Consider the following 107,890-nt stretch of genomic DNA (forward strand, 5'->3'; position numbering starts at 1 on the left):
AGCGGGCGCTGCTCACCGTGACGACGCTGAACGCGACGGACGCGACGAGTCGCTCGGCCGACGTGGTCACCATCTCCGGCCGACACGACCAGACGACGCTCTGGTACCCGTTCGACCGGGTGGGGAACGCGAACGCCAGCGCGGCCACGTCGGTGACTGTCGACATCTCCTCGCCGAACGAGGTCGCGTGGCGACGCACGCTCGACGAGGCCGACGGCTGGACCGACCCGGACGGCGACGGCGCCTACACCTGCACCACGGGTCGGGTGTACGTCCGACACGTCCGTATCGACGTGACGCTGGTCTGAGTGGGTGGCCGAGCACACTACTTTTCCCCGGCGAGCGAGTCGCCCCGACGATGCCGGACGCCGCCCTCCGCCGCACCGTCCGCCGGTGTACCGCCCTCCTCCTGCTCCAGTTCGCCGTCGTCTCCGCACAGCTCTACGACGCGTTCGGCGGCGGCGGGAGCACCATCACCACCTACACCACGCTCCCGCTCGCCGTCGGGGCGGGCGGTTACCTCGTCGTGAGCCTCCTCCACGGACTGGCCAGCGGGGGCGAGCCGACGGAGGCGTCGGCCTGAGCGTGGCGCCCGCTCACTCGACGTGGACGCGGGTGACGTGCCCGCCACAGCCACACTGCTCGACGTACTCGTAGCTCGCCTCGGCCAGTCGCTCGTCCAGCGCCGCGTAGAGGTACGTCTCCGGGTGGCCGTGTGCGGCGTGCGTGACGAGGTTGACGTGGTAGCCCGCGGCGGTGTGCTCGACGGCCTCGACGGCGTCGGCCACGAGGCGGTCACGGTCGGCTGCGTACCGCGGCCGCTCGAGGTTGGCCGACCAGGAGTTCCGGTGCACGTGGTCGGTGATCGGTTCCGGCTCGGCGTGGTCGTGTGACTGGCTCATACCGGGCCTCCGTGGCGGTGACGGGTGTACCTCACCCCGAACTGGTTCGGGTGGTCGTCACCGGGGGCGCGGCGACTCCGCCTCGACGACCGCCGCGAGGTCGTGGAGTTCGTCGCTGTCCAGTTCGTCGGCCAGGTGAACCAGCACGTCGTCCATCGTCACGATGCCGACGAGGGTGCCGTCGTCCAGCACCGGCACGCGACGGACGCCCGACTCGCGCATCAGGTCGGTCAGCTGTGGGACGCTCGTCTCCGGGGTGACCGTCACGACGGTCGCCGAGACGACCTCGTTCACCGTCGTCCCCTCCAGATTCCCGGCGAACGAACGGCCGTAGACCACGAGGTCGCGGTCCGTGACGATGCCCGACGGTTCGTCGTCCGCGTTCAGCACGACGACGCTCCCCACGTGCTCGCGCTGGAGGAGGTCGGCGACCTCGAGCAGCGGGTCGTCCAGGTAGCACGTGACCACGTTCTCGCTACAGATCTCGGCGACACTCATAGCAGTCGTGTACGAAACCCACAACAATGAGTGTACGGGGAACCTGGCGGTTACCTCGGCGGGTGAGGTGGGGTCGCTCACCGCGGCGGGCGCTCGTCCGGGTCGGCCCACTCCGAGAGCCGGGCCTGTCGGCCCGGCCGGCGGACGTGGAACCGGTACATCGTCCAGAGCGCGAACAGGGGGACGAACAGTCCGAGGCTCGTCTTCGCCAGACGGACGCCGAGCAACGGGAGCCCGAGCGCCTCGCCGACGAGCCCGAGCACGAAGTGGAACGCGGCGCCGGCCGTTCCGACGGCGAGGACGACGTCCACCTGGCCATCGGCGTCGAGGGCGTCGAAGTCGCCCCCCGTCACGACCCGGTCGGTGCGCTCGCGTCCTCGTCCGCGCCGGCGTCCCCGCGGTGGCGGGCGTGGAGGCCGCGGTGCAACAGGGTTCGTTCGCAGTGACGACACGGTCCGCCGCCGGTGGCCTGCCGAGACGGGTCGAACGCGAGCCGAGGTGCTTCGCCCCCGCCCCAACAGGTGATGCAGTGTCTCGTACGTTCCATGATAGATCACCCGACCGGGGACGCCCCCCGAGGGAGTCGGAGTCGGTGTGACGGGTGCAAAAACCTACCTAGGACGTCTCTATCCGGGTTCGGACGGTGGTGTCCGACCCAATACTCTCACGGCGAATCCGTACCTCGCTCCGGCCGGCCGGACCGACGACTCGGACGGACGGGAATCCGTCGCGCCCCGAGGGACAGGTTTATGTACGCGCTCGGAGCGGACTCCGGTGATGCGTACGCCGGGAGTGACCTCGCCCAAGCCGCTGGCGGACTGCTCGTCGCTACAGCGAGACATCCTCGTCTCGACCTCCGAGATGGGGCCCTCCTCGGGGACGGCGCTCCTGCGGCGGCTCCGCGAGGAGTACGAGTACGACGCCGTCGACCTCTCGAAGTCCACCGTCTACGACAACATCCGACGACTCGAGGGGATGGGGTTGCTCGACCGCGAGGAGACCACCGGCAGGACGAACACCTACGTCGTCTCGGAGGAGGGACGCAGTCGGCTGCTGGCGTACCGGCGGTGGGTGGTCGACTCCATCCCGCCGATGGACCCGAGCGAGCGGTTCTGAGGGGGTCGACTCCCAGCGCCGGTGTCGCTCGGGAGTGCCCCGTACCGCTCCGGAGTCGACGGCGGTCTACTGGGGTCCGTTTCGACTCGCGCGCGCCCGGCGCCGCTCGTTCCCGTCGAGGGGACTGAACGGACGGTCGAGACATCGAAATGCCGGTTTCCATGCCGTAGCGGCCCTCTAGTTCGTGATTCGGTGGAACGTGACGGTCGAGCGACTACTCCGATACGCCGGTCCGAGTGCCCAGACAGTCTCCACATTCGGTCCGAGTGCTCGGACCGTGCCGACCCGGCTCGGGGGCCCGTTCGGCCGGCCAATCCCCCGACGCCGCGACAGTCACTGGGTCGTACGTGGTGCTCGGGAGCGCTCCGTACGTGCCCGCTGTGGCCACCGTAACGGCTATGAACGGCCTGGCGTCGGGTCCGGATACCAGCCGCCGGGGACGGTGTCGGACCTCATGAAATGCAACAAGTGCGGACTACGCTCGGGGTACAACAGGGTGCTGGTGGCCGTCGACGACGGCCGGGAACTCGGGTTCCTCTGTCGTCGGTGCGAGGCCACCCAGTACGGGGAGACGCTGCGGGAGGGTCTCTGGGCCGAGACGGACGGGTGTGCGCTCTGCGCACGCGACAGTTTCGTCCGGCTGCCGGAGTGGTCGCCGAGACTGGTCGAGGAGGACGACCACCTCCGACTGCGCAACGAGTACACGGTGACCGAGGAGACAGTGTCGCTCTGTGACGAACACTACGCCACGCTTACCGGCGAGGCACGCCGCGAGACGCACCCGACGGAGGGCCATGCTACACCAGGGACCGAGCGGTCGTAACGGGATCGCGGCGGCCGAGGTGGACGGCTACGACCGGCGCATCCTCGAACTGCTCGAGTCGGTGGCCTGCCCGCTCTGTCCGCCGAGCATCGCCGTGAACGTCCGCTCGAGCCCGACCGACGCGCGGGTCCGCTGTCAGAAACTCCACGGCCTCGGCTTGCTGGACACCGAGGAGCGGGGCCGCAAGGCGTTCACCCTGAGCACGACCGGGGAGGACTTCGTCGCCGGCAACGTCACCGTCGAGTCGCTGCGGTGGCGGTGAGTCCGTGCGCCGCGAGGACCACCCGTCAGTCTCGGCACAGCTCCGACGCGCGGGACACCCACTCTCGACGCGCGAACTCGTGGGGCACAGTCGGGCCGCGGCCGGTATCGACGGCGTCGAACGGTTCCGCCCGGTCCCCTCTGGCCAGACGACCCCTCACGACCCCACCCCGCGCAGCGAGGCCGTCTACTACCTCCGCCGGCACCACGCCCCGCGGGACGTGGTCGAGCGGTGGGTCGAGGCGAACCGGCACCTGCTCGAACGCACCTCCCGGCGCGACGTGCGCCGCGCCGTCGCGGTGTACGGGACGCGGTTCGTGACGGCGTGGGAGGCCGTCGCCGACGACGCCTACGACGGCCGGGCGCTCTGAGTGGTCGCCCAGTCGGGAGCCCGTCACGAAAGCCGTACATTCAGATACCACCCCGCCGACTCCCCGGTATGTCGCCACTCGTCGTCGACGCGCCGCTGTCGGTTCCACTCCTGTTCCTCGCGGCCATCCCGGCCGCCGTCGTCGCCACGCTCGCGATGGACCTCGTGATGCCACGGCTCCGCGAGGGGGAGACGCCGCCGCAGGTCGCCAGCGGCGTCCTCACCGAGCGTGCGCCCGACAACGCCCCCCGACGGCTGGCGTCGGTGGTCCACTACGTCGCCGGGGCGCTCACCGGCCCGCTGTTCGTCTGGCTCTTCCTCGTCGCCAACGAGTTCCTCTCGCCGCCCGAACTCGCGGGGGCGGCCGCCGGCGTCGTCCTCTACCCCCTGATGGTCGGGTTCTTCGTCCTCTTCGTGCTCCCGCGGGCCAGCGGGATGCCACAGCGCCGAGCTAGCGTCGTCGCGCGGGCGTGGGCCATCGAGGCGTTCGTCTACGTCCTCGTCCTCGTCCCGCTGGTGACGGCCGCGGCGCTGTACCTGTAGCCCGCCGGGCCGTCGCTCGTGCCCCCGGCGCCACGCTGCCCGATAGATACATGTCGGAAAAGGTGTTGACTGGCTCTAGAGACCGGATACCCGCTCCGAACGACACCCATGCTCTCAGACCCTCTCGAAGCCGACTCTATCGGCAGACGGCGGGGCCTCCGATGACGTTCAGCGTCCTCGCCGACCCGACCGACGAGACCATCCGCGTCCTCCACGTCGAGGACGACCCGGCGTTCGCCGACCTGACCCAGTCGTTCCTCGAGCGCGAGCGGGACGGCATCACCGTCGACTCGGTCACGAGCGTCGAGGCCGGGCTGGACCGGCTCGCGGCCGACGACCCCGAGTACGACTGCGTCGTCTCGGACTACGACATGCCGGGGACCAACGGCATCGAGTTCCTCGAACGGGTCCACCAGCACCACCCGGACCTCCCGTTCGTCCTGTTCACCGGGAAGGGGAGCGAGGAGGTGGCCAGCGAGGCCATCACCGCGGGCGTCTCGGACTACCTCCAGAAGGAGACGAATCCGGACCAGTACACGCTGCTCGCCAACCGTATCGAGAACCTCGTCGAGCAGCACCGCTCGCGCCGGGCGCTGGAGGCGAGTCAGGAGCGGCTCTCGCTGTTCGTCGAGCAGTCCCCGCTCGGCATCATCGAGTGGGACACGGACATGACCGTCCTCGGCTGCAACGCGGCCGCCGAGGAGATACTCGGCTACGAGGAGGCCGACCTCGTCGGCGAGTCCTACCGCGTCGTCGTCGCCGAGGCGAGTCGCTCGGACGTGGACGAACTGGTCGGGGAACTCACGGAGGTCCGCGGCGGGTTCCACAGCGTCGACCAGAACGTCCGTGCCGACGGCGAGGTCATCACCTGCGAGTGGCACAACCGCGTCATCACCGACGATTCGGGGACGCCCGTGGCCATCTTCTCGCAGTTCCGCGACGTGACCGACCGCGAGGAGCGCGAACGCGAGCTGGAGGCGATCCGGACCCGGTATCGCCTGCTGGTCGAGAACTTCCCCGACGGTGCGGTGTTCCTCTTCGACGACGACCTGAGGTACACGCTCGCCGGCGGGCAGGAGCTCGAGGCGGTCGGGCTCTCCTCGACGGACTTCGAGGGGTCGACGCCGTACGACGTGTTCCCCGAGGACATCGCCGAGGAGACGGTGGCCCACTACCGGCGGGCGCTGACGGGCGAGCGTGGCACGTTCGAGCAGTCGTATCAGGGCGGTCGCTACCGCATCGTCACGCTCCCGATCCGGGACGGCGACGGCGAGGTGGTCGCGGGGATGGCGGTGTCGCTGAACGTGACCGAGGTCCGGCGTCAGGCGGCGGCGCTCGAGCGGCAGCTCGAGCGGATGGAGGAGTTCGCGAGCGTCGTGAGCCACGACCTGCGCAACCCACTCGACGTGGCGGCCGGTCGCCTCGACCTCGCGATGGAGGAGTGTGACAGCGAGCACCTCGTGGCCGTCGAGCGCGCGCACACCCGGATGCGGACGCTCGTCGGCGACCTCCTGACGCTCGCCCGGACGGGCGAGCCGGTGGAGACCACGGAGCCGGTCGAGCTGGCAGCGGTGGCAGACCGGAGCTGGTTCGGTGTGGACACCGCCGAGGCGACGCTCCGCGTCGAGACCGACCGGACCGTCCGGGCCGACGCGACCCGCCTCGAACAGTTGTTCGAGAACCTCTTCCGGAACTCGGTGGAGCACGGCGGCGACTCCGTCGTGGTGACCGTCGGGGACCTCGACACCGCCGACGGCGACCCCGACGGCTTCTACGTGGCGGACGACGGCCCCGGCATCCCGCCCGGCGAGCGCGAGACCGCGTTCGAGGCCGGCTACTCGACCTCCGAGCGCGGGACGGGGTTCGGCCTCCGCATCGTCCGGCAGGTGGCCGAGACCCACGGCTGGACGGTCGAGGTGACCGAGAGCGAGTCCGGCGGCGCCCGCTTCGAGGTGCGTGGCGTCGACGTGGTCGAGCGCGGAGCCTGACCCTCGCCGGGCACCCCGACTTATGTCACTGGCGCGAGTCGACACGCACATGGGAGACAGCGACAAGCCGTTCGGTCTCGGGCGGGTCCTCCTCGGCCTCGGTCTCGCCCTGCAGGCGAGCGAGGACTTCCGCGACATGGACGACACCGTCGAGTACGCCGAGAGCGCGGGCGTCCCGATGCCGGAACTCGCCGCGCCGTTCGCGTCCGGGATGATGCTCGTCTGCGGGCTGGGAATCGCGCTCTGGAAGGCTCCGAAGATCGCGACCGGTGGTGCGGCCGCGTTCCTCGCCGTCGTGACGACGCAGATGCACGACTTCTGGAACAAGCCCGAGGAGAAACGCGACGGCGAGCGACTCGCCTTCTGGGGGAACCTGGCGATGTTCGGTGGCGTACTGGCGATGCTGCGCGAGGCCTGGAAGTAGTCAGTCCTGCCACGGCGACCCGTCGGGGTCGAACTTCCGGTAGCGCTCCTCGATACCGTCGAGGCGTGCGACGTCCTCGTCGGTGAGTTCCAGGTCGAGCGCCGCCCAGTTGTCCGCGAGGTGCTCACGCCCCGTCGCCTTCGGGATGGGTGCACAGTCCTTCGCCAGCAGCCACGCGAGACAGACCTGTGCGGGGGAGATGCCACGGCGCTCGGCGACGGCCACGACCTCGGGCACGTCCAGCGCGTCGCGGCGGCAGAACGGGGCGTAGGCGACGAGGTCGGCACCCACGTCCTCGCACGCCGCGACGAGGTCCTCGCGCGGCGGCAAGAGCGGGTGTATCTCCACCTGGTTCGCGGCGATGGGCGCCTCCAGTAGCTCGGCTGCCTCCCGCAACAGGTCGGGGGTGAAGTTCGAGACGCCGACGTGGCGGGTCAGCCCACGGTCGCGGAGTGCATCGAACGCGGGCAGCGTCTCCGCGGGGTCGTACGCCCCGAGCGGCCAGTGGACGTAGAGCAGGTCGACGTAGTCGAGAGCGAGTCGGTCGAGGCTCGCCTCGGCCGTCGCCAGCACGTCCTCGCGAGCGAGGTTCTCTGGGTGGACCTTCGTGGCGACGAAGACGTCCTCGCGGTCGACGTCGGCCCCGCGGACGCCGCGGCCGACGGCCGCCTCGTTCCCGTACATCTGGGCGGTGTCGACGTGGCGGTACCCGAACTCGAGCGCCGTGCGGACGCTCTCGGCGCACTGCTCGGGGTCGTCGTTGCCGGAGGTACCGAGGCCGAGTCGGGGGACGGTCACTGGTCGGTCAGGGAGTAGACCCGCTTGCGCGCGTCGCGGAGACAGACCGCCTCGTCGACGATGTCGGCGTTCTTGAGGTCTGCGACGGCGCTCCGGACGGTCCGGGCAGACAGGCGGGTCCGCTCGACGAGCTCCACCTGCGTGAGGTCGGGTTCGCGTTCGAGGACGAAGTGGACGAACTTCGCGCTGGGCGGGAGCGAGTCGAGGGCGGCGCTCTCTGTAGTGGCTTTCGCCTGTGACATTCGTCTCCGACTACGGCCGGCCCCATCATCAACGTTCGACGGCCGTGGGGATACCTGATTACACTCGTGTCACCCGGCGGGCGACGATTCTGCCGGCTCGAACCTATCGCTACCGGCACTCGTTTCGGGTGTCGACGGACAGAGTACCGACCCACGTCGATAGAGAGTCGCGAGGGCTCGGTCGGTGCCGACGGCCCGACCGTGGCTGCGCGGAGCGGCGACTACCGTGGGCACGGCCCGTCGCTCCAGCGGTCACGGCCGGCACGCGGGCGCGAGCCGCGGCGCGCCGGTGTGGCTGCCGCCCCGTCTAGCGGTAGTCCCGTCCCGCCGCGGCCGGCCGGATGTCGTTCTCGACCACGGGGAGGCCGAGTGCTTCGAGCGCCGCGACCATGTGCTTGGAGGTGACGAACTCGGCCCCGTCCTCGAGTCGCAGGCCGTGGGCGTGGGCGAGCACCTCCCCCCGGCGGGCGTCCGGGATCTCGAACTTGTCCGCGACGAGTTCGATGGTCAGGCCGTTGTGGTCCTCGGTGTAGAGCGCGTGGAAGGCACCGCGGTCGTACTCGCTGACGGGCTTGCCCGCGTCCTCCAGCGCCGCGTAGGTCTCGGCCACCGCGTCGGCCTCGATACGGAACGCGAGGTGGTGGACCTGTCCGGGGTCGGGGTCCGGCAGGTCGACGCGCTCGCGGTCCTCGTGGACGAAGAAGGTGAGCAGGCGGCCGTCGCCGGTGTCGAAGTAGAGGTGGGTGAGGTGGTTCCGGTCGAGGTTCGGCTGGCTGAGGACGAGCGGCAGGCCGAGCAGGTCGCGGTAGAACGCGATGGTCTCGGCGGGGTCCGTCCCCTCCAGCGTGACGTGGTCGGTGCCGACCACGCTGACCGGCGCGTCGGGTGTCTCGGTGCCGATATGCGTCGCTGTCTGCTGTGACATCTGGACACCCGACCGTAGGGGCCGAACGGTGATATATTCCCGGTGACACGGCCGTAACCGGGCGTTTCGCGGGTTCGGTCGTTCGGCTCAGACCAGCGTCTCGCGGAGGTCCGTCGAGGAGACCATCCCGACGTAGTCCCGGTCGTCGCCGATGACCGGGAGGTGGTTGATGCCGTAGTTCGTCATCATCGCGGCGGCCTCGCCCAGGCGGAGGTCGGAACTCACCGACTCGACGGGCGCGGTCATGACGTCCTCGACGGCCAGCGCCGCGGGGTCCTCCCCCTCGACGACGACGTCGAGGACGTCCGTGCTCGTGACGATACCCGCCTGTCCGCCGGGGACCAGGAGGGCGTTGAAGTCGTGTTCGCGCATGACCGTCGCGGCCTCGCGGACCGTCGCGGTCGCGGAGATGGTCTCGACGGGGGCGGTCATCACCGACTCGACGCGGCGCTCGCTCTCTCCCATATCCATGCGGGGTGCCAGCACGGCTTGTGTCTTGGCATCGCCCCGAATCTCGCCGGCCGACCGCCCCGTTCACTCCGGCTTGGCGAAGTAGCTGGTGAGCGCCCCGGAGAGGAACGCGGCGATAGCCACGCTGAGCAGGGCGTCCTGCCGGGTCCACTCGTGGCCCTCCTCCTCGGTGAGGACGGTGATGCCGACGCTCAGGACGAGCGAGACGATGCCGTTGACGAGGTGCTTCGTGAGCCCCATACCGCCGCGTACGAGCGCCGAGGCCATAGCCCTCGGGGCTCCGGCTATCGGTCCCGCATCGTCTGGACCCGGCCCGCGGCGTCGTTCGCCGCCACCCGGAGCGTGTCGCCCTCCAGCAGGCCGAAGCCGACGAGGACGAGGCAGAACCCGGCGGCCGCCTCGGACGAGGGGACGTAGCCGAAGACGGCGAACGAGAGGACGGCGGCCGTCAGCGGTTCGAGGTAGCCAACGAGGTTCGTCCGCGTCGCGCCCACGGCGTCGAGCAACTCGAAGTAGGCGACGAACGCGACCACGCCCGGCCCGAGGACGAGGAACGCGAGCGAGAGCAGGCCCGTCGTCGAGACGGCGACGGCCTGCGGTTCCCCAGTCGCGAGGCTCCCGGCGTGGAGCAGGCTCGCGCCCAGCACCATCCCCCAGCCCTGCCGGGCGCCGACCGAGAGGCCGGGGTCGGTCCGACGCAGGAGCACGCTCCCGAGCGCGAACGCGGCCGTCGCGCCGAGGACGAGGAGCGCCCCGTCGAGGGGGATGCCGCCCGCCCCGAACGGGTCGGTCACGGCGAGGACGCCGAGGAAGCCCACGCCGACGCCGGCGTAGTCGCTCGGCGCGAGCCCCTCGTCGTCGAGCAGGAACGGGGCGAGCAGGGCCGTCAACACCGGCGAGAGCGCGACGACGGCCGCCGCCACCGCCCCCGGCACGGTCTCCTGACCGACGTAGAGCAGCGCGTGGTGCGCGAAGACCACGAAGACGGAAAGGGTGGCCACGCTCAGCAGGTCGTCGCGGGTCCGCGGCCGCCAGCGGCTCCCACCGCCGACGGCGAGCGCGAGGACGACGACCCCCGCGAGGTCGTACCTGACGGCGGCGAACAGGAGCGCCGGCCACTCCGAGACGCCGGCCTCGATGGCGACGAAGGACCCGCCCCACAGCGTGGCGACGAGGACGAACAACAGCGGTACACGTGGAACTCGACTCCAACTGACTCGGCTTCGCATCGTATCTGTTCCGGCGAAACGGACTCACGTTGATAAGCACGACTATCGGAGGCCGTCTTCCGAGGCAAGACTCTCACCACCGTGGCCATATCTCGGATCGGATTCGATATACGTCTCCGAAGTCGAATCTCGTTGAGACTATGTGGTGTCGACTCGTGACAGGGGTATGGACGAGCGAGACCTGCGAATCCTGAAGGCCATCGCAGACCGCGGGACGGGCAGTCCGGAGCGCCTCCACGAGGCGACGGGCATCCCCGTCTCGACCATCCACTACCGACTCAACCGGTTGCGGGAGGCGGGCGTCGTCGAGAACGACCTCTTCGACGTGGACCTCGACGCCCTCGGACTGGGGGTGACCGTCCTCGTCGAGGTGCTGGCGGACTACTCCGGCGCCCACGAGGACGTGGCCGACGACATCCTCGATGTCGAGGGGGTGACCACCCTGCTCTCGACGATGGGGGAGACGGACTTCGTCGTCGTCGCCCACCTCGCCGACGAGGACGCCGTCGGCCGTCTGCTCCGGGAGTTCGAGACCATCCCCGCGGTCGAGCGGACCAACTCCACGTACGTCATCGAGACGCTGTACGACGACGCGCGGGCGCTCTCGTCGTACTCGCTGGAGACGCTGGTCGAGCTGCTGGCGGACGACTGAGCCGACCGTCGGTCGTTGGAACATATCTATAAGGCCGGCGGCGCCATCCCGACCAGCCACACCAGATGACGACCGTCGAGGCCGACCGCAACCGGTGGCTCGTCGCCGCGGCCGCCATGGCCATCCACCTCTCCATCGGCTCGGTGTACGCCTACAGCGTCTACCAGCTCCCGCTCCAGACCGCGCGGGGCTGGAGTCTCGCCGACGTGACGCTCGGGTTCACCGTCGCCATCTTCACCCTCGGGCTGTCCAGCGCCGCGCTGGGACGGTACGTCGAGAAGTACGGCCCCCGGCGTTCGGGGCTGGTCGCGGCCCTGCTGTTCGGCGGCGGGACGGTCCTGACGGGGGTCGCCGTCGAGGCGGGCAGCTACGCCGGATTCCTGCTGGCCTTCGGCGTCGTCGCCGGTGTCGGGCTGGGCGTAGGGTACATCACCCCGGTCTCGACGCTCGTCAGCTGGTTCCCCGACCGGCGCGGGCTGGCGACCGGCCTGGCCGTGATGGGGTTCGGCGCGGGGGCCCTGGTCACCGGGCCGGTGGCGAACTACCTCGTCGCGGTCAGGAGCATCCCGACGGCGTTCTACGTGCTCGGGGTGTCCTACTTCGTGGCGATGGCTGCCGGTGCGAGCTACCTGAAGAAACCGCCGGCTGGGTGGGCACCGGCGGGGATGGACCCGGCGGACGTGGCGGCAGCCGAGACCCACGGCGTCGTCGTCACGACCGACCTCGAACAGCGGACTGCGAAGGAGGCCATCCGGACCCCGCAGTTCTACCTCGTCTGGCTCATCGTGTTCGTCAACGTCTCGGCGGGCATCATGCTCCTGTCGGTGGCCTCGAACATGACTCAGGCCATCACCGGGGCGACGCCGACCGTGGCGGCGGGCGTGGTCGGCCTGCTCGGGGTGTTCAACGGGGCGGGTCGAATCGTCTGGTCCAGCCTCTCGGACTACCTCGGCCGGACGGGGACGTACGGGCTGTTCTTCCTCCTCCAGATCGGGGCGTTCCTCGCGCTCCCCCGACTCGGGACCGTCACGCTGTTCGCGGGGGCGATGTTCCTCGTCGTCACCTGCTACGGCGGCGGGTTCGCCTGCCTGCCAGCGTACCTCGCCGACCTGTTCGGCACCGGGGAGCTGGGAGCCATCCACGGCTACACGCTCACGGCGTGGTCGCTGGCGGGCGTCGCCGGTCCCACGCTCGTCTCGCGCATCGTCGCGGCCACCGGGAGCTACGAACTCGCCTTCTACGTCGTCGCCGCCGCGCTGGCCGTGGGGCTCGGCTGCGTGGGCCTGCTCCGCTGGCGCATCGGCGTCGTCCGCCGGGCACAGCTCCGGGGGACGCCACACGGTCTCACGCGCTGAAGTCGGTCCCGGGCCGAGCGCCGCCCCGGTGGCGCCGTGGTCGGTCCGTGGCCGGTCGGACGCATCGATTGATTGTGCTGGCCTGCTAGGCTTCCCCGTATGGACGTCCTGGCACCAGTCGACGGCTCCGAGTGCAGTTTCCGTGCGCTCCGCTTCGCCACGGAGTTCGCGCGGCGCTACGGGGCCGGCCTCCACGTCATCCACGTCACGGACATCGAGAGCGAGCGGGCCGAGGCGGTCCTCGAACGGGCCGAGGCGGTCCTCGACGAGGCGGGCATCCTCGACGACCCGGAGTTCGTGAGCGAGTTCCGCCTGCTCAGTCCGGGGTACGCCGACCGCATCGGCGAGGACATCCTCGAGGTGGCCCGCGAGGACGGCTACGACCACGTCGTGATGGGTCACCACGGGAAGGGGGCGATCGACCGCCTCGTCCTCGGCAGTGCGGCCGAGACGGTGGTCCGGGCGGCCGAGGTGCCCGCCACCGTCGTCCCCTGAGCCGCCCACGGACCTGTCCCCCGCCCAGCCACCGTTTTTCCCGCTCCCCACCCTACGTGTGGAGCATGTACGACCGGGTCCTCTTCCCCACCGACGGGAGCGACGGGACGGCGTTCGCCCTCGGGCACGCCCTCGACGTGGCGGCGGCGTACGACGCGACGGTCCACGTCCTCGGCGTGGCCGACACGACGCGACTGGGACTGCTCGAACTGGTCGACGAGGAGCGGGTCGCAGCCCACCTCGAACGCGAGTGCGTGTTGCTGGTCGAGGAGGCGGCCGAGCGTGCGCGCGCCCGTGGCGTCGAGGTCGTCACCGACGTCGAGTGTGGGTCGCCGGCCAACGAGATCGTCGACTACGCGGCCGCCAGCGCCGCCGACCTCGTCGTGATGGCGACCCACGGTCGACGGGGACTCGACCGCCTGCTGCTCGGGAGCACGACCGAGAGCGTCCTCCGACACGCCGAGACGCCGGTCCTGACCGTCAGGCCGAGCGAGGAGACGCGAGTCGCGTTCCCGTACCGGTCGGTGCTGGTGGCGACCGACGGGAGCGATGCCGCCGGCCACGCCCTCGACCACGGCGTGTCGCTGGCCGCCGAGACGGGCGCGGCGCTCCACCTCGTCACCGCCGTCGACCCGGGCGCGCTGGGTGGGGTGGGCCGCGTCGACGTCGCCGTCGAGGCGATGGAGGACGCGGCCGAGCGGGTCCTCGAGACGGCGTGCACGACGGCCGAGGCGGCGGGCGTCGACCCCGTCGACGCGTCGGTGCTCTCCGGCCCCTCGGTCCACGAGTCCATCGAGGCGTACGTGGCGGACGAGGGTGTGTCGCTCCTCGTCCTCGGCACGCACGGCCGGACCGGGCTGGACCGGTTCGTCCTCGGGAGCGTGACCGAGCGACTCGTCCGGGCCGCACCGGTCCCGGTCCTCGCGGTGCGCGGCCCGCCGGACACGGCCTGACCGGGGCCGTTGGGTCGCCCCTCGCTCGGCTCGGCCGAGCGTCCTGCGCCGGGGAGCGTCGTCTCCGAGTGACGGTTCCCGACCACTGGGAGCCACGGCGGGGCCTTACCCGGCCGCTCGCCGTCCGGTCGGTGTATGGGAGAACTGGAGACCGAGGAGATCCGGACCCGCTCGGGTGTGGCGTCGTACCTGCGTGACCTGGCCGACCAGCTCGACGCCGACGGACCCGTGACGCTCGAACTCGGTGCCGACCGCGTCACGCTCGACCCGAGCGACGAGATCACGTTCAAACTCGAGGGGGAGTCGGACTGGTCGACGGGCGACACGGAGGCGAAACAGAGCATCGAGTTCGAACTGGTCTGGTGGCGCGAGGCCACCACGGCCGAGGAGGGGACGCTACAGGTCGAACACGGCGGCCCGGAGGCCTGAGCCGTCGGCTCTCCGAGCGACGGGGCGCCGACACCTGTTCCCGACCGAACGGGTGAGCCGTTCGGGCCGTCCCGGCGGCGGTCTACGCCGGCGGCTGTTCCGGGACCACCCCGAGCTGCTGGAGCATCTCGAGCCGGTCGTAGTACCACCACGCCTCGACGGCCTTGCCGTCCTCCATCCGGTGGACCGTGGTGCCGCGGAACTCGACCTCCTTACCCGTGGGTTCGATGTCGAGCCACGGGATCGGCCCCTCGTGGGTCCCGGTGGCCACGTACTGTGTCACCGTCTTCTCCTCGCCGACCACGACGTCCTCGATGTCGACGTGGAAGTCGGGGAACGCCTCGTGGTTCGCGCGGACCCACTCCTCGAACGCCTCGATGCCCTCGACGTCCTCTCCCTGCGGAACGTTGTGCATGACGACGTCCTCGGCGTAGCCGTCGGCGATGCGGTCGTACGCCTTCTCGTTGAACATCGCGTCGCTCAGGTCGCGGATCTCCGCTCGCTGCTCGTCGAGTGTCCTGATACTCATGTCGTGGTCACCTGCGTCCCGACGGTGTGACGAGTACGGGAATAACTGGTGTGCGCGGTTCTCGCGACACGAGAATAGTAACACGAAGTTGACACTCCTCGCCTCGTGACCCGCGCCCGGCCAACGCTTTCTACCACCGGTCGCCACGGAACGGGCATGACCGACCGACCGACCACGCCGTCGACCGTGGAGAAGGGTGGGGCCGGCGTCGAGGGACTCAGTCTCCTGCTCTGCGAGAACCCGCTGCCGCCGCTGGACGAGGCAGTCGCCGCCGCCCGTGCCGAACTTCCACGGTCGAACCACTACACGGAGCCCTACTCAGCGCCGCTGCGCGACCTGCTCGCCGAGCGCGCCGGGGTCCCCGTCGAGCACCTCCACGTCAACGCGGGGTCAGAGCTGATACTGCGACAGCTGTTCGACCGGTTCGGCCAGCAGGTCCACCTGCTGACGCCGACCTACCCGCTGTTCCCCGAGATCGCCGAGCGCTACACCGAGACGCGGCTCCGGCCGGACGAGGCGTTCCAGTTCGACCTGCGTGACCTCTCGGTCCCGGACGGGACGACGCTCGTGACGCTGGTGAACCCGAACAACCCCAACGGGGCCGCCCTCGACACCGCGGTGTTGCCGGACCTGCTCGCGGCGCACCCCGACACGCGGTTCCTCGTCGACGAGGCGTTCGTCGACTTCGTCGACGGGTCGGTCGTCCACCTCGTCCCCGAGTACGAGAACCTGCTCGTGACTCGCACCCTCTCGAAGGCTCACAGCCTCGCGGGGTTCCGCGTGGGCTACGCCGTGCTCCCCGAGGCCGTCGCGGCCGACCTGAACGCGAGCAACGACGCCTACCCGCTGGCCCGACCCTCGCAGGCCGCGGCCATCGCCACGCTGGAGCACGAAGACCGGATCCGCGAGCGCGTCCAGCGTCTCCGGTCGTGGGCCCGCGACCTCGCGGCGGACCTCCGTGCGCTCGGGGTCCGCACGTTCCCCTCGGAGACGTACTTCTTCCTCGCGGACGTCGCGCCCCACGACGCGGGCGACCTGACCGCCGCGCTGGCCGAGCGGGGTATCCACCTCAAGCCGCTCGACGACGACCGACTCGGCCCGGGCTACGTCCGGGTCACGACGGGCCGGCCCGCGGAGAACGAGCGACTGGTGACCGCGCTCGGGGACCTGCTCTGAATCCGGGTCAGCCCTCCAGTTTCTCCAGTATCGCCTTCGCCTTCGACTCGGCCGTCGACCGCTCGGCCGAGGCCGGGATCAGCACGGACTGGACCACCCACTCGTCGCTCCCCTCGCGGTGGCCCGTGCGGACCTCGCTCCCCTCGTAGACGCTCTCGGCGGCTTCAGCCGCCCAGTCGGGCGTGCGTATCTCGCTGAACTCGTCCGGGTCGCGAAAGCGGACGTGCCAGTACTCGTCGGCCTTCTCGACCGCCTTCGGGCTGGGTACCTGTGCCATGGCGGGGGTCGCCCGTCGACGCCCAAAGCCGTTGATTCGCCGCCAGCCGCCGTCGCGTGAACGTCTCCGAGGGCGAACGGTCCCGTCGCCGCGCTCAAGCGCCCCCGGCGCGTACCGTCCGGTGATGGCTCCAGACTCGACCGACCCGCGGTGCCGACGCGTCGTCGTCGCCACGCTCGTCCTGCTGGTGGCCGCCGTCGTCCCCTCGCCGCTCCGCCGCCACGAGTCGTGGGCGTGGCTCGGCCCGGACAAGTTCCTCCACCTCGTCGGCCACGCCGGCTACGCGGCAGTGCTGGCCGACGCCTTCGGCGGGGGCCGCTGCAGCGACGGGCAGGCGGCCGTCCTCGCCGTGGTCGTCTCGACTGGCCACAGCCTCGCGAGCGGCCGGCTCCAGCGGTGGGTCCCCGGCCGCGCGTTCGAACTCGCGGACGTCCTCGCCGGCCTCGTCGGGGCGGTGCTGGCGGCCGGCGGCTGGTACGCCGCTCACCACGGCTCCTCCTTCAGCCCGAGGAGGTAGGCCCCGACGTTCGTGAGGACGTGGACCAGCGGCGTCAGGAGGAGGACGACCGCGAGGACGGGGAGCGTGAACGTCGCGAGCGTCCACGCCGGCGCGACGGCGAGGGTGAGCCCGAGCGCGACGACGACGAACCCGAGCTGGTCGAGGAGGGGCGCCGGTGCCCCGCGCTCCCTGCCGCTCCGGCGTTTCAGGAACGAGCCGGCGGAGTCGCCCAGCATCGCGCCGAGCGGGAGCGTCACGACGGCCGCGGGCGGGAACGACGGCAGCGCGGGCGCGAGCGTCGGCTGGAGGGCGTTCATCACGAGCGCGAGTGCCGCCCCCGCGAGCGTCCCGCCGAGGAAGCCGCGCCACGTCTTGCCGTCGCCGAGGAGTCGCTCGCCGCGCCACGTCCGCCCGCCGTCGATGGGCGGCCCGCCGCCGACGAGGACCGCGACGCTGTTCGGGACGTACGCCGGGAGGATCACCCAGACGCCCGTGGCGACGGTCAGCGCGGCGGCGGAGAGCACGCCACTCCACTACTGCACGAGGGCTCTTGAGCCTGTGTCCGGCGGACGCCACCCGCGGACTCAAACCCCTCCGCGTCCTACCGGGCTCGACATGTCCACGCTCGAACGGGCCGCCCACGCCATCGCGGTCGGCGTCCCCGCCGGTCTCCTCCTCGTCGGTTCCGCCGTCCCGCTCCCGCCGGGGCGCAACCCCGACTTCGGGTGGCTCGGCCCGGACAAGTTCCTCCACCTCGCCGGCCACGCGTGGCTGACGGCCGCGCTCGCCCGCGCTATAGAAGCCGAGGACGGCCCCACCTGCCGCGGTGCTGCCCTCGCCGTCGCGCTCTCGGTGGGCTACGGGCTCGCCACCGAGCGCCTGCAGGAGGCGGTCCCCGGCCGTGCGTTCGAGTGGCCCGACGTGCTCGCCGGGCTCCTCGGGTCGGTCCTCGTCGTCGTCGCCGGACGACGGCGACCACGGGGTCCCTGACGGGGGCGACCCCACCGTTCCCTCGTCCTGGGAACCTGCGGGGCGGTTATGTCCTCGGCCGTCCTCCTGTGTGCAGTGATGACACTCGACGAACTCGCGGCGTACGACGTGGAGCGCATGGACGAGGCGGAGATCCGGGGGTTCCTGTCGAGTCACAGCGTCGGCGTGCTGGGGCTGCCGACCGGGAACGCCCCGAGCATGCGGCCGATGTCGTTCTGGTACGACGGTGAGGACGGGCTCTACCTGCTCTACTTCCTCGGCTCCGAGAGCCGCAAGGTCGACCTGACCGAGCGGGCGAAGGACGCCCGCTTCCTCGTGTTCACGACGGAGTCGACGTTCAGTTGGCGGAGCGTGCTCCTGACCGGCGGGCTGGTCGAGGTGCCCCCCGAGGACGTCGACGACGTCCGCGAGGCCGTCGAGTCGGTGTGGCGCCCGGAGGTGTTCGAGCGGGCGCTCGCCGAGGAGGAGGTGCGGCTCTACCGCTTCGACATCGCCGACCGATCGGGCATCAAGTCCGTGGGGCTGCCGCCGGGGTTCGAGGCTCACGACTCGGAGTGAGTCGCGGCTCCCTGCCCGGAGCTCAGAACGCGGTCCACCCGCCGTCGACGGGGATGTTCGCGCCCGTGATGTAGGAGGCCCCGTCGCTCGCGAGGAACGCCGCCAGCGGTGCCACCTCCTCCGGTTCCGCCGGCCGGTCCATCGGCGTGTGTGCCCGGACGAACTCGTTGAACCGCTCGCTCTCCCAGAGCTCCTCGGTCATCGGCGTCCGGACGTGGCCGGGACAGATGCCGTTGACCCGCACGCCACGAGCGGCGTAGTCGACCGCCACCTGCTGGGTGAAGTTGACCACGCCGCCCTTCGACGCCGAGTACGAGGCCGCCCCCTTCCCCCCGCGCAGGCCGTAGATGGACTCGACGTTCACGATACACCCCTCCGTCTCGAGCAGGTGAGGCAGCGCCGCCTTCGAGCCGTGCATCACGCCGTCGAGGTTCGTCCCGAGGACGTCGCGCCACTCCTCCAGCGGCATCTCGTCCAGCCGCGTCACGCTCGTGATGCCCGCGTTGTTCACCATCACGTCGAGCCGACCGTGGCGTTCGACGACCCCCTCGACCAGCGCCTCGACCTGCTCGTACTCGCGCACGTCACACTGGCGGAACTCGCAGCCGACCTCGTCGGCGGTCGCCGTACCGGTCGACTCCGTCCGCCCGCAGACGACGACGGTCGCGCCCTGTTCGACGTACTCGGCCGCGATGGCCCGTCCGATACCCGTGGTGCCACCGGTGACGATGGCGACCTTTCCCGAGAGCATACGACGCGCTCGACGGACGGCGGAATAAGCCCGCCCGCCGGGTCCCGGCGACGGGGAACGTTCCGGAGAACGGGACGGTCGGGGTCGCGCCCCGTCGACTCACTCCTCGGGTCGGTACTCGCGCGACTGCCACTCGATGACCGTCGCGACGTCCTTCAGCATCTCACCGGCGGTGGCCACCACGTCGTCGAGGGTGGCGATGCCGACGAGCTTGCCGTCGTCGTTCACGATGGGGATGCGGCGGACGCGCCCTTCGGCCATCGCGGCCGGCAGGTCGATGGCGGTGGCGTCCTCGTGGACCGTCACCGGGTCCTCCGTCATGATGTCGGCGGCGGTCACGTCCGACAGGTCGTCGTAGTGCCCGACTGCGAGGGCGATGTCACGGTCGGTGACGATGCCGACGGGTTCCTCGTTCCAGGCGATGACGATGTCGCCCAGCTCCTCCTCCTCCATCATCCGCGCGAGCGCCGGGATCGAGGTGTCTCTGCGTGCCGTCACGACGTCTACCGCGAGGTTCTTGACTGGCATGGCCGGTCGGAGAAACGTCAACGACACACGATAATTGTCACCTCGAGTACCACGGCGTGGGAACCACCGGCGTGGTGGCTGAAGAGAACCGGGAGGACCGTCCTCCTGCCGCGACGACGCCGAGACCGGAACGCGGTCGACGACCGACGAGGTCGGTCCGTGCACGCCGCCCACACGACCGCAGTGGGGCGGTTGGTCAGGACCGAACGCTAGCTTACCAGCGCCTCTCCCGAAGGGAGGACTACCAGTGATGGAATCCGAAACCACCCACCGACAGCCCGGTCTCGGCGACCAGTTCCCCGAACTGACGGTCCAGAGCTCGCACGGCGAACTCTCGCTCCCGGACGCCTACGAGGGCGAGTGGTTCGTGCTGTTCAGCCACCCCGGTGACTTCACCCCCGTCTGCACGAGCGAGTTCGTCGCCTTCCAGCGGCGACACGACGAGTTCGAGGCGCTCGGTGTGAACCTCGTCGGCCTCTCGGTCGACCGCGTCCACTCGCACATCGAGTGGGTGACGTGGATCGAGGACGAACTGGACGTCCGGATCGAGTTCCCCATCGTCGCCGACGAGGCGGGCGACGTCGCGACGCGCCTCGGGATGGTGCACCCAGAGATGGGCGCCAGCACCGTCCGGTCGGTCTACGTCGTCGACCCCGAGGGGACCATCCGGCTCGTCCTCCAGTACCCGATGGAGATCGGCCGGAACATCGAGGAGATACTCCGGTCGATCAGGGCACTCCAGACGGCCGACGAACACGACGTGGCCGTCCCCGGTGACTGGCCCGACCACCCCGACTTCGGCGACCGGGTGTTGCTCGAACCGCCGAGCGACGTGGCCTCGGCGGAGGCCCGCCTCGCCGAGGCCGAGGGGGCGGACCACGAGTGTCTCGACTGGTGGTTCTGCCTCGAAGACCTCGCAGACCGCGAGTAGGTCCACCCCCGCCGGCGTCGGTCTCAGCGCGCGCTCCCGAGCAGGTTGAGCAGCACCTTGAACAGCGCGCGTGGTCCGAAGTCCTCGGGCGCGACGCCGAGTTGCTGCAGCATCCCGAACCGGTCGATGGTCTGCCACGACTCGACGACGAGACCGTCCTCGTCGAGGCGGTTGACGAACGTTCCACCGATCTCGAGGGTCCGGTCGGTCGGTTTCAGCCCGACGAACTCACCCGTGTGGGTGCCGGTCATCACCCAGTGTCCCGCGACCGTGTCGTCCTCGACGACGACCGCCTCGAACGTCATCTCGACGTCCGGGAACCCCTCCAGCAGGTCGGCGTGCATCTCCCGGTACTCGGCGCGTGTCATCTCCTCGCCGTCCATGTGGCCGACCCAGTCCTCGGCGAACGTCTCGTCGACGTAGTCGAGGTTCTGCTTCTCGTAGACCGCCTCGGCGAACCGAGCCGGTCCCGCTCGTAACTCCTCCGTGGTCTGTGGTACGGTGGCCATGGCTCTCTCCGGCGCCGCCCTCTCCGAGCCGACGCCAGGCTGTGAGTCGTCCGTGGGCGGGACTAACCGTATCGCTCGGTGTCACGTCCCGAGAACCGGGACGGCGGCGTCTGCAACGAACGAGGAAGAACGGTCACGCCCGGTGCGGAGGGACGGTTCAGTACGCGCTCGGCCGCGGGACGCCGAACTGCTCGGGGCGGGCCAGTCGCGAGACGCGCAGTTCGATGCCGCCGTCGTCGGTGGTGGTGACGTAGAGGTCCTCGACGACCCGGCGGAACTCGCTGGCGTGCTTGCCCGAGCGGCGGATGCGGGTCTGTTCCTCGACCAGCGAGAGTTCGCTCAGCGTGTCGATCTTCCGGTAGGCCGTGGACTTCGGGAGGTCCACCCGCTCGGAGATCTCCGCGGCGGTCAGCGCCTCCTCGCCGGTCGCCTCGAGGATGGCCCGGCAGTCGGCGTCCCCGAACGCGTCGAGGAGTGCCTGCATCTCGTCGGCGTCGTCGACACGGCTCACGTCGATGGTGGACTCGGTCTGCTGGGCGGCGACGAACGCGGACTCTGACTGGCTCATACTACGATGGACGGCGGTATCTGGGACGAAACCGTACCCCCGGTAGTCGGGGTGGTTTATATATCGGCGTCGTCCAGAGTCCCAGTGACTGGGACGGACCGGCCCCTGTTTTCAGGCGCGACCCACTGGTTCCGGTCGCCATGGAGTGTGCCGACTGCGGGACGTGGCTCACGAGTGCGGACATCAGCGTCGAGCGCGAGGACCGTCGGACCTACCACTGTGACGAGTGTGACGCGCGCCTGCCGCCGGAGCAGGCCCGGACGGAACTGTTCGCGTGGGTGTGAGGACCGGCGGGCGCGGGCGGGCTCAGCGACCCCGGCCGAGGACGTCCTCGAGGAGCTTCGTCTCGGCCGCGGCGAGGTGTTCGCGGAACGTCGAGAGACCGATGCCGAGCGTCTCGGCCACCTCGGTCGCGTTGGCCCGCCGCGGCCGCTCGAAGTAGCCCATCTCGAACGCCGTCTCCAGCACCTCGCGCTGTCGGGGCGTCAGTCGGCCCCGGTCGACGAGGACGCTGTCGCTGCCGTCGGGGTCACCGTCACCCGGCGAGCGGACGAACCGGACGATGTCCACGTCGGGAAAGCGCTCCCTGAGCGCCGCGACGACGGCCCGGAGTTGCTCGTAGTCCGCCGCGTAGAACACGAGCCGCAGCGTCCCCTCGCGCGCCTCGTACTCGGTGACCGGACAGCCGAACGAACCGAGACACGAGCAGGGACAGGTCGGTGGCTCGTCGGTCGAGAGCCGGTAGCGGTTGACCGGCCCGTGCGAGAACAGTCGCGTCACCGGGCCCTCGGGGTCGACCGCGACGTCGGCGGAGAACTCGACGGTGGCTCCCCCGTCGGGCGTCGGTGACCGGGTCCGCCGGACGGTCTGCACGGTCGCGCCCTCACGCGCCGAGAACTCGACGAGCGGACACAACTCCGGGTCGGTGAACTCCACCGTCGTGCGGATACCGGCGGGAGTCATCTCAATCGGTCGTTCCTCACCACGTCACTTGAGTCTGTGGGCGCGAGGAGGTCAGAAACGCTCGCTGTCGAGTGAGTTTCTCGAACGTGTCACCGACCGACCTCGACGCGCCGCCCGCTCAACTCCTCCGGGTCGAGGACGTAGAGCCCGACGTCCAGGTCCCGCTCGACCTCGCCCCAGATCTCGAACAGGGGGCGCTTGGCGTCCCCGTACTGCACGACGTGGTCCACGGTGAGTTCGGACCGTGGAACCTCCCTGAGGTCGCCCGTCGCCACCACGCTCCGGTAGACGTCGCCGTCCTCCTCGTAGACGACGAGGCGACTCTGTGGCGTGGAGGCGAGGAACCGGCGCTTCTCGCTCTCCGGTGTCGACACGAGGCGGAGGTAGAAACACCGCCCGTCGACGTCGTAGCCGTACGAGATGGGGATGGCGTACGGCTCGTCACCCCGCGCGAGCGAGAGCACGCCCGTCTCGTGCCGGCCGAGGAGGCCGTCGACTTCACCGGCCGACATCTCGGATTCGAGGTCCAGGGTCATGTGCTCGTGTCTCGAAGGCACAATACCGGCGTTCTTAACTGTTGAGGAACGCCGGGCCGGCCCACGTCGGTTCACGTCGGGGTGGCCGCGGACCTGACGAGTCGCCGCGGACCCCAGTAGCCGACGACGACGAGCGTGACGGCTGCCAGCAGGACGACGAACGCGAGACTCGCCGGGTCCGACTCGAGGACGGGGAACATCCCCTGTGACCAGTTGAACGTGGTGTGGAACAGGAGCGCCGGGAGGAGGCTCCCACCGGTGTTGTTGTACACCCACGTCAGCAGGACCGAGAGCAGGGTGATGGAGACGGCGAACCCGAGGAACGGCCGCTGGTAGTAGATGGTCTCGCCGGGGATGTAGAACAGCGGAACGTGCCAGAGCGCCCACACGAGCCCGACGGCGACCCCACCGCCGAGCGCGCCGAACCGGGCTTGCACGGGGTCGAGCAGGTAGCCCCGCCAGCCGAACTCCTCCTGGACGGGGCCGCCGAGCAGCAGGATGAACACGAACGCGACCGGCAGGACGACCAGTTCGCCCGTCCACGGGAACGACGGCACCGTGTCCGTGAGGAACGCGACGACGAGTGCACCGCCGACGAGGGCGGGCGAGAGCACGAGCGCGGGGAGGAGCCACCGCGTCGGGAACTCCAGTGACACCGCGCGGGCGAGCAACCGGCGCGCGCCCCCGAGGCCGCCCGCGTACGTCACGAGCACGAAGGCCGCGACGCTGGGGCCGAACGGTCCCAGTTCGGGGAGGGTCGGGACGCTGGCGACGAGGCCGGCGTTCTCGAGTGCCTTCGGCACCCAGAACCCCCACGACCACCCGAACGTCAGGGCGAGAAAGAGGACGACGCCGCGCCACCCCGGCGCCGACTCGGGGTGCTCGTCGGGCGTCGCGGTGTCGGGGGCGTGTCGGGACATCTTCCGGGGGGAATCGACTCGCTCGTCGGGTCGGTGTGCCGCCGGGCCGGTCGCCGTGTCGGGTCAGCCGACGGTGAACGCCGCCACCGTCAGGTCGGCCCCACAGACCACGCACCCCTTCTCTACCAGGGCCTGCTTCATGGAGTCGTTCACCTTCAGGGATTCCTCGCAGACCGGACAGTGGAAGGTGAACTCTTCCTCGACGTGACTCTCCATTGCATCCACCTAGACCCCCCTCTCATAAAGTGTCTCCTCAAGTTCTTGGCTGGTGAGAAAGTGTCACGGCCGTGGCCGGCCGGCGGAGACCGGCCGTGCTCGCGGGTCGACGGACCTGCCTGCTGGCGATTTCCCGCGCGCTGAGAATCTACGTGCGCCTTCTTGACAGCTCACACTCGACATCCACCACTCATGGAGACCTGTGCCAACTGCGGTCAGTACGTCAGCCCTTCGTTCGCCCGTGTCTTCGGCGACAACGAGGACGCCGTCCACGCCTGCCCGAACTGCGCGTCGATGCGGACCATCATGGAGGCGGGAGCGGCCGGACGCGTGTGAGCGCGTCGACCGCGAGCCGCGATTCTCACGGCTCGCGGCCGGTTCCCGCCGCGTGAGAGCCACCGGCACGATTCACGTCGTCCGTCGAGGAACGATACGTATGAACACGCACGTCGACTCCGAGACCCGGCGCGAGCGGCCGGCCGCCGGCGCGCGCTACCTCCCCCCGTACGGTCCCGTGGACGCCCTGCTCGGGTACGTCCTGTTCTACCTGGTGGTCGACCGGGTCACCCCGACCGTCGTGGCCGTGGCAGCGGACATCTTCCCGGACGTGGCCCCGTCGGCCGTCCAGTTCGCACTCGCGGCGTTCCTCTGGTTCGTCCTCGTCGTCACGACCATCGACCAGCTCCGGCGCCAGCTCGCCGCGCTCGGCCTCGGCTCACACGACGAGGTCGACCCCGACCCCGCCTCCCGGTCCCCGCCGTCCGAGCCGATGGCCCTCGTCTGCCTGCTCGGGGTGGTGCTCGGCGGTGCCGTCGCGTGGCTGTCGTTCGACCGCGGTCTCGAGGCGGTGGTCACGGTCGTCGACTCCCTCGTCCGACTCGACGTGGGCTCCCTGCTCGTCGTCGACCTCGTCGTGTTGCTGGTGTTCTTCGTCGGCTACGGCGTGGCGACGTGGAGCCTCGACCGCCTCGTCGTCGGCGGCCTCCGGTGGGCGCTCACCGACTGACCGGGCGCTCAGACGCCGAGGCGCCGTTCGAACCGCTGGACGCTCTCGTCCGTCCCGGTGAGGACCACCCGTCTCGGCACTGACGTCGGCACCGGCGATGCGGTGGTGCTGGGCGAGCGTCGCGTCCTCGACGAGCGAGACGATCCCGAGGTCCGGGTTCGCCACCCGAGCGGAGAGGACGATGCTCGCGTTGGTGTCGGCGGCGGCGAGCGCGGTGGCCTCCCGGACGCCAGCGTTCACGAGCACGTCATGCGCCTGCTCATGCCGGCGGCTACACCACCCCCGGTAGATACGTTCCGGGTGCCGGCGCGCACGTTTTTTTACAGTGGGGCGGGAGGTCAAGTCGTGACACCACCACCGTGGGACTACGAGGCCTTCGAGCGGCGGGTGGCCGACTGGGCGCGCGACCGCCCGGACGTCCGTGCGGCCATCGTCTTCGGCTCCCGGGCACGGGAGGACCGCCCGGCGGACGTGTGGTCGGACCTCGACGTCGTGCTCGTGGCGACCGACCCCGAGCGGTACGCCGAGGAGACGGCGTGGCTCGAGGCGCTCGGCGAGCCGTGGGTGACCTGCCGGGGTGAGACGCCGGTCGGGACGTTCCCCCAGCGCCACGTCGTGTTCGACGACGGGCTGGAGGTGGACTTCGTCCCCGTGCCCGCCGACGCGGTGACCGACCTGGAGGCGCTCCCTGACGAGGTGTTCGCCGTCTTCCACCGGGGGTACCGCTTCCTCGTGGACTCGGACAGGATGGCCGACCGGCTCGCGGCGCGGGTCGACCGGGTCGACTTCGAGGCGCTGGGACTCGCGCTCCCCGACGAGGCGGCGTTCCTCGAGACGCTCCACGACGCGTGGTACCACGCGTTCTGGGTGGCCAAGAAGCTCCGTCGGGGCGAGCTCTGGACCGCCAAGCGCGGCCTCGACGGCTACCTGAAGTGGGAGTGTCTGCTCCCGGTCCTGAAGTGGCACGCCCGGGCGGTCCACGGTCGACGTTCGTGGCACGGGGGGCGCTTCCTCGAGGACTGGGCCGACGACCGGGCCGTCGCCGAACTCGAGACGGCGTTCGCGGACTACGACACGAGCGAGTGCTGGGTGGCGCTCGAGGCGACGCTGGACCTGCTGGAGTGGCTCGCCCGCGAGACGGCGGCGGCCGCCGACTACGACTACCCCGACCGGACCGAGGCGTACGTCCGGGACCTGGTCCGCGGCCTCGACCCGGACGGCCCCGACCCGCTCTGACCTGCGTTCAGAGCACGACGAACGTGGGCACGTAGAGCGCGAGACAGACCAGTGCCGCCCACCGGTCGATACCCCGCCGCCAGTACATCAGCGCGAGCACGGTCACGCTCACGACGAGCATGTAGACGAGCGAGGGGAGCAGCACCTCGGGTGACGCCACCACCACGTCGAACGCGAGCGCTCCGACGCCCAGCGAGAAGACGGGATCCGTGATGTTGCTCCCGAGCAGCGACCCCACGGAGATGCCGCCGTCGCCGCGGTAGGCGGCGATGCTGGCGACGAACACCTCCGGGGCCGTCGTCCCGAGGCCGGTCAGCAGGCCGACGAGGTACTCCGAGACGCCGGCGGTCCGCGCCAGCGCCACGCCGTTGGTCACCATCACCTGTCCTCCGACCACGACGAGGACGAGCCCCCCGACGAGCACCGGCCCGGCCCGCGAGGGCGGCGGCAGCTCCTCTTCGATGACCTCCTCGCTTATCTCCTCGCCCCCCTCGTTCGTGTAGAGCGTGTAGACGAAGTTGACGTAGGCGAGCATCATCAGCACGCCCTCCGAGCGCTGGACGCGCGCGTCGTCGAGCACGAGGAGCATGATGATCATCGCGAGCGTCATCGCCGTCCCGTAGACGAGGACGTTCCGCCGGGTGGCGACGATGGGCGCGACGAGCGCCACCACACCGATAGCGAGGGTCATCTGGGCCGTCTCGCTGCCGACGATGTTGCCGACCACGAGGTCGCCCGCGCCGTAGTACGCCGCGAGGACGGAGGTGACCATCTCCGGGACGGAGGTGCCAACCGAGACGACGGTGACGCCGACGAAGAACGACGAGAGCCCGTAGTGGAGCGCGATGTCTCCGGCGGCCCCCACGGCCCGGTCGGCCCCGGCGACGAGCAACAGGAGGCCCAGCCCGAACAGACCGAGTTCGACGAGGACCATCGGCGTGAGCCACGACTAGTGGCGGGAAAACTCCTCGGGCGCCAGCGGTCCGGGGTCCGGGTGCCTACTGGAACATGCTCGGGCCGCGCGACTGGTCCGCGACGCCCTGTCGCTCGCGCTCCATCTGCTCGTACTGCTCGGAGAGCTGTTGCATCCGGGCGCTGATCTCGTCGGCCTGCTCGCGGAGCTCCGTCGTATCGATGTCGAACTCGACGAGCGGTTCGAGGGCCTCCTCGATGACGTGCTGGGCCGCGCCGGGGTCGGGCAGGAACGGGTGGGCACGGACGACGAGCACCATCGCCGGGACCCCCTCGTGGTAGCACCGTTCGACGAGTGCGCCAGTGACGCCGCCGACGAGGCCGGGATCGCTGGCGAGGTCGACCCCCGCGGCGTCCAGTTCGTCGCGCATCGCGGGGGTCGTGCCCACGCCGGCCACGTCGCCGAGGCGGCTCTCGGACTCGGCCGGCACGCCCGTCAGGAAGATGGCCCGGTCGAACTCCTCGGCACACTGCTCGATGACGCACTCGGCGAGCGGGACCCACGACGACGGTGGGAGCGCGAGGTCGCTCTGCAGGGTCAGCACGTCCGGCTCCGTCCCGGCGTACACCCTGACGAGGTCCTGGACGAGGCCGTCAGCGAAGGTCGCGACGGGCGGGAACGCCGACGAGCGGATGTTCCCGTGGTGTTCGAGACCGAGCTGCTCGCGTATCTGGCCGACCGCGATGGCGGCCACCAGCCCGTGTCCCGGCAGTCCCTCTATCAGCGTTGGGGTCCCGCCGTCCAGGCTGGTCAGTCGCTCGAAGGTCGCCGACGCGTCCGGGTCCGTCGCTGGGGTCATGGTCGACGGTCTGTCGGGGTCTACTTAGCCGTTGGTCGCGGTTCCCGGCGCGCGAGACCGTCTGGTGTCTCGAGTCGACCCCCGCAGGCTCATCCGAGTAGCGGCCGCAGCAGACGCACCCCGAGCATCGAGAGGACGCCGCCGAGGAACACCGCGAAGTGCAGTAGCGAGCGCCGGAGCGAGCCCTCTCCCTTTATCTCCGGGACGAGGTCGGCGCTCGCGATGTAGACGAAGTTGCCCGCCGCGAACGGGAGCAGGAACACCGGGACGCCACCGAGGCGGCCCGCGAGCAGCCAGCCCACGATTCCACCGAGTATCACCGTCGCCTGCGTCACGTAGTTGAGGACCAGCGCCCGACGGCGCTCGAAGCCGCCGTAGACGAGGACCCCGAAGTCGCCGATCTCCTGTGGGATCTCGTGGAGCGCGATGGCGAGCGCCGTGACGAGGCCGACGGGCACGCCCACGGCGAACGCGCCGGCGACGACGAGGCCGTCGACGAAGTTGTGCAGCGCGTCGGAGACGAGGACGAGGTAGCCCACGGGCTCGCGTTCGTGGGTCGCGGCGTGGTGGTGGTGCCAGCCGATGAACTGCTCCAGCACGAAGAAGAGACAGAAGCCGACGACGAACCAGCCGAACAGCGGGAGCGTGGCGTCGCCCCCGACCGTCTCGATGGCCTGCGGGAGGAGGTGGAACACCGCACCGCCCAGCAGCGCCCCGGCCGCGAGCGCGACGAGGACCAGCAGGAGTCGGTCGAGCCGTTCCTCGTCGAGCGAGAGGGTGAACACGCCCACCCACGCGATCAGGCTGATGGCGAGTGTCGTCCCCAGGATCCACCACAGCGACATCGTCTCGCCAGCGCGTTCGGCGGGGGGTGACTTGTAGCTTGACCGGGCGGCCGGCCGCTCAGCCGGGGAGCACGAGGTTCACCAGCGCGACCACCACGCCGGCCACCCCCATCCGGGCCGCGGCGACGTACCACCGCTGGCCGGAGATGGAGCCCATGTACGCCCCGAACGCGCCCAGCACGGCGACCCCGAGACCGACGGCGACGAACGCCGCCTCCACCATCCCGAACACCGTCCCCTCGAAGAGGAACGGGGTGAGCGGGATGACGATGCCGACGAGCGGCCCGAGGCCGCTCATCAGGGCGTGGAACAGCCGCGCGCTGGCCACCTCGCGCTGGATACGGGTGTCGTCGAGGTCCGTGAGCATCGCCCGCTCGAGGCGTCGTATCTCCGCGCGGGTCTCGGCCCGTTCGATCTCCCAGACGCTCCAGACCGCCGAGGTACAGAGCCCGACGGCGGCGCCGACGCCGATCTTCACCACGGTCAGGCCGTCCGGGACCCCCGAGAGCACGGCGCCGACGACCACGCCGATGCTGGTGAGGGTCCCGTCGAACCCGTTGGAGACGAAGTAGCGGCGGGCGATGGAGCGGACGTCCTCGTCGCGGAGGAGTCGTTGCAGGCGGCCACGGAGCGAGGCGTCGGCCATCGGCGTCAGTGGTCCTGCTGGGTGGGGCGATCCTCGACGACGTACTCGCCGCAGGCCACCTCGTCGACGGAGTGGACGGTCCCCCCGAGGTTCTCGACGGCCGCCTCCACCTCGTCGTACTCGATGGCCCCGCCCTCGACGGTGATCTTCACGTTCTGGACCTCGCGGTCGAGTTCGACCAGCGAGACGGTGACGCCCGCGACGCTCCCCACCTCGGCGAGCCGGCTGGCGAACTCCGGCAGCGGCGGGTCGTGTGGCTTCAGGACGTCGACCACGAGCCGGCGGACGGTGGACATACGCCTCTCTCCGGCCAGCCGACGCAAAAAACGTGCGGGCTCCACTCCCGGGAGGCGGACGGTTCTCATCGACCGAGAGTCAGCGGGACGGTTCATCTCCACACCTGTATTCTATCAGGTATGAATCGATGGTTGACACTGCTCGTCGTGGGTGCCGTCCTCCTCGCCGGCTGTTCGTTCGACGCCGGCGGCCCGACGAGTCCGACGCCGACGCCCACGGCAACCGGCACGCCGACCGAGACGCCCCACCCGACGGCGACGCCGACCCCCTCACCCCCCGCCACCCCGACACCGACGTCCTCACCCACGCCGACCCCCACGCCCGCCGCGCCGGGCGCACAACTCGCGCCCGGCATCACCGACGACGGCATCGAGAACCCCGTCGCACTGCTGAACGCGCACCAGCGCGAACTGCTCGCCGAGGGATTCGTCGTCGAGCAGACTATCACCAGCACGTACGCGGGCGAGCCGAGCAACCGCCTCGTCCTGACCACGACGGTCGGCCCGGGCGGCGAGGTGGCGTTCCAGAACGCCACGGCGACCGGGTACGACTCCGGGGGCAACGAGAGCGTCATCACCAGTCAGGTGTGGCTGAACCAGTCGACGATGCTCTCGTACCGCGTCGAGGCGGGTGAACCCTCCTATCAGGTCCGTGACCGGACCTACCCCCCGGAGTGGTTCGTCTGGTTCGGCAGCCTCCAGCGCGACATCCAGTTCGCCGCCGACGAGTACGAGGTGACGGACGTCGAGCGCGTCGACGGCGTCCGAGTCGTCACCCTCGAGGCGTCCATCGACCGGGTCGCCAACGACGGCGTGGACGACACGATTGGGCTCCTCCGCGTCGACGAACGCGGCGTCATCCGACACGCCGAGACGAACGTGACCTACGAGGAGGGGACGACCTACCGGACGGTGTACGACGTGGCCGAACTGGGCGTCGCGCCGCCCGCACCGCCCGCGTGGGTCGACGACGTGCCCCCGAGCGCGTCGCTCCAGCTCGAACTCGACATCTTCGAGTTCGACGAACGCGGCGTCGAGCTGGTCCACCTCTACGGGGACAGCGTCCCCGCGAACAGCACGGTGACGCTGACGTCGAACGGGACGACGTACGAGAAGACGCTCGACGAGCCGTTCGGCGACGGTTCGCGCTACCTCTGGGTCGACGACGAGGGCACCCTCCGCGCGACGGCCACGCCCCCCGACGAGGGGACGGTCCAGCCGCTCGGGCGCGAGGTGACGGTGACCGTCCGGGCGCCGGACGGGCTGCGACTGTTCGAGCTCTCGGTGGGCCGGCGCTGAGCGGTCGACGGCCGCTCCTACTGCTCCGCGTTCGTGGTGAACGGGTACATCGCGGCGGTCCGCTGGACCACCGTCGCCAGCCGCAGGATGTACGTCGTCAACAGGACGATGGGGGCGAACCCGGCGGTGACGACGAGTGGGATGACCACCCGGAGGGTGCCCTGCGAGATGGTCGGGCCGGTGGCGTCGGTGAACAGGAGCATCAGCACCACCGACACCACCTGCACGGGGATGCCGATGAACAGGAGGGTCCGGGAGAGCGACGCGAGCTCCGACTGGATGTAGATGGTCTTGAAGTAGCGTCGGGCGACGTCGACCTGTTCGACGTGGCGTTCGAGTCGGTTCAGCGACCCCTCGACGGCCTCCGGCAGGGGTTCCTCCTGCGAGGCGCGGAGCCGATACGCCCCCACGAAGTACCGCGAGTAGTTCGTGTCGAGGACGGCGATGAGCGCGTAGCGGACGCCGGCGCTCCCGCCCGCGAGCAGGGTCTGCACGTACTCGATGTGGGCCGCGAGGTCGTCGAGCAGGCGCTCGGCGTACCCCTCGAGCGCGGGGTCCGCGGGCGTCCACCCGGTCCGCTCGAGCGCCCGGACGTCCCGCTCGATGCTCTCGAACAGGAGTTCGAACAGCCCACCGGGCGTCACGGGGACCACCCGTTGCTGCGTGATCCGACTGACCTCCTCGCGGAACCCGATGACCTCGCGCATCTGCTCGCGCACCTCGCCCGGCGACTCGAGGTGTCGCGCCAGCACGAACTGGCTGATGGAGACGACGATGGTGATGAGCGTGAAGTTCCCGCCGATGAGCGCGAACAGGAGGAACAGCGTCGGCGTCGGCTCGACGAGGGGTGCCAGCCCACTCAGCACGGCCCACCAGATGGTCGCCGAGACGAGTGTCAGGAGGAGGGCACTCACGATCAGACGGTTCCCGGTCAGCAGGAACCAGTCCAGCGGCTCGTGTCGGAGGACGTCGAGCTCGGTGTTCAGCTCGAACCGCGCCGCGTCGCGCTTTCGGCCCATCTACGTTCACGCTCCGCGCCCGTCGTGAAAACGTTGCGCCTCACGGGCGCGGGCCGGGGTCGCTCTCCTCGTCCGGGAGCGGCACCTCGACGGTCGCCAGCAGCCGGTCCCGGTGCCGGCTCTGCCAGACGGTCACCGTCACCGTCTCGCTCCCCTCGTCGCGCAACCGCTCGACGGCTTCCTCGGGGATGCCGACGACCACCGCCTCGGTCTCACCGGGGGCGAAGTAGTACGTGCCCGACCGAGGGTCACGCGCCTCGCCGGGGACGGCCACGCTCGCCTCGGCCGAGGTGTGAAACGCGCCGTCGTTGGTGACCACCACCCCGACCCGGACCTCGTGCTGGGACCCCGGGTCCGAGCGGTTCCAGTCGAGTTCGCCGCGTGCCGAGTCCGTCTCGACGACCCGCAGCGCGACGCCGGGGTCGGCCTCGAACGTCGCCCGGTCGACGGTGACGCCCGCGAGCGTCGTCACCCGGACGCGGTAGGTGCCGTTCGCCTTCGCGAGGTACCCGTCGGGGGGCGTCTCGTCGTTCCAGAGCCGCGCCGAGACCGTCGTCCGGCCGTCCTCGAGGTCGTCCCGTGAGACCCGTTCGGTGACCGACGCGCCCGTCGGGCCGACGACAGTGACGCGCATCTCCGCGCTGGCGCCCTCGACGGTGACGTTCAGGGCGGGGTCGGAGACGGGTGCCAGTCCCGCCTCCATCGACGTGACGGTGGCCGAACTCGCCGCGGCGAAGTTGACGCCGGCGACCAGCGCGAGGCCGACGACGAGCACGACGGCGGCACCGGTCGCGACCCGGCGTGGGTCCGGGACGCTGTCGCGGCGCTCCAGGGCGACCGAGAGGCCGACCGCCCCGAGCCCGCCCAGTGCGATCCCCCCGAAGTACCCGAACACGGCCTCGAAGCTCACGTAGAGGTGGTCGGGGACGTGGGCGAACAGCCCGGCCGCACCCAGTACCGGCACCGCGGCGAACAGGGCGGCGGGGACGAGGACGGCGGCGACGGCGACGTTCGGCCGGTCGAGGTCGCGCCACTCCACCACCAGCCAGAGACAGAACCCGACGCCGACTGCGGCGACGGCCACGCCCGCCATCCCGGGCAGGTAGAGCGCGAGCAGGTCGTGGGCGAGGAGGTCGACGAGGAGGGGGACGACCGCTCCGAGGAGGACCAGCCCCGCCGCGACGCCGAGGTCGCGGTTCGGGTCCAGTTCCCCCCGCGGGACGAACCGGCGGTTCTCGCTCATGGGCCAGCACTGATGCGGTCGACACAAGTGTCTTGTCGAGCCACAGGTACCCGTTTCACCCTCCACCGGGGACAGACCCAAACCCCCGGGCCGCCCAGATGCGGGCGTGCCGGCCGACAGACTGCGCGGCGACGCGGTGGCCGCGGGGGTCCGAGACGACGTGCGCGAGCGGGTCGCGGCCCTCGGGGAGCGGGGCGTCGTCCCCACGCTCGCCACGGTGCTGATGAGCGACGAAGACAGCGACGAGCGGTTCGTCAAGCTGAAACACGAGGCCTGTGAGGCCGTCGGTGTCGAGGGCCGGGACGTCCGGGTCAACCCCACCGCCCCCCCGGAACGGCTCCACGGGGCCGTCGAACGGTGCTCGGCCGACGACGCGGTTGACGCCGTGTTCGTCCAGGCGCCGCTCCCCGAGCACGTCCCGGAGATGGGGGTCCGGACCCGCCTCGGCCCCGAGAAGGACGTCGACGGTTTCCACCCCGAGACGCTCGGCCGACTGGTCGCGGGCGACCCGACGTTCGTCCCGGCGACGACGGCCGCCGTCGGGCGACTCCTCGACGCCTACGGCATCCCCGTCGTGGGCCGCGAGGTGGTCGTGGTGGGCCGCTCCTCGACCATCGGGCGACCGCTGGCGAACCACCTCCTCCGCCGGGGCGAGGGGGGCGACGCCACGGTGACGGTCTGTCACTCGCGGACCTCGGACCTCGCCGCACACACCCGTCGCGCGGACGTGCTCGTCACCGCCGCCGGCGTCCCCGGCCTCGTCGACGGCTCGATGCTCTCGCCCGGAGCCGTCGTGGTCGACGTGAGCGCGAACCGGCGGGAGACCGACGACGGCGTCGAGGTGGTGGGCGACGTGGCGTTCGAGTCCGCGAGCGAGGTGGCGAGCGCCGTCACCCCGGTCCCGGGCGGGGTCGGGCCGGTGACGCTCGCCTGTCTCCTCGAGAACGTCGTCCTCGCCGCGGAACGGCGGGCCTGACTCGGGTGGACCGGCGAAACGGTTAGGGCCGTCTCGGTCCAGCGGTGGGGCATGGACGAGGAGACGGCCGAGGCGTACGCCCGGAGCCTCCAGCGGTTCGTCGGCGCCACGTTCCGCGCCGGCCTCGGGCTGTTCCCCCTGCTCCTCTCGCTGGAGACGGTGGTGCTCTCGGGGACCACCCCACCCCTGCAGGTGGCGGGTGCCGCCCTCCTCCTCGCGCTCCCAGTCGCCGTCGAGTTCACCTCGACCGGCCGGGACGTCGACGCCCTCGAACGGTTCGTGATGGGCGTCATCGTGCTGTGGCTGGTCGCCACGCTCGCCGTCTCGGTGGCGGGGGCGCTGGGGGCGACCCGTCCCACGGCCGAGCGGGTGGGACTGGTGCTCGTCCTCGCCGGCTACGGCGTCTCGTACCTGCTCGTCTACGCCGGCTGGGGGGCACGGCTCCGCGCGCTGGTCGGCCGCTGAGGTGGGTCCCCCACGGGATTCGACAACGGCCCGGGAGTGGGTCTCGAGCGGATGGCACGCGGCCAGCGGACTGCGGCGGCCGTCTCCTCCGGCGCGGGCATCCGCCTCGCGGTGGTCGCTATCGCCCCCATCACCGTGTAGACGACTGCCGAAGCTTCCCTACTGCACCGCACACCGCGCGACGAACGTCTCCACCATCTGCATCCCCACGTCTGTCAGGATGCTCTCGGGGTGGAACTGCACGCCCTCGTGTGGTCGCTCGCGGTGCCGGACCCCCATCACGACCTGTCGTTCGTCGTCGGTCCACGCCGTCTCGACGAGCGAGTCCGACAGGTCGTGCCGTGCGACACAGAGCGAGTGGTAGCGCCCCGCCTCGAACGTCTCGGGGAGGTCGGCGAACACGCCCGCGCCGTCGTGGCGGACGGTCGAGGGTTTCCCGTGGACCACGTCGGGCGCGTGGCCGACCCGGGAGCCGTTGGCCGCACAGAGCGCCTGATGGCCGAGACAGACCCCGAGCGTGGGGTACGAGAGGTCGCGGAACAGCGGGATGGAGACGCCCGCGTCGGCCGGGGTGCCGGGACCGGGCGAGACGACGATGCCGTCCGGGTCGAGCTCGCGGACGCCGGCCACGTCGACGGCGTCGTTCCGGCGCACGAGCACCTCGCCGTCGTCGGGTGCACCCACCGCCTCACCGACGTACTGGACGAGGTTGTAGGCGAACGAGTCGTAGTTGTCGACGACGAGGATACGGGTCACTCGCCGTCACCTCCCACCGTCTCCTCGCCGACGCCCGTCCCGTCGGCGACCACCTCCAGTTCGCCCCGGTCACCGAGCGCGTCGTCGAGCGCGTTCACCAGCGCGCGCCCCTTGTCGAGCGTCTCCTCGAACTCGCGTTCGGGCACCGAGTCGTGGACGATACCCGCGCCCACGCGGAGGAAGTACTCCGGCCCGCGGCGGACGAGCGTGCGGATGACGATGTTGAGCGTGGCGCGGCCGTCGAAGCCGAACACGCCGATCGAGCCGGTGTAGGGGCCGCGTCGGGTCCGTTCGACCTCGTCGATGATCTCCATCGTCCGGGGCTTCGGTGCGCCCGTGATGGTCCCGCCGGGGAAGACGGCCGCGATGGCGTCCGCGAGGTCGTACTGCTCGGCGAGTTCCCCCTCCACGAGCGAGACGAGGTGCATCACCTCCGAGTAGCGGTCGACGCGGCGGTACTCGGTCACGTCGACCGTGCCGAACCGGCTGACCTTCCCGAGGTCGTTGCGCTCCAGGTCCACGAGCATCGCGTGTTCGGCCCGCTCCTTCTCGTCGCTCAGGAGGTCTCGCTCCAGCTCGGCGTCCTCGGCCTCGCTCCCGCCGCGCGGCCGGGTGCCCGCGATGGGTTCCGTGAGCAGGCGGTCGCCCTCGCGGTGGAGGAGGAGTTCGGGCGAGGCGCTCACGAGGTCCACACCCGGGAACTCCAGCAGGGCGGAGTAGGGAGCCGGGTTCACCCGCCGGAGCGCGTCGTAGGCCGCGACGGGGTGGACGGCGGCGGGTGCCCGCAACCGCTGGGAGACGTTCGCCTGGAACGTGTCACCGTCGCGGACGTACGCCTTGACGGCTCGCACCCGGTCGGCGAACGCTTCGGGGGTGCAGTCGCTCTCGAACGAGGCGTCGGCTGCCGCGACGGGCGGGTCGGCGACCGACGGGTCACCCGTCGTCGCCCGCTCGGCCAGCCCGAGCGCGCGCTCCCGGCCCCGTTCGTAGGCCGCACCCGGGTCGTCGCCGACGCGGGGACAGGCGGTGATCTGGAGCGTCGTCGTCTCGCCGCGCGGCTCCTCCCACGCGGCGACGGTGTCGTAGACGGCGAGCTGGAGCGACGGGAGGCCGCGGTCGTCGACGGTGGTCTCGGGGAGTCGCTCCAGTTCCCTGGCCACGTCGTAGGAGAGCCACCCGAACGCGCCACACGGGTACGGCACGTCACACTCGCCACGGACGAGCGTCTCGCCGTCGAGGACGCCCGCGAGTTCGGCGAGCGTGGGCGAGTCCCCCGAGTCGTCGACCGGGACGAGGTCCGGGCCGACCTGCAGGCGGGAGATGGGGTCGACGGCGAAGTAGCCCCACCCGGACTGGCCGCCGGTGGTCTCGAGGAAGGCACCGTCGGGCGAGGGGCGGCGGCCGTCGGAGTCGGCGGGCACAGGCTCCGTCCGGGCCCGCCGGTAGGCGTCGAACGGGTCCGTCACGTCCACCCGGACCTCGACGGGGACCCTGGCCGTCGGGTGGGCCCGCTCGGCGGTCTCGAGGAACGCGGCTTCGGTCGTGACGACGTGCGGAGCGGGGGGCATAGTCGGTGACGGCCCGGCGACGGACTGGTCGGTAGGAGTTGGTGCCGAGGCCGACTAAAGGGTTTCGTGGCGGTCGACCACGCCGTCGTGGCCGCCACGCCCAGGGTCGGTGGGGTGGAGAGTATAAAAACGCCGACAGCATTCATCACGTAGTTTCATACCACGTTCGCACGGAGTGCCGTGCTAGAGCCTACCATGTCTCTTGGGTCGGCACTGAGTGAGCTGGGTCGGTTCCTCGACGCGTGTCGCGCGGACGGGACGGTGTCGAGTGTCGAACTGAGCGGGGGAGAGTCGGATGACGGGTCGCGGACGCTGACGGCCGAGGTGGTGCTCACGGCGTCTCTGACGGGTGGTGACGGGGCGACGACACTGTCGCTCGGGGCGGCGAGCGTCGACGCCGACGGGACGCTCCGACTCGGGCTCGAGACGACCGGGCCGGTCCTCCCCGTCGACGAGTACGACGTCGACGTCGTCTCGGCGACCGGGACGGTGACCGACGACGCGTCCGTGACCGTCGAGGCGCTGGTGGCCGTCCCCGCGGAGGAGGGGACGGGAACGGCGGCGGAGTCGGAACGCACCGAGACGGCGGTACTCACGGCTGGAGGGGAGGCGGAGCGCACCCAGGACACCGAGGACGTGGACGAGGAGTCCGCGACGGAGCGCGAGGCGTCGGAACCGCCGGCGCGCCGGGACCGTGACGTCCCACCCTTCCGCGACCGGGAACTGCTCGCGGAGGTGTACGAGACCCACGACACCTTCGCCGAGATGACCGAGGCCCTGGGGATGGACGTCACCGCCGAGACGGTCCGACGGTACATGGTGGACCACGGCATCCACCAGCCGAACTCCTACGACACGGGCGGGGACGACGAGGAGCGTTCGGAGTCGGACCAGACGGCCGAGGCGGAGTCCGTGACCGACCCCGAACCGGACGCCGACCCCGAACCGAGCCCACCCGTCGTCGCGGACGGCATCGGCCTGCCGGACGACGTCACCGTCGAGCGACTCATCGAGACGGTCAAGCGCTCGAACACCATCTACGAGGTCCGACAGGACATCGGCATCGAACACGACGACGCCCTCGAGATGCTCCGGGAACTCAACCTGCTCGACCTGGTCGTCGGCCGCCTCGCGACGGAGGCCGAACGCGACATCAGCCGCGACGAGATCGTGGGGCGCCTGCGCGCAGCCTCGACCGCGCAGTGAGTGGTTCCGCGCGTCACACCGCCGACGACACCGGTCCTCGCCGCGAACACTCCGCTCGGACGCACTGTAGGGAAGCGTGCACAGCCGCGCGAGACATTATATGGCAGGGTCCTCTGGTACCGGCAACGCCCACCACTCGCCCATGCCGATAATCACCGAAGTACGGTTCGCCCACCCCGACGGTGCGCTCGCGGACACGCTCGACGCGCTCCCGGAGCTGCAGGTGACCGTGGTCCCGGAGGCGAGCATGGGACCCCGTCGGAGCGTCTACCTGCTCCGGTTCGTCGACGTGTCCACCGAGGAGGTCCAGTCGACGCTCGAGGCCGACCACACCGTCGACAGCGTCGAACCGATGCCGGTGTTCGAGCGCGACCCGATGATCGGCGTCGAGTTCGCCCCCGGGACGAAGCTCCTCGCGCCGAGGGTCACCCGCGAGGACGGCTTCGTGCTGGAGGCCCGGAGTTCGAGTGCGGAGGTCCGGCCACGGGGCTGGTTCGAGCGGTGGCTCCTCCCGAGTCGGGAGGCGCTGCACGACATCTGGCAGGAGGCCCGCGGGGAGGGGTTCGAGTTCGACGTCCTCCGGTTCCGCGAGCAGGGCCGGACGGACCCGGAGTACAGCGGCGCGGCGCGACTCACGGAGGAGCAACGCGAGGCGCTCGTGGTGGCCTACGACCGGGGGTACTTCGCCGAACCGCGCGGTGCGTCGCTGGAGGAACTGGCCGAGGAACTCGGCATCTCCCCGACGGCGGTGGCTGGGCGGCTCAAACGCGGGATGCGCTCGCTCGTCGGGATGACGGCGGTCGCGGACCGGCCGGAGGAGTGAGTCCGACCCGGCGAAAGCGTTAGGCCCCTCCCACCGCTCTCGGAGACCAGCACCCGGCCCTCGGCCGGGCCGTCCACCGATGGTCATCACGGCACACGTCTACGCGGAACACGAGAACCTCGTGCTCTCGCCCACCATCCGCTCGCTCCGCGACGTCGAGGTGAGCGTCGTCTCCGACGCGGGGACGGACCCCGAGAACGACGTCCACTTCTTCCGGTTCGAGGCCGACGACTTCGGGGCCCTCGAGCGGGCGCTCGCCGACGACCGGACCGTCGCCGCGTTCTCCACCATCCTCGACGAGGGCGACCGGCGCACCTACCGCGTCGAGTACAGCGACGCGGCGAAGCGGGTCGCCCCGCCGCTGACCGAGATCGGCGGGCTCATCCGCGACGTACGGAGCCACCTCGATGGCTGGCGGCTGGAACTCCGGTTCCAGACCCACGACGGCGTCTACCAGCTCGACGAGTACGCGCGGGCCGAGGGCATCAGCCTCGACGTCCTCGAACTGACACACACGGACGGCCGAGAGGACCGCTCGGACTTCGGGCTGACCGAGGAACAGCGCGAGGCGCTCGTCGCCGCCTACGTCCACGGCTACTACGACGACCCGCGGGAGACGCCGCTGGAGGGGCTGGCGGCGTTGCTCGACATCTCGCCGACGGCCGTCAGCGGCCGCCTGCGCCGCGGGTCCGCACGGCTGGTCGAGGAGGTCCTGCTGGACGAGAACGGCGACGAGAAGTGACGGGTCCCGTGCCCCGGTGGTCGGGCCCGACTCAGCGCTCCAGCATCTCCCGGCGCCACTCCTCGCTGTCGGGCACCTGGTTGAACGTGTAGACGTGGACGTTGCGGAGACGGTACTGGTCGTCCCCGGCGTACGGTGCGAGCCCCTCCACGAGCGCCGTGGGGGTGTACTTCCCGCGCGAGCCGACGAGCTGCTTGACGAACCCGAGGACGCCGCTCGTCTTCCGGAGGAACTTGATGGAGTCCCCGACCCCCACCTTCTGCGAGATGCCGAGCAGCCGCTGGTACTTCATCACGCCGGGGATGCCGACGTCCACCGGCAGCTCGATACCCTGCTCGCGTATCTCCGCGACCCACTCGACGATGGCGTCGGGGTCGTAGCAGAGCTGCGTGACGATGTAGGTGGCGTACGGGGCCTTCTGCTCCATCGCCCCGGCCAGCGTCTCCTCGGAGAGGAACTCGTGGCCCTCGGGGTAGCCCGTGATGCCGACCTCCTCGAACTCGTACTCGCTCTCCTCGAGGGCGACGAGGAACTCGTAGGCCGAGGCGAACTCGCCGGCCGGTTCCTCACGGTCTCCCCCGGGGACGAAGATGTCGGTGACGCCGGCCTCGGTGAGCCGACGGGCGATCTCGTCGAGGTGCTCGCGGTCCTCGACGTAGCGCGCGGCGATGTGGGGGATCATCTCGTACCCCTCGGCCGCGGCCTTCTCCGTCCACTCGATGGTGGCGTCGATTCCCAGCGTCGGCGACGTCGTGACGGCGACGGTCGCCCCCTCGGGCAGGTGGTCGAGTTGCTCGCCCATGCTGTCGAACGGCATCAGTTCGAACTTCGGGTCGGCGAGCAGGCTGTGGACGCCGTCGGTCGTCGGCTGTGGTGATTCGAGTGCCATGGGTCGGGCTACGGGCTCCCCTGTCGTCGCAGCGGCCGGCCGGGGAGCGGGTGACCGGTCGGTGGGTGTTCGGTCGGGACGCGGTTCACTCCTCTGCTTCCTTCTTCGCGTTCAACTTCGCCTGTTCGCGTGCGCTCGGGTTCACGGACTCCTTGAACGGGACCCGTGTGGTCTTCGCGTAGACCGGTTCCCCCGGCTCCTCGGCGTACTCGTCGGGCAGGTGGACCTCGAACTCCACGTCGAGTTCCTCGTCGTAGATATCGTCGTTCAGCGGCACGTCCGTCTTCTCCTGTAGCTTCTCGGCCGGGACGAACCCCATCCCGATGTTCGTCTCGAGGTCCGGGTTGTACCACGGCGAGGTCAGGTAGCCACACTCCTCGCCCGTCTCCGGGTCGGAGATGAGCCAGAAGTCGGGCGCGTAGTCGCGGATGGGCTCGCCGGCCATCTTCAGGCCGACCTGCTTCAGGTTGAACGGGTACTCCCCGTTCTCGATCTGCTCTTTCTGCCGTTCGAGCACCTCCTTGCCGATGTAGTCGGCCTCCTTCTCGTCGCGCACGTGGTAGCCGAGGTTGACCTGGAACGGTGACGTCTCGTGGTCCATGTCCTGCCCCCAGGACTGGATACCCGCGGCGATGCGGCGGTGGTGGCCGGGGGCGATCTGCATCCCGCCGTGGTCGACCACCGCGTCGTGGACGGGGTCCCAGACGGCCTCGCCGTTCTTCGACGCCTCCTTGACGTAGACCTCGAACCCCTCCTCGCCGGAGAAGCCGGTCTGACTCACCAGCACGTCACAGCCGTCGATCTCGGCCTCCATCAGGCCGTAGTACGGGATGTCCTCGACCTTCTCACCGACGACGTCCACCATGACGTCCAGGGCGCGCGGCCCCTGGATCTGCATCGGGGCGACGTCGATCTCGTCGATCTCGACGTCGAAGTCCATCCCGACGTTGACCCCCTGGAGCCACTGCATCAGCGTGGAGTCGGAGATGGAGAACCAGAACTCGTCCTCCTCGATCCGGAGCAGGACCGGGTCGTTCAGGATGCCGCCGTCCTCGTTGCAGAGGATGACGTACTTCCCGTGCATCGGCTCGATGCTGGTCGCGTCCCGCGTGATGACGTAGTTCGTCAGCGCCTCCGCGTCCGGGCCCTTCACGCGGATCTGGCGCTCGACTGCCACGTCCCAGATGGTGACCGTGTTGGTCAGCGCCTCGTACTCGGCCATCGCGCCGCCGTCCTCGGGCTCGACGAGACCACGCGGGTGGTAGAGTCGGTTGTAGACGGTGCACCGCCAGGCACCGTTCTCGTTGAACGACTTGTCGAAGAACGGTGACTTGCGGACGCGGGTCGAGACGAGCATCTCGATGCCCGGATCGCCGGTCTGGCGGAGGTTGCGCGGCAGGACACGGTCCGACTGGTCGACACTCGGGTGGTTTGGGTGTTCACCACGTTCGGCCGGGGACAGTTGGTTGTCAGACATCACCTACCACCGTCACACTAGCCCTACATAAAAGAAGGGCGTGGGCCGTCCACTCTGGGGGCCGAATTCGGTTCACAGACGCTCTCTATCGCGTGAAATGCCGAATTCGCTGGAGTGCGAGCCGGCGCCGGCCACGCCCCGCCCTCGCGCCTTAACCTATCTGGAATCTGTCTGGTTATGGAATCCGGGGCGCGCTCGGGCCGGCGCGGCGCGAGACCCCGTGCATTGATAACGCTCTCCACGCTGAGTCGACCGTGTCTCGCGAGCCACGCGGCGGCGGGACGGAACCACGATGAACACAGCGACACCAACCGGTGGTGCGGCCCCGTGACGCACGTCCTCGACGGCAACGCGGTGGGAGACCGCATCCGGGACGGACTCCGCGGCTGCATCGACACGCTCGAGGGGGCCGGCGTCACGCCGGGTCTCGCGACGGTACTGATGAGCGAGGACCCCGCCAGTGAGACGTACGTCTCGATGAAACAGCGGGCCTGCGACGACCTGGGTATCGAGAGCTTCCACCACGAGCTCGACACGGACGCGCCCGCCGAGGAGCTGTTCGACACCGTCGAGTCGTTGAACGACGACGACGCGGTGAACGGTATCCTCGTCCAGATGCCGGTGCCGGACCACGTGGACGACCGGGCCGTCCTCCGCAGCATCGACCCGGTGAAGGACGTCGACGGGTTCCACCCGGAGAATGTCGGGCGACTCGTGGCCGGCGACGCTCGGTTCAAACCCTGTACGCCCCACGGCGTCCAGAAACTGCTCGAGGCGGCCGACGTCGACACGGAGGGGAAGGACGCCGTCGTCGTCGGCCGGTCGGACATCGTCGGCAAACCGATGGCGAACCTCCTCATCCAGAAGGCGCCCGGCGGGAACGCGACGACCACGGTCTGTCACTCGCGGACGAGCGACCTCGGGGCGAAGACCCGGCAGGCGGACATCGTCATCGCGGCGACGGGGTACCCGGAACTCGTCGACGGGTCGATGATCGCGGAGGGCGCGACGGTCATCGACGTGGGGGTCAACCGGGTAGACGCTGACACCGAGAAGGGGTACGAACTCGTCGGGGACGTTGAGTTCGAGAGCGCGAAGGAGAAGGCGGCCGTCATCACCCCCGTGCCGGGTGGCGTGGGACCGATGACCATCACGATGCTGCTGTACAACACGGTGAAGGCCGCCGGCCTCCAGCACGACGTCTCGCTGTCGCTCCCCTGAGTGGTGCCGGGCTGCAGGCCGCTCGCCGAATCGTGACTGTGGTCTGACGGGTCGTGTTTCTCGGCGGCCCGTGTGCGTCGGGGCACGAAACCCACCGACAGCGGGCGGCCGGTCGGCGGTCGCCGTGAGAGTTAAGCCGTGTACCGAGCGAACGGTACGGGACACCAGTCGTGTCGGACGCGGCCGGCGCGGACCGTCACGGCGGGGTGACGAACCATGAGTCAGGACGTCTCCGATACAGTCGAGTTCGCCGACATCGAGGCCGCACGGGAGCGGCTCGACGACCCGACGGTGGTGAAACGCACACCCGTCGAGCGGAGCACGTCGCTCGAGGCGATGACGGGTGCCGAGGCGGTCCACCTGAAGCTCGAACAGCTCCAGTGGACGGGGTCGTTCAAGACCCGCGGCGCGTACAACAAGATCCGGACCTGCCTCGACGAACGCGAGGTCGACGAGGTGGTGGCCGCGAGCGCCGGCAACCACGCACAGGGCGTCGCGCTCGCCGCGACGAGACTGGGGGTGGACTCGACCATCGTGATGCCCAAGAACGCCCCGCAGACGAAGGTGAACGCCACCCGGGGGTACGGTGCGACGGTCGAACTCGTCGGCCAGGACTTCCAGCAGGCGATGGCCCACGCGAAGGAACTGGTCGCCGGCCCCCGGACGGAGTTCGTCCACGCGTTCGACGACCCGGCCATCGTCGCCGGACAGGGGACCCTCGGCGTCGAGATGTACGAGGACCTGCCGGAGGTCGACACGGTCGTCGTCCCCATCGGCGGCGGGGGGCTCATCAGCGGTATCGCCACCGCGTTCGCCGAACTCAGCCCCGGGACGCGGGTGGTGGGAGTCCAGGCGTCGGGCGCCGCGACGGTGCCCGACAGCCTCGACAAGGGGATCCCGCAGACGCTCGACTCCGTGGACACCATCGCGGACGGTATCGCCACGGGCGGCATCTCGGAGCTGACACTCTCGATCATCCAGCGACACGTCGACGAGGTGGTGACGGTCACGAACAGCCAGATCGCCGACGCCGTCCTCCTGCTGATGGAGCGGGCGAAACAGGTCGTCGAGGGGGCGGGTGCGGCCTCCGTGGCGGCCATCCGGAGCGACGACCTGGACGTCTCGGACGAGGTGGTGATGCCGCTGCTCTGTGGCGGGAACCTCGACATGACGATGCTCCGGGCAGTGCTGGTCCACGCCCTGACCCAGCGCAAGCAGATCCTCAGACTGCGCGTCCACATCGACGACCGGCCCGGGAAGATGGCCGAGATATCGAGTGTCATCGCCGAACACGACGCGAACATCCAGAGCGTCCGTCACGACCGGGCGATGGAGGACCTCGACGTGGGGGACGCCTACCTCACGTTCCAGGTCGAGAGCACCGGGGAGGGCCACGCTCGGAACATCGTCGAATCCATCGCCGACCACGGGTACGAGGTCGAGGTCGTCTCCTCGGCCCAGCCGGGGAGGCCGTGGGACGACCGCTGAGCTGGGTCGGTCCCGCCCGGACGAGTGTCGTGGTCCACTGACCGTGTATTCGGGGGACACAGCCGTCCTACGACGGGTCATATATAAACGTAGCCACCAGTACAGGCAAAGATTTATACAAATTCCATCGTTTTCTCTCCCCTGAGGATTCGTGGCATGGTCAGAGTTGACACGGCGGGGTGCTTCCGATTCGGCGTTCCAGCGGCGACGAGCGACTCCGACCAGTCGGTCAGCGAGACGAGCGGTTCGCCCGACATCCTTGCGGGCGGCCTTCGGGCCGCCCAGAGCGCGTACGACGGGGGACGTCCGTCGAACCCAGTCGTAGGCGGCGTCGCAGGTGCCAGTGCCGGACCCACCGAGGTAGCCGGTACGAGCCCCCGTGGCGACACACGGGTCGCCGACAGGGAGGGTGGTGTGCTCGGCGTGGCGGCGCCGGAGCGGCCAGACGACCGTGACCATCTCAGGAGTACCAAGGTAGGCAACCGAACCACAGGACGGAGACAGCGTAGCGCGAGAACCGATCAGGAAGCAGTCGTGCCGAAACGGGACACCAGAACACGAACCAATGAACGAAGCAACGCACGGAAGCGGATGGTATCGGGTGATTGATCATGGCTGACGGTCAGGACGACACGGTAGGTGAGAGATCGGAGGGGCTCCAGGTGGAGCTGTTCCACCCCGAGTCCGACCGCAAGCCCGGCGACACGAACATCGAGCGGTGGGGCTTCGACGTCCACCCGGTCGTGTTCCCCATCGCGCTGGTCATCATCGTGGCGTTCGTCGGCGCGACGCTCGCCCTCGGTGAGAGCGCCTCGGCGGCGTACAGTGCCGTGTTCGACTTCATCAACGTGAACTTCGGCTGGTTCTACATCCTGGCCGTCAACGTGTTCATCGGCGCACTCCTGTTCTTCGCGTTCAGCAAGTACGGGAAGATCCGACTCGGAGGGGTGGAGGCCGAACGCGAGTTCAGCACCTTCGCCTGGATGGCGATGCTGTTCAGCGCTGGGATGGGTATCGGCCTGATGTTCTTCAGCGTGGCCGAGCCGATGTGGCACCTCGGGACCGGTGGTGGGAACCTGTTCGACGTCGCCCCGCAGAGCGGGCAGGCCGCACAGGCCGCCATGGGCGTGACGTTCTTCCACTGGGGGTTCCACCCGTGGGCCATCTACGGCCTCGTCGCGCTGGGACTGGCGTTCTTCTCGTTCAACCGCGGGCTGCCACTGACCTTCCGGTCGGTGTTCTACCCGCTGCTGGGTGACCGAATCTACGGCTGGCCCGGACACGTCATCGACCTGGTGACCGTGTTCGCCACGCTGTTCGGTCTGGCCACCTCGCTCGGGCTCGGTGCCCAGCAGGTGAACGTCGGGCTGTCACGGGTGACCGAGACGCTCACCGGGAGCAGTCTCGTCCCCATCGGCATCACCTCACAGGTCGCCATCATCGCCTTCATCACGGCCATCGCGACCCTCTCGGTCGCGGCCGGCCTCGAGGGCGGTGTCAAGCGACTGAGCACGTTGAACGTCTACATCATGATCGTCTTCCTCGCGTTCATGTTCATCGCGGGGCCGACGCTGTACCTGCTCGACGCCATCCCCCAGAGCATCGGGTTCTACTTGCAGAACCTGGCGTTCATGTCGTTCTTCACCGAGTCGTTCCTCGGTGAAGGCGTCCAAGGTGGCTACGAGAACTGGGCACACTTCTGGACGATATTCTACTGGGGCTGGTGGATCGCGTGGTCCCCGTTCGTCGGGCTGTTCATCGCCCGTATCTCGAAGGGCCGCACCGTCCGCCAGATGGTCGTCGGCGTGCTGCTCATCCCGACGGCGTTCTCGTTCGTCTGGCTGGGTGCCTTCGGTGGCGCGGCCATCTACGCCCAGCAGGTCCTCGGGACGGGCCTCTACGGGACGCTGACGAACGCCGAGAGCTTCGGACAGGCACGCGCCATGTTCGCCATGCTGGAGGCGTTCCCGCTCACGACGGTCACGTCCATCGTGGCGGTCCTGCTGGTGACGACGTTCTTCGTCACCTCGTCGGACTCGGGGTCGCTGGTCATCGACCACCTGACCTCGGGTGGCAAGCACGACGTCCCGCGCACCCAGCGGATCTTCTGGGCCATCAGCGAGGGGACCGTCGCGGCCGTCCTGCTCATCGGTGGCGGGGCGGCGGCGACGAACGCGCTGCAGACTGCGGCCATCACGACCGGCCTGCCGTTCGCGGCCATCCTCCTACTGATGGTGTACACGGTGTACCTGGGTCTCGACACGGAGTACGAGATTCTGCAGTCCGAGGAGTTCCGCGAGCGCATCGGGCAGATGAGTGGCGAGGGCGACGTCGTCGTCGGGCGGTCCGGCGGTGACGTCGTCACCAGCGTCCGCGAGGGCTCTGGCTCCGAGACGGACGACTGACCGGTCGAGGCGGCACTTTCTTTCGGTCGCGACGTATCCAGCGGCGGCGCTCTCGACCGGTCGGTCCAGCGCGTCTCAGTGGTACCGCCACTCGTCGTCGTCGTCGTGACTCCGCGTGACGGTGTCGTCGTCCTCCTCCCTGTCCTCGGGCCACTCGATACCGCCGGTCATGCTCTTGTAGACTGTCCCCGCGACGGCGACCACGATCAACACCAGGACGAGCGTCCCGGCGAGGCCGACGGCGTTCGTGAGCCACTCCGGGAGGCCCGTCTGGAGCACCGGTGTCGGGACGGGTGTCATCCCCTCGGGGTAGGGCTTCGAGCCGATTGAGTGTTGCCCACACCTCTCACACGCCGTTCGGCGAGTCGGGGACTTTCAGGCCTGCCTGACCTCCTGGACGGTGGAGGCGTGGAGCCACTTCCTGACGGCGCCGCCGATGCCCACCGAGACGACGGCCACCCAGAGCGCCCCCGCGGGGGTGGAGGCCGCCACCGCGATCGCGCTGGCGATGCTGGCCCCGACGACCAGTCCGGCCCACGGCGTCCCTCCCCAGCCGAGTTCCACGATGGCCGTCCCGACCACCGTGAACCCCAGAGCGGCGACCAGTATCACCACCACCACGCCGAAGACCAGGCCGAGGACGGCCGTGTTCCGCCCCAGCAGCTCGAACTGCGAGAGGCGTGCGCCGAGGTAGAACACCGCGAACAGGATGACGACGTGGGCGGCCACGCCGTAGGCCGCCGAGCGGAGCGGCCGGGCGCGCGAGGAGGCGACCGACCGGTCGACGACCGGCCCGAACTGCCAGAGGTACGCCCCACCCACCAGCAGGACGGTGACGAACACACCCACGGCCCTGACCTCCGGTGGCGCCTCCGTGACAGCTGTCGGGTCGAGTGTCTGGAGTGTCACGCGCGGCCCGAGCGACACGAGCGTCGTCGAGAGTCCTGCCATCGCCCATCGTTGCGAGTCGAGGGTCGAATAGCTGTCGCCGGTCCCGACCCCACGGCCGCCCCCGTACCGCCCCTCGAATCTGCCCGCCCGTGCACCACCTACACCACCGCGACGGACGCTCACACCTCGCTAACTGCCCGTTACGGGGAACTTATTGCCGTCGTTCCCCTACGTGTGGGTAGATGGGGACAGCCGCGTACATGTACGACCTCTGCAAACGGGGACTGGACAAGATCATCGACCCCCTGCGCAAGGACGAGTCACTCGAACACTTCACCCTCGCCATCCCCGAAGCACAGACCACCACTGTCGACAGCGTGCAGGGGTGGCAACGCCGGCCGCCGGCCATCCTGGCCTGCCCCGGTTGCGACGGCGACATGGAACAGCCGAACGCCATCGGACCCATCTCCTGCACCAACTGCTGGCGGGAGTTCCCGAACGAGGAGTTCGCCGACCACGAACTCCGCTCGATGCGCTGTCCGCGATGTGAGACGGAGATGCAGTGGGGTCGGCGCCACCCGCAGCTGTTCGACATCCCCGAGTGGGCGACCTGCCCCGACTGTCAGTACCACTGGGACCTCGACCACTGGTTCAAGCGCCGGCGCCGCTGACCTGACGAAGGTATAAGCGACCCCCCGTGGAACAGGGTGACAATCCGGTGTCGACGACCGTGATAGGACCCTCGACGATTCTGGCGGTGCTCGCAGTGGTACTGTTGCTCTTCGCACTCCTGCAGTTCGCGGCGGGGAACCTCCTCGTGGCGGGCGTCACGATGCTCGCGGTGAGCCTGACCATCTTCTACCGCGAGACGCGACTCTGAGCCGGGTCGCGTCAGCCGTCGTCCTGGTTGTCCCGTCGCCGGCGGATGGTCGTCACCGGCACTCTCGAGGACTGGAGCACCTTCTCGGCGGTACTGCCCAGCAGGTTCCCGAAGCGCCCGCGGTAGCCCGACCCCATGACGATGAGGTCCATCCCCTCGTCCTCGGAGTAGTCGGTGATCTTCTCGTGGACGCGTGGGCCGACCTCCACCCTGGTGACCACCTCGACGCCCGCGTCGGTGGCGCGTTCGGCCACCTCGTCGAGTATCTCCTGGCCGTACTCCTTCGCTCGCTCCTGCTGGTCTTCCATCGTGTCCGAGAGCCACGGGTTCCCACCCTCCTCGACCACGTAGAGGAGGTGGAGTGTCGCACCGACGGACGCGGCCAGGTCGATACCGTGAGCCACACCACGTTCGGCGTCTTCACTACCGTCGACCGGGATGAGGATTCGTTCGTACATTTGGCACCCTCTGAGAGGTCTGTTGACTAGTCACAATGATATAAGTTTTGACGGGAGCGACCCGAAGTCGACACTGTCCGTCCGGCGGGGCCGTCGAACCGCGTGCACGCGGCGTGGCAGGCCCTCGGACGGGGCGTCGGCCCGCCGGGGCCGTCGGCTCGTCGAGGGGGAGTCGCTCCGTTCCTCGAACTCTCCACTCGCTGGTAGGTCGAGCCTGTGGTCCGTCACTCGTCCTCGCGGCCGTCGTCCTCGCCGAGCACCGACTGCCCCAGTCGGTGGCCGCCGATGACAGCCGGGCTGACGACCTCGTCGGCGCCGACGCCCCGGAGTTTGTCGACGTGTCGCGGGTCCTTCGCGGCGGCGACCACCCGGACGTCCGGGTTGGTCTGTCGGGCGGCCAGCACGGACAGCGTGTTCCGTGCGTCGTCGTCGGTGGCCGCGACGACACCACGGGCGACGTCGATGCGGGCGTCCAGCAGCGACTCCTCCTCGGTGGGGTCCGCGGTGAGGACGTTCAGGTCGCGCTCGCGGAGCGCGGAGGCGACGTCGGTGTCCGTCGTCAGCACGACGACGTCGGTGTCGTCGGCGAGTCGGTCGAGGAGCGGTTCGGTCAGGTCGCCGTAGCCGAGGACGATGACGTGGTCCTCGAGCAGGGTGAGTTCGGAGGCGGTCATGTTGCCGAAGGCGGAGGTGATGCGTGACTCCAGTGCCGGGACCAGCAGCGACCCGAAGACAGCGCCGAACGCGGCGGTGCTGGTGACGATGATGGAGAGCGTGAACAGTTTCGTCACCTGACTGGTGGGCGTGGCGTCGCCGTACCCCACCGTCGTCCCCGTGACGACGATGTAGTAGAACGCGTCCGTCCACGTCTCGATGCCGACGTAGTCCGACCGGAGGACGTACGCCCCGATGGTGCCGTACACCTGGACGCCGGCGAAGACCGCGATGGCGATGCTCTGGAACGGGGAGAGTTCGAGTCGCTGGTCGAACGTGTCGCGGTGGTAGACGACGAGCGGCAGGGTGGCCACCGTCACCAGCAGGAGGGGGATGCCCGTCGCACGGCCCGTCGTCAGCGGCAACAGCGCGAGCAGGGGGAGCGAGAGGACGACGCCGTACCACGCGACCCGCAACTGTCGCTGGAGCCCCGCCGTGAACGCCGCGAACAGGAACGAGAAGAAGATGCCGTAGAGTCGGATCAGGTCCCCGTCGCCCGGGACGAGCGCCGCGAGGGGGCCCTCGAGCGACACCGTCGCGCCGCTCAGGTCCGAGAGCCCCGTCACGAACGCGAGGATGGCGACGGCCCCGGTCAGCAGCACCGCCACCCGTGCCCCCGAGAACTCCCGCCAGTAGACGAACGGTACCCTGTCGTCGCTGTGGAACAGTTCGCGCAGGGCGGTGTCCGTCGGCCGGGGTGTGTCACTCGACACCGTGGCGCACGTATCGGGGAGCGAACGTAAATATTCGCCGCCGGCCGGTGGGTCCAGCGTGCCGGTGGGGCCGACACGTCGCCCGCCACGTGTCCCACCCGGTGGGACGGTTCCCCGCAATTGTTGCTGGTTCGTCCCGAAACCGAAGCGCCATGTACCCAGTACTCGTCGCGGTGGACCGGTCGGAGACGCGGGCACGGCACCAGGCCGAGTTCGTGGCGGGGCTCCCGAACGCCACGAGCGAGGTGGAGGCCACCGTCCTCTACGTGTTCCCCCACCAGGACTACTCGGGGGCGCCCCAGCACGCGTTCGAGGAGATCGAGGCCGCCGTCGCGGCCGCCGACACGCTGGAGGCGGCCGGGGTGCCGGTGAACCGTGTCGCTGAGGGCGGCGAGGTCGCCAGCACGATACTCGAACACGCCGCCGAGGTCGACGCCGAGATGATCGTGCTCGGCGGCCGGAAGCGCTCCGGCGTCGCCAAGGTGCTCATGGGGAGTACCGCCATGGACGTCCTCGTCTCGGCGGAGCGCCCGGTCACCGTCACCGGGTGAGCGGCCGACCGGCGGACGGACCGTCTACGCCGGCCCGAGAGAGGCGGGGCCCCCGTCTCTGCAGGGTTCGGCGACAGGAATATGTCACCACGTCCCTACCGTGTGAGACATGTCCACGCAGGGTGGGAACGCCGTCGAGACGGCCTTGCGCAAGACGCTGGTCCCAGTCTGTGTCCTCTCGGGCGTCGTCATCGCCGCCGGGTTCTTCTTCCCGTGGGCGGTCGGCCCCGTCGTCAGCGGGCAGGGGTGGCTCGTCGTCTCCCTGCTGTTCTTCGGCTCCGCCCTCACCTACCTCGCGCTCCTCCCGGCCGTCGGCGACGACGACGACGACCCCGACCCCCGGACGAGCGCGCCGTACCTCCTCCGGGTCCGCCACCTGTCGCTCAGAGAGACGTTCAGGGGCTTCTTCGCTCGGCAGGACCCCGTCGTCTTCGGCGTCCCCGTCCTCGTGTTCGCGCTGTTCTTCGGCCTCCAGTTCCTCGCCCCCGGCCCCACGGGACGGGCGGTGGGTGCGGCCACGGACGTCCTCCTGACGCGGTTCGACTGGCTCTTCCTCGGCGCGATGTTCGTCGCCGTGCTCTACTGCGGGTTCCTCCTCTTCGGCCGCTGGGGCGAGATACGTCTCGGCGGCCCGGACGCCGAACCGACCTACACCTACCCCACCTACTTCGCGATGTTCTTCACCGCCGGCATCGCCGCCGGCATCGTGTTCTGGGGGCCGGCCGAGGCGATGTTCCACTACCAGTCCCCGCCACCGTTCGTGGACGCCGCCCCACAGTCGGACGCCGCCATCGTCGGGGCGCTCACCTACGCCCTGTTCCACTGGGGGTTCTCGGCGTGGAGCGCCTACGTCGTCCTCGGACTCCCCATCGCGTACTACACCTACCAGCGTGGGGCACCCCTGCGCGTCTCGACCATCCTGACGCCGTTCCTCGGTGTCGAGAACCTCGACGGCCCGTGGGGGAAACTGGTGGATGTCCTCGCGGTGTTCGCCACCATCGGCGGCGTCGCCACCTCCGTCGCGTTCGTCAGCCAGCAGTTCCTCGCCGGCGTCGACTTCCAGTGGGGCGTCGCGCAGGGCGCACTCGGGCCCGTCCTCATCGTCGCCGGCCTCACGCTCATCTACGTCGTCTCGGCCGAGAGCGGCGTCCAGCGTGGCATCCGCCGCATCGCGGGCGTGAACGTCGCCCTGTTCGCGCTGTTCGTCGCCTTCCTCGTCGCCGTCGGCCCACGAGCGTTCCTCCTCGAGCAGAGCAGCGCCGCCGTCTCGTCGTACGTCGCCGGGTTCGTCCCGATGAGCCTCTACACCGGCGGCGGCGCGTGGGTGGCGAACTGGACGGTGTGGAACTGGTCGTGGTGGTTCTCGTGGGCGCCGTTCGCGGGCCTGTTCCTCGCGGCGCTCTCGAAGGGCCGCACGGTCCGGACGGTCGTCTCCACGGGCGTCGTCGCCACCTCGCTCGCCACCATCGTCTGGTTCCTCCTGCTGGGTGGCACCTCGCTCCACCTCCAGCACACCGGCCGCGCGGACGTGCTGGCCTCCATCGCCGAGTACGGCGGCAGCGAGGCCGTCGCCGGCTTCCCCATCTTCGCGGCGCTCCCGCTCGGCCAGCTCCTGATGTTCCTCTTCCTCGCGCTCATCATCGCGTTCATCGTCACCTCGGCGGACACCTCGACGCTCGTCGTCGCCATCCTCGGGACGAAGCGCGAACTCGCCCCCACCACCGGGAGCATCGTCTTCTGGGGCGTGTTGCAGGGACTCGTCGCCATCTCCGTCCTCGTCCTCGGGGGCGGTCAGGCCCTGCAGGCCGTCGCCGTCCTCACCGGCGGCCCGTTCGCCGTCGTCGCCCTCGTGGCGCTCGCCGGGCTGACGGTGACGTTCTACCGCGAGGAGGGTGGCCACCCCTCGCTCCTGGACCGGGCACGCCGCCGACTCGACGTCGAGGGGGCCAAGACCCCATCCGAGGTGTTCCGCGACGGGGACGACTGAGTCCACGACCCCTCGGTCAGCCGAGACGAATCGCTCCGACGACCCCGTGCGGTACGTATAAGCGGCTCACGGTCGAGTTCCGGCGCGCGATGAAACGGACCGTCAGCACCGACGACGCCCCCGCGGCGGTGGGCGCGTACAGTCAGGCGACGACCACCGGCGACCTGCTGTTCACCGCCGGCCAGCTCCCGCTCACGACCGACGGCGAACTGCTGGACGACGAACCCGTCGCCGTCCAGACCGAACAGTGTCTCGCCAACGTCGAGGCCATCCTCGCCAGCGAGGGACTCGGACTGGAGGACGTCCTCAAGACGACCATCTACCTCGACGACATCAAGGCCTTCGACGAGATGAACGAGACGTACGGCGCGCACTTCGACGCGGAGCCACCGGCCCGGAGTGCGGTGGAGGTCGGGAACGTCCCGAAGGGGGCGGCGCTGGAGATAGAGGTCATCGCAGACGCGAGCGGCGCGTCCGAGTGACGGCCCCGGCCGTCGACCCCCACTCGTCTGACCGTCCGTTCAGGGGCCCGAACAAACGCTTACGCCGTGTCGTGTACACGCCCCGGACGGTGGTCTCCACGTGCGTCCCGAGGTCGGGCAGACGGTCACGCTGGCCCACGCCAAGCGGATGGCTGTCGGCTACAGCGTCCTGTTCCTCGCAGCCCTCGCCATCGGGGCCGCGCTCTGGGTGAGCGGCGCGGAGGGGCTGGCGCTGGTCGTCTGGCTGTTCGGCAACGGGTTCACCGCCTTCATGGGCGTGCTCACCGTGACCTGGGACGTCTTCGAGTACCTCGTCCCGGAGGACGCGGGGAACACCCGGACCGGCCGTGCCGAGGGACGCGAGCTGCGTCCCGGCATCGGTCTCTCGCGAGACACGCGCGTCGCGCTCCGTGTCATGCTCGTGCTCCTCGCGCTGACGGCCGTCGCCACGCTGGCGTTCTCGTACGCGCTCGGACTGCTCTGAGTGGGCGACGGGACGGACGAGAGAAGGTCGGGGCCGCTCAGTCGTCGGCCGGGGCCTCGGGGTCGCCGTCGCTCGGTTCGATACCGACCTCTATCTCGGCGGCGGCGGCCTTGTACTCCGGAATCTTCGCCCGCTCGTCGAGCACGTCGTTCGTCAGCCGGTTCGCGGAGGCGGCCGCGAAGTGCGGTGTGGTCCAGATGGACCCCTCCACGATGTCCTCGGTGACGTGTGCCTCGACGGTGATCTCGCCACGGCGGGACTTCACCGTCACCGTGTCGCCGTCCTCGATGCCGTATCGCTCGGCGTCGTTCGGGTGGACGTCGACGAAGTTCTCCGGGTGCTGCCGGTTGAGCGTCGGCGACCGACGGCTCATCGTCCCGGTGTTGTAGTGCTCCTCCAGCCGGGCCGTCGTCAGCACGAGCGGGTACTCCTCGTCGGGCACCTCCTTCGGCTCCTGGTGGACGACACCCTCGATCTTCCCGAGGCCGTTCGCCGTGTCGAACGACTCCTCGTAGAGGAACTGGTCGCCCTCGTCACCGGGTTCGTAGCAGGGCCAGTGGATGCCCTCCTCGCCCAGCGCCTCGTAGGTCATCCCGTGGTACGAGGGACAGACCTGCCGGAGCTCCTCGAACACCTCCTCCGGGTCCTCGAAGGTGAAGCCGCCGTCCTCGCCGAAGAGTCGGGTGCCGACCTCACAGAGGATCTCGAAGTCGTGTTTCGTGTTCTCGTGGACCTTCTGGACCCCGCGCATCCGCTGGACCCGGCGGTCCGTGTTCGTGACCGTGCCGCCGCGCTCGGCCCACGTCGTCGCCGGCAGGACGACGTCGGCGAACTTGGCCGTCTCGGTCATGAAGATGTCCTGGACGACCATGAACTCCAGTTCCTGCAGGCGCTCTTCCACCCGGTTCCCGTCGGGCTCGGACATCACCGGGTTCTCGCCCATCACGTAGAGCCCGTGGACGCTCTCGCCCGCCTCGTGGGATATCTCCACGTTCGTCAGGCCGGGTTCGGGGGGGACGTCGAACCCCCAGACCGCCTCCACGCTCTGCCGGGCCTCGTCGTCGTCGACGAGCTGGTAGCCCGGCAGGACGTTCGGCATCGCACCCACGTCACAGGTGCCCTGGACGTTGTTCTGTCCGCGGAGCGGGTTGACGCCGGTCCCCGGACGGCCGAGGTTGCCCGTGACGAGCGCGAGGTTGATCTCGTTCTGGACGTTGTCGACCCCGCAGGTGTGCTGGCTCATCCCCATCCCGGTGAAGATGGCGGAGTTGTTCGCCATCGCGTACTTCTCGGCGGCGAGTTCGAGGTCCTCCAGCGGGACGCCACAGCGCTCGGCCGCCTCCTCCTTGTCGAAGTCCGCGAGCGTCTCTTTCAGGTGCTCGAACCCCTCCGTGCGCTCCTCGATGAACTGCTCGTCGATCCAGCCCGCCTCGGGCTCCTCCTCGTGCCGTTCGAGGATGGTCTTGATGATGACGTTCAGGAGCGGGATGTCCGTCCCGGGGTTGAGCTGGAGGTGCATGTGCCGCTCGGTCTCGTCGATCTTGAACGAGCGGGTGGTCTTGTTCTTGTGCGGGTCGACCTGGATGACGGTCGCCCCCTCCAGCACCGCCTGTCGGAAGTACTGGCTGTTGGCGATGGGGTGCTGCTCGCCGGGGTTCGCACCCTGTATCCAGAACACGTCGGCGGCCTCCTCCAGGTCCTCCATGCTGTTGGTCATCGCGCCGGCACCGAGGCTGGTGCGGAGCGCCCATACCGTCGAGGCGTGACACATCCGCGTGCAGTTGTCGACGTTGTTGGTGCCGTAGCGGCGCGCGAGCTTCTGGAGGAGGTAGTTCTCCTCGTTCATCGTCTTCGAGGACCCGAAGAACCCCATCGCGTCGGGGCCGTGCTCCTCGCGGATGCGCTCCAACTCGTCGACGATGCGGGAGTAGGCCTCCTCCCACGTCGCCTCGCGGAACTCGCCGTCCTCCTTGACGAGCGGGTCGGTCAGGCGGTCCTCGTGGTCGACGACTTCGGTCGCCGCGCCACCCTTGATACAGATGCGGCCCTCGTTGACCGGCGCGTCGCCCCACGGCATGAACCGCATGTCGCCGGGTTCGTCGCCGGGCATCACCTGGATGCCGCAGCCGACGCCACAGTACGGACAGATGGTCTTGACGGGTTCCTTCTCCTCACTGGACATGGGTCATACCTCCGGACAGTGCGTTCTCATGTGCGACTCTCTGTCAGAGACGTGGCGGTGCCACGGGCATCAATCTTCCGCGAGCAGGGGGGCCACCGGGGCCCGTACGGGGCGATTCGACCTCGCTCGCCGGGGAAACGTTGAGGCCCGTGGCCGGGCAACAGGCGGCCGATGGACCTGACCCGTGCGGTCGTCGAACGGGCGGCCGGGGAGTACGAGGCCGTCCAGCCGATGTACACCGTCGAGCAGGAACACGTCGAGATGCTCCCCGAGACGTTCCGCAGCGGCGAGTACGGCTGGCGCGACGCCGAGTGGGTCGTCCAGTGGCACTACCGCCGGTTCCTCGGCGCGTACCCGAACCGCGACCGCCGGGCCGCCGAGGGCGAGTACGACGAGAACGAGTTCGAGGACGTCCTCGACGCCGTCGCGGGGGCCGTCGACGCCGAGGACACCGCCGCGCGACTCGGCGCGCTCACGGCCCTCTCGGGCGTCGACGTGCCGGTGGCCTCGGCGTTCCTCCTCTTCCTGTCGCCAGAACGGTACGTTGTGGTCGACGAGTGGACGTGGGGCGTGCTCCACGAGGCGGGGGAACTGGACGACCCCTATCCCGCGCCACCGGACGTCGAGGCCTACCTCGCGTTCGACGCGGCCTGCACCCGCCTCCGCGAGCGGTTCGACGTCGACGCGTGGACGCTCTACCGCGCGCTGTGGGTACTGGGCGGCGAGGCCTAGTCGGGGGCGAGCGCCGGCGTCGCCCGGAACAGCCCCTCGGGGTCCCAGCGCCGTTTCACCTCGACGAGTCGCTCGTAGTTCTCCCCGTAGGCCGCCCGTTCGCGGCGCTCGCCCTCCTCGCTGCCGACGAAGTTCGCCGCCACCTCGCCCGTCGTGTACGGCTCGACCGCCTCGTGGAACGACTCGACCCAGTCGACGTGCGCCTCGTCGTCGGTCGGGTCGTCCCACCGGGCCTCGACGAGGAGGTGGTGGGCGTCCTCGCGGTGCGGGTAGGCGGTGGCGTCGGCAGGTGGGTCCGTCTCCGCGCCGCTCCGGGGCGAGACGAACACCGTCGCCCCGGCCGAGGGCGCTCGCTCGGCCCACCCGGTCACCGTCTCGACGGCCCCCGCCGAGAGCGAGTCGAGGTACTGGCTCCGCAGGTGAGTCCGCATGCTCCCGCGGCTCTCGCCCGCTCGCTGGAACGCCGCGTACGGACGGGCCCGGAGGCTGTCGAACAGGGGGTCACCGAACTCGCGCAGCGGTTCCAGTACCTCGCGTCCCGCCTCCGGGTCTCCTGCGTAGCAGACGATACAGATGGCGACACGGGTGTCGTGGACGGACTCTGGGAAGTACGACGCCGCCGGCAGGACCATGCTCCCGAAGAGGAGCCGGACCTCGCGCGGGGCGTCCGCGAGGAACGACTCGTACCGGCGGGCGAGCGCCCCGGCCCGGTCGTGCGGGTGGACGAGCGAGCCCGCGAACACCTCGCCGACGGGGTGCAGGTCGAACTCGAAGGTCGTGACGACGCCGAACGAGCCGCCCCCGCCGCGGAGCGCCCAGAACAGGTCCTCGTTCTCGGACGCGCTGGCGCGGACGAGGTCGCCGTCGGCGGTCACCACGTCGGCCGACCGGAGATTGTCGCAGGTCAGGCCGTACCTGCGGCTGAGCCAGCCGACACCGCCACCGAGTGTGAGTCCCGCCACGCCGATGTTCGGGTCCTGGCCGCCGGGGACGGCGAGGCCGAACGCGCCCGTCTCGTGGTCCACGTCGCCCCACGTCGCCCCGGGACCGACCCACGCCCGTTCGCGGTCCGGGTCGACCCGGACCCAGTCCATCGGCCGGAGGTCCAGCGTGAGGCCGCCGTCCGCGAGGGCGCTCCCGGAGACGTGGTGGCCGCCGCTCCGGACCGAGAACGGCAGAGAGGAATCGCGTGCGACCTCGACACCCGTGAGAACGTCCGCGGCGCCACGACAGCGGAGGACGGCCGCCGGGCGCTTCTCGACCCGGGCGTTCCAGAGCGTACACGCCTCGGCGTACCCCTCGTCGCCCGGTTCGAGGAGCGCGCCACGGGTCCGGTCGCGGAGGCGTGTGAGGTCCATCCCCGACTCAGAACAGCCCGGAGATGGTGCCGTCCGCGTCGATGTCCATGTTCGCCGCGGCGGGTTCGCTCGGGAGGCCCGGGAGCGTCAGCACGTCACCCGTCAGCGCGACGAGGAAGCCGGCGCCGGCCGAGGGGTACACCTCCGTCACCTCCAGCGTCCAGTCGTCCGGCGCGCCCTTCTTGCTCGGGTCGTCGCTGAGCGAGTGGAACGTCTTGGACATGCAGATGGGCACGTCGTCGAAGCCGTGGTCGGTCAGGCGCTCGATGTCGTCCTCGGCGCTCCCGTGGTACTCCACGCCGTCGGCCCCGTAGATCTCCGTGGCGATGGTCTCGATCTTCTGCTTGATGGGGACGTCGAGGTCGTAGAGCGGCGTGAAGTCCGAGGGCGTCTCGGCCGCGTCCACGACCTGCTCGGCCAGCTCGACGCCGCCCTCGCCGCCGTCGCTGAACACGTTCGACTCGGCGGCACGGATCCCGAGGTCCTTGCAGTGGTCGATGACTGCCTGCACCTCCGCGTCGGTGTCCCCGGGGAAGCGGTTCACCGCGACGACGACCGGGACGCCGAACTTCTGGAGGTTCCGGACGTGCTTGTCGAGGTTCGCCAGCCCGCGCCGGACCATCCCGACGTCCTCCGCCTCGAGTTCGTCGAGGTCCGGCGGCCACATCTCCTGCCCGTGGTACTTGAGCGCCCGGACGGAGGCGACGAGCGTCACCGCGTCGGGTTCCATCTCGCCGAACCGGCAGACGATGTTCATGAACTTCTCGGCCCCGAGGTCGGAGCCGAACCCGGCCTCGGTGACGAGGTACTCGGAGAGGCTAGAGGCGAGTTCGTCCGCCATCAGCGAGTTCGTGCCGTGGGCGATGTTGGCGAACGGGCCGCCGTGGACGAACGCCGGGGTCCCCTCGATGGTCTGGACGACGTTCGGCTTCAGCGCGTCGCGCAGGAGGATGGTCACCGGCCCGGTCGCGTCGATGTCGTCGGCCGTGACGGGTTCGCCGTCCTCGTCGTAGGCGACGATGATGCGCGAGACGCGCTCTTTCAGGTCCTGCAGGCTGTCGGCGAGACAGAGCACCGCCATCATCTCCGAGGCGGCGGTGAGGATGAACCCGTCCTCGCGGGGGATGCCGGTCACGTCCCCGCCGAGGCCCACCACCGTCTCGCGTAGCACCCGGTCGTTCATGTCGATGGCGCGGGGCCAGTTGACCCAGTTGACCGCGATGTCGAGCTCGTTGCCCTGCTTGATGTGGTTGTCCAGCATCGTCGAGACGAGGTTGTGTGCCGAGGTGAGCGCGTGGAGGTCACCCGTGAAGTGGAGGTTGATGTCCTCCATCGGGAGTACCTGCGACCACCCGCCGCCCGCGGCACCACCCTTCACGCCGAACACCGGGCCGAGCGACGGCTCGCGGATGGCGATGAGGGCGTCCTTGTCGATGTGGTTGAACGCCTGACCGAGCCCGACCGTCGTCACCGTCTTCCCCTCGCCCAGCGGTGTCGGGGTCATCCCGGTGACGAGGACGAGCTTCCCGTCGTCCTCCTTCTCCGCCGTCGCCCGCTCGATGGCGTCGAGTTTCACCTTCGCCTTGTACTCCCCCTGGAGCTCCAGGTCCTCGCGGTCGAGGCCGAACGGTTCGACCACGTCCGCGATGTGGCGCTTCTCGACTGACTGTGCGATCTCGTAGTCGTTCGGTATCGAGGAACCGCTCTCGTCTGGGGGTGACATGTCCCGACGTTCCGGAGACGCGGTTATCAATGCTCGCGTACACATCAGCAGTCGGTGAGGTCGTGGTTCGTCGCCTCGGCGTTCCTGACCGGTCTCGTGGCCCGTTCGGCGAGGGATGGGTGGCTATCACGGGCCTGACGGGTGGTGGACGCCCGCCGCGTGCCGGTCGCGGCGCTGGCCCCATCCTGACAGTGAAATGGTAGAGCGTGGAGTCCGGTGCGCTGGTGGTCGTCGTCTGCCCCCGGCTCCCTTCGCTCGGTCAGTCTCCGCCGTGCTCGGCGACGTAGGCCGCGAGTTCCCGTTCGGCGTCGGCGTCCATCGGGGGACGCTCGTAAGCCGCGAGCCGCCGCTCGACCCGTTCGTGGGCCTGTTCGAACGCCGACTTCCCGCCGTCGTCGGCCCAGTCGCGGTGCGCGCGCTTGTCGACGAACGCCGACCGGAAGAAGCCGCTCTCGCCGCCCGCCGCCGAACCGGCCGCGCCGACGAAGTGGCCGGCCGGGTCCGTCCCCCCGATGCGTTCCAGGTCGAGGTGTGCCTCGTCCACGGCGAACCCCTCGCGGAACCGGTCGAGACACCGCATCGCCTCGCAGTCGAGGACGAACTTCTCGGGCGAGATGGTGGAGTACGACTCGAGGATGCCGGCCGCGTTGAGGACGAAGTCGATGCCGGCGAAGTCGGTCACCGTCTGGAGGAACATCGACTCGAAGCCGCTCTGGTGGTCGACGGACTTCGCGTCCGAGAGGCCGCCGCCGGCCCGGGACGGGAGGCCGTAGAACGTGGCGAGTCGCGCGGCGGCGGCGACGAACAGCGCGGACTCCGGCGTGCCGATGGAGAGCGAGCCGTACCGGGGGTCAACGGTCGCCGTCGGCACGCCGTAGACGACGGGCGTGCCGGGGTTGACCAGTTGCGTGAGCGTGATGGCGAGGAGGTTCTCGGCGTTGGCCTGCGCCAGCGACGCCGCGAGCGTCGGCGGCCCGGACGCCCCGGCGACGGTGAACGAGGAGACGATGGGGGGCTGCCCGTGCTCCGCGTACGTCAGGAGGCCACCGAGCATCTCGCGTTCGAGGCTCCGGGGCGGGACCGTGTTGACCAGCCCGGCCACGTAGGGCCGTGCGAGCTCCGGGTCGCCCGTGGCGATACCGACCATCTCCATGCAGGCACGGGCGCGTTCCTCTCCGTAGGTGGGACCCATCACCGGCTTGTCCGTGAGCGTCAGCGCCCGCTCCAGCATCTCGTAGTGTCCCGTCGCCTCGTCGATCGCCGGCGGCTCGCAGACCCGATAGCCCGTACAGCCGATGGCCGTCTCGACCTGCGCGAGCTTCACGAGCCGCTCGTAGTCAGCGCGCGTGGCCGGACGCCGGCCCTCCGCGTACGTCCGGACGTTCGGGGGACCGTAGCCCGGCGTGCGGACCGGCGGGCCGTCTCCGCCGACGACGACGTCGTTGGCCGGGTTCCGCGCGTGGAGGGTGAACGACGAGGGGGCGGCTCGGACGGCGTCCTCGACGACCTCGCGGGGGACGGTGACCACGTCCCGCTCGTCGACGTGGCCGCCGTGGCTCTCGAGCAGCGAGCGGGCACGCTCGTGGCCGAGCTTGACGCCGAACTCCTCGAGGATGCGCATGGACGCTTCGTGGATGGCCGTACACTCCTCCTCGTCGAGTCGGTCGAGCGACGGCAGGCCGGTGGCCGTCCCGTCGTGATCCATGCCCCAACAGTACCCCCATTCGCCGGATAAGGGTTCGCGTCGGCACACCGTTCTGCCGAGGCGAACCGGCCGCTGTCGGGCGGTCGTGGGCCGTCGGTGACCGGCCGTCCTCCCGTGCGCGTCCGCGCGTTCCTCCACCTGCACGTGGGCTGAGTGGTTGTGCTTCGACACCCCCCGAATCCGGGATTTAATACGCTGTCTGTCACAACGTCTCGGAGTCATGGAGTACCACGAGGCGGTGAACCGTCTGGAGCGACTACGGCGGCTCCGGCCGAAACTGGGGGTGGGGACCACCGCCTCCCTGCTGGAGACGCTGGGGGACCCACAGGAGGGCCTCCCGGCGGTGCAGGTCGCCGGGTCCAACGGGAAGGGGAGCACCGCGCGAACGCTGGAGCGCGTCCTGCGCGAGGCGGGGCTGACCGTCGGGCTCTACACCTCGCCGGACCTGAACGACCTGCGCGAGCGCATCCGCGTGCGAGGCCAGAAGATACCGAAACACGAGGTGTCGCGGTTCGTCGAGGTGGCGTGGCCGGAGATCGTCGACCGGTCGGTCGAGGGCGACGAACCGACGTTCTTCGAGACGTTCACCGCGCTGGCGCTCTGGCGCTTCGACCGCTCGGACGTGGACGTGGCCGTCCTCGAGGTGGGCATCGGCGGGCGCTACGACGCGACGAGCGTCGTCGACCCGGTGGCCAGCGCCGTCACCAGCGTCAGCCTCGAACACACCGAGATCCTCGGGGACACCGTCGAGGAGATCGCCCGCGACAAGGCCAACGTCACCCCCGCGGAACGACCCCTCGTCACGGGCGCGACGGGGGCGGCCCTCGACGCCATCCGCGCCGACCACCCCGTCCTCACCGTCGGCCCGGAGGACGCGGACGTCTACGCCAGCGAGGGCGAGGTGGTCTCGCCGACGGCGTCGAAACTCTCGCTCGTCGGCCCGGACTGGGCCGTCGAGACGCGGACGCCCCTGCCGGGCGCGCACATGGCGACCAACGCGGGCATCGCCGCGACGCTCGCCAGACAGGTCGGGGACGCACTCGGCGTGGACGTGACCGAGGCCGACATCGCCGCGGGCGTCCGGAACGTCCACGCTCCCGGCCGGTTCGAGGTGATGGACCACGCGCCACTGACCGTCCTCGACGGGGCGCACAACCCGGACGCGTGTGTGAAACTGGCCGACACGCTCGAACGGCTCGAGTACGACTCGCTCCACCTCGTGTTCGGCGCGATGCGCGAGAAGGACCACCCCGCGATGTGCCGCGCGCTCCCGGCCGCCGACCGGGCGTACCTCGCGGAACCCGACGTGGAACGTGCCCGCGGGACGGACACGCTGGCGACCGTCTTCGACCGGGAGACGGACGCCGCCGTCGACACGTTCGACTCCGTCCTCGGGGCGCTGGAGGCCGCCTGCTGGGCGGCCGACCCGGGCGACTGTGTCCTCGCCACGGGGTCGCTCTACACCGTGGCGGAGGCCCGCGACCACTGGACGCGGAGTCCGCGTGTCGTGCGTACCGACTCGCACGGGGCCGCGCGTGAGGCGCTGGCCAGCGCGGACGTCCCCCGCGCCGTCCGGACGGACCGGGTGGACGCGATGGTCGACCGGACGCTCCGGTTCCACGTCCGCCGCGGGCGGGCGGGCGAACTGGTCGGTCGGATGCGCTCGCTCGGCGGGACGGGCGCCGTCTCGGGTATCGAGGCGGCCGACCAGCACGTCGAGGTGGTGCTGACGGGGACGCTCGACCAGTTCCGCGACCTCGTGCGGTACGTCCGGGCCTGCCCCGACGGCCGTCGCCTCGCGGGACGGGTGAACCGGGCGCTCGGTATCGGCACCGACGAGACGCCCGCCGCCTACCCCTGGCACGACGGCACCGCCGTCATGGGCATCCTGAACGTCACACCCGACTCCTTCCACGACGGCGGGGAGTACGACACCGTCCCGGCGGCCGTCGACCGGGCCGAGGCGATGGTCGTCGACGGCGCGGACATCGTCGACGTGGGTGGGGAGTCGACGCGCCCCGGTGCGGACCCGGTGCCGGCGGCCGAGGAGCGCGAGCGCGTGGTCCCGGTCGTCGAACGACTGGCCGACCTCGACACGTTCGTCTCGGTGGACACCCGGAAGGCGCTGGTGGCCGAGGCCGCACTCGAGGCCGGCGCCGACATGGTGAACGACGTGACCGGCCTCGGGGACGCGGCGATGCGCGAGGTGGTCGCCGCCCACGACGTGCCGGCCGTCGTGATGCACAGCCTCTCGGCACCGGTGGACCCGCACCACCGCTACGGTTACGACGACGTGGTCGACGACGTCCTCGAGGGGCTGACCGAGCGGGTGTTGCTTGCCGAGCGTGCGGGGATCGACCGCTCGAATCTGCTCCTCGACCCGGGGCTGGGGTTCGGCAAGCGGGCGGCCGAGAGCTTCGAGCTCCTGGACCGACTCTCCGAGTTCCGGGCGCTGGGGACGCCCGTGATGGTGGGACACTCCCACAAATCGATGTTCGAGGCGGTGGGGTGCGGTCCCGACGAGCGACTCGCACCCACCGTCGCCGCGACGGCCCTCGCGGCAGAACGCGGCGCGGACGTCGTCCGGGTCCACGACGTGGCCGAGAACGTCGCCGCCGTCGAGACGGCCCGGAAGACCCGGGGGGAGTGACCGGGCGCCGAACCACGACCTGTCAGGCCCTGGTGGGGTTGTGTGGACGTGCGGGTGCGCGGGCGCACCGGGCCGCCTGCTCCGGACTCGTCGTCGCTCCCCACACTGCCCGAGTGAGTCCCCGGATGGCGCGAGGATGGGCGTCTCGTCCGTGTTCGGGGTCCAGTGGGGTGGACTCGGCGTGGCGCAGCGACTACCGGTTCGACCCGCCGAGTCCCCGTGTTCCACGCACATCGTATACGGAATCTGTCAGGTATACGGCCTTTTAATATCGGGCGAGACCCGAACTCGTGAACGAACATGAGATTGCCAGACCCTAGCACGGGTATCGCGTCCGCAGACCTGACGTCGGGCGAGGCAGCCCCGGCGACGGCGGGTGGTCGGCGATGAGTTCGAAGCAGTTCCCGGCCTCGGCCGAGACGGTCATCCTCGGCGCGGGTATCGTCGGGAACAGTCTGGCGTACCACCTCGCTCGGTACGGTCGGGACGACATCGTCCTCGTCGACAAGGGGCCGCTCCCGGACCCGGGCGGCTCGACGGGCCACGCCTCGAACTTCCTGATGCCGGTCGAACACTCGAAGGAGATGACCCACCTCACACGGCGCTCCATCGAGCAGTACAAGGAGTTCGACACGTTCGTCAACTCGGGCGGTATCGAGGTGGCCCGCACGGACGAGCGGGTCGAGGAACTGAAACGCCGGGTGCAGTCGGCGAAGGCGTACGGCGAACCGGCCGAACTCCTCACGCCCGAGGAGGTGGAGGAGATGCTCCCGTACGTCAACACGGACATCATCAAGGCGGGGTTCTACAGCCCCGGTGCCGGCACCTGCGACCCGCTCCGGGCGGGCGAGGTGATGCGGGCCCGGGCCGACGCCATCGCCTCGGGCGAGGTCGCCCCCGAGAACGTGGGCGAGGTGCAGGCCGACGGCGGCGTCCAGACCCAGCGACCCGAGAGCACGGGGGGGCTCCACGTCTCGCCGAACACGGAGGTCCTCGACATCCACGTCGAACACGGTGAGGTACAGGCCGTCGAGACGGACCGCGGGACCGTCGAGGCCGACGAGGTCATCATCGCGGCGGGGCTCTGGAGCCCGAAGCTCGCGGAGATGGCGGGCGTCGACATCCCGCTCACGCCGGCCGTCCACCAGATGGTCAGCGTCGGGCCCATCTCCTTCTTCGAGGACTACGAGGGAGAGATCTCGTTCCCGGTGCTGCGTGACATGGACACCCAGATGTACGAGCGACAGCACGGCAACGACCTCGAGGTCGGCTCCTACCAGCACCGGCCCATCCTCTGGGACGTCGACGACGTGCCCTCCATCGACGAGGCACCGCTGTCGCCGACCCAGCCGCCGCTCACGGACGACGCGTTCGAGCAGTCGATGGCCGACGCCCTCGAGATCGTGCCGGATCTGCTCGACGACCCGAACGCGGGCATCCGCCACGAGATAGACGGCCTGCTCTCGCAGACGCCCGACGGCGGCCCGCTCCTCGGCCCACTGCAGGACGTCGAGGGGCTGTGGTCGGCCGCGGCCGTCTGGATCAAGGAGGCGCCGGCCATCGGCGAGGCCATCGCCCAGCTGATGACGCGGGGCTACTCCGACATCGACATCCACGCCTCGGACGTCAACCGGTTCTACCACTACGGCACCTCGCGGGAGTTCGTGAAGAACCGCGCCCACGAGGGGTTCAAGAAGACGTACGGCATCGTCCACCCGGCCGAGCAGTGGCAGTCCTCGCGGCCGCTCCGGACGAGTCCGTTCTACCACCGGCAGGACGACCTCGACGCACGGTTCTTCGAGGCCGCCGGCTGGGAACGACCCCAGTGGTACGAGTCCAACGAGGACCTCCTCGAGGAGTACAGCGAGGAACTCGAGGGGCTGGACCGCCCCAACGAGTGGGACTCCCGCTGGTGGGACGAGACCATCCTCGCCGAGCACCTCCACATGCGTGACAAGGTGGCGATGGTCGGCGACATGGGCTTCGGCATCTTCGACCTCCGTGGCGACGACGTGACGGCGTACCTCGAGGGGATGGTCGTCGGCCGCGTCGACGTCGACGTCGGCAAGACCGTCTACACGCCCGTCCTCGCGCCGAACGGGGGGTTCGTCTCGGACCTCACCATCGCGCGGCTCGGCGAGGACCACTACCGGGTCGTGACCGGCGGTGCGGCGGCCGGCTCCGACCGTTCGTGGTTCCAGAGCCACATCCCCGAGGACGCGGACGTGAAGCTCATCGATAACAGCGAGGCGCTCTGCACGCTCGGGGTCTGGGGGCCGGACGCCCGCGACCTCGTCCAGAGCGTCACCGAGGAGGACGTGTCCCACGAGGCGTTCCCGCCGTACACGGCCCAGGAGATCACCGTCGGCGAGGTGGACGCGTGGGCGATGCGCCTCTCGTACGTCGGCGAACTGGGCTGGGAGATATACGCCCCGATGGGGCAGGGCCAGCGGCTCTGGGACGTCCTCTGGGAGGCCGGACAGGAGTACGACGTCCGCCCGGTCGGGATGGGCGTCTACGGGACCACCGGCCGACTGGAGAAGGGCTACCGCCTGTTCGGCCACGAACTCGAGTCCGAGTACGACCCCTCGGAGGCCGGGCTGACCTTCCACGGTGTGAAGGACGCCGACTTCGTCGGGAAGGAGGCGTACGCCGAGGCCATCGAGGAGGACGACGCGGCGACGCTCTGTACGCTCTCGGTCGACGACCACACCTCGGAGTCCGGCGAGCGCCGGTTCATGCTCGGCGGTGAACCCATCGTCGACGAGGACGGCGAGGTCATCGTCGACGAGGAGGGCCGCGAGTCCTACGTGACGAGCGCGGGCACCGGCCCGACGGTCGGGAAGCACCTGCTGATGGCGTACCTGCCGCCGGAGTACGCGGAGGAGGGCCAGCAACTGCAGGTGGAGTACTTCGACGAGACGTACCCGGTGACCGTCGAGGTGGCCGGGAGCCGACCGCTGTTCGATCCGGAGAACGAGCGCATCCGGTCCTGAACCGGCGGCGCTCGACCCGGATCCGACTCGCCCCTGACGACCACACGACCCACAGCACACGAAGGAACATGGATACACTAGCTTGTGTCAAGCGCGTACCGGACACCGGTGCGAAGATCGTACTGACCGACGACCAACGAGCCATCGACACGTCCAACCTCGGGTTCACGATGAGCCCGCACGAGGAGTGTGGTCTGGAGGAGGCGGTGCAGATCGCCCAGGACACCGGCGGGACGGCGACGGCACTCACCCTCGGCACCGCGGAGGCCGACGAACAGCTCCGGACCGCGCTGGCGATGCAGGCCGACGAGGCGGTGTTGCTCGAGACCGAGGAGCGCGAGTGGGGGCCCCTCGACACCGCGACGGCCATCGCCGACTACGTCCGGGAGACGGACGACGAGTACGACCTCCTCCTGTTCGGCACGGAGTCGGCGGACAACGGGAACTACCAGGTCCCCATCCACGTCGCCACGCAGCTCGGCCTGCCGGTGGTGACGGCCATCAAGCACATCGAGGTGGAAGACGACACGGTGGTCGCCCGACGCGAGGCGGGCGGCGGCGAGGAGGTGTACGAGCTGGAGACGCCCGCCGTCGTCGGCGTCAAGGAGGGACTGAACGAGCCGCGCTACCCGTCGATGCGCTCGAAGATGCGCGCCCGGCAACAGGAGGTCGAACAGCACCACCCCGAACCGGGCGGCCGCGACCGGCTGGAGATGGTCCGGCTGGAGGCGCCCGAACAGGACGAGGGCACCGCCGAGATACTCGGCGAGGGGCCGGAGGCGACGCCACGTATCGTCGAGATACTGCAGGAGGACCTGGAGGTGCTCTGACGATGGTGCTCGCACTGGTGGAACACGAGGCGGGCGTGCCGGAGGACTCGTCGCTGGAGATGCTGACGCTGGCCCGTGGCGTGGCCGAGGAGACGGACGAACCGCTCACGGCCGTCGTCGTGGGCGCGGAGGCGGCGGGCGTGGCCGACGACCTCGGTACCTACGGCGTGGAGACGGTGTACGTCGTCGACCACGAACGACTCGACGACTACGCGCCGGTGGCGTGGGCCACGAGCGTCGACCAGCTGGCGGCCGACCTCGACCCGGACGCCGTCGTCGCGCCCGGGAGCACCCGTGGGCACGAGGTGCTCGCGCACGTCGCGGCGCGCCGAGAGCAGTCGATGGCCGCGAACTGTATCGAGGTGACGACGGGCGAGGAGTACGAGCTCACCCGCCAGCGCTGGGGCGGGACGCTGCTGGAGGAGGCTCGTCTCGGCGGCGACACGAAACTGCTGACGGCGGCCGCTCACGAGGTGAGCGCCGAACCGGCCGACTCGCCGACGGAGCCTGCCGTCGAGTCGTTCGACCCGTCGCTCGACGAGGAGGCGTTCGAGGTGCGCGTGACGCGCCACGAGGCGTCCGACGTGGAGGGCGTGCCACTCGGCGAGGCACGCGTCGTCGTCGGCGGTGGTCGCGGCGTGGGCGGCCCCGACGGCTACGACCAGCTCGAGGAGCTCGCGGACCTCCTCGGCGGGGCGGTGGGTGCCTCCCGCGCCGCGGTCAACGAGGGGTGGCGGCCCCACGACGACCAGGTGGGACAGACGGGGGCGAAGATCTCGCCGAAGCTCTACGTCGCCTGTGGCATCTCGGGTGCCGTCCAGCACATGGTGGGCTGCAAGGGTGCCGAGAACATCCTCGCCATCAACACCGACCCCGAGGCGGCCATCATCCAGAAGGCACGTTGGGCCGTCGTCGGTGACCTCCACGAGGTGGTGCCGGAGCTCAACGAGTCCATCCGCTCGGCCAACTGAGGCCCGGTCTCCTCTTCCTGTCGCTCGAGGTTCAGGTTACGGTTCGGTCGGTAGCGTCAGCACTCGTGGCGTGAGCACGCCGAGAAACGGTCGGGTGACGAGACGTCGGTCGCGGTGGTTACTCGCGGCGGATGCGGGCGAACAGGTCGCCACGTTCGCGGAACAGACCGGTGACGAATCGCTCGACGAGCGTGGTGTCAGTGGGCGCCGCCCCAGCCGGGAGGTAGAACTGGCGCTCGGTCTGTGCTTCGGTGGAACCTGTGGAGTCGGTGCGTTCCATACTCGTGTTGGGTGTCCTGACGGTTTAACGATTTCGAAGATATCTTTACGAAATCCGAATTCGGATTCGTGATAGTGAAAGGTTCACACGGATTGTCCCGGTCACCCCCTCGCTGGGGGCCGGCGCGGGACAATCCTTTTCCTCGGGACACACCTCCGTCCGGTGGATGAGTGACGCGCCGTCGCGGATGCTCCGAGTCGACCTGTCGGCGGAGCGTGTCGTCTCGGAGACGGTGCCCCCGTCGTGGCGGCGGCGCTACCTCGGGGGGAAGGGCCTCGGCGCACGCTACCTCTACGACGAGCTGGCGCCCGGGACGGACCCGCTGGGCCCCGGGAACGCGCTCCTGTTCGTCCTCGGCCCACTCACGGGGGCGCTCCCGGGCGAACAGCGCTACGCGGCGGTGACGAAGTCGCCGCTCACGGGTGCGTTCCTCGACTCCTACGCCGGGGGCACGTTCCCCGCGAGGCTGGCAGGGTCGCTCGACGACCACCTCGGGGTGCTGGTGACCGGACGCGCCGAGGCACCGGTCCGGCTGGTCGTCGGCGACGGCGACGCCCGCGTCGAACCCGCCGAGACGTGGGGCGCGGACGCCGTGGAGACGGCACGCCAGTTCCCGGACGCGAGCGTCGCCTGCATCGGCCCGGCGGGCGAGAACCGCGTCACCTTCGCCACCATCGCCTCCGACGAGGCGGAACACCACGCCGGACGCGGCGGGGCGGGTGCCGTGATGGGTGCCAAGCGGCTGAAGGCCGTCGTCGCGTCCGGCGACCCACCGGCGGTCCCCGAGTCGGTGGCCGCATTGCGCGACCGGGACACCGGGCGGTTCACCGAGAGTCACACGGGGCGGTGGCTGGCGGCCTCGGGGACGCTGGAGACGGTCGACTTCGCCGACGAGACGGGCGTGCTCGCGGCCCGTGGCTGGCAGGAGCGGGGCTTCGACGGCGCCGACGACGTGGGTATCGATGCGGCCCGCGAGGCGGCGACGGGCCGCGAGCACGACGGCCCCGTCCCCGGCGGCTTCCGGGTCGAGACGGCCGCCGGCGAGACCGTCCCGCGGGGTGCCACCGGGATGAGTCTCGGGGCGGGCCTCGGCATCGACGAGTTCGACGCCGTCGCCGAACTGGGCGAGTGGTGCAACCGCCTCGGGCTCGACCTCATCGACGGGGGGAACGCGGTGGCCTGGGCCGCCCGTGCCGTCGAGGCGGGCCTCCTCGACCGCGACCTGTCGTTCGGCGACCCGGACGGTGCCCGGGCGCTCCTCGGCGAGATCGCGACCCGCGAGTCGAGGGTAGGCGACGCGCTCGCCGACGGGGTGGCGGTGGCCGCGAGGCGGTTCGGCGGCGAGGCGTTCGTCCCCTCGGTCAAGGAGATGTCGCTGCCCGCGTACGACCCGCGCGGGGCGGCGAGCATGGCGCTGGCGTACGCGACGAGCGACCGGGGTGGCTGTCACCGTCGTGCCCGTCCGGTCGAACGGGAGGTGTTCGACGGGCCGTGGGACCCGGACCGGGCGGCCGAGGCCGTCGTCGCCGCACAGGACGCCCGCGCGCTCCGCTGGAGTCTCGTGGCCGACGACTTCGCGGGCGAGGCGGTGGACGTCCCGGCGTGGCTGGCGGCGGTCGGAGCCCCGCACGGCGACCTCCCGCGGACCGGCGAGCGGGTCTGGACGCTCGTCCGGCTGTTCAACGCCCGCGAGGGGTTCGACCGGTGCGACGACTCGCTCCCGGCCGTGTTCGCGGGCGACGGTGGCGTCGACCCGTCGCGGTTCGACGCGATGCTGGACGCCTACTACGCGACCCGGGGCTGGAGCGAGGCGGGGCTGCCGACGCGGGAGACGCTGGTTCGACTCGGCCTCGACGACGTGGTGGACGCCGCGACACCGGTGGGCGACCCCGGGCCGTGAGCCGTCCCGCCGCCGTGTCGTGGGACCGCGTTCGACAGGGCGTAGCTCCCACCGGGTGGGACTCAGCGTCGCGATTGACAGCGCCCGTACTCGTCGCTCTAGACGGTGATACTCGTGGACTACACAGAACAGTTCGACCGACCGACCGCGGCGACGCTCGGGGAGCCACGCCGGCTCGCGGGCCTCGCCTTCCTCACCCTCGCGGGTGGGTTCATGACCGTCCTGATGCTCGGTGCGGCGATGGCGCCGGGCTACGACTTCGGCGGTGGCGCCATCAGCGACCTCGGGGTCGTGGCGGAGACGGCGCTCCTGTTCAACGCGGGACTCGTCCTCGTCGGCGTCCTCAACCTCGCCGGCGGGTACGCGCTGTACCGGCTCCACGGAAGCCGGTGGCTCCTCGGGGCGTTCGCGCTGGCGAGCGTCGGGGCGGTGCTGGCGGGGCTGTTCCCCCTCGACACCGGTGGGCTGCACAGCATCGGGGCGCTCCTCGCGTTCCTGTTCTTCAACGTGCAGGCGCTGGGGCTGGCGACCCGACTGACCGGGCCGATGCGGTACCTCTCGGTGCTGGCGGGCGTCGTCGGCATCGTCTTCGTCGGCGTGATGGTCGTCGGTGACGCCGGCAACCCCGCGGTGTTCGGCCCGATCGGGCACGGCGGGGCCGAGCGGATGATCGTCTATCCCGTGATGCTCTGGCTGGTCGCGCTCGGCGGCTACCTCCTCGGTGACGGCGAGATACGCCCTCCGACCAGGGTGTCCGAGACGGCCGACTGAACCGCCGGTCGGCGGTCTCTCTCCGGGGTGTGTGACCCTCCTCGAACCCCGTCTACCGACGAGCCTAAGACTCGGTGTGTGGTACGTTCGCTATGGACACTGTACTGCTCGCGACGGACGGGAGTGAGTACGCGACGCGGGCGGCTCGGCGGGCCATCCGGCTCGCCCGAGCGCGTGACGCCGCGCTCCACGTCCTCTGTGTGGTCGACCGGCGGAGACTGGAGGAGCCGGCGCTCGGCTCCGGTGAACTGGCGACCATCGCGGCCGAGGACCACGGCCACGAGTGTATCGCGATGGTCCGGGAGTTGGCCGACGAGGCCGACGTCACCGTGGAGGGGCGGACCTGTCACGGGGTCCCGCCGGACGAGATTCTGGCGTACGCAGACAGGATCGACGCCTCGGTCATCGTCGTCGGCGAACACGGCGAACACGCCGAGCACTTCGGCGGCGTGGGCCGCGCTGTGGCCGACCGGGCGGACCGGGAGGTCGTCGTGGTCTCGGCCGCCGAGAACGAGGCGTGAGGAGGGCTGGCCCCGCCCCGCTGGTCCCACCCAGGCCCGACGACTACGTCCGGAGTTCGGCCGGCGTGGCGTCCTCGTACTTGTCCTCGAACTCGCCGATGAGTTGGCCCATCTTCGCGTACCAGTCGTTGAGCATCCGCTGCATCTCGCTCGACACCTTCTGGGCCTCGGCCGGGTGATAGACGTGGTAGTACCCCCCCTGGTCGTAGTTGACCTGCTCCTTCTCGATGAACCCCGCCTCCAGCAGGCGCTGGACGGCGCGGTACGCGGTCGAACGCTCGCGGTCGACGCCTTCCGCCACCTCGTCGACGGTCAGCGCCGACTCCGCCTCGACGAGCGCCTCGAAGCACTCCCTGTCTAGCTGTTTGAGTCCGTGGAAACACTCCAGCAGTCCCTCGCACTCCATGTCCCGCTGGAGTTGCTCGGACATCGAATCGGGCATCTGTATCACCTGTAGGTACCGTTCGGACGGGTAAAACGTTTGTGCAGTATCCGTACAATCCACACGGACGTCCCTCGTGGGGGGCCCGACGGCGCCGAGCCAACGGACGGCGACACCGGTGCTGGGGCCGCGAGCGGTGGTCTCTCGACCGCTCGACCGGTCGCCACCGCGGTCACCCGTCCCCTGCACACCCGCGCCGGCACCACGGCACTGACGGCGACTCGGCGGGCGGCGAACCTGACGGCGACGCGACACCCTCCCGGTCCGTAGTTACCCATAACTTACGAGCAACCACCGGTAACCTACGGGGATATAGTATTGCACCCCGGACCCACAACCGTTATTAGCGGGCACTGTTTACCCCTGACTGCGCAGAAATCCATGAATTGCACAAGACTCTACGAGGTGTCGACCGATGTTCGGGATTGAGAGTGCCTCCGGCCCGGAGGGTGCGGCCCTGATAATCGGGCTGGTACTCGTCGAGGCCCTCATCCTCTACGTCGGCTACGGCGCCCTGGAACGACTGCTCGGTCCGACCCTCACCCGCATCCTGCGGGGTGAGTAGTCGTGGAACTGTTCGGCGTCGCCGTCACACTCCTGCTCACGTTCGCCGGGTTCGGCGTCCTCATCGGGCTCCTCTTCGGCTTCTTCGGGATGGGCGGCTCGTTCCTCGTCACCCCCGCACTGCTGGTGATGGGCTACCAGACGGACGTGGCCGTCGCGTCCGGCCTCGCGTTCGTGTTCGGTACCAGCGTCATCGCCACCCTGAAACACCGTGACCTCGGGCAGGTCGACTACAAGCTCGGGGTGTTGATGATCGCCGGGACCACCGCCGGCATCGAGGTGGGGAAGATGGGCCTCCACTGGCTCCAGGACATCGGGCTCGCCGACACCGTCGTCAGCGTCGCGTACGTGGCGCTGCTGGGCGGCATCGGCGTGTTCATCACCTACACCGCGCTCAAGGGCGACGGCGGCGGTGGGGTGAGCCACGACGCCGACGGCGAGATCGACGCGGACGACATCCCCGACATCGCCAAGAAGATACAGAGCTACCGCGTCCCCCCGATGATGAAACTCCGCGGCGGCGTGCGCGTCTCGCTCTGGATGATCCTCGTCGTCGCGTTCCTGACGGGGCTGCTCTCGGGGTTCCTCGGCGTCGGTGGCGGGTTCATCCGCATGCCCGCGCTGTTCTACCTCATCGGCGTCCCCGTCCCCGTGGCGGTCGGGACCGACCTGTTCGAGATCGTCTTCTCGGGCGGTATCGGGTCGTTCCTCTACGCCATCGACGGTGCGGTCGACCTCGCCATCGTGGCACCCCTGCTGGCCGGTAGTGCCGGCGGTGCCCGCCTCGGCGCGGCCGCCACCAGCCTCGTCGACGAGGACGACATCAAGGTCTACTTCGGCGTGATGCTGCTGCTGGGCGCCATCGCCGTCGCCGTCCGGAAGATCGGCGGCGTCATCGAGATGCCCGTCCTCGACACGGTCGCACTGGCCATCATCATCGGCGCGGCGCTGCTCGTCAGTGGCGCCGTCGTCGTCAGCTCCATCCGCGAACTCCGGACCGAGCGTGCAGACACCACGGTCCAGACCGCGGACTGAACTGGACCTCGCCCTCCGGCGCCGTCGAGATTCTCGGCAGGTGATCGAGACGGCGTGCTGACGGCAGCGGACCTCTCTGCCGAACGGACGACATTCAGCGACACCGACGACGGCGGTCCACGATTCGAGGTCGTTCCACGCCGACAGCTCCACGAACACGGGCGGCGCTCCAGCGACGACGTTCTGGTCCCGTAGCGTCGGGAGCTTCGGCGCCAGGCACGGGAGCCCCGTCTCCAGCGTCTCGTCGTCGAACCGAGCTCGAAAGCGAGACGCTCCATCCGGTCGCGACCGACCCGGGTCGGACTCAGATGAGCGTGACGACGAACGTGTACGCGACTGCTCCGGCGAAGAAGGAGCGGAACCGTCCACGTTCGGCCTCGGGGAGTTCCTCCTTGATGACGTTGAGGACGATGCCGCCGGAGACGAACGCGAACAGCCCGGTGACGACGAGGGGTCGAGCGAGCGTGGCCAAGCCGACGGCTGCGCCGAGGAGGGTGGCACCCGCGAGCACCCACCGCCCCACCCGGTCGTACTGTGCCCCGAGGTGGCGGCGTATCCCGTGGTCGGTGATGCTGAAGTGCAGTCCCATCGCGACGGTGTACAGCAGGAGGTTGACGACGCCTGGTACCTCCTGGTGGAACAGGAGGTAGCCGATGAGCCCGCTGTAGAGGGCGAACACGGAGATGTACCCCCAGAACACGACCGGCGGTAACTCGGACTGTTCGCCCGTGTTCTGCGCGACGAGGGCCTCCAGCCCGTAGAACACGACGAACCCGGTGAGCGCGACACCGTAGATCGCCTCTTCGGTGAGCGAGCCCTCCGAGACCCGCGGGTCCTCGACCACGAAGTGGGCTATCTCCGGGAGGAGCAGGACGAACACGTACGCGACGGCCGCTCCACCGGCGGCCGACAGCGCCGACCGCCCCGCCCCCGTCTCGCTGTCGACTCCCTCGCCGACGAGGAGGTGGACCGCCGCCAGGCCGACGGCTGACAGGGAGGCCACGAGCGGGAGTGACTCGAACGGCATCGTCGGAGCCGATGTCGCGAGCAGCATCTCTGCGGGGGGAATCGTCGGTCAGGAGATAGTAGTTGACACTATACTCAGCCGAGCCCCACGCTGAGTGCCCGCTCGCTACCCGAACTGACGCGGCGGGACGAGCAGGACGTTACAGCTCGCCCGGGCGGTCACCTTCTCCGAGGTGCTCCCCAGCAGGAGCCGTCTGATGCGGCTCCGCCCGCGCGACCCCATGAGGATGGACGTCGGGTCGAACTCGGCCTCGGCGGCCAGGATCTCCTCGACGGCCTCGCCCTCGCGGACGACCGTCCGCGTCTCGATGCCCATCCCCTCGAGGCGGTCGGCCAGTTCGGCCAGCCGCGCCTCGGCGTCCTCGACCACGTCCGGTTCGCTCCGTCGTTCCGGCGGGGTGACGTGCAGGAGGGTCGCCTCCTGCGTCGCCTCCTGCAGGTACCGGAACTGCTCGAACGCCCGCTCGGCGTTCTCCGAGAAGTCCGTGGCGTAGAGCACGCGCTGGAACAGGTGTTCGTTGGCGATCTCGTGCTCGTCCTCCGTCTCGACGATGCGCTGGACGAGCAGCGGCCGGACGGCGGTCCGCGCCACGTCGCGGGCCGTCCCCCCGATGAACCGCTCACGGAGCGGGCTCTTCCCGCGCGACCCGACGATGATGAGGTCCGCGCCGACCTGTTCGGCCAGGCCGTTGATGCGCCGGTGGGGCGTCCCCCGGACGACGTGTGTCTCGACGTCGAACCCCTCCTCCCTGAGGAGGTCCGCCTGCCGCTCGAGTCCGCGGCGGGTCTGCCTCCCGACGTCGCTCCCCGGCATCCCGGTGGTGACGTTGGGACTGGTGACGTTGAGCAGGTGCACTTCGGTGATGCCGTACCGGCCCAGACACTCGAGACAGATGCGGGACTCGAGGGCCGTCTCGATGGCGTCGGACAGGTCGGTCGCGAATACGGCTCGCATGCTCGAGTGGTCGTGACCGACGGCTATAGTAGTGTTGGTTGTTCCCAATACTCTGGGGGTAGCCGTGGGCAGCTCGCGGCGCCGATTCGGCGCCGCGGGCCGCTCACTCCGCGTCCGGGTCTGCCGCGCCGATGCCGCGTGCCAGCGCGACGAGGTAGCTCAGCCCGCGCCGGACCTCCGGGTCGCGCAGCGACTTCAGCAACGCCATCGCCGACGCCGACTCGGGGTCGGCTCGCTGGGCGTTCCCGACGCCTTCGAGCAACCGCGCGAGGCCGTCGCGGGTGTCCGGGTCGCCGGCGGTGTCGGCCAGTTCACCGACGTTCGACCCCATCCGGGCGAGCGAGACGACCATCTCGTCGGTCATCGCGTCCTGCCCGAGCGCGACCACGTCCAGCAGTTCGTTGACCGAGTCCAGTCGCTCGACGAACGCCGCGACGGCCTCGGGGTTCTCCTCGATGGCCGCGACGAGACGTTCGTCCGCGAGCGCCTCGGTCGGCTCCGGCGTCTCGGTGGTCTCCTCCGGTCGTTCGGTCTCCATCGCCTCGTTGGTGCTTCCGTCTGTCATCTCAGATCAACCCCCGTGCCGTCAGCCAGTACGACTCGTTGTACGCCAGTTTCGCCCAGTGAAGCGACTTCGACGGCGGCTTCGGCGCCGGCGGGTTGGTGTAGTCGAACTCCACGTAGGAGGCCGAGTCCATCCCCGTCTCGACGAAGCAGACCGTCTTGCCGTCGTAGGTGGCCGTCGCCGGCCGGTCGTGGACGGCGCTCGCGACGCGCTGGGCCACGACGCCGGCCTCGTAGTGCGCGACGCTCCCCGCCTTCGGGACGCCCGTGTTCGCCGTGTCGCCGAGCGCGTAGACGTCCTCGGCGTTCGTCGCCGCCAGCGTCTCCTTGTCGACGTCGACCCAGCCACGGTTGCCGAGTCCCGCCGCCTCGATCACCTCGCTCCCCCGGTGGGGCGGGATGGCGACGAGCAGGTCGTAGTCGAGTTCCGTCCCCTCCATCGTCTCGAGCACCTTCGCATCCGGGTCGACCGTCTCCGGGTTGCAGAACGTCTCGACGTTGATGCCACGCTCCTCCATCAGCGAGTGTGCCCACTCGGCGATGTGGGGGTTCCCGTGGACCCGCTGGATGGGGTAGGTGTAGGTTATCTCCACGTCCTCGCGCAGGCCGCGCTTCCGGAACCAGTCGTCGGCCATGAAGACGAACTCGAGCGGCGCCGCGGGACACATGTGCGGCGACCCGATGACCGAGAGCACGAGGTGCCCCTCGGTGAACGAGAGCAGCTCCTCCTGCAGCGCGAGGGCGCCCTCCTCGCTGTAGAAGTCGTGGCCCCCTCGACGAGGCCGGGGACCTCCTCGCGGTCGAGTCGCGACCCGGTCGCCAGCACGAGGTGGTCGTACCGGCGCGGGCCGTTCCCGTCGCGGTAGACGAGGCGCTTCTCGTCGGTGTCGATCTCGGTCACCCGGTCCTCGACGAGGTGGACCCGTCGGTCGAGCAGTTCGCGGAGCGGCCGCCGGCCGTCCGACGGCTCGCGGAGCCCGAACGGGACGTAGAGCCACACGGGTTTGTAGACGTGGTCGGGGCCGTCGTTGACGACGGTCACCCGTACCTCGCCCGCGTCGATCTCGGGGCCCAGTCGCTCGGCCAGGTCGTTGGCCAGGACGGCCCCGCCGGTGCCACCGCCCACGACGACGATCTCCTCGGTCATGACTTTCGCACCAGTATCCGGTAGTGGGTCCCCTCGTCGTCGGTGGCCACTACCTCGTTGCCCGACTCGGCGGCCCACTCGGGCACGTCGGTCAGCGACTGTTCCTCGTCGGTCAGGAGCGCGACGACCGCCCCGGTCTCCGCCTCACGGAACGCACCGATGAGTTCCATGAGCGGCCCGGGGCAGGCCGCACCCCGCGCGTCGACTGTCGTATCCGCTTCTGTCGTGGCCATCTTCACATCCGAACATCCGCTCCACGGAGGATAGTATTGCGCGCTAATTCCAAGATACTGGGAACTGAGTCGACCCGTCGGTTCCGGGACGTAAGCGCGGCGACTCACCGTGACGGCTCAGGCCGTCGCCGTCGCCCAGACCGCCGGGAGCCGCGTGTAGACCTCGGCGTTCCCGACGAGTGCGCGGAGCGTGGTGTACTCGTCGACGGCGTGGACGGTGTCGGTGCCCAGCGCGAACTCGACGGTCGGGACGCCGGCCTCGCGGAACTTCTTGGCGTCGCCGCCGCCGGTGGCGCTGCGACGGTAGACGCGACCCTCGGTGACGGCCTCGGCCGTCGAGGCGACGCTCTCGACCAGCGGGCTGTCGAGCGGTTCGTAGGTACCGACGGACCAGCTCGCGTCCTCGATGGCGACGTGCGGGTACTCACGCAGACACTCGCGGATGTCGGCGAGCACCGTCGGCGTCTCGACGCCCGCGTTCAGGCGGACGTCGAGCCGTGCGGTGGCCGCCGCCGGCACCGTGTTGACGCTCTCGCCGCCCTCGATGGTCCCGAGGTTGACCGTCGGGGACGAGAACAGCTCGCGCGCGGCGTCGGCCCCCATCGTCGGCCCGTAGTACGCGACGCTCTCCTCGACGATGGGTGCCATCGCCTCGGGACCAGGGAGGGGACGTGCCGGCAGGCGCTCGCGGATGGCCGAGACGGCCGCCCAGAGCCGGTCGATGGCGTTCGCACCCAGCATCGGCCGCGACCCGTGGGCCGCCTCGCCCTCGGCACGGAGCGTGAGCCAGATGCTCCCCCGGTCGGCGACGGTGACGGAGTGGTTCCCGCCGCTACAGGTCGTCTCCCCGACGACGCAGGCGTCGGCGTCGACGGCGCCCTGGTCGAGTATCGCCCGGACGCCCGCCGACCCGCCCGTCTCCTCGTCGCTCACGAACGCGAACGTGAGGTCGACGGGCGGGTCGGCGTCGGCCGCGACGAACGTCTCGGCGGTGTGGAGCATCGCGGCCAGCGGCCCCTTCATGTCCGTCGCGCCCCGGCCGTAGACGCGGTCACCGTCGCGTTCGCCGAGCGGGTCGTGTGTCCACTCGGCGGCGTCGAACGGCACCGTATCGAGGTGCCCGTTGTAGAGCAGGGTCCGGTCGGCCTCGCCCGGGACGGTGGCGAGGACGTTCGGCTTGGCCGGGTCGACCGCGACACGGTCGGTGTCGAGGCCGAGGTCGGCGAGGAACGACTCCACGTGGTCGGCGAGCGCGCGCACGTCTCCCGGCGGGTTCTGCGTGTCGACGGCGAGCAGGTCGAGCGCGAGGTCGGCGACCCGTTCGGCCGAGAGTCGGTCGGTGGGTGGCTCCATCGTCGTGGTGTCAGGTGGACCGCGAGAGACGTAGGTCTACGTGTCGGTACCGGCGTGGGCCGGCGATCAGTCGTCGCTCGGGACCGCGTCCGCGTCGGTGCTCCGCTGGCTGCGCCAGATGCCCTGGGCGTACGCGCCGATGAACATCCCGGCGATGGCGTACAGGATGGGCCAGTTGCCCACCCCCAGACTGGCGTAGGCCGCGCCGGGACAGATGCCGGCGAGTCCCCAGCCGACGCCGAAGACGACGCCGCCGACGAGGACGTTCCGGTCGAACGACTTCAGGCGCCGTTCGTAGGGTCGGCCCGTCAGGGGGGCGCCGTCCCGGAGCCGCGGGAGCACCCAGAACCCCAGGCCGGCGACGATAGAGCCGCCGAACATCACGAACAGCAGCCCCAGGTCCTCGAACAGGAGGAAGTCGATGACGACCTCCGGGCGCGCCATGTGGCTGTACCCCAGCCCGAAGCCGAAGATCAGCCCGCCGACGACCACGAGCGGGGCGAACAGGGTGGCGCTTCACAGGCCACCTCCGAGCGCGGCGATCACGTTCGCCGTGACGATCGCCACCAGGACGAAGGTCGCGACGCCGATCAGCGAGGTCCGAGAGGCGCTCCCGACCCCGCAGATTCCGTGGCCGGAGGTACACCCCTTGCCGATGCGGGTGCCGACGCCGACGAAGATGCCGCCGACGAACAGCCGCCACGGCTCGACCCCGGTCGTCCAGGCACCGCCCTGGAACAGGACGGCGTAGACGGCCGCCCCGAGGACGATGCTGACGGTGAACAGCACGCGCCAGTCACGCGACGGGCGGTACTGCTGGAACCGCGAGGCGTCCGAGACGTACGAGAGGGTCGACTCGAGGAACGTGCTCGCGCCGGCGGCGATACCGGTGCCGGCGTAGACGACCAGCGTCCCCAGGCCGACCAGCAACCCTCCGACGGCGTAGCGCTCTACCCCGTTTGGGAAGAAGCCGGCGAGTCCTTCGAGCATCGGGGCTTAGTCGCTCGTGAGCGCGTCCTGGCTGGCGGCGCAGTTGTTCGGCCCGAGCTCGAGCGTGAACGCCTCGTCGTCGTCGACGGCCTCCTGACCGAGGTTGGTGGCGATGATCTGCTCGTAGTTCGCCGGGCGCGGGGGCATGTCCGCGAGGACGAGGTCGACGAAGTCGTCCTCGTCCATCGTCAGCGCGTCCATCCGCTCGCGCAGGTCGCCGATGGGCGCGGTGTAGGTGGCGTCGTCGGCCGGGTCGGCGGCGTCGCTGAAGTGCGCCCCGCCGACGAGGACGTCGTCGTCGAGCGTCAGCACGCGCTCCTGCAGGCTCTCGTAGAGCATGCGGGCCGCGTCGGGTGCGCCGTCGTCACCCTCCTCGAGGTCCGGGCGCGCGACGCTCTCGATGAACAGCCCGTCGCCCGTCGCGAGCAGGCTGTCCCCGACGAGGTAGGAGGTCATCCCGGTGGTGTGCCCGGGCGTGAACACCGTCTCGACGGTCGCGTCGCCGACGTCGAACTCGTCGCCGTCGGCCGCCAGCGTCACGTCGTCCGTGTAGGTGACCCCGCGGCCGGCGGCGGCCTCGGGGATGACGCCCTCCACGCCCTCCTCGGCGAGCGCGCGCACGCCGGAGATGTGGTCCGCGTGGATGTGCGTGTCGATGGCGTACGTCAGGTCGACGCCCAGCTCCTCGGCGTCCGCGAGGTAGCGGTCGGTGAACGCCCTGAGCGGGTCGATGATCGCGGCCTCCTCGCCGTCGTAGACGAGGTAGCCGAGACACCCGCAGAGGGCGCTGGTACTGCAGGACGGTCCCCGGACCGTCGTACGCCGTGACCTCCTCGGCCTCGTAGATGGAGGCCCAGCCGTTCATCCCGTCCTCGAGGTGGTCGACGTCGTAGCCGCGCTCGACGAGCGTCGCGGCGACGTACTCGCTCGCGCCACCCTTCGCGCAGAGGACGGTGACGTGCTCGTCCTCGGGGATGCGATCGAGGACGTCCTCGGGGATCTCCTCGTCCAGGAACTCGAAGTAGGGGACGTTGATGCTCTCGACGTTCTCGCCGTCGATGCGCCACTCCTCGTAGTCGCTGGCCATCCGCGAGTCGAGGATGGTGACCGGCTCGCCGCCGTCGATACGGGCCTTGAGGTCTTCGGGCGTCGTCGATTCGACAGTCACGTCGGGCATCTCCACGCCCAACTCGTCCGGGTTCATGTGCACGCTCCACTACCGGACGGTTCGACTTAAGCGTTCGGATGGTAGTTCTAACTTTCTGCAATACTGGGGCCACCCATCCTCCGTCGAACGTCGCGTGAGAGCGCGCGAGATGTCACTACGCACCTCCTCCGTTCGGTCACGAGTGCCGATAATAGCGGCTCTGGGGCGCTGAAGCGCCCCGTTCAACCCGTGTCTGGCGTCGACATGCAGCCTCGCACAGGTATTGCGTGTATTGGGCAATAATCGATATCCTTATGTCCGCCAGTCCGTTACGCGGTGATAGCCCCCACCGAGGGGAGACAGCAACAATGAGCACCGAGACACCTACCGAGACGCTCGACGTGAAAGGACAGAACTGCCCGATGCCGGTCGTGAAGACGAAAGGCGCGTTCGACGCGCTCGCGCCGGGCGGGACCCTCGAAGTGGTCGCCACCGACTCCGGCAGTGTGAGCGACATCGCCGGCTGGGCGGAGTCCACCGAGGGCGCCGAACTGCTCGACCAGGAGGAGTCGACGGAGGGCGGCGAGGCCGTCTTCAAGCACTACATCCGCAAGGCCGAGTGAGATGAGCACGGACACCCCGACCCCCGCCGACGGCGCCCCCTCGCCAGAGGAGTTCGAGGCGATGCGCACGCGGATGGAGGAACTGGAGGAGGAGCTCGCGTCGGTCAAGGCCGACGTCTCCGACTCGCCCAAGAAGATGGTCATCGTGGCGACGAAGGGGACGCTCGACATGGCCTACCCGCCACTCATCCTCGCCTCCACCGCGGCCGCGTTCGGCTACGACGTGACCGTGTTCCACACGTTCTGGGGGCTCGAGATACTCCACGAGGAGAACTCGAAGGACCTCCAGCTCAGCGCCGTCGGCAACCCGAACATGCCGATGCCCAACGCCATCGCCGCGCTCCCCGGCATGGACCGCGTCACCACCGGCATGATGCGAAAGCGCATCGCCGAGAACGAGGTGGCCAGCATCGAGGAGCTCATCGAGATGTCGCTCGACCAGGGCGTCGACCTGCAGGCCTGTCAGATGACCATCGAACTGCTGGGCTACGACGAGGACGAGTTCTACGACGGCGTCACCACCGGTGTCGGCGCGGCCAGCGCCTTCCAGGAGATGGTCGAGGCGGACATCCAGTTGCTGGTCTGAACCGCTCGCCGCCGACCGTTCTCCGACGTTCCCCCGTCCGCGACCGTCCGTCACCCGTGAGCTTCCCATCAGATGGGTGACACCACCCCGTTATTTGTCCACACGAGTCGTACGGAGCCGTCGGTGAGAGTATGACCATCGATCGACTCACGCGGAAGGACGTCGTGACAGCCACGGGCGACGTGTCGGCGGCCGACCTCGCCAGGACGATGAAAGAGCGCGACGTCGGTAGCGTCGTCGTCGTCAGTGACGACCGGCCCATCGGAGTCGTCACCGACCGCGACCTCGTGTTGTACGTCATGGCGACCGACCGGGACCCCGAGGAGGCGACGGCGCGCGACCTCATGTCCGAGGACCTGTTCAGCGTCGAGGCCGGCGACGGGGTGTTCGCGGTGATGAGCCGGATGGCCGACGCCGGCGTCCGGCGCGTCCCCGTCACCGAGGCGGGCGAACTCGTGGGCGTCGTCGCCCTCGACGACCTGGTGGTGCTGCTGGCGAACGAACTCGGCAACCTCGCCGCGGTCATCGAGGCGGAGATGCCCCCCGTCACGGAGGTGGAGCCGTGAACTTCGACGAGTTCACCGGGCAACTCCAGCACCGACTGGGGACGCCCGGCACGGGAGAGACGGTGCGCGCGGCGCGTGCGACGCTGTCGACGCTCGGAGCGCGCATCCCCGAGGGCGCGGCCGAGGACCTCGCGGCCTCGCTCCCGATGGAGATCGACTGGTACCTCACCGGGGCGCCCCGCGAACACGGCCAGCGGTTCGACTGGCGCGAGTTCGTCCAGCGGGTCGCCGAGATCGAGGGTGCCGAACCGCAGGACGCGGCCTACCACGCCCAGCTCGTGATGGACCTCGTCGCCGAACTCGTCCCGCCCTCGGACCTCGCGGACCTCCGCGGGATGCTCCCCGAGGCCGAGGACGAGGAGAACTGGCGGAAACTGTTCGCCGTGGTGGACGCCGGTGGCTGGGTCGACTCCAGTGCCAGTGCGCCCTGAGCGGCCGGTCGGTCGGCGCCGTCACACCCACCCCGTCCCGCGACGAGGTGAGCGACGTGTTTAGCGACCGGACCGACGCGGGGCACCGACTCGGCGAGCGCCTCGTCGAACTGGGCGTCGAGACGGACGTCGTGCTCGCGGTGCCACGCGGTGGGCTGCCGGTCGGCCGGGCCGTCGCGGACGCGCTCGGCGCGCCGCTGGACGTCGTCGCCGCGCGGAAACTGGGGGCGCCGGGGAACGCGGAACTGGCCATCGGCGCCGTCGCCGCCGACGGCACCGTCTGGCTGAACGACCCGCTCGTCGCGGAACTGGGTATCGGCGAGGCGTACGTCGAGGACGCCGTCGAGCACGAACGGGGGGTCGCCGAGGGGAAACTCCAGCGCTACCGCGAGGGTCGGCCCCCGCTCGACCTGCAGGGCAGGCAGGTCGTGGTCGTGGACGACGGGGTCGCCACGGGAGCGACGACCATCGCCTGTCTCCGGCAGGTGCGCGAGGCCGGGGCCGCACGGGTCGTCCTCGCGGTCCCGGTCGGGCCGCCGGACACCGTCGCCCGCCTCGGACGGGAGGCCGACGAGGTGGTCTGTCTCGCCACCCCCGAGCGGTTCGGTGCCGTCGGACGGTTCTACGATTCGTTCACGCAGGTCAGCGACGAGGAGGCGATGGGGTACCTCGACCCGGCCTGAACGGTCCAGGTCGGTCGGGGTGGTCCGTCGGCGTCGGACCGCTACTCGATCTCGATCTTCCGTTCGTTCTCCGCCTCGGTGCGCGGGAGTGTCACCGTGAGGACACCGTTGGTCATCTTCGCGGTGACCTTCTCGGGGTCGACCTCGCCGGGGAGTCGGACGGAGCGGTCGACGGACTCGTGTCGTCGCTCGTGTCGGACGAACCGGTCGCGCTCCTCGTCGAACGCCTCCGCGTGGTCGCCGCGGATGCGGAGGGTGTGGTTCGTCACCTTGATGTCGACGTCCTCCCGCTCGAAGCCGGGCATGTCGATGGCGACGACGAACTCGTCGTCGCGCTCTATCATGTCCATCGCGACGGGCTCGTACTCGCGGAGGAAGCCGGGGACGTCCGGCTCCCAGACGTGGGCGGTCTCCTCGAACTGCTCGCTCATTCGCTCGAAGAACCGTTCGAGCTCCTCGAACGGGTTGCGTGTGCTCATTGTCGTGTACCTCGGTTCCGGAGACGACGAGACGGGACGTAGTTACACGCTGCCGAACACGGTCACGGTCGCGTGACCGTCACGACGCACGAGCGTCTGCCCCCGTGGAGCCGCGTCGGCCGAACCGACGTGTGGCCCCGGTTAGACGGGGCGTAACGTCCGACGCCGTGACGCTCGCTGCCGGCGGACCGTCACGGTCGCCGAGCGTTCAGACGGCGTCGGCCTCGAGGGCGCGCCAGAGCCGCTGGGCCTTCAGCGCCCCCGACTCGGAGGCCGGTTCGGTCCGGTAGTAGAATCGTACCGCGGGGTCGTCGCTTCCCTCCTCGGGGGTCAGGATGGCCACCAGCGTCCCGTCGGGGGTGCGGAACTTCATCCCCTCGTCGGTCCGGGTGGCGCTCACGTCGCCGAGCGTCTCGTGGACGCGGGCCGCGACGGTCTCCACGTCGAGGGCGAGTCGCTCGCTGGCGAAGCCCGGGTGGTCCGTCTCGCCGCCGGTCGTCGGGGTCTCGTCCGTGGGAGGCATCGAGACGCTGTATGTCGTGCGCTGGCATATCGCTAGCCTGAGCGGACGGGACACTCCCGATTCAGACGACGAGTCCGAGTACCTCGACGACGAGGAACAGCGTCGCCACGGCGCCCACCGTCGTCGCCACCACGGTGGCGCTCGCGAGGTCGCGGTCCCCGCCGAGTTCGCTGGCGTAGATGTACGTCGAGACGGCGGTGGGCATCGCGAGCATCAGCACGCCCGCCCGGAGCGTCGACGGCGACGGACCGAGCCCGAGGAACACCGCGAGCGCCAGCGCGGGCATCACGAGCAGTTTCACGCCAGCGACGGCGCCCACCGCCGGCGGGTCGACCAGCCCCGTCTCGACCGTGAGCGACGCCCCGACCGAGAGCAGGGCGATGGGGAGCGCGAGCGTCCCCACCGCGTCGAGGGCGGTGGTCGCCGTGTCGGGCACTGCGACGCCGAGCGCGGCCCCGAGCAGGCCCAGTCCGAGCGCGATCAGCACCGGGTTCCGGGCGACGCCGAGCAGCTCCGCGCGGAGGTCGGCCTCGGCGCTCGTCAGGCGGGTGAGCAGGAGCACCGTCAGGGTGACCTGCACGAGCGACCCGACGCCGAGGACGATGCTCGCCTTCGCCGCGGTCAGCCCGCCGAACGCCGCGGCGACGAACGGCACGCCGAGGAACCCCATGTTGCAGTGGTACGACTGGACGACGGCGACCCCTCGCTTCGCGGGGTCCGCACGGTGCCGGTGGAGCGCGAGACTCAGGCCGGCGACGGCCAGCAGGACGACTGTCACGCCGAGCAGGAGGCGCCACGAGAGCACGTCAGAGAGCGACTGCTCGACGGTGGAGGCGAACACGAGCGCCGGGAGAGCGACGTAGAACGCGAGCGCCGTCAGCCGGTCGCGCCGCGTCGGCGTGAGGACGCCGACGGCCCGGAGCGCGGCCCCGACGGCCAGCACGCCGAGCATCAGGCCCAGTTGGTCGACGACACTCATCTGCCCGTGAGTGGCGGGTGTGCGGGGTTGTGGCTTGTGGTTCGCCCGCGGACCGCTCAGAACGGGTGGCGGTCCGCGAGGGTGAACAGGTGGTCCACGTCGGCAAGCGTGTAGTCGGTCAGGACGGCCTCCAGCGTGCTCGCGTCCGCGCCGGCGTCGAGGGCCGCGAGGTACACCTCCCCGGCAGCGGCCACGTCGGCGCTCGTGACGTACGACTCTCGCGCCCGGTCGAGGACCGTGTCCATCCCGGCCACGTCGAGCGCGTAGTCGGCCCAGTGGGTGCGCCCGACGGCGAGGTCCTGGTGCGCGCAGAGCTCCTCGAGGCTGGTGTAGTTCCCGTACGCGCTCCACGCGCTGTGTTTCAGGTCGAGGTGGTCGACCGACTCGAGCAGCGCGTCGAGCGCCGTCGTGGCGTCGGCCGCCCCGGTCCGCTCGAGCCGGCCGGCGGTCACGGGGAGGTCGAACCGGTCGCCGTTGAACGTCACCAGCGTGTCCGGGTCGGCGTCGGCGAGAGCGTCGACGAGGCGGGCGCCGAACGCCGCTTCGGCCTCGCGTGACGCCCCTCGCGGAACAGCACCGTCGCCTCGTCTGGCGTCTCGCTCGGGCGTGTGCCGGGCCGCTGGACGGCGACGGCGGCCGCGAGCAACTCGAAATCACCGGGGTCGTCGAAGTCGGGGTACTCGTCGGCGGGGACGTCGGGCGAGACCGTCTCCAGGTCGAACGCGAGGAGGGTCCGGCCGGTGAGGGCGCTGCCGGTGAGCGTCTGCTGGGTCATACCCTCCCGCCGGGCCGGGGAGGCAAGAAACCGCCGCCTCCGACTGTCCCCCGGGCCGTGGTCAGTCGTCGAGTTCCGCGCGGTTGAACCGCGAGAGCGGCAGGCGCAGGTCGTCGAGGCCGGGTAGGTGCTTGACGTTGAAGACGATCTTCGCCTCCTGCGAGGTGGGCGCGGTGAGACAGGAGAGGCGGATGCCGCGGTCGGTCATCGACGAGGGGAGGATGTGGTTCGAGGACATCGGCATCTCGCCCTCGATGATGGCGACCGCACAGTTCGTGCAGGCGCCCCCGCGGCAGGCGTACGGCCAGACGAGGCCGTTCTCCTCGGCCGCCTCCAGCAGGGTCTGTTTCGGCTCGATGACGAACGTGCCGAACTCCTCGCTCCCCAGTCCGGCCTCGGCGGCCTTCTCGAACAGGTCCTCGTCGGTGAGTTGCCAGCCCTCCTCCTGCAGGACCTCGTAGTCGAGGTAGTGGATGCGGGTCTGGTCGGGTTCGAGCGTCCCGGCCTCCTCCTCCTCTTCGGGGACCTCCGGGTCGGCCGTCTCCTCGGCGTGGTCGGCCGCGTCGTAGCCCGCCTGGATACGCTCGTAGGCGTTCCTGACGGTCTGGAACTCGCGGACCGACCCCCCGTGGTCCGGGTGTGCCTCCTTCACCCGAGCGCGGTAGGCGTCCTCGACAGTCTCGTCGTCGGCGTCGGGGTCGATGCCGAGGACGTCGAACGGGGATGCCACACCGACCGGTAGGCGTCTCGGGGAGTAAAGTCCACCCTTCCGTGCCGGGACTGCCGGGTTCGCCGGCCAGCGCGCTGCCGGCGAACCACGCCCGCCCGCCGACCCCCGTTCACGCCGTGAACGGCCGTTCACGCCCGCTGTGGGGTTCAGAACACCGGTCGACCCCGTTGATTTATGCCAACGACTCGCAAACTCCGGGTCGTGATGTCGGACGAGAACGACGAATGGGGGGTGGACCGGCGGACGCTCCTGCTCGGGGCGACGGCCGGGACGACGGCGCTCGCGGGGTGCAGTTACCTCGCGGGCGTCTGGCCGTTGGGGGACGACGATGACGACGGTGGGGACGGGACGCCGACACCGACCGTGGGGTACGGGGGCAACCGACCTCGACGCCGCCCGCGACGCGAACGCTCACGGCGACGGCAACGGCGACCGCCACCGCGACGCGGAGCGGAGGCGGTGGTGACGGGGGGACCGCCACGCCGAACGAAGACGGCGAGGGGTCGACGGCGACCACCACGGCGACGGACACGCCTGGCGGGACCGATTCGCCGACTGCGACCGACACGCCGACCGATTCGCCCACGCCGGGGGGGACGGACTCCCCGACGGCGACGGACACCCCGACCCCGATCCCGGCATCGGTACCCGAGGACGACTACGGGGACCAGCACTACGGCGACGACAGCTACGGGAGCGTCGACAACTGACGATTCACGACTACTATGCCCGAGACACCAAACCACGACTACAACGTCCCGAACGCGGGCGCCGAGGACTGGCACGTCCCGCTGAACGAGAACTTCGAGCAGTACGATACGGACATCGAGATACGCGACGAGGCGTCCAGACGAGGGGACTACGACCCGAAACAGGGGGCGAAGTTCCTGGAGACGGATACCGGACTCGTCTATCAGGGGGACGGCTCGGCGTGGGTTCCCGCGCTGGCGTACGGGCGGTACGTGCCAGCGGATTCGGCCGACCAGACGGGAAACATCGTCTTCGGACACCCGGCGAACAGTGTCGGCTCCGACGCTGTCGGGGCCACCATCGGCGGGGGTGGTACTGCTGCCAATCCGAACACTGTGACAGGCACTTTTGCGACCATCGGTGGCGGGCGGGTCAACACGTCGGGCGGAGCGAATTCGACAGTCGGTGGCGGGGTGATAAATAGGGCCAGTGGATCGAATTCGACGGTCGGTGGTGGGAGAGGAAATACGGGTAACGGAGAGAACTCGACAGTTGGGGGAGGAATCTCGAACGACGTGGTGGGCCGAGGAGCGACTGTCGGGGGTGGGAGTGGAAATCTTGCCCAAGAGGAGCACGCCACCATTGGAGGCGGGCTGGATAACCGTGCGCTCAAAGCTGATGCTACCGTCGGGGGCGGGAATGCAAATGTTGCAAGGGGTTTCGGTACCGTAGTGTCTGGTGGTGACACTAACCAGGCCGACGAAGCGTATTCGACGGTCGCGGGGGGTGAGGCCAACAGTACGTCTGCTCCGTATTCGACCGTCGGCGGCGGGCACATCAACGTCGCGAGTGCGGAGAAATCGACCATCTCGGGCGGGGTCCGAAACGAGGCGACCGGCGGGTACGCGACGGTCGGCGGGGGCGAGGAGAACACGGCGGAGGATTTCGGCGCGACCACCGCCGGCGGGTACCAGAACCGTGCGTCAAGCCAGGGGTCGTCCGTCGCCGGTGGCACAAAGAACGTCGCGAACGGCTCCGATGCGGCCGTCGGCGGCGGGCACCTCAACGGTGCGAGCGGCTACCGGTCGACCGTCGGCGGGGGACCAACAGCGCGCGTCGGGTCGTGAGTCGACCGTCGCGGGCGGGTCGAGAAACGAGGCCGACGCGGACCGTTCGGCGGTCGGGGGTGGCTACTCGAACTTCGCAGAGGGAGGCCTCGACCGTGCCTGGCGGCTCCGTGAACGCCGCGAACGGCGACTACGCGTTCGCCGCCGGCCGGAAGGCGAACGCCGAGGGGAACGGCACCTTCGTCTGGGGTGATTCATCCGACAACGGGGTCACCGCCACCCAGGACGACGAGTTCAAAGTACAGGCCGGCGGTGGCGCAGTCATCTTCTCGTCGAGCGACCACTCGTCCGGGGTCAATCTCCGGTCGGGATCGGGGTCGTGGTCGGCGTGGTCCACGCGGGCCAGCAAGGCGAACGTCGAGGCCGTCGACCCCGAGACGGTGCTGGACGGGGTCGAATCGCTCGACATCTCCACCTGGAACTACCGGGCACAGGGCGCCGAGACCCGACACATGGGGCCGATGGCCGAGGAGTTCGCCGAGGCGTTCGGACTCGGCGCGGACGACGAGCGCATCAGCAACGTGGACGCCGATGGAGTGGCGTTCGCCGCGATACAGGGGCTGGCCGAGCGACTGGACGAGCGAGAGGCGCGCGTCGAGGAACTGGAATCGGAGAACGAGGAACTGCGCGACCGGCTCTCGGCGCTGGAAGCGCGTGTCGAATCGATGGCGACGACCGACGGAGCGGCGAGCGACCCCGCCCTTGCGGACGACTGACGCGGAGACGGACCCACGCCCGAGACACGCACGCTGAGCACCGACCTGACCGAACCCCTGCTGGTGCAGGTGACGCCGCACGCCCGCGAGCGGGCCCTCCCGCAGGTGATCGAGCGCTCGACCCACCGTATCGTCGTCGAGGAGTTCGAGGGCGAGACCGGGAGCTACGAGGTGTCCTACACGGTGAAGGGGACCCGCGAGGGGTTCGCCGGCGAGGAGGTCGTCCGAGACCCCGCCGCGCGCTGACTCAGCCGAGCAGGTCGTTCGTGTAGAGCGTGCCGGCGTCGAGTTCGCTCGCGGGCAGGTGGTCGCCGTCCAGCGTCCGCAGTATCTCGTTCTTCGCCAGCCAGTCGACGAACGTGGCCCACCGCTCGTGGGCCATCCGGCCCCACTCGCCGTCCTCGGTCAGGAACGCGCCGGAGAGCCGACGGGCACTCTCGACGAGGAACTCGTGGTCGTCGAGGTTCGGCCCGTCCTCGCCGGAGAGCGCGTCGGCCGCTCGCTCGGGGTCGGCGGCGGCCTCGCGGTAGCCACGGGCGGTGGCGTCGAGGAACGACGCGAGCGTCCCGTCCGGGTCCGCCAGCGCGTCCGGGTGGGCCAGCAACACCGGCGTGTACCCGTAGGGCACGTCGTACTCGTCGAGGCCGAAGGTACGGAGCGCGTGGCCCGCGCGCTCGGCGAGGAGGCCCTCCCACGGCTCGAACACCCACGTCGCGTCGGCGCTCCCGTCGACGATGGTGTTCGGGATGCCGAGTTTCGGCGGAGTGACGATGTCCACGTCCCCTTCGCCCCCGTCGTTCTGGACGAGGTGTCGCACGATGTCGTCCTCGAACCGGGCGTCGTAGGAGGCGTAGGTTCGCCCGTCGAGAGCACGGGGTCGCTCGACGTCGCTCGATTCGAGCACGGCGATGGCGCTCGTGTCGCGCTGGCAGAGCGCAGCGACGGCCGTCAGCGACGGGTACGCCGGGTGCGTGTGGTAGCTGATGGCGCTCTCCGAGGGCGCCACCGCGAGGTCCGCGTCACCGGCCGCGACTCGCTTGGCGGGCGTCGTCTCGTAGTCGTCCACGGCGGGCGACAGGAACGAGGCGTCGACGCCGGCCGCCTCGTAGTGGCCGGCCTCGCGGGCGAGGTAGAACCCCACGTGGTTCGTGTTCGGCGTCCAGTCCAGGGCGACGGTCACGCTGCCGGTCATACGTTGGTGGTACTCTTCGGTGGTAGAAAACTCCTCGGGCGGAGGCCGCCGGGTCAGTCCGAGGGCTGGCGCGGGAGCGGTCGCGAGACGCCGGGGTCGAGCGCCGGCGAGACCCTCGGGTGGTCCCGCGATATCTCGATGGGGCACTCGTCGGGCGCCTCCGCGTCGTCCGCCGAGAGCATGTATTGGGGCCACTCGAGATCCGACCCGTAGTCGCCGATGTCGGCGTGAGGGCAGACGCCGTCGTAGTCGACGAGTCGGTCCTGGATTACCCCGCGGGCCTGCTGGCCGGCCTCGCTCTCGGCGGTGACCTCGAGGCGCTCGAACAGTTCGCGGGGCTGGAACGTGATCTCGAGCCCCACCGGGCAGTACCGGCTCCGGCGCTCGTCGTAGAACGGCGCGCGGCAGGTGGGGAACATCGGGTGACCGGCGAAGGAGAACTCCCAGTATGGGTCCTCGGGGTCGGTCGGGATGGCCTCGGGCCACGGCGCCGGGTCGTGGACGTGGAGGAACTGGAGGACGTGCCAGAGCGCCTCGTGGTACTCCCGCTCGCCCCACTCACCCTCGGGCGGGGCGAAGAACGTCACCAGCGACGCCCGCTCGGAGTGGGCCGGCCACACGTCGAGGTACTCGACCAGCACGTCACGGAGCGAGAGGAGGGCGTCCTTGTCGGTCATGGAGGGGACGACGGTGTAGAGCGGGTCCCCCGCCCGCACCGACTCGGCGCCGAAGAAACACGGGAACGGCGACCCCTCGTGCTCGCCGGTGAGCCCTCGTGGAACGTCTCCCAGTGCGCACGCACCCAGTCGGGTCCCGTTCCGGATTCGACGCGCTCGGCGAACGTCGACTGGTCCATCAGGCTCTGGAGGCCGGGTTCGTTCATCGTCGATTGGTTCCCGTACGGGCCGGGCGAACCTCAGTACTGCGGTTCCGGAGCGGGCGTGCCGGGCCTCGGGGGACTCGTCCCGCGTCTCGCGTCCGGAAGACTCGATGCGAGCGGCGCCCCCGGTCGCCGGCCGGGGCTGCCCGCAGACACGCGTCTCCGGCTCGGCTTCGAGGCGTCCCGCCACCGTCTGCTCTCTCAGCAAGTGAGGATGGGGACGCACCCGTCCGGTTCCTCCGTCGGTTCTGGCGTGGGTTCTGGGGTCGGCTCCTCGGTTGGCGTCGGAGCCGGCGTCGGCGTCGGTGACGCGGTCGGTGTGCGCGTCGCCGTCGGGGACGGCGTGGGCACGGGCGTCGCCGGCGAGACGCCCCGCGGCTGCCGCGACGGGCCGCGCGGCCCGAGCCAGCAGCCGACGGGGGCACCGGCCCCTCCCTGAACCCGACGGCGAGGAGGGCGCCGAGGCGACCGAACACCGCGAGACACGCGACGAGACGGGCGACGACGGCGCGGGCTCCGGCCGTCGCAGCTCGCGCGAGGTAGCCCGGTCGGTCGTCGCTCGACTCCCAGTCGAACTGGTCGTCGAACGCCGCCGGCGCCGCCGCCCAGCGCACGTCCGAGGCGGGCGAGAGGCGTCGGTCGTCGGGGCCGCCCTCGTCGCCGTCGTCGCCAGTCCCGTTCGGTCTCGGGTCCATGCTCCAGGTCACCCGAACCGGGCGGACACACACCGTTCAGTCCGTCGCCGGTGATAGCCGGAGGTACATACGCTGGTGGCGGCGGGAGGTCGCCCCCGGCGTCCCGCGAGCGGTGCGTCGGTCGCTCAGGCTCCAGCGAGGGCCGCCAGCGCTCCCGCCAGCACGCGAGTCGCGTCGGCGCAGTCGTCCCAGTCGGTCCACTCCGCGGGGTTGTGCGAGACGCCGTCGCGCGACGGGGCGAACAGCATCCCGGCGTCGGTGACGCGGGCGACGTACATCGAGTCGTGGGCGGCGCCGGAGTGCATCTCGTGGGTGGCGATGCCGGTCCGCTCGCCCGCCTCGACGAGGGCGGCCCGACAGCGCTCGGCCATCGGCGTCGGTTCGACGTCGAACGCCCGGTCGAACGTCGTCTCGACGCCTCGGTGTGTCTCCACGTCCGTCAGGGCCGCCCGCGTCTCCTCGACGAGGTGCTCCATCGAGTCGCGCTCGACGCTCCGGACGTCGACGCCCATCTCGACCCGGCCGGGGACGACGTTGGTCGCGTTGGGCGAGACGCTCAGGTGCCCCACGGTGGCGACGGCCGCCGGGTCGGTGCCGGTGCGACGCTCGGCCGCGTCCTCGACGGCGAGGACCACCTCGCTCGCGGCGGCCAGCGAGTCCGTCCGCTCGTTCCGACCCATCGGCGTCGACCCAGCGTGGTTCGCCTCGCCGACGACGGTGGCGTCGCAGTGCGTGATCCCCGTCACGTCCGTGACGACGCCGACGGGGACGCCGAGGTCCTCGAGGAGCGTATGCTGTTCGACGTGGAGTTCGAGCCACGCGTCCCACCCGCCCGCGTCGAGACGGCTCTCGCCGGCGAACCCGATGTCGTCGAGGGCCTCGCCGAGCGTCCGCCCGTCGGCGTCGGTCAGCGCGAGCGCCTCGTCGACCGACCGCTCGCCGACGGCCACCGAGGAGCCGAGCAGTCCCGGCCCGAACGTGGCGCCCTCCTCCTCCGTGAACGAGACCACCTCCACGGGTCGGGCTGGCTCGACGCCGGCGTTCTGCATCGCCCGCACGGCTTCGAGTGCGGCGTAGATGCCCAGCGGGCCGTCGAAGATGCCGCCCTCGGGGACGCTGTCGAGGTGGCTCCCCGAGGCGACGGGGGCGGCGACCGGGTCGGCGCTCGCGGGTGTCCACCGGCCGACGACGTTGCCGACGCCGTCGACGCGCACGTCGAGGCCGGCGGCTTCCAGCCGGTCGACGAGGTACGCACGCGCTTCTCGGTTCGCCTCGCTCCCGGTCCGGTTCGTCCGGCCGTGGCCCGGCGCGGACGGGGCCGCGCCGCTGGCCCCGAACTCGCCGTTACGCTCGATGTCTGCCCGGAGTCTGTCGGCGTCGACCGCGTCGGCGAGGTCCATACCGGGGGGTCCGTGGTCCGTCGGCAAAAGCAGGTGGGTGCGAGGGAGCGAGCAGGCCCTACTCCAGCAGGACGGTGAACCCCCAGTCGGCCTGCGCCATCGACTCCATCGAGTCGCCGGCGCCGATGTGGGTCTCGAACCGGAACTCGCCGACAGGGAGACAGCCGTCGTAGTCGGGGAGCGCGTAGAGTTCCACGGCCGCCGCGATGGTCTCGCCGGCGGCGAGTTCCTCCGTGCGGTACTCCATAGTCGTCGCGACGGCCTCCGACAGCCGCCAGCAGTTCCCCTCGGCGACGGGGTACTCGCCCTCGGCGGGGAGCAACTGGAGGACGCGCGCGTCGTCCACGACGTACTGGAATCGCACCGCACGGCCCTCACCGACCGTGATGGGCGCGTCGCTCGTGTTCGTGAGCGTCACGCGGAGCGCGGGCGGGTGGTCAGCCGTGGCGACCGGTTCGAGGACGCTCACGCCGGGTTCGACCGGCAGGTCGGGTGCGGGGTCGGTCCCGACGAGGGTGACACCGGGACCGCCGGTGCCACGGGGGCGGGTGCCGCCGGCGTCGCCGTCACCACCGTCGCTCCCCGGCAGGGGTTCGTCGCCGGAGCCGGGGGTGGCGGTGGGCGTCGGCGTCGGGGAGTCGGTCGGGTTGGGCGACGGCGTCCCGTCCGAGCCCCCGGTGCCAGCGGCCACACAGCCGGCGAGGAGACCCATCCCGAGGAGGCCGGCGCCGGCGAGCAGGGTGCGTCGTGTCGGTTGCATGGAGACTCCCACGTCGGGTGAGAGGATAACGACGCCGTAGCCTCAAAGGCCCGCTTGAACGGTGGCGAACGAGGCGAGACCGGTGCGCCATCGTGAGGTAAGTTCATTGTGTGCGAATCACACGTGACGTCATGGCACGACGGAACTACGACTACATCGTGGTCGGCGCCGGGTCGGCGGGGTGTGTCCTCGCGGACCGCCTGACTCGCGACTCGGAGACCACCGTCCTCCTGCTGGAGGCCGGCGAACCGGACGAGAAACGCGAGATCCACATCCCGGCCGGCTTCCCCGAACTGTTCAAGAGCGAGGTGGACTGGGAGTACTACACCGAACCGCAGGAGCACGCCGCAGACCGGCGGCTCTACTGGCCCCGAGGGAAGACGCTCGGCGGGTGTTCGTCGACGAACGCGATGATCTACATCCGGGGCCACCAGTGGGACTACGACCACTGGGCCGAACTCGGCAACGAGGGCTGGGACTACGCCTCGATGCTGGAGTACTTCGAGCGGGCCGAGAACTTCGAGCCGGCCGGTTCGCCGTACCACGGCCTCGGTGGCCCGCTCAACGTGACCGAACCCACCTCGCCGCGGCCCGTCTCCCGGGCGTTCGTCCGCGCCGCCACGCAGGCCGGCTACGACCGGAACGACGACTTCAACGGTGCCGACCAGGAGGGGTTCGGGCTCTACCACCTCACCCAGAAGGACGGCAAGCGCCACTCCGCCGCCGTCGCCTACCTGCACCCCGCACTCGACCGGAAGAACCTCACCGCCGAGACGGGCGCGCAGGTCACCGAGGTGACCATCGAGGACGGCGTCGCCGCGGGCGTCGAGTACGAACAGGACGGCCGGAGGCGGTCCGCCAGCGCGAGCGAGGAGGTGATAGTCAGCGCGGGTGCGGTGAACTCCCCGCAACTGCTGATGCTCTCGGGCATCGGCGACCCCGAGCACCTCGCGGAGCACGGCATCGAGACCCAGGTCGAGTCCCCGGCGTCGGCCGGAACCTGCAGGACCACCTGTTCGCGTTCAACGTCTACGAGACGGATGACGACGTGAGCACGATCGACGACGCGGACAAACTGCAGAACGTCGCCAAGTGGTTCGTCCTGAAGCGCGGCAAACTCACCTCCAACGTCGGCGAGAGCGGCGGGTTCGTCCGCACCAGCGACGACGAACCCGCGCCGGACCTGCAGTACCACTTCGCCCCTTCCTACTTCATGGAACACGGCCTCGCGAACCCCGAGGAGGGCCGTGGGCTCTCCATCGGCGCGACGCAGCTCCGACCGGAGAGCCGTGGCCGTATCGCACTCGCCTCGGAAGACCCGTTCGATGCCCCCCGTATCGACCCGAACTACCTGAGCGAGGAGAAGGACCTCGAAGTGCTGGTGGAGGGGCTGAAGCGGGCCCGCGAGATCGCCTCCCAGTCCGCGCTCTCGGAGTACGTCGGCCGCGAAGTGTGGCCCGGCGAGGACGCCCAGAGCGACGAGGAACTCGCCCAGCACGTCCGCGAGACGTGCCACACGGTCTACCACCCGGTCGGGACGTGCAAGATGGGCGACGACGACATGGCCGTCGTCGACGACGAACTCCGGGTCCACGGGGTCGAGGGTCTCCGGGTCGTCGACGCGAGCGTGATGCCCACCCTCGTCGGCGGGAACACGAACGCGCCGACCATCGCCATCGCCGAGAAGGCCGCGGACCTCATCCGTGAGGAGCGGACACGGGCGGAGCGAGAGCCGATCCCGGCCGACGACGACTGAGTCCGAGTCGGCCCCGACTCAGTCCACCTTGTTCACGTAGAGACCGTAGTTGTAGAGCGTCTCGCCGTCCCAGAGGAGGTTGTCGTTGTCGACGCCCGGCTCCTCGACGGAGAGGTCGAGGCGGTCGAGGAGTTCCTCGTAGGTCGCCGAGAGCGGCGTCGTCTCGCGGTACTCCTCGAGTCCTCGCGCCCGCTCGAACAGCTCGCGGACATCGCTCGAGAGGTCGTCCGGGGCGAGCTCCACGTCCACCCGGTCGGCCAGCACGATCTCGTGGAACGCCTCGCGGGAGTCGGCGACCTCGACGGCGTGGGCCGTGTAGGCCGTCTCCAGCAGCGACTCGGTCTCGGTCGTCAGGCGGTAGTTCCACGGCCCGTCCTCGGTCATCGAGACGACACGGCCGTCGAGGTCGCCGCTGGCGAACTGGCCCTCGAGTTCGGCGGGTCGACGGAGGACGTAGCCCCCACCGTCGGTCAGGAGGTCCACACCGCCGCCCTGTCCGCCGCTCTGGATGCCCGAGTGGTGTATCTTGACGACGCGAGCGTCCACCCGCGAGAGCTCGTCGACGAGCAGAGCGTCGTCGGGGACCTCCTCCTCGGGAACCTCCTCGGCGTAGACGACCTGCCGCTCCATCCGCTTCCGGCCGGTGACGAGCACGTCGGTCTGGAAGTAGCGCCCCTCGTGTTCGACGTAGTGGTCGCTCGCGAGGGGCTCGTAGCCGTAGGTGGTGTAGCGGCCGTCGGGGAGGATGGCGTCGAGCGCCTCGCTCGCGGTCCGGTCCAGCGGGTGTGTCCGCTCGTCGTCGCGGAACAGCACGTACTCGACGGGCGACTGGTCGACGTGGATGAAGCTCAGTGTGTACTCGAACCGCGGGCCGGACTGACCGAGGTCGTCGAGGGCGGCACAGCCGGCGAGACCGACCGCGAGACCGGCCGCGCCGGCGCCGAGGAACTGCCGTCTGGAGGGAGGGCTGTCGGAGACCATACGTGGCGGTCGTGTCGCCCCCTGAATAAGTCTTCAGACTCCGGGGACCGCCACTCAGGCCCGTGTCTCGCTCGGCTCCCCGTACAGCACCGGCGGCGTCCGGCTCGGCGTCACCGCCAGTCGGTCCAGCCGCGTGTCGTCCTCGCGGAAGGCGACGGTCAGTGTGTGGTCCCCCCCGAGCGAGAAGGCGCGTGGCTCGCCGCCGTCGTCCTCCACCGCCTCCCACGCCCAGCCACGGCGGGTCCGCAACCCGTCCCAGCGAATCCACTCGCCGTCGTCCACCCGGAACCAGAAGGAGTCGGCGTCACCGGCGGGTGCCCGGACCCGGCCGAAGACGTGGTACTCGCCCTCGGGGACCGAGAACTCGTGGACGAGGTGGCCCTCGCGCGGGGGTTCGTCTGTGGACTCCACGCCGTCGGTGGTGAGGTAGGCGCCGCCCGACGCGCTCTCGCTCTCCTCTCGGACCCACGGCGACCCGTACTCACCCGCCTCGGCTTCGAGCCAGACGGTCCGCTCGGCCGACGCCTCGCTCCCCAGCCACCCCGCCGTCACCCGGTCGTCCGCGACGGCCGAGTCGGGAACGGGACGACCCTTCACCGCGAAGCCGAAGCGGTCGTAGAGCTCGCGGTTCGACAGACCGACCACGTCACTCGCGTCGGCCCCCTCGCCGACCAGTTCGTCGATGCGGCCGTGGTCGCCGAGTTCGTCGAACGCCGAGCGGTCGGGGACCGGGACGTGGTCGGGCGCCTGTTCCGCGTAGAACACCTCGCGGCCGTCGAGCACGAGGGTCTCGTCGGGGTCGAACAGTTCGCGCGGGCCGATGTCGTCGAACTCGTTCAGGCTGGCGACGAGGTGCCCGCGCGGTTCGGGCCGGCGCTCGTCCGAGTCCTCGACCGGCTCGCCCGCGGGGTCGTCCACCTCGCCGCGCTCGAAGGTCACGTCCCGGAGCCGTACCCGCCGGGTCGGGTGGTGATGGCCGTCCTCGACGACGAGGTTCCGGCGGTTGGCGAGGCGGGTCCGCTCGACGTTCGTCACGCCGCGGACCATCGCGTTGACGCCGCGTTCGAACCCCTCGACGTCGCCCCCCTCGATGGAGACGTGGAACGGGTACGGGACGTTGCGGTTGAACCCGACGCCGTCGCGGCCCCGGCCGGAGACGAGACGGGCGTCCACGACGCGGACGTTGTGGCTGTAGCGCATCGTGATGCCGGCGTTGCCGCCCCGGCGGTTGCCCCGGTCGGGGTCGACCTCCTTGCCCCAGTGGGTGACGAACGGGCCGATGTCGTGGGCGGTGAACCCCTGGATTCGAGACCACTCGCCGAGGCGGGTGTGACCCCAGCCGAACTGGTGCCGAGAGACGTCGAGGCCGCCACCCGAGGCGAACGCGGTGTTGTTCTGGAACGACTTCAGGTTCAGGTAGGCCGAGGAGACGTGGCCGTTCGTGACGTGGTCGGACTCCTTCAGCGGCTCGCGGCCCTCGACGAGCGAGACGGGGAAGTTCGGCACCGTCCCGCGCCGGTCGTCGATCTCCTCGCCGGGGCGGAGTTCCCAGTCGACGAGCGGCCGGTTCCAGTAGACGAACCCGTAGTAGCGGTGGCCGGCGGCGACGTTCCCCTCCACGGCGACGCGGGGCCCCTGGAACCAGAAACCGTGGCCGCCGTGGCCGAAGTCGTCGACCTTCCCCGGTCGCTCCTCGCCGGTCCGGAACCGCCGACTGTCGAGGAACTCGCCCGAGCCCTCGGACCGGAGCGCGAAGTTCCGGCGGAACGAGCCACGCTCGTCGCCCGCTTCGGCGACGAAGCCGCTGCCGACGACCCGGTAGCTCACGCAGTCGACGACGTCGGCGTGGCTGTGGTGGTTGACGTAGCCCCACCCGGGCGAGCCCCAGACGCAACACCCCTCCACGCGGTGCGCGGCGGCCTCGATGCCGGTGATGTGGAAGTGGAGCGCGTACCGGGCCTTGACGTTCGGGTGCTCCTCGGCGTCCTCCGGGGGGACGCCGTGGATGGGGTCGGTGAACGGGCGGGTCTTGTCGGTCCGTCCGAGGTCGTAGACGCCGGTGTAGCGGAGGGTGTTGCCCGGCGCCATGAACATCAGGTGTCCGCGGCGTTTCGTCTCGGCGGATTCGGACTCGAAGCGGACGTTCCGGTCGAGCGCCAGCGCGTAGGCGTCGAGGTCGTCGGCCGCCGGGACGTGGTCGTGTTCGAGTCGTCGGTCGAGGTGGACCGTGGTCCCGTCGACGCGCCGGACGAGTACCTCCTCGTCCTCGTTCGCCTCCGGGTTCGTCCCCGGGACGACGAGTCGGTCGCCCGGGCCCCAGTCGGTCGGGGCCTCCGGGAGCGAGAGGGTCGAGTCGCCGCGCTCGGGGTGGCTCGCCAGCCGGGTCCACGAGGTGGTCTCGGCGCCGTAGGACTCGACCACGCCCATCGCCAGCAGCCCTCGGCTCAGCCGGTTCGGGTCAGAGCCGGTGTCGAGCGGCCCGTTGTCGAGGAAGGTGACGCCCGCGGCGCGGTCCGAGCGGACGGGCCGGTTCTCCCGGCCGATACGCAGGAGACTGCCGGGCGTCGTCACCACCGTCTCGGCCCCGAGGTGGGTGTCGGCGTCCGGCGCGAACTGGAGGACCCCGTCGACCCGGACCCAGTCGAGCCGGGCCGTCTCGCGGTGGTCGAGGGTCACCGTCACGCCGTCCTCGACGACGACGCGGGCGCCGTCCTCCGGCACGTCGCCGTCCCACGTCCCGCCCGCGGCCCACCGGCCCGAACTGGTCGCGCGGTGGGTCGCCTCGGCGTCGGGGACGAGCGCCAGCACGTCCTCGTTCGGGGTGACCGGGACCGGCCGCTCCGTCGAGTCGGCCCCGCCGCCGGCCAGCGAGGTGAGCGCCCCGGCCACCTCCTCCCCCCGTGCGACACCCGCCCCCACGGCGGCCGCACCGAGCAACCCCAGCACGCGCCGCCGGTTCGTGCGCTGGCCGTCGTCGTCCGGGCGGTCACCGTCGTCTGGGGGGTGCGCGTCGGTCATGGTGGTCTGACGCGGGGGTCGCACACCCCCACGCGGTCACCCTGTTCTCACGCCGAATTCGACTTAAAAAACTGGGCGAACTCGGCTCTCGATTCTCGTGTCACGGCGCCGCTCGCCGCGGCTCGGGTGGGTGAGCGGGGCGCAGGCTTATACGAGTGTGTCACGTACTCACACGTCGATGTCGCGCTCGTCGGAGGGAGAGACACGTGGCGTCCGCTACGGCACCGTCGTCGAGGACGGCGAGGTGTACGTCCAGACGGACGACGGTCTGCTCTGGGTGGCCGGGATGGACGACGTCGTCGCCGCGGTGGGCGGCCCGGCGTGGACCATCTCGTACTCCGACTGGGAGCGCGAGCGCTACGACCTCGACACCTCCGACGAGGGACTGACGGTCTCCGTCGTCGACATGGCGGCGGCGATGGAACACGGCGGGCGGTTCGTGGAGACGCTGGCGGCGATGCCGGCGACGACGCGCGACGGCGACCTCTCGCCGCGGGCGGGGCTGTTCGTCGGGAAACTGCTGGAGAACCTCCAGTCCGGCGTGGCCTGACTCAGGCCCGGAACTCCATCCTCGCGCCACAGCCCGGACACGTCGACGCGGGCGTGTTCGTCCGTCTCAGCGGCGGCACGCTGAGTGGGAGCCGCCGTACCGCGCCACAGTTCGGACACTCGAATCGCATGGGCACCGTACACTCCCGAGGGACGGAACCACTCGCTTGGCGGAGGCTAATCCGTCGGTTCCGGCTCGGAGTCGGCCGGCGCGGTGTCGTACGCTCCCTCGCGTTCCAGTCGCATCCGCTCCCGCACGACCGACGGGGTCCGACACGTCCCCGGCAGGCCGGCGGCCTGCGGCACCACGCAGTTGTTGCAGGACTCGCAGACGGCCCGCGCGTCGCCCGTGAGGAGGCGGGCCGGCAGTCGCGGCTCGGCGTAGAACGGCCGGCCCACGCCGACGGCGTCACAGGCGTCGCCGAGCAGCGCGTCCATCTCCGCGCGTTCACGCAGGCCCCCGACGCAGAACACCGGCACGTCCACGCGGTCGCGGACCACCCGACACAGGTCGGCGTTCCACGCCGGCTCGAAGCCGTGGCGCCGGGCGCTCAACTTGGCGAGCGCACGGACCGCGCGGAACCGGACCGGCCCGCCGAACGCCCGTTCGTACCGCGACGTGAGCGAGGCGTCGGCCCACGCGCGCTCTGGCACGGCCCCCTTGATTATCGAGGCGTCCCAGAACGGCGTCGTCCGTACGGGGACGAGGGCGTCGTAGCCTGCCGCCGCGAGTCGCTCGCAGGCCGCCACGCCCTCGTCCCAGTCGACGTGCGGGAGGAACCGGGGGGCCTCGGTCTCGACCGGCACCTTCGTCACCACCGGGAGGTCGGTGTTCGCGCTGATCTCGTCGTGGACCACCTCGAAGAACCGCGCCCGGCCCGCGAGGTCGCCGCCGAACTCGTCGTCCCGGCGGTTGTACAGCGGCGACAGGAACTGGTGGAACAGGCTCGTGTTCGCGCCCGTGAGGTGGATTCCGTCGTAGCCCGCCGCCTCGGCCCACGCCGCTCGCTCGCCGAACTCGGCCGCGAGGGCGTACACCGCGTCGGTCGAGAGCACCTCGACGTCGAACGAGACGACGCCGACGGCGTCCAGCACCCGGAGGGGCCACGGCGGGCGCGAGACGGCCCGCTGGGTCAGGTCGGGGTGTGCGGCACGGTGTTCGTGGTGCCACACCTCGAACGACCGGAGGCCGCCGTGCGCCAGCTGGCAGAAGATTCGCGCGCCCCGTTCGTGGACGGCGTCGGTGAGTCGCCGCATCGAGGCCACCCGGTCCGGGTCGTCGAAGCCGGTCATCCCCGGCGCGGCACAGCCCTCGTACCCCCGGACGGGCGTCGCACCCTGCATCACGAGGCCGGCGCCACTGGCCGCCGCCGGCTCGAGTTCCGCGACGAGCCGGTCGGCCGCCTCGGGTCCGTTGCCGGCGTGTTCGAGCAACGGCGCGCGGTAGAGGCGGTTGCGGAGGCGGAGCCCACCCACCTGCAGCGGGGCGTCGAGCGTGGGGGACACGACACCCCCCGTAGCCCGCCCGCGATAATGAGTACCACGGGCGTGGTGAGAGCGACGCACGGCCGACGCCGGCGGGCCCGCGCCTACCGGAGGCCGAACGGCTTTGGCCCTGCCACCCGCCGTGTCGGTATGTCCGAGACACACGCGCTCGACCTGTTCAGGCTCGATGGCGACGTGGGCCTCGTCACCGGCGCGGCCAGCGGTATCGGCCGCGCGTTCGCCGAGGCGCTCGCGGAGGCCGGGGCCGACGTGACGCTGGCCGACGTGGACACCGAGGGCCTCGAGACGGTCGCTGGCGACCTGCGCGCCCGGACCGACGCCACCGTCCTCACCGCCGAGGCGGACGTGACCGACCCGGACGCCGTGGCCGCCGCGGTGGACGCCACCGTCGAGGAACTCGGCGGCCTGGACGTCGCGTTCGCCAACGCCGGCATCGGCCTGATGCACGGGTCGGTCGACTCCACCTCGCTCGAGGCGTGGGAGAAGGTCGTCGACGTGAACCAGAAGGGCGTCTTCCTCACGAACCGGGAGGCCGCGAAGGCGATGCGCGAGGACGGCGGCGGGAGCATCGTCAACACCGCCTCGGTCCTCGGTCTCGTGGGGAGCGAGACGCCCGGACTGGGCGCCTACGTCGCCTCGAAGGGGCGGTCGTCCAGATGACCAAGCAGTTCGCCGCCGAACTGGGGCCCGACATCCGGGTGAACGCGGTGGCGCCGGGCTGGGTCCACACCGACATCGGCGGCGGGATGCTCCGCGAGGACGCGCCGGGGATGGAGCCGGTGCAGGAGCAGATGCGCCAGAAGACGCTGCTCGACCGCCTCGGGAAGCCGCAGGACCTCAAGGGCATCGCGGTGTTCCTCGCGAGCGAAGCGTCCTCGTACTGTACGGGGTGTGTCTACCCGGTCGACGGCGGGTGGACGGCTCTCTGAGCTGGCCCGTTACAGCAGGTGCCGCTCCAGGAAGTCCGCCTCCCTCCCTGCCACCCGCTCGAACTGCTCGCCGGTGTAGACGTCGAAGTGGTCGCCGTCGAACCACAGCCGTTCCACGTCGGCCAGTCGCTCGACCGTCTGCTCCACCGCGCTCCCCGGCACGAGCTGGTCCTCGCGCGCCGCCGCGACGAACGCCGGGCACTCCACGTCCGCGGCCGAGGAGACGGGCCGGTACAGCAGGAGCGGCAGGAGGAACCGCGCGGTCACCTTGTTCCACTCGGCCTCGTCCAGTTCGTCGGGGACCATCGAGCGGTAGCCCTCGTCGGAGCCGGGTGTGTTCATCGCCGCGAGCTCGCCCGGCTGTGCCACGGCCGGGACGTACCGCGGCTCACGGCCCAGCAGGCCCCTGACGGTGTCGTCGAGGCCGGCCTTCGTCGCCTCCAGCGCGAACCCGAGGCCACTCTGCTTCGTGATGTGGAGAAGGGTCCGCACGCCGTCGTAGAACGGCGTCTGGCCGACGTAGGCGTCCACGTCCTCGCGGGCGGCGGTGACGAGCGCGTGCCCGCCGGAGAACGAGGTGCCCCAGACGCCGAGTCGGTCGTAGCCGAGCGACCGGGCGTGGTCCACCGCCGCCTCCCAGTCGACGACGTGGCGGAACGGGTCGACGTGGTTCCGCGGTTCGCCATCGCTGTCGCCGAAGGTACGGTAGTCGAACAGCAGGACGCCCAGTCCGCGCTCGGCGAACGTCTCGGCGTAGGCGGGCAGTCGCATCCGGCGGGTCCCCGCGAACCCGTGGGCCATCACGACCACCGCGTCGTCGCCGGGGTAGTGCCACGCGGCGCACTCGGTTCCGGCGCTCTCGAACGTCGTGGGCGCTCGTTCGCTCATACCCGGCGTGTCGCTCGGGCGACGCTTAGTTCCACGGGCGGTCGACGACTCACCGGGGAGTGAGCAAAGCCTAAACAGCACGGCGTGCCTACCCACGGCAGTGAACCGCACCGTCGCGGCCGCCCTCGCCCTCCTCGCGGTGCTGTCGCTCGGGGCGGCCGCCGCCACCCTCGATACGGCCACGGCCGGCGGGAGCGGCGGGGCTGGCGGCGGCGACGCCGAGAGCGTCGGCTCCGGCGGCAGTTTCAGTTTCGGCGGCTACAACGTCTCTGACACGGACAGCGCCACCCCACCCCGCCTGCCACCCATCGTCGGCCAGTTGCTCGGGCTCGTCCTCCTGCTGTTCTTCGGCCTCGGCCTCGTCCAGTTCCTCCGCGAACACGGGGTCCGTGGCCCGCTCACCGTCGCGCTCGTCGGCGCCGTCCTGGTGGGTGGGCTGTGGCTCCTCCTGAACGGTCTCGGCGCCACCGACGGTCTGTTCCAGCAGGGACAGGGTGGGTTCGGGAGCGGTGGCTCGCCGGAACTCCCGGGTGGCGCCTCGCAGGGGCCGAGGACGCCTCCAGCCCGGTCACGGACCCACCGACGGTCCTGTTCGCGCTGTTCGGCGTCGTGCTGGTGGGTGCCGTCGCTCTCATCGCGCGCTCGACGGGCGACGACCTCTCACAGCCCGACCCGGACGAGGAGTCGAGCGGCCCGACCGACGTGGCCGCCGTCGGCCGCGCGGCGGGCCGGGCGGCCGACCGTATCGAGGAGCGCGACGGCTTCGACAACGAGGTGTACCGCGCGTGGGACGAGATGACCCGGCACCTCGACGTGGCGAACCCCGACGCCTCGACGCCGACCGAGTTCGCCGCCGCGGCCGTCGACGCCGGGATGGCCCGCGAGGACGTCGACGCCCTGACGGACGTGTTCGAGGCGGTCAGGTACGGCGCGGCCGACGCCACCGACGCCCGCGAGCGCGAGGCCGTCGAGGCCCTGCGCCGCATCGAGCGGGCCTACGCCGAGGCCGACGCTCCGGCCGCCGACCACGGGTCGGGTGAGGCGGCGTGAACCTCGGCCGCCTGTTCCTCGCCATGGGGGCGGCGGCGGCCACCGCCGGGTTGCTGATCGCGCTCCGGCCCTCGCTGGCCGGCGGGCTCGCCCCGACGTACGTGGTGGTGACCGCGGTGGGGGTGCTGGGACTGGTCCAGGGTGTCGGCGTGGCCTACGGCCGCCTGCGTGGCGAGCGCCGGGCGGCCGACCTCCCGGCCGTCGAGCGCCCACGGGCGTTCCCGACGCCGGGCGAGGGGTTCGACGCGGGACTGCGGGACCTGCCGCGGGTCTCGAGTGTGAAGGCCGACCGCGAGCGTGCGGTCGTCCGCGAACGCCTCCGGACCGCCGCGGTGGCCGT

Annotated in this window: 122 protein-coding genes and 5 pseudogenes (2 of these 127 cut by a window edge); 61 read left to right on the top strand and 66 right to left on the bottom strand. The window is 70.3% G+C overall.

Annotated features, from left to right (window positions below; translation table 11 throughout):
- Both N0B31_RS20695 and N0B31_RS20700 read left to right on the top strand, forming a co-directional pair.
- On the top strand, positions 1–308 hold the end of the coding sequence (locus tag N0B31_RS20695) for a DUF7289 family protein (RefSeq protein WP_260593547.1). Its footprint begins 508 nt before the window's first position; the window shows 308 of its 816 coding nt (coding positions 509–816); its start codon lies beyond the left edge, outside the window; it ends in the stop codon at positions 306–308.
- Positions 309–358: 50 nt separating this feature from the next.
- Positions 359–583: a hypothetical protein gene (locus tag N0B31_RS20700; protein WP_260593548.1), complete on the top strand. Its 225-nt coding sequence runs from the start codon at positions 359–361 to the stop codon at positions 581–583.
- A 13-nt stretch (positions 584–596) separates the two neighbouring features.
- On the opposite strand, the gene N0B31_RS20705 is transcribed toward N0B31_RS20700, so the two are convergent.
- From N0B31_RS20705 to N0B31_RS20720, 4 genes are all read right to left on the bottom strand, one after another.
- Positions 597–902 carry a CGCGG family putative rSAM-modified RiPP protein gene (locus N0B31_RS20705; RefSeq protein WP_260593549.1) on the bottom strand — a complete coding sequence of 102 codons (306 nt, stop codon included), beginning with the start codon at positions 900–902 and terminating at the stop codon, positions 597–599.
- Between the two features lie 57 nt (positions 903–959).
- A complete protein-coding gene (locus N0B31_RS20710; RefSeq protein ID WP_260593550.1) occupies positions 960–1,400 on the bottom strand; it encodes a CBS domain-containing protein in 441 nt (146 codons plus the stop codon).
- Positions 1,401–1,477: 77 nt separating this feature from the next.
- Positions 1,478–1,753 carry a hypothetical protein gene (locus N0B31_RS20715; RefSeq protein ID WP_260593551.1) on the bottom strand — a complete coding sequence of 92 codons (276 nt, stop codon included), beginning with the start codon at positions 1,751–1,753 and terminating at the stop codon, positions 1,478–1,480.
- Positions 1,750–1,947 carry a hypothetical protein gene (locus tag N0B31_RS20720; protein WP_260593552.1) on the bottom strand — a complete coding sequence of 66 codons (198 nt, stop codon included), beginning with the start codon at positions 1,945–1,947 and terminating at the stop codon, positions 1,750–1,752. Before N0B31_RS20720 ends, N0B31_RS20715 begins: the two co-directional genes overlap by 4 nt.
- Positions 1,948–2,177: 230 nt before the next feature.
- On the opposite strand from N0B31_RS20720, the gene N0B31_RS20725 reads away from it, so the two are divergent.
- From N0B31_RS20725 to N0B31_RS20755, 7 genes are all read left to right on the top strand, one after another.
- The gene (locus N0B31_RS20725) at positions 2,178–2,516 is read left to right on the top strand and encodes a PadR family transcriptional regulator (RefSeq protein WP_260593553.1); all 339 of its coding nucleotides are present in this window, start codon (positions 2,178–2,180) and stop codon (positions 2,514–2,516) included.
- 454 nt (positions 2,517–2,970) lie between these two features.
- Positions 2,971–3,339 carry a hypothetical protein gene (locus N0B31_RS20730; RefSeq protein ID WP_260593554.1) on the top strand — a complete coding sequence of 123 codons (369 nt, stop codon included), beginning with the start codon at positions 2,971–2,973 and terminating at the stop codon, positions 3,337–3,339.
- Positions 3,311–3,601: a hypothetical protein gene (locus tag N0B31_RS20735; protein ID WP_260593555.1), complete on the top strand. Its 291-nt coding sequence runs from the start codon at positions 3,311–3,313 to the stop codon at positions 3,599–3,601. Before N0B31_RS20730 ends, N0B31_RS20735 begins: the two co-directional genes overlap by 29 nt.
- Positions 3,602–3,605: 4 nt before the next feature.
- Entirely contained in the window at positions 3,606–3,971 is a 366-nt protein-coding gene (locus tag N0B31_RS20740) for a hypothetical protein (protein WP_260593556.1), read from the top strand.
- A 68-nt stretch (positions 3,972–4,039) separates the two neighbouring features.
- On the top strand, positions 4,040–4,513 hold the full coding sequence (locus tag N0B31_RS20745; RefSeq protein ID WP_260593557.1) for a hypothetical protein: 474 nt from the start codon (positions 4,040–4,042) through the stop codon (positions 4,511–4,513).
- A 161-nt stretch (positions 4,514–4,674) separates the two neighbouring features.
- On the top strand, positions 4,675–6,501 hold the full coding sequence (locus tag N0B31_RS20750) for a hybrid sensor histidine kinase/response regulator (protein ID WP_260593558.1): 1,827 nt from the start codon (positions 4,675–4,677) through the stop codon (positions 6,499–6,501).
- Between the two features lie 49 nt (positions 6,502–6,550).
- Complete coding sequence (locus N0B31_RS20755; protein WP_260593559.1) at positions 6,551–6,925, top strand: DoxX family protein; 375 nt, start codon at positions 6,551–6,553, stop codon at positions 6,923–6,925.
- Here N0B31_RS20755 and N0B31_RS20760 read toward each other — a convergent pair whose 3' ends face one another.
- The 6 genes from N0B31_RS20760 to N0B31_RS20785 form a co-directional block, all read right to left on the bottom strand.
- Positions 6,926–7,723 carry an aldo/keto reductase gene (locus N0B31_RS20760; RefSeq protein WP_260593560.1) on the bottom strand — a complete coding sequence of 266 codons (798 nt, stop codon included), beginning with the start codon at positions 7,721–7,723 and terminating at the stop codon, positions 6,926–6,928.
- Complete coding sequence (locus tag N0B31_RS20765; protein WP_260593561.1) at positions 7,720–7,965, bottom strand: MarR family transcriptional regulator; 246 nt, start codon at positions 7,963–7,965, stop codon at positions 7,720–7,722. The genes N0B31_RS20760 and N0B31_RS20765 overlap by 4 nt, the downstream gene beginning before the upstream one ends.
- 307 nt (positions 7,966–8,272) lie before the next feature.
- Positions 8,273–8,890, bottom strand: a complete 618-nt coding sequence (locus N0B31_RS20770; protein ID WP_260593562.1) for a VOC family protein — start codon at positions 8,888–8,890, stop codon at positions 8,273–8,275.
- An 87-nt stretch (positions 8,891–8,977) separates the two neighbouring features.
- The gene (locus N0B31_RS20775) at positions 8,978–9,355 is read right to left on the bottom strand and encodes a CBS domain-containing protein (RefSeq protein WP_260593563.1); all 378 of its coding nucleotides are present in this window, start codon (positions 9,353–9,355) and stop codon (positions 8,978–8,980) included.
- Between the two features lie 69 nt (positions 9,356–9,424).
- Positions 9,425–9,601 carry a hypothetical protein gene (locus N0B31_RS20780; protein ID WP_260593564.1) on the bottom strand — a complete coding sequence of 59 codons (177 nt, stop codon included), beginning with the start codon at positions 9,599–9,601 and terminating at the stop codon, positions 9,425–9,427.
- Positions 9,602–9,645: 44 nt separating this feature from the next.
- Positions 9,646–10,545: a DMT family transporter gene (locus N0B31_RS20785; protein WP_260593565.1), complete on the bottom strand. Its 900-nt coding sequence runs from the start codon at positions 10,543–10,545 to the stop codon at positions 9,646–9,648.
- Positions 10,546–10,756: 211 nt separating this feature from the next.
- On the opposite strand from N0B31_RS20785, the gene N0B31_RS20790 reads away from it, so the two are divergent.
- From N0B31_RS20790 to N0B31_RS20810, 5 genes are all read left to right on the top strand, one after another.
- Complete coding sequence (locus tag N0B31_RS20790) at positions 10,757–11,242, top strand: Lrp/AsnC family transcriptional regulator (protein ID WP_260593566.1); 486 nt, start codon at positions 10,757–10,759, stop codon at positions 11,240–11,242.
- 65 nt (positions 11,243–11,307) lie between these two features.
- Positions 11,308–12,597, top strand: a complete 1,290-nt coding sequence (locus N0B31_RS20795) for an L-lactate MFS transporter (RefSeq protein WP_260593567.1) — start codon at positions 11,308–11,310, stop codon at positions 12,595–12,597.
- A gap of 99 nt (positions 12,598–12,696) precedes the next feature.
- On the top strand, positions 12,697–13,092 hold the full coding sequence (locus N0B31_RS20800; RefSeq protein ID WP_260593568.1) for a universal stress protein: 396 nt from the start codon (positions 12,697–12,699) through the stop codon (positions 13,090–13,092).
- Between the two features lie 65 nt (positions 13,093–13,157).
- Positions 13,158–14,045, top strand: a complete 888-nt coding sequence (locus N0B31_RS20805) for a universal stress protein (protein WP_260593569.1) — start codon at positions 13,158–13,160, stop codon at positions 14,043–14,045.
- A gap of 135 nt (positions 14,046–14,180) precedes the next feature.
- Positions 14,181–14,474, top strand: coding sequence for an amphi-Trp domain-containing protein (locus N0B31_RS20810; protein WP_260593570.1), 294 nt, complete (start codon positions 14,181–14,183; stop codon positions 14,472–14,474).
- An 82-nt stretch (positions 14,475–14,556) separates the two neighbouring features.
- Here the strand turns inward: N0B31_RS20810 and N0B31_RS20815 are convergent, their stop codons facing one another.
- Positions 14,557–15,003, bottom strand: coding sequence for an ester cyclase (locus N0B31_RS20815; protein ID WP_260593571.1), 447 nt, complete (start codon positions 15,001–15,003; stop codon positions 14,557–14,559).
- Between the two features lie 156 nt (positions 15,004–15,159).
- Here N0B31_RS20815 and N0B31_RS20820 point away from each other — a divergent pair, with 156 nt between their 5' ends.
- Positions 15,160–16,179 (top strand): pyridoxal phosphate-dependent aminotransferase, encoded by a 1,020-nt coding sequence (locus N0B31_RS20820; RefSeq protein ID WP_260593572.1) that lies wholly within the window; start codon positions 15,160–15,162, stop codon positions 16,177–16,179.
- A 7-nt stretch (positions 16,180–16,186) separates the two neighbouring features.
- Here the strand turns inward: N0B31_RS20820 and N0B31_RS20825 are convergent, their stop codons facing one another.
- Positions 16,187–16,456: a hypothetical protein gene (locus N0B31_RS20825; protein WP_260593573.1), complete on the bottom strand. Its 270-nt coding sequence runs from the start codon at positions 16,454–16,456 to the stop codon at positions 16,187–16,189.
- Between the two features lie 124 nt (positions 16,457–16,580).
- On the opposite strand from N0B31_RS20825, the gene N0B31_RS20830 reads away from it, so the two are divergent.
- Positions 16,581–16,973: a VanZ family protein gene (locus tag N0B31_RS20830; protein WP_260593574.1), complete on the top strand. Its 393-nt coding sequence runs from the start codon at positions 16,581–16,583 to the stop codon at positions 16,971–16,973.
- Here N0B31_RS20830 and N0B31_RS20835 read toward each other — a convergent pair.
- Positions 16,940–17,479, bottom strand: coding sequence for a CDP-2,3-bis-(O-geranylgeranyl)-sn-glycerol synthase (locus tag N0B31_RS20835; protein WP_260593575.1), 540 nt, complete (start codon positions 17,477–17,479; stop codon positions 16,940–16,942). The genes N0B31_RS20830 and N0B31_RS20835 overlap by 34 nt on opposite strands.
- A gap of 91 nt (positions 17,480–17,570) precedes the next feature.
- Here N0B31_RS20835 and N0B31_RS20840 point away from each other — a divergent pair, with 91 nt between their 5' ends.
- Both N0B31_RS20840 and N0B31_RS20845 read left to right on the top strand, forming a co-directional pair.
- On the top strand, positions 17,571–17,945 hold the full coding sequence (locus tag N0B31_RS20840) for a VanZ family protein (protein ID WP_260593576.1): 375 nt from the start codon (positions 17,571–17,573) through the stop codon (positions 17,943–17,945).
- Between the two features lie 78 nt (positions 17,946–18,023).
- Positions 18,024–18,503 carry a pyridoxamine 5'-phosphate oxidase family protein gene (locus N0B31_RS20845; protein ID WP_260593577.1) on the top strand — a complete coding sequence of 160 codons (480 nt, stop codon included), beginning with the start codon at positions 18,024–18,026 and terminating at the stop codon, positions 18,501–18,503.
- Positions 18,504–18,525: 22 nt separating this feature from the next.
- Here the strand turns inward: N0B31_RS20845 and budC are convergent, their stop codons facing one another.
- On the bottom strand, positions 18,526–19,254 hold the full coding sequence (gene budC, locus N0B31_RS20850) for a meso-2,3-butanediol dehydrogenase (RefSeq protein WP_260593578.1): 729 nt from the start codon (positions 19,252–19,254) through the stop codon (positions 18,526–18,528).
- Positions 19,255–19,353: 99 nt separating this feature from the next.
- Entirely contained in the window at positions 19,354–19,782 is a 429-nt protein-coding gene (locus N0B31_RS20855) for a CBS domain-containing protein (protein WP_260593579.1), read from the bottom strand.
- A 250-nt stretch (positions 19,783–20,032) separates the two neighbouring features.
- Between N0B31_RS20855 and N0B31_RS20860 the strand changes: the two genes are divergently transcribed.
- On the top strand, positions 20,033–20,713 hold the full coding sequence (locus N0B31_RS20860; RefSeq protein WP_260593580.1) for a peroxiredoxin: 681 nt from the start codon (positions 20,033–20,035) through the stop codon (positions 20,711–20,713).
- 23 nt (positions 20,714–20,736) lie between these two features.
- Here N0B31_RS20860 and N0B31_RS20865 read toward each other — a convergent pair whose 3' ends face one another.
- Both N0B31_RS20865 and N0B31_RS20870 read right to left on the bottom strand, forming a co-directional pair.
- Positions 20,737–21,222, bottom strand: a complete 486-nt coding sequence (locus N0B31_RS20865) for an ester cyclase (RefSeq protein ID WP_260593581.1) — start codon at positions 21,220–21,222, stop codon at positions 20,737–20,739.
- A gap of 157 nt (positions 21,223–21,379) precedes the next feature.
- Entirely contained in the window at positions 21,380–21,790 is a 411-nt protein-coding gene (locus N0B31_RS20870) for a winged helix-turn-helix domain-containing protein (RefSeq protein WP_260593582.1), read from the bottom strand.
- A gap of 140 nt (positions 21,791–21,930) precedes the next feature.
- Between N0B31_RS20870 and N0B31_RS20875 the strand changes: the two genes are divergently transcribed.
- Positions 21,931–22,074: a hypothetical protein gene (locus N0B31_RS20875; protein ID WP_260593583.1), complete on the top strand. Its 144-nt coding sequence runs from the start codon at positions 21,931–21,933 to the stop codon at positions 22,072–22,074.
- Between the two features lie 22 nt (positions 22,075–22,096).
- Here N0B31_RS20875 and N0B31_RS20880 read toward each other — a convergent pair whose 3' ends face one another.
- The 4 genes from N0B31_RS20880 to N0B31_RS20895 all read right to left on the bottom strand — a co-directional run bounded on the left by N0B31_RS20880 (position 22,097) and on the right by N0B31_RS20895 (position 24,425).
- A complete protein-coding gene (locus N0B31_RS20880; protein ID WP_260593584.1) occupies positions 22,097–22,753 on the bottom strand; it encodes a helix-turn-helix domain-containing protein in 657 nt (218 codons plus the stop codon).
- Between the two features lie 89 nt (positions 22,754–22,842).
- The gene (locus N0B31_RS20885) at positions 22,843–23,289 is read right to left on the bottom strand and encodes a pyridoxamine 5'-phosphate oxidase family protein (protein ID WP_260593585.1); all 447 of its coding nucleotides are present in this window, start codon (positions 23,287–23,289) and stop codon (positions 22,843–22,845) included.
- Positions 23,290–23,360: 71 nt separating this feature from the next.
- Positions 23,361–24,209, bottom strand: a complete 849-nt coding sequence (locus tag N0B31_RS20890) for a CPBP family intramembrane glutamic endopeptidase (protein ID WP_260593586.1) — start codon at positions 24,207–24,209, stop codon at positions 23,361–23,363.
- A 63-nt stretch (positions 24,210–24,272) separates the two neighbouring features.
- Complete coding sequence (locus tag N0B31_RS20895) at positions 24,273–24,425, bottom strand: DUF7560 family zinc ribbon protein (RefSeq protein WP_260593587.1); 153 nt, start codon at positions 24,423–24,425, stop codon at positions 24,273–24,275.
- A gap of 192 nt (positions 24,426–24,617) precedes the next feature.
- Here N0B31_RS20895 and N0B31_RS20900 point away from each other — a divergent pair, with 192 nt between their 5' ends.
- From N0B31_RS20900 to N0B31_RS20910, 3 genes are all read left to right on the top strand, one after another.
- Positions 24,618–24,761, top strand: coding sequence for a DUF7563 family protein (locus N0B31_RS20900; protein WP_260593588.1), 144 nt, complete (start codon positions 24,618–24,620; stop codon positions 24,759–24,761).
- Positions 24,762–24,861: 100 nt separating this feature from the next.
- Complete coding sequence (locus N0B31_RS20905) at positions 24,862–25,431, top strand: hypothetical protein (RefSeq protein ID WP_260593589.1); 570 nt, start codon at positions 24,862–24,864, stop codon at positions 25,429–25,431.
- A gap of 345 nt (positions 25,432–25,776) precedes the next feature.
- Entirely contained in the window at positions 25,777–26,667 is an 891-nt protein-coding gene (locus tag N0B31_RS20910) for an aminoglycoside 6-adenylyltransferase (RefSeq protein ID WP_260593590.1), read from the top strand.
- Between the two features lie 7 nt (positions 26,668–26,674).
- Here N0B31_RS20910 and N0B31_RS20915 read toward each other — a convergent pair whose 3' ends face one another.
- The 5 genes from N0B31_RS20915 to N0B31_RS20935 all read right to left on the bottom strand — a co-directional run bounded on the left by N0B31_RS20915 (position 26,675) and on the right by N0B31_RS20935 (position 30,226).
- Positions 26,675–27,601, bottom strand: a complete 927-nt coding sequence (locus N0B31_RS20915) for a sodium:calcium antiporter (protein ID WP_260593591.1) — start codon at positions 27,599–27,601, stop codon at positions 26,675–26,677.
- Between the two features lie 64 nt (positions 27,602–27,665).
- A complete protein-coding gene (locus tag N0B31_RS20920) occupies positions 27,666–28,439 on the bottom strand; it encodes a proteasome assembly chaperone family protein (protein WP_260593592.1) in 774 nt (257 codons plus the stop codon).
- Between the two features lie 89 nt (positions 28,440–28,528).
- Complete coding sequence (locus tag N0B31_RS20925) at positions 28,529–29,284, bottom strand: ZIP family metal transporter (protein WP_260593593.1); 756 nt, start codon at positions 29,282–29,284, stop codon at positions 28,529–28,531.
- Positions 29,285–29,342: 58 nt separating this feature from the next.
- Positions 29,343–29,930: a VIT1/CCC1 transporter family protein gene (locus N0B31_RS20930; protein ID WP_260593594.1), complete on the bottom strand. Its 588-nt coding sequence runs from the start codon at positions 29,928–29,930 to the stop codon at positions 29,343–29,345.
- Positions 29,931–29,935: 5 nt separating this feature from the next.
- Positions 29,936–30,226, bottom strand: a complete 291-nt coding sequence (locus N0B31_RS20935; RefSeq protein WP_260593595.1) for a DUF211 domain-containing protein — start codon at positions 30,224–30,226, stop codon at positions 29,936–29,938.
- Between the two features lie 120 nt (positions 30,227–30,346).
- Between N0B31_RS20935 and N0B31_RS20940 the strand changes: the two genes are divergently transcribed.
- Positions 30,347–31,525 (top strand): hypothetical protein, encoded by a 1,179-nt coding sequence (locus N0B31_RS20940; protein WP_260593596.1) that lies wholly within the window; start codon positions 30,347–30,349, stop codon positions 31,523–31,525.
- A gap of 17 nt (positions 31,526–31,542) precedes the next feature.
- Here N0B31_RS20940 and N0B31_RS20945 read toward each other — a convergent pair whose 3' ends face one another.
- Positions 31,543–32,544 (bottom strand): DUF7972 family membrane protein, encoded by a 1,002-nt coding sequence (locus N0B31_RS20945; RefSeq protein WP_260593597.1) that lies wholly within the window; start codon positions 32,542–32,544, stop codon positions 31,543–31,545.
- Between the two features lie 40 nt (positions 32,545–32,584).
- Entirely contained in the window at positions 32,585–33,787 is a 1,203-nt protein-coding gene (locus tag N0B31_RS20950) for a hypothetical protein (RefSeq protein WP_260593598.1), read from the bottom strand.
- Between the two features lie 106 nt (positions 33,788–33,893).
- Between N0B31_RS20950 and N0B31_RS20955 the strand changes: the two genes are divergently transcribed.
- Both N0B31_RS20955 and N0B31_RS20960 read left to right on the top strand, forming a co-directional pair.
- Positions 33,894–34,763, top strand: a complete 870-nt coding sequence (locus N0B31_RS20955) for a bifunctional 5,10-methylenetetrahydrofolate dehydrogenase/5,10-methenyltetrahydrofolate cyclohydrolase (protein ID WP_260593599.1) — start codon at positions 33,894–33,896, stop codon at positions 34,761–34,763.
- Between the two features lie 51 nt (positions 34,764–34,814).
- A complete protein-coding gene (locus N0B31_RS20960) occupies positions 34,815–35,228 on the top strand; it encodes a hypothetical protein (RefSeq protein ID WP_260593600.1) in 414 nt (137 codons plus the stop codon).
- Positions 35,229–35,387: 159 nt separating this feature from the next.
- Here the strand turns inward: N0B31_RS20960 and N0B31_RS20965 are convergent, their stop codons facing one another.
- Entirely contained in the window at positions 35,388–35,984 is a 597-nt protein-coding gene (locus N0B31_RS20965; protein WP_260593601.1) for an anthranilate synthase component II, read from the bottom strand.
- Complete coding sequence (gene pabB / locus N0B31_RS20970) at positions 35,981–37,552, bottom strand: aminodeoxychorismate synthase, component I (RefSeq protein ID WP_260593602.1); 1,572 nt, start codon at positions 37,550–37,552, stop codon at positions 35,981–35,983. Before pabB ends, N0B31_RS20965 begins: the two co-directional genes overlap by 4 nt.
- 195 nt (positions 37,553–37,747) lie before the next feature.
- Between pabB and N0B31_RS20975 the strand changes: the two genes are divergently transcribed.
- The 3 genes from N0B31_RS20975 (at position 37,748) to N0B31_RS20985 (ending at position 40,323) form a co-directional block, all read left to right on the top strand.
- Positions 37,748–38,758: a DUF8073 domain-containing protein gene (locus N0B31_RS20975; protein ID WP_260593603.1), complete on the top strand. Its 1,011-nt coding sequence runs from the start codon at positions 37,748–37,750 to the stop codon at positions 38,756–38,758.
- 100 nt (positions 38,759–38,858) lie between these two features.
- Positions 38,859–39,581 (top strand): helix-turn-helix domain-containing protein, encoded by a 723-nt coding sequence (locus N0B31_RS20980; protein WP_260593604.1) that lies wholly within the window; start codon positions 38,859–38,861, stop codon positions 39,579–39,581.
- A gap of 79 nt (positions 39,582–39,660) precedes the next feature.
- Complete coding sequence (locus N0B31_RS20985) at positions 39,661–40,323, top strand: helix-turn-helix domain-containing protein (RefSeq protein ID WP_260593605.1); 663 nt, start codon at positions 39,661–39,663, stop codon at positions 40,321–40,323.
- Between the two features lie 31 nt (positions 40,324–40,354).
- Here the strand turns inward: N0B31_RS20985 and N0B31_RS20990 are convergent, their stop codons facing one another.
- Positions 40,355–41,212, bottom strand: a complete 858-nt coding sequence (locus N0B31_RS20990; protein WP_260593606.1) for a methylenetetrahydrofolate reductase — start codon at positions 41,210–41,212, stop codon at positions 40,355–40,357.
- An 85-nt stretch (positions 41,213–41,297) separates the two neighbouring features.
- Entirely contained in the window at positions 41,298–42,689 is a 1,392-nt protein-coding gene (locus N0B31_RS20995) for an aminomethyltransferase family protein (protein ID WP_260593607.1), read from the bottom strand.
- A gap of 327 nt (positions 42,690–43,016) precedes the next feature.
- Between N0B31_RS20995 and folD the strand changes: the two genes are divergently transcribed.
- The 3 genes from folD (at position 43,017) to N0B31_RS21010 (ending at position 47,803) form a co-directional block, all read left to right on the top strand.
- Positions 43,017–43,910, top strand: coding sequence for a bifunctional methylenetetrahydrofolate dehydrogenase/methenyltetrahydrofolate cyclohydrolase FolD (folD, locus tag N0B31_RS21000; protein WP_260593608.1), 894 nt, complete (start codon positions 43,017–43,019; stop codon positions 43,908–43,910).
- A gap of 216 nt (positions 43,911–44,126) precedes the next feature.
- On the top strand, positions 44,127–45,398 hold the full coding sequence (ilvA, locus tag N0B31_RS21005; protein ID WP_260593609.1) for a threonine ammonia-lyase: 1,272 nt from the start codon (positions 44,127–44,129) through the stop codon (positions 45,396–45,398).
- Positions 45,399–46,009: 611 nt separating this feature from the next.
- Positions 46,010–47,803, top strand: coding sequence for a BCCT family transporter (locus N0B31_RS21010; protein ID WP_260593610.1), 1,794 nt, complete (start codon positions 46,010–46,012; stop codon positions 47,801–47,803).
- A gap of 75 nt (positions 47,804–47,878) precedes the next feature.
- Here the strand turns inward: N0B31_RS21010 and N0B31_RS21015 are convergent, their stop codons facing one another.
- Positions 47,879–48,103, bottom strand: a complete 225-nt coding sequence (locus N0B31_RS21015) for a hypothetical protein (protein ID WP_260593611.1) — start codon at positions 48,101–48,103, stop codon at positions 47,879–47,881.
- A gap of 75 nt (positions 48,104–48,178) precedes the next feature.
- Positions 48,179–48,754 carry a hypothetical protein gene (locus tag N0B31_RS21020; RefSeq protein WP_260593612.1) on the bottom strand — a complete coding sequence of 192 codons (576 nt, stop codon included), beginning with the start codon at positions 48,752–48,754 and terminating at the stop codon, positions 48,179–48,181.
- 182 nt (positions 48,755–48,936) lie between these two features.
- Between N0B31_RS21020 and N0B31_RS21025 the strand changes: the two genes are divergently transcribed.
- Both N0B31_RS21025 and N0B31_RS21030 read left to right on the top strand, forming a co-directional pair.
- Positions 48,937–49,365, top strand: coding sequence for a hypothetical protein (locus tag N0B31_RS21025; RefSeq protein ID WP_260593613.1), 429 nt, complete (start codon positions 48,937–48,939; stop codon positions 49,363–49,365).
- A gap of 59 nt (positions 49,366–49,424) precedes the next feature.
- Positions 49,425–49,574 carry a hypothetical protein gene (locus N0B31_RS21030; protein WP_260593614.1) on the top strand — a complete coding sequence of 50 codons (150 nt, stop codon included), beginning with the start codon at positions 49,425–49,427 and terminating at the stop codon, positions 49,572–49,574.
- 11 nt (positions 49,575–49,585) lie between these two features.
- On the opposite strand, the gene N0B31_RS21035 is transcribed toward N0B31_RS21030, so the two are convergent.
- Positions 49,586–50,032: a universal stress protein gene (locus tag N0B31_RS21035; protein ID WP_260593615.1), complete on the bottom strand. Its 447-nt coding sequence runs from the start codon at positions 50,030–50,032 to the stop codon at positions 49,586–49,588.
- Positions 50,033–50,256: 224 nt separating this feature from the next.
- The gene (locus N0B31_RS21040) at positions 50,257–51,459 is read right to left on the bottom strand and encodes a potassium channel family protein (protein WP_260593616.1); all 1,203 of its coding nucleotides are present in this window, start codon (positions 51,457–51,459) and stop codon (positions 50,257–50,259) included.
- Between the two features lie 152 nt (positions 51,460–51,611).
- Between N0B31_RS21040 and N0B31_RS21045 the strand changes: the two genes are divergently transcribed.
- From N0B31_RS21045 to N0B31_RS21060, 4 genes are all read left to right on the top strand, one after another.
- Positions 51,612–52,010, top strand: coding sequence for a universal stress protein (locus N0B31_RS21045; protein ID WP_260593617.1), 399 nt, complete (start codon positions 51,612–51,614; stop codon positions 52,008–52,010).
- Positions 52,011–52,119: 109 nt separating this feature from the next.
- Entirely contained in the window at positions 52,120–53,997 is a 1,878-nt protein-coding gene (locus tag N0B31_RS21050; protein WP_260593618.1) for a BCCT family transporter, read from the top strand.
- A gap of 89 nt (positions 53,998–54,086) precedes the next feature.
- Positions 54,087–54,479 carry a Rid family detoxifying hydrolase gene (locus tag N0B31_RS21055; RefSeq protein ID WP_260593619.1) on the top strand — a complete coding sequence of 131 codons (393 nt, stop codon included), beginning with the start codon at positions 54,087–54,089 and terminating at the stop codon, positions 54,477–54,479.
- 100 nt (positions 54,480–54,579) lie between these two features.
- Positions 54,580–54,963 carry a hypothetical protein gene (locus tag N0B31_RS21060; protein ID WP_260593620.1) on the top strand — a complete coding sequence of 128 codons (384 nt, stop codon included), beginning with the start codon at positions 54,580–54,582 and terminating at the stop codon, positions 54,961–54,963.
- 37 nt (positions 54,964–55,000) lie between these two features.
- On the opposite strand, the gene fdhF is transcribed toward N0B31_RS21060, so the two are convergent.
- Positions 55,001–57,145: a formate dehydrogenase subunit alpha gene (gene fdhF / locus N0B31_RS21065; RefSeq protein ID WP_260593621.1), complete on the bottom strand. Its 2,145-nt coding sequence runs from the start codon at positions 57,143–57,145 to the stop codon at positions 55,001–55,003.
- 171 nt (positions 57,146–57,316) lie between these two features.
- On the opposite strand from fdhF, the gene N0B31_RS21070 reads away from it, so the two are divergent.
- A complete protein-coding gene (locus N0B31_RS21070; protein WP_260593622.1) occupies positions 57,317–57,877 on the top strand; it encodes a hypothetical protein in 561 nt (186 codons plus the stop codon).
- On the opposite strand, the gene N0B31_RS21075 is transcribed toward N0B31_RS21070, so the two are convergent.
- The 3 genes from N0B31_RS21075 to N0B31_RS21085 all read right to left on the bottom strand — a co-directional run bounded on the left by N0B31_RS21075 (position 57,874) and on the right by N0B31_RS21085 (position 62,663).
- On the bottom strand, positions 57,874–59,235 hold the full coding sequence (locus N0B31_RS21075; protein WP_260593623.1) for an FAD-binding oxidoreductase: 1,362 nt from the start codon (positions 59,233–59,235) through the stop codon (positions 57,874–57,876). The genes N0B31_RS21070 and N0B31_RS21075 overlap by 4 nt on opposite strands.
- 7 nt (positions 59,236–59,242) lie before the next feature.
- Positions 59,243–60,958 carry a formate--tetrahydrofolate ligase gene (locus tag N0B31_RS21080; protein ID WP_260593624.1) on the bottom strand — a complete coding sequence of 572 codons (1,716 nt, stop codon included), beginning with the start codon at positions 60,956–60,958 and terminating at the stop codon, positions 59,243–59,245.
- 259 nt (positions 60,959–61,217) lie between these two features.
- Entirely contained in the window at positions 61,218–62,663 is a 1,446-nt protein-coding gene (locus N0B31_RS21085; protein WP_260593625.1) for a trimethylamine methyltransferase family protein, read from the bottom strand.
- Between the two features lie 220 nt (positions 62,664–62,883).
- On the opposite strand from N0B31_RS21085, the gene folP reads away from it, so the two are divergent.
- The 4 genes from folP (at position 62,884) to N0B31_RS21105 (ending at position 70,110) form a co-directional block, all read left to right on the top strand.
- Entirely contained in the window at positions 62,884–65,313 is a 2,430-nt protein-coding gene (gene folP, locus N0B31_RS21090; RefSeq protein WP_260593626.1) for a dihydropteroate synthase, read from the top strand.
- A gap of 386 nt (positions 65,314–65,699) precedes the next feature.
- On the top strand, positions 65,700–68,309 hold the full coding sequence (locus tag N0B31_RS21095; protein ID WP_260593627.1) for a GcvT family protein: 2,610 nt from the start codon (positions 65,700–65,702) through the stop codon (positions 68,307–68,309).
- 68 nt (positions 68,310–68,377) lie between these two features.
- Positions 68,378–69,139: an electron transfer flavoprotein subunit beta/FixA family protein gene (locus tag N0B31_RS21100; RefSeq protein ID WP_260593628.1), complete on the top strand. Its 762-nt coding sequence runs from the start codon at positions 68,378–68,380 to the stop codon at positions 69,137–69,139.
- Between the two features lie 2 nt (positions 69,140–69,141).
- On the top strand, positions 69,142–70,110 hold the full coding sequence (locus N0B31_RS21105) for an electron transfer flavoprotein subunit alpha/FixB family protein (RefSeq protein WP_260593629.1): 969 nt from the start codon (positions 69,142–69,144) through the stop codon (positions 70,108–70,110).
- A 118-nt stretch (positions 70,111–70,228) separates the two neighbouring features.
- Here the strand turns inward: N0B31_RS21105 and N0B31_RS21110 are convergent, their stop codons facing one another.
- Positions 70,229–70,390, bottom strand: a complete 162-nt coding sequence (locus N0B31_RS21110) for a hypothetical protein (RefSeq protein ID WP_260593630.1) — start codon at positions 70,388–70,390, stop codon at positions 70,229–70,231.
- A gap of 166 nt (positions 70,391–70,556) precedes the next feature.
- Here N0B31_RS21110 and N0B31_RS21115 point away from each other — a divergent pair, with 166 nt between their 5' ends.
- From N0B31_RS21115 to N0B31_RS21125, 3 genes are all read left to right on the top strand, one after another.
- Positions 70,557–72,290 carry an aldehyde ferredoxin oxidoreductase family protein gene (locus N0B31_RS21115; protein ID WP_260593631.1) on the top strand — a complete coding sequence of 578 codons (1,734 nt, stop codon included), beginning with the start codon at positions 70,557–70,559 and terminating at the stop codon, positions 72,288–72,290.
- A 114-nt stretch (positions 72,291–72,404) separates the two neighbouring features.
- Positions 72,405–73,061, top strand: a complete 657-nt coding sequence (locus tag N0B31_RS21120; protein ID WP_260593632.1) for a DUF998 domain-containing protein — start codon at positions 72,405–72,407, stop codon at positions 73,059–73,061.
- A gap of 92 nt (positions 73,062–73,153) precedes the next feature.
- Positions 73,154–73,582 (top strand): universal stress protein, encoded by a 429-nt coding sequence (locus N0B31_RS21125; protein ID WP_260593633.1) that lies wholly within the window; start codon positions 73,154–73,156, stop codon positions 73,580–73,582.
- A 43-nt stretch (positions 73,583–73,625) separates the two neighbouring features.
- Here N0B31_RS21125 and N0B31_RS21130 read toward each other — a convergent pair whose 3' ends face one another.
- Positions 73,626–74,024, bottom strand: coding sequence for a helix-turn-helix domain-containing protein (locus N0B31_RS21130; protein WP_260593634.1), 399 nt, complete (start codon positions 74,022–74,024; stop codon positions 73,626–73,628).
- 415 nt (positions 74,025–74,439) lie between these two features.
- On the opposite strand from N0B31_RS21130, the gene N0B31_RS21135 reads away from it, so the two are divergent.
- Together N0B31_RS21135 and N0B31_RS21140 are read left to right on the top strand one after the other, a co-directional pair.
- Positions 74,440–74,589 carry a DUF7512 family protein gene (locus N0B31_RS21135; RefSeq protein WP_260593635.1) on the top strand — a complete coding sequence of 50 codons (150 nt, stop codon included), beginning with the start codon at positions 74,440–74,442 and terminating at the stop codon, positions 74,587–74,589.
- A 2-nt stretch (positions 74,590–74,591) separates the two neighbouring features.
- Entirely contained in the window at positions 74,592–75,623 is a 1,032-nt protein-coding gene (locus tag N0B31_RS21140; RefSeq protein WP_260593636.1) for a sulfite exporter TauE/SafE family protein, read from the top strand.
- 304 nt (positions 75,624–75,927) lie between these two features.
- On the opposite strand, the gene N0B31_RS21145 is transcribed toward N0B31_RS21140, so the two are convergent.
- From N0B31_RS21145 to N0B31_RS21185, 9 genes and pseudogenes are all read right to left on the bottom strand, one after another.
- Positions 75,928–76,677 carry a hypothetical protein gene (locus N0B31_RS21145; RefSeq protein WP_260593637.1) on the bottom strand — a complete coding sequence of 250 codons (750 nt, stop codon included), beginning with the start codon at positions 76,675–76,677 and terminating at the stop codon, positions 75,928–75,930.
- A 78-nt stretch (positions 76,678–76,755) separates the two neighbouring features.
- Positions 76,756–77,604, bottom strand: coding sequence for a universal stress protein (locus tag N0B31_RS21150; RefSeq protein WP_260593638.1), 849 nt, complete (start codon positions 77,602–77,604; stop codon positions 76,756–76,758).
- Between the two features lie 103 nt (positions 77,605–77,707).
- Positions 77,708–78,169, bottom strand: coding sequence for a helical membrane plugin domain-containing protein (locus tag N0B31_RS21155; protein WP_260593639.1), 462 nt, complete (start codon positions 78,167–78,169; stop codon positions 77,708–77,710).
- A 1-nt stretch (position 78,170) separates the two neighbouring features.
- Positions 78,171–79,315, bottom strand: a pseudogene (locus N0B31_RS21160) (NAD(P)/FAD-dependent oxidoreductase).
- Positions 79,312–79,548 (bottom strand): sulfurtransferase TusA family protein, encoded by a 237-nt coding sequence (locus N0B31_RS21165; protein WP_260593640.1) that lies wholly within the window; start codon positions 79,546–79,548, stop codon positions 79,312–79,314. Before N0B31_RS21165 ends, N0B31_RS21160 begins: the two are co-directional and overlap by 4 nt.
- 117 nt (positions 79,549–79,665) lie before the next feature.
- Positions 79,666–80,901: a M20 family metallopeptidase gene (locus N0B31_RS21170; RefSeq protein WP_260593641.1), complete on the bottom strand. Its 1,236-nt coding sequence runs from the start codon at positions 80,899–80,901 to the stop codon at positions 79,666–79,668.
- 66 nt (positions 80,902–80,967) lie between these two features.
- On the bottom strand, positions 80,968–81,408 hold the full coding sequence (locus N0B31_RS21175; protein WP_380628494.1) for a DUF6691 family protein: 441 nt from the start codon (positions 81,406–81,408) through the stop codon (positions 80,968–80,970).
- Positions 81,409–81,417: 9 nt separating this feature from the next.
- The gene (locus N0B31_RS21180; RefSeq protein WP_260593642.1) at positions 81,418–81,891 is read right to left on the bottom strand and encodes a YeeE/YedE family protein; all 474 of its coding nucleotides are present in this window, start codon (positions 81,889–81,891) and stop codon (positions 81,418–81,420) included.
- A gap of 6 nt (positions 81,892–81,897) precedes the next feature.
- Positions 81,898–83,095: pseudogene (locus tag N0B31_RS21185) on the bottom strand (MBL fold metallo-hydrolase).
- A gap of 311 nt (positions 83,096–83,406) precedes the next feature.
- Here N0B31_RS21185 and N0B31_RS21190 point away from each other — a divergent pair.
- The 5 genes from N0B31_RS21190 to N0B31_RS21210 all read left to right on the top strand — a co-directional run bounded on the left by N0B31_RS21190 (position 83,407) and on the right by N0B31_RS21210 (position 85,927).
- Positions 83,407–83,661, top strand: coding sequence for a sulfurtransferase TusA family protein (locus tag N0B31_RS21190; RefSeq protein WP_260593643.1), 255 nt, complete (start codon positions 83,407–83,409; stop codon positions 83,659–83,661).
- A gap of 1 nt (position 83,662) precedes the next feature.
- On the top strand, positions 83,663–84,247 hold the full coding sequence (locus N0B31_RS21195) for a DsrE/DsrF/DrsH-like family protein (protein WP_260593644.1): 585 nt from the start codon (positions 83,663–83,665) through the stop codon (positions 84,245–84,247).
- A 131-nt stretch (positions 84,248–84,378) separates the two neighbouring features.
- On the top strand, positions 84,379–84,813 hold the full coding sequence (locus tag N0B31_RS21200; RefSeq protein WP_260593645.1) for a CBS domain-containing protein: 435 nt from the start codon (positions 84,379–84,381) through the stop codon (positions 84,811–84,813).
- Positions 84,810–85,244: a DUF2267 domain-containing protein gene (locus N0B31_RS21205; protein WP_260593646.1), complete on the top strand. Its 435-nt coding sequence runs from the start codon at positions 84,810–84,812 to the stop codon at positions 85,242–85,244. Before N0B31_RS21200 ends, N0B31_RS21205 begins: the two co-directional genes overlap by 4 nt.
- Positions 85,245–85,300: 56 nt before the next feature.
- Positions 85,301–85,927, top strand: a complete 627-nt coding sequence (locus tag N0B31_RS21210) for a phosphoribosyltransferase (RefSeq protein WP_260644029.1) — start codon at positions 85,301–85,303, stop codon at positions 85,925–85,927.
- A 41-nt stretch (positions 85,928–85,968) separates the two neighbouring features.
- On the opposite strand, the gene N0B31_RS21215 is transcribed toward N0B31_RS21210, so the two are convergent.
- The 6 genes from N0B31_RS21215 to fer all read right to left on the bottom strand — a co-directional run bounded on the left by N0B31_RS21215 (position 85,969) and on the right by fer (position 89,413).
- Positions 85,969–86,406 (bottom strand): Hsp20/alpha crystallin family protein, encoded by a 438-nt coding sequence (locus tag N0B31_RS21215; protein WP_260593647.1) that lies wholly within the window; start codon positions 86,404–86,406, stop codon positions 85,969–85,971.
- A 208-nt stretch (positions 86,407–86,614) separates the two neighbouring features.
- Entirely contained in the window at positions 86,615–86,929 is a 315-nt protein-coding gene (locus N0B31_RS21220; protein WP_260593648.1) for a hypothetical protein, read from the bottom strand.
- A gap of 61 nt (positions 86,930–86,990) precedes the next feature.
- Positions 86,991–87,908 carry an AEC family transporter gene (locus N0B31_RS21225; protein ID WP_260593649.1) on the bottom strand — a complete coding sequence of 306 codons (918 nt, stop codon included), beginning with the start codon at positions 87,906–87,908 and terminating at the stop codon, positions 86,991–86,993.
- A 56-nt stretch (positions 87,909–87,964) separates the two neighbouring features.
- The gene (locus tag N0B31_RS21230; RefSeq protein WP_260593650.1) at positions 87,965–88,393 is read right to left on the bottom strand and encodes a hypothetical protein; all 429 of its coding nucleotides are present in this window, start codon (positions 88,391–88,393) and stop codon (positions 87,965–87,967) included.
- Positions 88,390–88,683, bottom strand: coding sequence for a hypothetical protein (locus N0B31_RS21235; protein WP_260593651.1), 294 nt, complete (start codon positions 88,681–88,683; stop codon positions 88,390–88,392). Before N0B31_RS21235 ends, N0B31_RS21230 begins: the two co-directional genes overlap by 4 nt.
- A 61-nt stretch (positions 88,684–88,744) precedes the next feature.
- Positions 88,745–89,413 carry a ferredoxin Fer gene (gene fer, locus N0B31_RS21240; RefSeq protein WP_260593652.1) on the bottom strand — a complete coding sequence of 223 codons (669 nt, stop codon included), beginning with the start codon at positions 89,411–89,413 and terminating at the stop codon, positions 88,745–88,747.
- A 725-nt stretch (positions 89,414–90,138) separates the two neighbouring features.
- Here fer and N0B31_RS21245 point away from each other — a divergent pair.
- The 3 genes from N0B31_RS21245 (at position 90,139) to N0B31_RS21255 (ending at position 92,192) form a co-directional block, all read left to right on the top strand.
- A complete protein-coding gene (locus N0B31_RS21245; protein WP_260593653.1) occupies positions 90,139–91,230 on the top strand; it encodes a hypothetical protein in 1,092 nt (363 codons plus the stop codon).
- Between the two features lie 95 nt (positions 91,231–91,325).
- The gene (locus N0B31_RS21250) at positions 91,326–91,946 is read left to right on the top strand and encodes a tail fiber domain-containing protein (RefSeq protein WP_260593654.1); all 621 of its coding nucleotides are present in this window, start codon (positions 91,326–91,328) and stop codon (positions 91,944–91,946) included.
- 63 nt (positions 91,947–92,009) lie between these two features.
- A complete protein-coding gene (locus tag N0B31_RS21255) occupies positions 92,010–92,192 on the top strand; it encodes a hypothetical protein (protein WP_260593655.1) in 183 nt (60 codons plus the stop codon).
- Position 92,193: 1 nt separating this feature from the next.
- Here the strand turns inward: N0B31_RS21255 and N0B31_RS21260 are convergent, their stop codons facing one another.
- The 4 genes and pseudogenes from N0B31_RS21260 to N0B31_RS21275 form a co-directional block, all read right to left on the bottom strand.
- On the bottom strand, positions 92,194–93,138 hold the full coding sequence (locus N0B31_RS21260; RefSeq protein WP_260593656.1) for an ABC transporter substrate-binding protein: 945 nt from the start codon (positions 93,136–93,138) through the stop codon (positions 92,194–92,196).
- A gap of 53 nt (positions 93,139–93,191) precedes the next feature.
- Positions 93,192–94,021: pseudogene (locus N0B31_RS21265) on the bottom strand (YqcI/YcgG family protein).
- Between the two features lie 817 nt (positions 94,022–94,838).
- A complete protein-coding gene (locus N0B31_RS21270; protein ID WP_260593657.1) occupies positions 94,839–96,113 on the bottom strand; it encodes a M20 family metallo-hydrolase in 1,275 nt (424 codons plus the stop codon).
- Positions 96,114–96,171: 58 nt separating this feature from the next.
- Complete coding sequence (locus tag N0B31_RS21275; RefSeq protein WP_260593658.1) at positions 96,172–96,873, bottom strand: hypothetical protein; 702 nt, start codon at positions 96,871–96,873, stop codon at positions 96,172–96,174.
- Positions 96,874–97,004: 131 nt separating this feature from the next.
- Here N0B31_RS21275 and N0B31_RS22645 point away from each other — a divergent pair.
- Positions 97,005–98,629: pseudogene (locus N0B31_RS22645) on the top strand (GMC family oxidoreductase).
- Positions 98,630–98,647: 18 nt separating this feature from the next.
- Here N0B31_RS22645 and N0B31_RS21290 read toward each other — a convergent pair.
- Both N0B31_RS21290 and N0B31_RS21295 read right to left on the bottom strand, forming a co-directional pair.
- Positions 98,648–99,610, bottom strand: a complete 963-nt coding sequence (locus tag N0B31_RS21290) for a hypothetical protein (RefSeq protein WP_260593661.1) — start codon at positions 99,608–99,610, stop codon at positions 98,648–98,650.
- A 54-nt stretch (positions 99,611–99,664) separates the two neighbouring features.
- The gene (locus N0B31_RS21295; protein WP_260593662.1) at positions 99,665–102,628 is read right to left on the bottom strand and encodes a G8 domain-containing protein; all 2,964 of its coding nucleotides are present in this window, start codon (positions 102,626–102,628) and stop codon (positions 99,665–99,667) included.
- 178 nt (positions 102,629–102,806) lie between these two features.
- On the opposite strand from N0B31_RS21295, the gene N0B31_RS21300 reads away from it, so the two are divergent.
- Positions 102,807–103,178 carry a hypothetical protein gene (locus N0B31_RS21300; protein ID WP_260593663.1) on the top strand — a complete coding sequence of 124 codons (372 nt, stop codon included), beginning with the start codon at positions 102,807–102,809 and terminating at the stop codon, positions 103,176–103,178.
- A 176-nt stretch (positions 103,179–103,354) separates the two neighbouring features.
- Here N0B31_RS21300 and N0B31_RS21305 read toward each other — a convergent pair whose 3' ends face one another.
- Positions 103,355–104,683, bottom strand: a complete 1,329-nt coding sequence (locus tag N0B31_RS21305) for an oxidoreductase (protein WP_260593664.1) — start codon at positions 104,681–104,683, stop codon at positions 103,355–103,357.
- Between the two features lie 129 nt (positions 104,684–104,812).
- Here N0B31_RS21305 and N0B31_RS21310 point away from each other — a divergent pair.
- Positions 104,813–105,612 (top strand): annotated as a pseudogene (locus N0B31_RS21310) (SDR family NAD(P)-dependent oxidoreductase).
- 9 nt (positions 105,613–105,621) lie between these two features.
- Here N0B31_RS21310 and N0B31_RS21315 read toward each other — a convergent pair.
- Positions 105,622–106,500, bottom strand: a complete 879-nt coding sequence (locus N0B31_RS21315) for an alpha/beta hydrolase (RefSeq protein WP_260593665.1) — start codon at positions 106,498–106,500, stop codon at positions 105,622–105,624.
- A gap of 88 nt (positions 106,501–106,588) precedes the next feature.
- On the bottom strand, positions 106,589–106,882 hold the full coding sequence (locus tag N0B31_RS21320; RefSeq protein WP_260593666.1) for a hypothetical protein: 294 nt from the start codon (positions 106,880–106,882) through the stop codon (positions 106,589–106,591).
- A gap of 56 nt (positions 106,883–106,938) precedes the next feature.
- Here N0B31_RS21320 and N0B31_RS21325 point away from each other — a divergent pair, with 56 nt between their 5' ends.
- Both N0B31_RS21325 and N0B31_RS21330 read left to right on the top strand, forming a co-directional pair.
- On the top strand, positions 106,939–107,550 hold the full coding sequence (locus N0B31_RS21325) for a DUF4129 domain-containing protein (RefSeq protein WP_260593667.1): 612 nt from the start codon (positions 106,939–106,941) through the stop codon (positions 107,548–107,550).
- A protein-coding gene (locus tag N0B31_RS21330) for a DUF7269 family protein (protein ID WP_260593668.1) crosses the window boundary here: on the top strand, positions 107,547–107,890 show its 5' portion. The gene runs 295 nt beyond the window's last position; 344 of the gene's 639 nt are visible here — the first part of the coding sequence; its start codon is at positions 107,547–107,549; its stop codon lies off the right edge, out of view. The genes N0B31_RS21325 and N0B31_RS21330 overlap by 4 nt, the downstream gene beginning before the upstream one ends.

The sequence above is a fragment of the Salinirubellus salinus genome, assembly GCF_025231485.1.
In the GTDB taxonomy this organism is placed as follows: domain Archaea; phylum Halobacteriota; class Halobacteria; order Halobacteriales; family Haloarculaceae; genus Salinirubellus; species Salinirubellus salinus.

What these genes read in the sequence shown, in the direction of transcription:
- N0B31_RS21295 (WP_260593662.1), bottom strand. Translation starts at nt 102,628, where the DNA reads ATGACCGACGCGCACCCCCCAGACGACGGTGACCGCCCGGACGACGAC.
- N0B31_RS21195 (WP_260593644.1), top strand. Translation starts at nt 83,663, where the DNA reads ATGAGCACGGACACCCCGACCCCCGCCGACGGCGCCCCCTCGCCAGAG.
- N0B31_RS20830 (WP_260593574.1), top strand. Translation starts at nt 16,581, where the DNA reads ATGGCTCCAGACTCGACCGACCCGCGGTGCCGACGCGTCGTCGTCGCC.
- N0B31_RS21190 (WP_260593643.1), top strand. Translation starts at nt 83,407, where the DNA reads ATGAGCACCGAGACACCTACCGAGACGCTCGACGTGAAAGGACAGAAC.
- budC (WP_260593578.1), bottom strand. Translation starts at nt 19,254, where the DNA reads ATGCTCTCGGGAAAGGTCGCCATCGTCACCGGTGGCACCACGGGTATC.
- N0B31_RS21075 (WP_260593623.1), bottom strand. Translation starts at nt 59,235, where the DNA reads ATGGACCTCACACGCCTCCGCGACCGGACCCGTGGCGCGCTCCTCGAA.
- N0B31_RS20905 (WP_260593589.1), top strand. Translation starts at nt 24,862, where the DNA reads ATGAACACGCACGTCGACTCCGAGACCCGGCGCGAGCGGCCGGCCGCC.
- N0B31_RS21275 (WP_260593658.1), bottom strand. Translation starts at nt 96,873, where the DNA reads ATGCAACCGACACGACGCACCCTGCTCGCCGGCGCCGGCCTCCTCGGG.
- N0B31_RS21170 (WP_260593641.1), bottom strand. Translation starts at nt 80,901, where the DNA reads ATGGAGCCACCCACCGACCGACTCTCGGCCGAACGGGTCGCCGACCTC.
- ilvA (WP_260593609.1), top strand. Translation starts at nt 44,127, where the DNA reads ATGAGTCAGGACGTCTCCGATACAGTCGAGTTCGCCGACATCGAGGCC.
- N0B31_RS21290 (WP_260593661.1), bottom strand. Translation starts at nt 99,610, where the DNA reads ATGGTCTCCGACAGCCCTCCCTCCAGACGGCAGTTCCTCGGCGCCGGC.
- N0B31_RS21085 (WP_260593625.1), bottom strand. Translation starts at nt 62,663, where the DNA reads ATGGATCACGACGGGACGGCCACCGGCCTGCCGTCGCTCGACCGACTC.
- N0B31_RS20755 (WP_260593559.1), top strand. Translation starts at nt 6,551, where the DNA reads ATGGGAGACAGCGACAAGCCGTTCGGTCTCGGGCGGGTCCTCCTCGGC.
- N0B31_RS21260 (WP_260593656.1), bottom strand. Translation starts at nt 93,138, where the DNA reads ATGACCGGCAGCGTGACCGTCGCCCTGGACTGGACGCCGAACACGAAC.
- N0B31_RS21025 (WP_260593613.1), top strand. Translation starts at nt 48,937, where the DNA reads ATGGGGACAGCCGCGTACATGTACGACCTCTGCAAACGGGGACTGGAC.
- N0B31_RS20790 (WP_260593566.1), top strand. Translation starts at nt 10,757, where the DNA reads ATGGACGAGCGAGACCTGCGAATCCTGAAGGCCATCGCAGACCGCGGG.
- N0B31_RS20980 (WP_260593604.1), top strand. Translation starts at nt 38,859, where the DNA reads ATGGCAGGGTCCTCTGGTACCGGCAACGCCCACCACTCGCCCATGCCG.
- N0B31_RS20825 (WP_260593573.1), bottom strand. Translation starts at nt 16,456, where the DNA reads ATGGCACAGGTACCCAGCCCGAAGGCGGTCGAGAAGGCCGACGAGTAC.
- N0B31_RS21165 (WP_260593640.1), bottom strand. Translation starts at nt 79,548, where the DNA reads ATGGCCACGACAGAAGCGGATACGACAGTCGACGCGCGGGGTGCGGCC.
- N0B31_RS20985 (WP_260593605.1), top strand. Translation starts at nt 39,661, where the DNA reads ATGGTCATCACGGCACACGTCTACGCGGAACACGAGAACCTCGTGCTC.
- N0B31_RS20840 (WP_260593576.1), top strand. Translation starts at nt 17,571, where the DNA reads ATGTCCACGCTCGAACGGGCCGCCCACGCCATCGCGGTCGGCGTCCCC.
- N0B31_RS21135 (WP_260593635.1), top strand. Translation starts at nt 74,440, where the DNA reads ATGTTCGGGATTGAGAGTGCCTCCGGCCCGGAGGGTGCGGCCCTGATA.
- N0B31_RS21045 (WP_260593617.1), top strand. Translation starts at nt 51,612, where the DNA reads ATGTACCCAGTACTCGTCGCGGTGGACCGGTCGGAGACGCGGGCACGG.
- N0B31_RS20865 (WP_260593581.1), bottom strand. Translation starts at nt 21,222, where the DNA reads ATGGCCACCGTACCACAGACCACGGAGGAGTTACGAGCGGGACCGGCT.
- N0B31_RS21055 (WP_260593619.1), top strand. Translation starts at nt 54,087, where the DNA reads ATGAAACGGACCGTCAGCACCGACGACGCCCCCGCGGCGGTGGGCGCG.
- N0B31_RS20810 (WP_260593570.1), top strand. Translation starts at nt 14,181, where the DNA reads ATGGGAGAACTGGAGACCGAGGAGATCCGGACCCGCTCGGGTGTGGCG.
- N0B31_RS20800 (WP_260593568.1), top strand. Translation starts at nt 12,697, where the DNA reads ATGGACGTCCTGGCACCAGTCGACGGCTCCGAGTGCAGTTTCCGTGCG.
- N0B31_RS20975 (WP_260593603.1), top strand. Translation starts at nt 37,748, where the DNA reads ATGTCTCTTGGGTCGGCACTGAGTGAGCTGGGTCGGTTCCTCGACGCG.
- folP (WP_260593626.1), top strand. Translation starts at nt 62,884, where the DNA reads ATGGAGTACCACGAGGCGGTGAACCGTCTGGAGCGACTACGGCGGCTC.
- N0B31_RS21180 (WP_260593642.1), bottom strand. Translation starts at nt 81,891, where the DNA reads ATGCTCGAAGGACTCGCCGGCTTCTTCCCAAACGGGGTAGAGCGCTAC.
- N0B31_RS21125 (WP_260593633.1), top strand. Translation starts at nt 73,154, where the DNA reads ATGGACACTGTACTGCTCGCGACGGACGGGAGTGAGTACGCGACGCGG.
- N0B31_RS20795 (WP_260593567.1), top strand. Translation starts at nt 11,308, where the DNA reads ATGACGACCGTCGAGGCCGACCGCAACCGGTGGCTCGTCGCCGCGGCC.
- N0B31_RS21110 (WP_260593630.1), bottom strand. Translation starts at nt 70,390, where the DNA reads ATGGAACGCACCGACTCCACAGGTTCCACCGAAGCACAGACCGAGCGC.
- N0B31_RS21080 (WP_260593624.1), bottom strand. Translation starts at nt 60,958, where the DNA reads ATGTCACCCCCAGACGAGAGCGGTTCCTCGATACCGAACGACTACGAG.
- N0B31_RS21010 (WP_260593610.1), top strand. Translation starts at nt 46,010, where the DNA reads ATGGCTGACGGTCAGGACGACACGGTAGGTGAGAGATCGGAGGGGCTC.
- N0B31_RS20770 (WP_260593562.1), bottom strand. Translation starts at nt 8,890, where the DNA reads ATGTCACAGCAGACAGCGACGCATATCGGCACCGAGACACCCGACGCG.
- N0B31_RS20765 (WP_260593561.1), bottom strand. Translation starts at nt 7,965, where the DNA reads ATGTCACAGGCGAAAGCCACTACAGAGAGCGCCGCCCTCGACTCGCTC.
- N0B31_RS20995 (WP_260593607.1), bottom strand. Translation starts at nt 42,689, where the DNA reads ATGTCTGACAACCAACTGTCCCCGGCCGAACGTGGTGAACACCCAAAC.
- N0B31_RS20930 (WP_260593594.1), bottom strand. Translation starts at nt 29,930, where the DNA reads ATGGCCGACGCCTCGCTCCGTGGCCGCCTGCAACGACTCCTCCGCGAC.
- N0B31_RS21020 (WP_260593612.1), bottom strand. Translation starts at nt 48,754, where the DNA reads ATGGCAGGACTCTCGACGACGCTCGTGTCGCTCGGGCCGCGCGTGACA.
- N0B31_RS21200 (WP_260593645.1), top strand. Translation starts at nt 84,379, where the DNA reads ATGACCATCGATCGACTCACGCGGAAGGACGTCGTGACAGCCACGGGC.
- N0B31_RS21225 (WP_260593649.1), bottom strand. Translation starts at nt 87,908, where the DNA reads ATGAGTGTCGTCGACCAACTGGGCCTGATGCTCGGCGTGCTGGCCGTC.
- N0B31_RS21130 (WP_260593634.1), bottom strand. Translation starts at nt 74,024, where the DNA reads ATGCCCGATTCGATGTCCGAGCAACTCCAGCGGGACATGGAGTGCGAG.
- N0B31_RS20730 (WP_260593554.1), top strand. Translation starts at nt 2,971, where the DNA reads ATGAAATGCAACAAGTGCGGACTACGCTCGGGGTACAACAGGGTGCTG.
- fdhF (WP_260593621.1), bottom strand. Translation starts at nt 57,145, where the DNA reads ATGTCCAGTGAGGAGAAGGAACCCGTCAAGACCATCTGTCCGTACTGT.
- N0B31_RS20710 (WP_260593550.1), bottom strand. Translation starts at nt 1,400, where the DNA reads ATGAGTGTCGCCGAGATCTGTAGCGAGAACGTGGTCACGTGCTACCTG.
- N0B31_RS21245 (WP_260593653.1), top strand. Translation starts at nt 90,139, where the DNA reads ATGCCCGAGACACCAAACCACGACTACAACGTCCCGAACGCGGGCGCC.
- N0B31_RS20895 (WP_260593587.1), bottom strand. Translation starts at nt 24,425, where the DNA reads ATGGAGAGTCACGTCGAGGAAGAGTTCACCTTCCACTGTCCGGTCTGC.
- N0B31_RS21095 (WP_260593627.1), top strand. Translation starts at nt 65,700, where the DNA reads ATGAGTTCGAAGCAGTTCCCGGCCTCGGCCGAGACGGTCATCCTCGGC.
- pabB (WP_260593602.1), bottom strand. Translation starts at nt 37,552, where the DNA reads ATGCCCCCCGCTCCGCACGTCGTCACGACCGAAGCCGCGTTCCTCGAG.
- N0B31_RS20725 (WP_260593553.1), top strand. Translation starts at nt 2,178, where the DNA reads ATGCGTACGCCGGGAGTGACCTCGCCCAAGCCGCTGGCGGACTGCTCG.
- N0B31_RS21150 (WP_260593638.1), bottom strand. Translation starts at nt 77,604, where the DNA reads ATGCGAGCCGTATTCGCGACCGACCTGTCCGACGCCATCGAGACGGCC.
- N0B31_RS20745 (WP_260593557.1), top strand. Translation starts at nt 4,040, where the DNA reads ATGTCGCCACTCGTCGTCGACGCGCCGCTGTCGGTTCCACTCCTGTTC.
- N0B31_RS21105 (WP_260593629.1), top strand. Translation starts at nt 69,142, where the DNA reads ATGGTGCTCGCACTGGTGGAACACGAGGCGGGCGTGCCGGAGGACTCG.
- N0B31_RS21155 (WP_260593639.1), bottom strand. Translation starts at nt 78,169, where the DNA reads ATGACAGACGGAAGCACCAACGAGGCGATGGAGACCGAACGACCGGAG.
- N0B31_RS20940 (WP_260593596.1), top strand. Translation starts at nt 30,347, where the DNA reads ATGAATCGATGGTTGACACTGCTCGTCGTGGGTGCCGTCCTCCTCGCC.
- N0B31_RS21115 (WP_260593631.1), top strand. Translation starts at nt 70,557, where the DNA reads ATGAGTGACGCGCCGTCGCGGATGCTCCGAGTCGACCTGTCGGCGGAG.
- N0B31_RS21035 (WP_260593615.1), bottom strand. Translation starts at nt 50,032, where the DNA reads ATGTACGAACGAATCCTCATCCCGGTCGACGGTAGTGAAGACGCCGAA.
- N0B31_RS21315 (WP_260593665.1), bottom strand. Translation starts at nt 106,500, where the DNA reads ATGAGCGAACGAGCGCCCACGACGTTCGAGAGCGCCGGAACCGAGTGC.
- N0B31_RS20775 (WP_260593563.1), bottom strand. Translation starts at nt 9,355, where the DNA reads ATGGGAGAGAGCGAGCGCCGCGTCGAGTCGGTGATGACCGCCCCCGTC.
- N0B31_RS21070 (WP_260593622.1), top strand. Translation starts at nt 57,317, where the DNA reads ATGGACCTGACCCGTGCGGTCGTCGAACGGGCGGCCGGGGAGTACGAG.
- N0B31_RS21145 (WP_260593637.1), bottom strand. Translation starts at nt 76,677, where the DNA reads ATGCTGCTCGCGACATCGGCTCCGACGATGCCGTTCGAGTCACTCCCG.
- N0B31_RS21050 (WP_260593618.1), top strand. Translation starts at nt 52,120, where the DNA reads ATGTCCACGCAGGGTGGGAACGCCGTCGAGACGGCCTTGCGCAAGACG.
- N0B31_RS20960 (WP_260593600.1), top strand. Translation starts at nt 34,815, where the DNA reads ATGGACGAGGAGACGGCCGAGGCGTACGCCCGGAGCCTCCAGCGGTTC.
- N0B31_RS21215 (WP_260593647.1), bottom strand. Translation starts at nt 86,406, where the DNA reads ATGAGCACACGCAACCCGTTCGAGGAGCTCGAACGGTTCTTCGAGCGA.
- N0B31_RS21100 (WP_260593628.1), top strand. Translation starts at nt 68,378, where the DNA reads ATGGATACACTAGCTTGTGTCAAGCGCGTACCGGACACCGGTGCGAAG.
- N0B31_RS20870 (WP_260593582.1), bottom strand. Translation starts at nt 21,790, where the DNA reads ATGAGCCAGTCAGAGTCCGCGTTCGTCGCCGCCCAGCAGACCGAGTCC.
- N0B31_RS20855 (WP_260593579.1), bottom strand. Translation starts at nt 19,782, where the DNA reads ATGCCAGTCAAGAACCTCGCGGTAGACGTCGTGACGGCACGCAGAGAC.
- N0B31_RS20935 (WP_260593595.1), bottom strand. Translation starts at nt 30,226, where the DNA reads ATGTCCACCGTCCGCCGGCTCGTGGTCGACGTCCTGAAGCCACACGAC.
- N0B31_RS21270 (WP_260593657.1), bottom strand. Translation starts at nt 96,113, where the DNA reads ATGGACCTCGCCGACGCGGTCGACGCCGACAGACTCCGGGCAGACATC.
- N0B31_RS20945 (WP_260593597.1), bottom strand. Translation starts at nt 32,544, where the DNA reads ATGGGCCGAAAGCGCGACGCGGCGCGGTTCGAGCTGAACACCGAGCTC.
- N0B31_RS20920 (WP_260593592.1), bottom strand. Translation starts at nt 28,439, where the DNA reads ATGACCCCAGCGACGGACCCGGACGCGTCGGCGACCTTCGAGCGACTG.
- N0B31_RS20880 (WP_260593584.1), bottom strand. Translation starts at nt 22,753, where the DNA reads ATGACTCCCGCCGGTATCCGCACGACGGTGGAGTTCACCGACCCGGAG.
- N0B31_RS20700 (WP_260593548.1), top strand. Translation starts at nt 359, where the DNA reads ATGCCGGACGCCGCCCTCCGCCGCACCGTCCGCCGGTGTACCGCCCTC.
- N0B31_RS20815 (WP_260593571.1), bottom strand. Translation starts at nt 15,003, where the DNA reads ATGAGTATCAGGACACTCGACGAGCAGCGAGCGGAGATCCGCGACCTG.
- N0B31_RS20720 (WP_260593552.1), bottom strand. Translation starts at nt 1,947, where the DNA reads ATGGAACGTACGAGACACTGCATCACCTGTTGGGGCGGGGGCGAAGCA.
- N0B31_RS20915 (WP_260593591.1), bottom strand. Translation starts at nt 27,601, where the DNA reads ATGGTCCTCGTCGAACTCGGTCTGTTCGGGCTGGGCCTCCTGTTGCTC.
- N0B31_RS20780 (WP_260593564.1), bottom strand. Translation starts at nt 9,601, where the DNA reads ATGGGGCTCACGAAGCACCTCGTCAACGGCATCGTCTCGCTCGTCCTG.
- N0B31_RS20925 (WP_260593593.1), bottom strand. Translation starts at nt 29,284, where the DNA reads ATGTCGCTGTGGTGGATCCTGGGGACGACACTCGCCATCAGCCTGATC.
- N0B31_RS20845 (WP_260593577.1), top strand. Translation starts at nt 18,024, where the DNA reads ATGACACTCGACGAACTCGCGGCGTACGACGTGGAGCGCATGGACGAG.
- N0B31_RS20705 (WP_260593549.1), bottom strand. Translation starts at nt 902, where the DNA reads ATGAGCCAGTCACACGACCACGCCGAGCCGGAACCGATCACCGACCAC.
- N0B31_RS20990 (WP_260593606.1), bottom strand. Translation starts at nt 41,212, where the DNA reads ATGGCACTCGAATCACCACAGCCGACGACCGACGGCGTCCACAGCCTG.
- N0B31_RS20805 (WP_260593569.1), top strand. Translation starts at nt 13,158, where the DNA reads ATGTACGACCGGGTCCTCTTCCCCACCGACGGGAGCGACGGGACGGCG.
- N0B31_RS21015 (WP_260593611.1), bottom strand. Translation starts at nt 48,103, where the DNA reads ATGACACCCGTCCCGACACCGGTGCTCCAGACGGGCCTCCCGGAGTGG.
- N0B31_RS20950 (WP_260593598.1), bottom strand. Translation starts at nt 33,787, where the DNA reads ATGAGCGAGAACCGCCGGTTCGTCCCGCGGGGGGAACTGGACCCGAAC.
- N0B31_RS20820 (WP_260593572.1), top strand. Translation starts at nt 15,160, where the DNA reads ATGACCGACCGACCGACCACGCCGTCGACCGTGGAGAAGGGTGGGGCC.
- N0B31_RS20750 (WP_260593558.1), top strand. Translation starts at nt 4,675, where the DNA reads ATGACGTTCAGCGTCCTCGCCGACCCGACCGACGAGACCATCCGCGTC.
- N0B31_RS20890 (WP_260593586.1), bottom strand. Translation starts at nt 24,209, where the DNA reads ATGTCCCGACACGCCCCCGACACCGCGACGCCCGACGAGCACCCCGAG.
- N0B31_RS20735 (WP_260593555.1), top strand. Translation starts at nt 3,311, where the DNA reads ATGCTACACCAGGGACCGAGCGGTCGTAACGGGATCGCGGCGGCCGAG.
- N0B31_RS21235 (WP_260593651.1), bottom strand. Translation starts at nt 88,683, where the DNA reads ATGACCCAGCAGACGCTCACCGGCAGCGCCCTCACCGGCCGGACCCTC.
- N0B31_RS21220 (WP_260593648.1), bottom strand. Translation starts at nt 86,929, where the DNA reads ATGCCTCCCACGGACGAGACCCCGACGACCGGCGGCGAGACGGACCAC.
- N0B31_RS20885 (WP_260593585.1), bottom strand. Translation starts at nt 23,289, where the DNA reads ATGACCCTGGACCTCGAATCCGAGATGTCGGCCGGTGAAGTCGACGGC.
- N0B31_RS21300 (WP_260593663.1), top strand. Translation starts at nt 102,807, where the DNA reads ATGTCGCGCTCGTCGGAGGGAGAGACACGTGGCGTCCGCTACGGCACC.
- N0B31_RS20900 (WP_260593588.1), top strand. Translation starts at nt 24,618, where the DNA reads ATGGAGACCTGTGCCAACTGCGGTCAGTACGTCAGCCCTTCGTTCGCC.
- N0B31_RS20875 (WP_260593583.1), top strand. Translation starts at nt 21,931, where the DNA reads ATGGAGTGTGCCGACTGCGGGACGTGGCTCACGAGTGCGGACATCAGC.
- N0B31_RS20860 (WP_260593580.1), top strand. Translation starts at nt 20,033, where the DNA reads ATGGAATCCGAAACCACCCACCGACAGCCCGGTCTCGGCGACCAGTTC.